At 69.5% G+C, this 115343-nt stretch carries 94 protein-coding genes, 4 tRNA genes and 2 pseudogenes (1 of these 100 running past the window's edge); 30 read left to right on the top strand and 70 right to left on the bottom strand.

Going from position 1 to position 115343, the window contains the following annotated elements:
* The 3 genes in view from folC to mobA are tightly spaced (at most 57 nt apart) and all read right to left on the bottom strand, a layout consistent with a single transcriptional unit that may run on beyond the window.
* On the bottom strand, positions 1-190 hold the beginning of the coding sequence (folC, locus tag GP2_RS00490; RefSeq protein ID WP_006898474.1) for a bifunctional tetrahydrofolate synthase/dihydrofolate synthase. 1325 nt of this gene lie to the left of the window's left edge; 190 of the gene's 1515 nt are visible here — the first part of the coding sequence; it begins with the start codon at positions 188-190; its stop codon lies off the left edge, out of view.
* Positions 187-2859, bottom strand: coding sequence for a valine--tRNA ligase (locus tag GP2_RS00485; protein WP_051997129.1), 2673 nt, complete (start codon positions 2857-2859; stop codon positions 187-189). Before GP2_RS00485 ends, folC begins: the two co-directional genes overlap by 4 nt.
* 57 nt (positions 2860-2916) lie before the next feature.
* Positions 2917-3567, bottom strand: coding sequence for a molybdenum cofactor guanylyltransferase (gene mobA, locus GP2_RS00480; protein ID WP_006898472.1), 651 nt, complete (start codon positions 3565-3567; stop codon positions 2917-2919).
* Between the two features lie 49 nt (positions 3568-3616).
* Between mobA and GP2_RS00475 the strand changes: the two genes are divergently transcribed.
* Positions 3617-5938 carry an FdhF/YdeP family oxidoreductase gene (locus tag GP2_RS00475; protein WP_006898471.1) on the top strand — a complete coding sequence of 774 codons (2322 nt, stop codon included), beginning with the start codon at positions 3617-3619 and terminating at the stop codon, positions 5936-5938.
* Between the two features lie 82 nt (positions 5939-6020).
* Here GP2_RS00475 and clpX read toward each other — a convergent pair whose 3' ends face one another.
* The 5 genes from clpX to GP2_RS00450 all read right to left on the bottom strand — a co-directional run bounded on the left by clpX (position 6021) and on the right by GP2_RS00450 (position 10721).
* Complete coding sequence (clpX, locus tag GP2_RS00470) at positions 6021-7301, bottom strand: ATP-dependent Clp protease ATP-binding subunit ClpX (protein ID WP_006898470.1); 1281 nt, start codon at positions 7299-7301, stop codon at positions 6021-6023.
* A gap of 217 nt (positions 7302-7518) precedes the next feature.
* Positions 7519-8217, bottom strand: a complete 699-nt coding sequence (locus GP2_RS00465) for an ATP-dependent Clp protease proteolytic subunit (protein ID WP_006898469.1) — start codon at positions 8215-8217, stop codon at positions 7519-7521.
* 58 nt (positions 8218-8275) lie between these two features.
* The gene (locus GP2_RS00460) at positions 8276-8875 is read right to left on the bottom strand and encodes an ATP-dependent Clp protease proteolytic subunit (protein ID WP_006898468.1); all 600 of its coding nucleotides are present in this window, start codon (positions 8873-8875) and stop codon (positions 8276-8278) included.
* Between the two features lie 323 nt (positions 8876-9198).
* On the bottom strand, positions 9199-10563 hold the full coding sequence (gene tig / locus GP2_RS00455; protein ID WP_006898467.1) for a trigger factor: 1365 nt from the start codon (positions 10561-10563) through the stop codon (positions 9199-9201).
* An 84-nt stretch (positions 10564-10647) separates the two neighbouring features.
* Positions 10648-10721: transfer RNA gene (locus tag GP2_RS00450), tRNA-Pro, on the bottom strand.
* Positions 10722-10944: 223 nt separating this feature from the next.
* On the opposite strand from GP2_RS00450, the gene GP2_RS00445 reads away from it, so the two are divergent.
* Positions 10945-11015: transfer RNA gene (locus GP2_RS00445), tRNA-Gly, on the top strand.
* 88 nt (positions 11016-11103) lie between these two features.
* On the opposite strand, the gene GP2_RS00440 is transcribed toward GP2_RS00445, so the two are convergent.
* Positions 11104-11400 carry a hypothetical protein gene (locus GP2_RS00440; protein ID WP_255218578.1) on the bottom strand — a complete coding sequence of 99 codons (297 nt, stop codon included), beginning with the start codon at positions 11398-11400 and terminating at the stop codon, positions 11104-11106.
* Positions 11401-11602: 202 nt separating this feature from the next.
* Here GP2_RS00440 and GP2_RS21060 point away from each other — a divergent pair, with 202 nt between their 5' ends.
* Positions 11603-11788, top strand: coding sequence for a hypothetical protein (locus tag GP2_RS21060; protein ID WP_083900160.1), 186 nt, complete (start codon positions 11603-11605; stop codon positions 11786-11788).
* A gap of 253 nt (positions 11789-12041) precedes the next feature.
* Complete coding sequence (locus GP2_RS00435) at positions 12042-12779, top strand: L,D-transpeptidase (RefSeq protein ID WP_083900159.1); 738 nt, start codon at positions 12042-12044, stop codon at positions 12777-12779.
* Between the two features lie 98 nt (positions 12780-12877).
* Here GP2_RS00435 and GP2_RS00430 read toward each other — a convergent pair whose 3' ends face one another.
* From GP2_RS00430 to GP2_RS00420, 3 genes are all read right to left on the bottom strand, one after another.
* Entirely contained in the window at positions 12878-13825 is a 948-nt protein-coding gene (locus GP2_RS00430) for a PE-PPE domain-containing protein (protein WP_006898463.1), read from the bottom strand.
* An 85-nt stretch (positions 13826-13910) separates the two neighbouring features.
* The gene (locus GP2_RS00425; protein ID WP_006898462.1) at positions 13911-14714 is read right to left on the bottom strand and encodes an Fpg/Nei family DNA glycosylase; all 804 of its coding nucleotides are present in this window, start codon (positions 14712-14714) and stop codon (positions 13911-13913) included.
* A gap of 3 nt (positions 14715-14717) precedes the next feature.
* Entirely contained in the window at positions 14718-15197 is a 480-nt protein-coding gene (locus GP2_RS00420) for a ribose-5-phosphate isomerase (protein WP_006898461.1), read from the bottom strand.
* 22 nt (positions 15198-15219) lie between these two features.
* Here GP2_RS00420 and GP2_RS00415 point away from each other — a divergent pair, with 22 nt between their 5' ends.
* Complete coding sequence (locus GP2_RS00415) at positions 15220-16245, top strand: M48 family metallopeptidase (protein WP_006898460.1); 1026 nt, start codon at positions 15220-15222, stop codon at positions 16243-16245.
* Positions 16246-16277: 32 nt separating this feature from the next.
* On the opposite strand, the gene GP2_RS00410 is transcribed toward GP2_RS00415, so the two are convergent.
* Positions 16278-16895 (bottom strand): mycothiol-dependent nitroreductase Rv2466c family protein, encoded by a 618-nt coding sequence (locus GP2_RS00410; RefSeq protein WP_006898459.1) that lies wholly within the window; start codon positions 16893-16895, stop codon positions 16278-16280.
* Between the two features lie 251 nt (positions 16896-17146).
* On the opposite strand from GP2_RS00410, the gene GP2_RS00405 reads away from it, so the two are divergent.
* Positions 17147-18340 carry a TetR/AcrR family transcriptional regulator gene (locus tag GP2_RS00405; RefSeq protein ID WP_006898458.1) on the top strand — a complete coding sequence of 398 codons (1194 nt, stop codon included), beginning with the start codon at positions 17147-17149 and terminating at the stop codon, positions 18338-18340.
* A 38-nt stretch (positions 18341-18378) separates the two neighbouring features.
* Positions 18379-20967, top strand: coding sequence for an aminopeptidase N (gene pepN / locus GP2_RS00400; protein ID WP_006898457.1), 2589 nt, complete (start codon positions 18379-18381; stop codon positions 20965-20967).
* A gap of 31 nt (positions 20968-20998) precedes the next feature.
* Here pepN and GP2_RS00395 read toward each other — a convergent pair whose 3' ends face one another.
* A complete protein-coding gene (locus GP2_RS00395; RefSeq protein ID WP_040526083.1) occupies positions 20999-21679 on the bottom strand; it encodes a response regulator in 681 nt (226 codons plus the stop codon).
* On the bottom strand, positions 21676-23241 hold the full coding sequence (locus tag GP2_RS00390; protein ID WP_006898455.1) for a sensor histidine kinase: 1566 nt from the start codon (positions 23239-23241) through the stop codon (positions 21676-21678). The genes GP2_RS00395 and GP2_RS00390 overlap by 4 nt, the downstream gene beginning before the upstream one ends.
* 180 nt (positions 23242-23421) lie before the next feature.
* Here GP2_RS00390 and GP2_RS00385 point away from each other — a divergent pair, with 180 nt between their 5' ends.
* Positions 23422-24846, top strand: coding sequence for a C4-dicarboxylate transporter DctA (locus GP2_RS00385; RefSeq protein ID WP_006898454.1), 1425 nt, complete (start codon positions 23422-23424; stop codon positions 24844-24846).
* A gap of 153 nt (positions 24847-24999) precedes the next feature.
* A complete protein-coding gene (locus GP2_RS00380) occupies positions 25000-26070 on the top strand; it encodes a fatty acid desaturase family protein (protein WP_006898453.1) in 1071 nt (356 codons plus the stop codon).
* A 111-nt stretch (positions 26071-26181) separates the two neighbouring features.
* On the opposite strand, the gene GP2_RS00375 is transcribed toward GP2_RS00380, so the two are convergent.
* The 3 genes from GP2_RS00375 to GP2_RS00365 all read right to left on the bottom strand — a co-directional run bounded on the left by GP2_RS00375 (position 26182) and on the right by GP2_RS00365 (position 27668).
* Positions 26182-26679 carry a DUF5130 domain-containing protein gene (locus tag GP2_RS00375; RefSeq protein WP_006898452.1) on the bottom strand — a complete coding sequence of 166 codons (498 nt, stop codon included), beginning with the start codon at positions 26677-26679 and terminating at the stop codon, positions 26182-26184.
* Positions 26666-26920 (bottom strand): aa3-type cytochrome oxidase subunit CtaJ, encoded by a 255-nt coding sequence (gene ctaJ, locus GP2_RS00370; RefSeq protein WP_006898451.1) that lies wholly within the window; start codon positions 26918-26920, stop codon positions 26666-26668. Before ctaJ ends, GP2_RS00375 begins: the two co-directional genes overlap by 14 nt.
* 139 nt (positions 26921-27059) lie before the next feature.
* The gene (locus GP2_RS00365; protein ID WP_006898450.1) at positions 27060-27668 is read right to left on the bottom strand and encodes an HNH endonuclease; all 609 of its coding nucleotides are present in this window, start codon (positions 27666-27668) and stop codon (positions 27060-27062) included.
* A 129-nt stretch (positions 27669-27797) separates the two neighbouring features.
* Between GP2_RS00365 and GP2_RS00360 the strand changes: the two genes are divergently transcribed.
* Both GP2_RS00360 and GP2_RS00355 read left to right on the top strand, forming a co-directional pair.
* The gene (locus GP2_RS00360; RefSeq protein ID WP_040526082.1) at positions 27798-28220 is read left to right on the top strand and encodes a globin; all 423 of its coding nucleotides are present in this window, start codon (positions 27798-27800) and stop codon (positions 28218-28220) included.
* 657 nt (positions 28221-28877) lie between these two features.
* Entirely contained in the window at positions 28878-30662 is a 1785-nt protein-coding gene (locus GP2_RS00355; RefSeq protein WP_157211621.1) for a glycoside hydrolase family 13 protein, read from the top strand.
* Between the two features lie 5 nt (positions 30663-30667).
* Here GP2_RS00355 and GP2_RS00350 read toward each other — a convergent pair whose 3' ends face one another.
* The 7 genes from GP2_RS00350 to GP2_RS00315 all read right to left on the bottom strand — a co-directional run bounded on the left by GP2_RS00350 (position 30668) and on the right by GP2_RS00315 (position 43828).
* Complete coding sequence (locus GP2_RS00350; protein ID WP_040526081.1) at positions 30668-31354, bottom strand: DUF8010 domain-containing protein; 687 nt, start codon at positions 31352-31354, stop codon at positions 30668-30670.
* Entirely contained in the window at positions 31354-31824 is a 471-nt protein-coding gene (locus tag GP2_RS00345) for an acyl-CoA thioesterase (RefSeq protein WP_006898446.1), read from the bottom strand. Before GP2_RS00345 ends, GP2_RS00350 begins: the two co-directional genes overlap by 1 nt.
* Positions 31825-31882: 58 nt before the next feature.
* Entirely contained in the window at positions 31883-34138 is a 2256-nt protein-coding gene (locus tag GP2_RS00340; protein WP_006898445.1) for a molybdopterin-dependent oxidoreductase, read from the bottom strand.
* Positions 34139-34244: 106 nt separating this feature from the next.
* The gene (locus tag GP2_RS00335) at positions 34245-38990 is read right to left on the bottom strand and encodes an NAD-glutamate dehydrogenase (protein WP_040526080.1); all 4746 of its coding nucleotides are present in this window, start codon (positions 38988-38990) and stop codon (positions 34245-34247) included.
* A gap of 39 nt (positions 38991-39029) precedes the next feature.
* On the bottom strand, positions 39030-40703 hold the full coding sequence (gene ettA, locus GP2_RS00330) for an energy-dependent translational throttle protein EttA (RefSeq protein ID WP_006898443.1): 1674 nt from the start codon (positions 40701-40703) through the stop codon (positions 39030-39032).
* 411 nt (positions 40704-41114) lie between these two features.
* Positions 41115-41603 (bottom strand): single-stranded DNA-binding protein, encoded by a 489-nt coding sequence (locus GP2_RS00320; RefSeq protein ID WP_006898442.1) that lies wholly within the window; start codon positions 41601-41603, stop codon positions 41115-41117.
* A gap of 200 nt (positions 41604-41803) precedes the next feature.
* On the bottom strand, positions 41804-43828 hold the full coding sequence (locus GP2_RS00315; RefSeq protein ID WP_006898441.1) for a bifunctional copper resistance protein CopD/cytochrome c oxidase assembly protein: 2025 nt from the start codon (positions 43826-43828) through the stop codon (positions 41804-41806).
* A gap of 131 nt (positions 43829-43959) precedes the next feature.
* Here GP2_RS00315 and GP2_RS00310 point away from each other — a divergent pair.
* Positions 43960-44033: transfer RNA gene (locus GP2_RS00310), tRNA-Arg, on the top strand.
* A gap of 159 nt (positions 44034-44192) precedes the next feature.
* Here the strand turns inward: GP2_RS00310 and GP2_RS00305 are convergent.
* Complete coding sequence (locus GP2_RS00305) at positions 44193-44711, bottom strand: GNAT family N-acetyltransferase (protein ID WP_040526077.1); 519 nt, start codon at positions 44709-44711, stop codon at positions 44193-44195.
* A 210-nt stretch (positions 44712-44921) separates the two neighbouring features.
* Here GP2_RS00305 and GP2_RS00300 point away from each other — a divergent pair, with 210 nt between their 5' ends.
* Complete coding sequence (locus GP2_RS00300) at positions 44922-45254, top strand: hypothetical protein (protein WP_157211620.1); 333 nt, start codon at positions 44922-44924, stop codon at positions 45252-45254.
* Positions 45254-46984 (top strand): alpha/beta hydrolase, encoded by a 1731-nt coding sequence (locus tag GP2_RS00295; protein ID WP_006898438.1) that lies wholly within the window; start codon positions 45254-45256, stop codon positions 46982-46984. The genes GP2_RS00300 and GP2_RS00295 overlap by 1 nt, the downstream gene beginning before the upstream one ends.
* A 22-nt stretch (positions 46985-47006) precedes the next feature.
* Here the strand turns inward: GP2_RS00295 and GP2_RS00290 are convergent, their stop codons facing one another.
* Entirely contained in the window at positions 47007-48326 is a 1320-nt protein-coding gene (locus GP2_RS00290) for a uracil-xanthine permease family protein (protein ID WP_006898437.1), read from the bottom strand.
* 139 nt (positions 48327-48465) lie between these two features.
* Between GP2_RS00290 and GP2_RS00285 the strand changes: the two genes are divergently transcribed.
* From GP2_RS00285 to cmrA, 3 genes are all read left to right on the top strand, one after another.
* Positions 48466-49014 (top strand): PadR family transcriptional regulator, encoded by a 549-nt coding sequence (locus GP2_RS00285; RefSeq protein WP_006898436.1) that lies wholly within the window; start codon positions 48466-48468, stop codon positions 49012-49014.
* Between the two features lie 79 nt (positions 49015-49093).
* The gene (locus GP2_RS00280) at positions 49094-51157 is read left to right on the top strand and encodes an NADPH-dependent 2,4-dienoyl-CoA reductase (protein WP_006898435.1); all 2064 of its coding nucleotides are present in this window, start codon (positions 49094-49096) and stop codon (positions 51155-51157) included.
* 90 nt (positions 51158-51247) lie between these two features.
* Positions 51248-52054, top strand: a complete 807-nt coding sequence (gene cmrA, locus GP2_RS00275) for a mycolate reductase (protein ID WP_006898434.1) — start codon at positions 51248-51250, stop codon at positions 52052-52054.
* A 53-nt stretch (positions 52055-52107) separates the two neighbouring features.
* Here cmrA and GP2_RS00270 read toward each other — a convergent pair whose 3' ends face one another.
* Positions 52108-53688 carry a helicase HerA-like domain-containing protein gene (locus tag GP2_RS00270; protein ID WP_006898433.1) on the bottom strand — a complete coding sequence of 527 codons (1581 nt, stop codon included), beginning with the start codon at positions 53686-53688 and terminating at the stop codon, positions 52108-52110.
* 80 nt (positions 53689-53768) lie between these two features.
* Between GP2_RS00270 and orn the strand changes: the two genes are divergently transcribed.
* Positions 53769-54368 carry an oligoribonuclease gene (gene orn, locus GP2_RS00265; RefSeq protein ID WP_006898432.1) on the top strand — a complete coding sequence of 200 codons (600 nt, stop codon included), beginning with the start codon at positions 53769-53771 and terminating at the stop codon, positions 54366-54368.
* Positions 54369-54472: 104 nt separating this feature from the next.
* Positions 54473-54545 (top strand) — tRNA-His (locus GP2_RS00260).
* 310 nt (positions 54546-54855) lie between these two features.
* Here the strand turns inward: GP2_RS00260 and GP2_RS20880 are convergent.
* The 5 genes from GP2_RS20880 to GP2_RS00240 form a co-directional block, all read right to left on the bottom strand.
* A complete protein-coding gene (locus GP2_RS20880; RefSeq protein WP_157211619.1) occupies positions 54856-55437 on the bottom strand; it encodes a hypothetical protein in 582 nt (193 codons plus the stop codon).
* 276 nt (positions 55438-55713) lie between these two features.
* Entirely contained in the window at positions 55714-55872 is a 159-nt protein-coding gene (locus tag GP2_RS21590) for a hypothetical protein (RefSeq protein WP_157211618.1), read from the bottom strand.
* 430 nt (positions 55873-56302) lie between these two features.
* Entirely contained in the window at positions 56303-57211 is a 909-nt protein-coding gene (gene nadC, locus GP2_RS00250; protein ID WP_006898429.1) for a carboxylating nicotinate-nucleotide diphosphorylase, read from the bottom strand.
* Between the two features lie 20 nt (positions 57212-57231).
* Positions 57232-58290 carry a quinolinate synthase NadA gene (gene nadA, locus GP2_RS00245; RefSeq protein WP_006898428.1) on the bottom strand — a complete coding sequence of 353 codons (1059 nt, stop codon included), beginning with the start codon at positions 58288-58290 and terminating at the stop codon, positions 57232-57234.
* 216 nt (positions 58291-58506) lie between these two features.
* Positions 58507-58770: a helix-turn-helix transcriptional regulator gene (locus GP2_RS00240; protein WP_006898427.1), complete on the bottom strand. Its 264-nt coding sequence runs from the start codon at positions 58768-58770 to the stop codon at positions 58507-58509.
* A gap of 108 nt (positions 58771-58878) precedes the next feature.
* Here GP2_RS00240 and map point away from each other — a divergent pair, with 108 nt between their 5' ends.
* Together map and GP2_RS00230 are read left to right on the top strand one after the other, a co-directional pair.
* Complete coding sequence (gene map / locus GP2_RS00235; RefSeq protein ID WP_006898426.1) at positions 58879-59649, top strand: type I methionyl aminopeptidase; 771 nt, start codon at positions 58879-58881, stop codon at positions 59647-59649.
* A 66-nt stretch (positions 59650-59715) separates the two neighbouring features.
* Complete coding sequence (locus tag GP2_RS00230; protein ID WP_006898425.1) at positions 59716-60486, top strand: NUDIX hydrolase; 771 nt, start codon at positions 59716-59718, stop codon at positions 60484-60486.
* Here GP2_RS00230 and GP2_RS00225 read toward each other — a convergent pair.
* Genes GP2_RS00225 through GP2_RS00200 form a run of 6 tightly spaced genes read right to left on the bottom strand, consistent with a single transcriptional unit; the run spans position 60449 to position 65706 of the window.
* Positions 60449-61057: a DUF2567 domain-containing protein gene (locus tag GP2_RS00225; RefSeq protein WP_006898424.1), complete on the bottom strand. Its 609-nt coding sequence runs from the start codon at positions 61055-61057 to the stop codon at positions 60449-60451. The two genes, GP2_RS00230 and GP2_RS00225, sit on opposite strands and share 38 nt — an antisense overlap.
* Positions 61054-61293 carry a biotin synthase auxiliary protein BsaP gene (bsaP, locus tag GP2_RS00220; protein ID WP_006898423.1) on the bottom strand — a complete coding sequence of 80 codons (240 nt, stop codon included), beginning with the start codon at positions 61291-61293 and terminating at the stop codon, positions 61054-61056. Before bsaP ends, GP2_RS00225 begins: the two co-directional genes overlap by 4 nt.
* A gap of 36 nt (positions 61294-61329) precedes the next feature.
* On the bottom strand, positions 61330-62367 hold the full coding sequence (bioB, locus tag GP2_RS00215) for a biotin synthase BioB (RefSeq protein WP_006898422.1): 1038 nt from the start codon (positions 62365-62367) through the stop codon (positions 61330-61332).
* Between the two features lie 53 nt (positions 62368-62420).
* Positions 62421-63197 carry a dethiobiotin synthase gene (bioD, locus tag GP2_RS00210; RefSeq protein ID WP_006898421.1) on the bottom strand — a complete coding sequence of 259 codons (777 nt, stop codon included), beginning with the start codon at positions 63195-63197 and terminating at the stop codon, positions 62421-62423.
* Complete coding sequence (locus GP2_RS00205; protein ID WP_006898420.1) at positions 63194-64393, bottom strand: 8-amino-7-oxononanoate synthase; 1200 nt, start codon at positions 64391-64393, stop codon at positions 63194-63196. The genes bioD and GP2_RS00205 overlap by 4 nt, the downstream gene beginning before the upstream one ends.
* Complete coding sequence (locus tag GP2_RS00200; protein ID WP_006898418.1) at positions 64390-65706, bottom strand: adenosylmethionine--8-amino-7-oxononanoate transaminase; 1317 nt, start codon at positions 65704-65706, stop codon at positions 64390-64392. Before GP2_RS00200 ends, GP2_RS00205 begins: the two co-directional genes overlap by 4 nt.
* 187 nt (positions 65707-65893) lie before the next feature.
* Here GP2_RS00200 and GP2_RS00195 point away from each other — a divergent pair, with 187 nt between their 5' ends.
* The 4 genes from GP2_RS00195 to treY all read left to right on the top strand — a co-directional run bounded on the left by GP2_RS00195 (position 65894) and on the right by treY (position 73769).
* Complete coding sequence (locus GP2_RS00195) at positions 65894-66451, top strand: TetR/AcrR family transcriptional regulator (RefSeq protein WP_040526138.1); 558 nt, start codon at positions 65894-65896, stop codon at positions 66449-66451.
* A 141-nt stretch (positions 66452-66592) separates the two neighbouring features.
* The gene (locus GP2_RS00190) at positions 66593-68770 is read left to right on the top strand and encodes an acyltransferase family protein (protein WP_040526074.1); all 2178 of its coding nucleotides are present in this window, start codon (positions 66593-66595) and stop codon (positions 68768-68770) included.
* A 273-nt stretch (positions 68771-69043) separates the two neighbouring features.
* Positions 69044-71452 (top strand): glycogen debranching protein GlgX, encoded by a 2409-nt coding sequence (glgX, locus tag GP2_RS00185; protein WP_040526136.1) that lies wholly within the window; start codon positions 69044-69046, stop codon positions 71450-71452.
* Between the two features lie 4 nt (positions 71453-71456).
* The gene (gene treY / locus GP2_RS00180) at positions 71457-73769 is read left to right on the top strand and encodes a malto-oligosyltrehalose synthase (RefSeq protein ID WP_006898414.1); all 2313 of its coding nucleotides are present in this window, start codon (positions 71457-71459) and stop codon (positions 73767-73769) included.
* A gap of 93 nt (positions 73770-73862) precedes the next feature.
* Here the strand turns inward: treY and GP2_RS00175 are convergent, their stop codons facing one another.
* From GP2_RS00175 to GP2_RS00135, 9 genes are read right to left on the bottom strand one after another with little or no spacing between them, the layout of a single operon-like run.
* Positions 73863-74738 (bottom strand): hypothetical protein, encoded by an 876-nt coding sequence (locus tag GP2_RS00175; RefSeq protein WP_006898413.1) that lies wholly within the window; start codon positions 74736-74738, stop codon positions 73863-73865.
* Positions 74739-74778: 40 nt separating this feature from the next.
* Positions 74779-75951, bottom strand: a complete 1173-nt coding sequence (locus GP2_RS00170) for an MlaD family protein (protein ID WP_040526135.1) — start codon at positions 75949-75951, stop codon at positions 74779-74781.
* Positions 75948-77105: an MlaD family protein gene (locus GP2_RS00165; protein WP_006898411.1), complete on the bottom strand. Its 1158-nt coding sequence runs from the start codon at positions 77103-77105 to the stop codon at positions 75948-75950. Before GP2_RS00165 ends, GP2_RS00170 begins: the two co-directional genes overlap by 4 nt.
* Positions 77102-78205 (bottom strand): MCE family protein, encoded by a 1104-nt coding sequence (locus tag GP2_RS00160; RefSeq protein WP_006898410.1) that lies wholly within the window; start codon positions 78203-78205, stop codon positions 77102-77104. Before GP2_RS00160 ends, GP2_RS00165 begins: the two co-directional genes overlap by 4 nt.
* Positions 78199-79188: an MCE family protein gene (locus tag GP2_RS00155; RefSeq protein WP_006898409.1), complete on the bottom strand. Its 990-nt coding sequence runs from the start codon at positions 79186-79188 to the stop codon at positions 78199-78201. Before GP2_RS00155 ends, GP2_RS00160 begins: the two co-directional genes overlap by 7 nt.
* The gene (locus tag GP2_RS00150; RefSeq protein WP_006898408.1) at positions 79185-80225 is read right to left on the bottom strand and encodes an MCE family protein; all 1041 of its coding nucleotides are present in this window, start codon (positions 80223-80225) and stop codon (positions 79185-79187) included. Before GP2_RS00150 ends, GP2_RS00155 begins: the two co-directional genes overlap by 4 nt.
* Positions 80222-81544, bottom strand: a complete 1323-nt coding sequence (locus GP2_RS00145; protein ID WP_006898407.1) for an MlaD family protein — start codon at positions 81542-81544, stop codon at positions 80222-80224. The genes GP2_RS00150 and GP2_RS00145 overlap by 4 nt, the downstream gene beginning before the upstream one ends.
* A 10-nt stretch (positions 81545-81554) precedes the next feature.
* Entirely contained in the window at positions 81555-82424 is an 870-nt protein-coding gene (locus tag GP2_RS00140) for an ABC transporter permease (protein WP_006898406.1), read from the bottom strand.
* 1 nt (position 82425) lies between these two features.
* Positions 82426-83283 carry an MlaE family ABC transporter permease gene (locus GP2_RS00135; protein WP_040526072.1) on the bottom strand — a complete coding sequence of 286 codons (858 nt, stop codon included), beginning with the start codon at positions 83281-83283 and terminating at the stop codon, positions 82426-82428.
* A 224-nt stretch (positions 83284-83507) separates the two neighbouring features.
* Here GP2_RS00135 and treZ point away from each other — a divergent pair, with 224 nt between their 5' ends.
* Positions 83508-85382, top strand: coding sequence for a malto-oligosyltrehalose trehalohydrolase (gene treZ / locus GP2_RS00130; RefSeq protein ID WP_006898404.1), 1875 nt, complete (start codon positions 83508-83510; stop codon positions 85380-85382).
* 55 nt (positions 85383-85437) lie between these two features.
* On the opposite strand, the gene ilvA is transcribed toward treZ, so the two are convergent.
* Positions 85438-86817 carry a threonine ammonia-lyase IlvA gene (gene ilvA, locus GP2_RS00125; RefSeq protein WP_006898403.1) on the bottom strand — a complete coding sequence of 460 codons (1380 nt, stop codon included), beginning with the start codon at positions 86815-86817 and terminating at the stop codon, positions 85438-85440.
* 207 nt (positions 86818-87024) lie between these two features.
* Between ilvA and GP2_RS00120 the strand changes: the two genes are divergently transcribed.
* Positions 87025-87990: an SMP-30/gluconolactonase/LRE family protein gene (locus GP2_RS00120; protein ID WP_006898402.1), complete on the top strand. Its 966-nt coding sequence runs from the start codon at positions 87025-87027 to the stop codon at positions 87988-87990.
* Here the strand turns inward: GP2_RS00120 and GP2_RS00115 are convergent.
* The 4 genes from GP2_RS00115 to lspA all read right to left on the bottom strand — a co-directional run bounded on the left by GP2_RS00115 (position 87933) and on the right by lspA (position 93683).
* Positions 87933-88202, bottom strand: a complete 270-nt coding sequence (locus tag GP2_RS00115; RefSeq protein WP_040526130.1) for a hypothetical protein — start codon at positions 88200-88202, stop codon at positions 87933-87935. The two genes, GP2_RS00120 and GP2_RS00115, sit on opposite strands and share 58 nt — an antisense overlap.
* A 112-nt stretch (positions 88203-88314) precedes the next feature.
* A complete protein-coding gene (gene dnaE / locus GP2_RS00110; RefSeq protein ID WP_006898401.1) occupies positions 88315-91866 on the bottom strand; it encodes a DNA polymerase III subunit alpha in 3552 nt (1183 codons plus the stop codon).
* A gap of 172 nt (positions 91867-92038) precedes the next feature.
* Positions 92039-92965 carry an RluA family pseudouridine synthase gene (locus GP2_RS00105; protein ID WP_006898400.1) on the bottom strand — a complete coding sequence of 309 codons (927 nt, stop codon included), beginning with the start codon at positions 92963-92965 and terminating at the stop codon, positions 92039-92041.
* Positions 92958-93683 (bottom strand): signal peptidase II, encoded by a 726-nt coding sequence (gene lspA, locus GP2_RS00100; protein WP_230823349.1) that lies wholly within the window; start codon positions 93681-93683, stop codon positions 92958-92960. Before lspA ends, GP2_RS00105 begins: the two co-directional genes overlap by 8 nt.
* Positions 93684-93708: 25 nt before the next feature.
* On the opposite strand from lspA, the gene GP2_RS00095 reads away from it, so the two are divergent.
* Positions 93709-94650 (top strand): hypothetical protein, encoded by a 942-nt coding sequence (locus GP2_RS00095; RefSeq protein ID WP_006898398.1) that lies wholly within the window; start codon positions 93709-93711, stop codon positions 94648-94650.
* A 39-nt stretch (positions 94651-94689) separates the two neighbouring features.
* Here the strand turns inward: GP2_RS00095 and GP2_RS00090 are convergent, their stop codons facing one another.
* Complete coding sequence (locus GP2_RS00090; protein ID WP_006898397.1) at positions 94690-95259, bottom strand: WKL family lipoprotein; 570 nt, start codon at positions 95257-95259, stop codon at positions 94690-94692.
* A gap of 235 nt (positions 95260-95494) precedes the next feature.
* Here GP2_RS00090 and GP2_RS00085 point away from each other — a divergent pair, with 235 nt between their 5' ends.
* Entirely contained in the window at positions 95495-96466 is a 972-nt protein-coding gene (locus GP2_RS00085) for an asparaginase (RefSeq protein WP_006898394.1), read from the top strand.
* A gap of 26 nt (positions 96467-96492) precedes the next feature.
* Here the strand turns inward: GP2_RS00085 and GP2_RS00080 are convergent, their stop codons facing one another.
* Together GP2_RS00080 and GP2_RS00075 are read right to left on the bottom strand one after the other, a co-directional pair.
* Positions 96493-97923, bottom strand: a complete 1431-nt coding sequence (locus GP2_RS00080) for a DNA polymerase IV (RefSeq protein WP_230823434.1) — start codon at positions 97921-97923, stop codon at positions 96493-96495.
* Positions 97924-98105: 182 nt separating this feature from the next.
* Positions 98106-98564 (bottom strand): nitroreductase/quinone reductase family protein, encoded by a 459-nt coding sequence (locus GP2_RS00075; protein WP_006898392.1) that lies wholly within the window; start codon positions 98562-98564, stop codon positions 98106-98108.
* Positions 98565-98681: 117 nt separating this feature from the next.
* Here GP2_RS00075 and GP2_RS00070 point away from each other — a divergent pair, with 117 nt between their 5' ends.
* The gene (locus GP2_RS00070; RefSeq protein WP_006898391.1) at positions 98682-99374 is read left to right on the top strand and encodes a TetR/AcrR family transcriptional regulator; all 693 of its coding nucleotides are present in this window, start codon (positions 98682-98684) and stop codon (positions 99372-99374) included.
* Between the two features lie 58 nt (positions 99375-99432).
* Here GP2_RS00070 and GP2_RS00065 read toward each other — a convergent pair.
* The 14 genes and pseudogenes from GP2_RS00065 to GP2_RS21930 all read right to left on the bottom strand — a co-directional run.
* A pseudogene (locus GP2_RS00065) lies at positions 99433-100334 on the bottom strand (RNA polymerase sigma-70 factor).
* 29 nt (positions 100335-100363) lie between these two features.
* Positions 100364-101554 carry an NAD(P)/FAD-dependent oxidoreductase gene (locus GP2_RS00060; RefSeq protein WP_006898388.1) on the bottom strand — a complete coding sequence of 397 codons (1191 nt, stop codon included), beginning with the start codon at positions 101552-101554 and terminating at the stop codon, positions 100364-100366.
* An 86-nt stretch (positions 101555-101640) separates the two neighbouring features.
* Positions 101641-104874 (bottom strand): isoleucine--tRNA ligase, encoded by a 3234-nt coding sequence (ileS, locus tag GP2_RS00055; protein WP_006898387.1) that lies wholly within the window; start codon positions 104872-104874, stop codon positions 101641-101643.
* Positions 104875-105261: 387 nt separating this feature from the next.
* Complete coding sequence (locus tag GP2_RS21510; RefSeq protein ID WP_006898385.1) at positions 105262-106134, bottom strand: hypothetical protein; 873 nt, start codon at positions 106132-106134, stop codon at positions 105262-105264.
* Positions 106135-106169: 35 nt separating this feature from the next.
* A complete protein-coding gene (gene wag31, locus GP2_RS00045) occupies positions 106170-106967 on the bottom strand; it encodes a DivIVA-like cell division protein Wag31 (protein ID WP_006898384.1) in 798 nt (265 codons plus the stop codon).
* 383 nt (positions 106968-107350) lie between these two features.
* Entirely contained in the window at positions 107351-107647 is a 297-nt protein-coding gene (locus tag GP2_RS00040; RefSeq protein WP_006898383.1) for a YggT family protein, read from the bottom strand.
* A gap of 56 nt (positions 107648-107703) precedes the next feature.
* Complete coding sequence (locus GP2_RS00035; RefSeq protein ID WP_006898382.1) at positions 107704-108390, bottom strand: cell division protein SepF; 687 nt, start codon at positions 108388-108390, stop codon at positions 107704-107706.
* 105 nt (positions 108391-108495) lie between these two features.
* A complete protein-coding gene (locus tag GP2_RS00030) occupies positions 108496-109248 on the bottom strand; it encodes a YggS family pyridoxal phosphate-dependent enzyme (protein ID WP_006898381.1) in 753 nt (250 codons plus the stop codon).
* Positions 109249-109303: 55 nt separating this feature from the next.
* A complete protein-coding gene (gene pgeF, locus GP2_RS00025; RefSeq protein WP_006898380.1) occupies positions 109304-110026 on the bottom strand; it encodes a peptidoglycan editing factor PgeF in 723 nt (240 codons plus the stop codon).
* A 6-nt stretch (positions 110027-110032) separates the two neighbouring features.
* Positions 110033-111205, bottom strand: coding sequence for a cell division protein FtsZ (gene ftsZ, locus GP2_RS00020; RefSeq protein ID WP_006898379.1), 1173 nt, complete (start codon positions 111203-111205; stop codon positions 110033-110035).
* A gap of 289 nt (positions 111206-111494) precedes the next feature.
* Entirely contained in the window at positions 111495-112196 is a 702-nt protein-coding gene (locus GP2_RS00015) for a cell division protein FtsQ/DivIB (RefSeq protein WP_006898378.1), read from the bottom strand.
* Positions 112193-113764 (bottom strand): UDP-N-acetylmuramate--L-alanine ligase, encoded by a 1572-nt coding sequence (gene murC / locus GP2_RS00010; protein WP_006898377.1) that lies wholly within the window; start codon positions 113762-113764, stop codon positions 112193-112195. Before murC ends, GP2_RS00015 begins: the two co-directional genes overlap by 4 nt.
* A 74-nt stretch (positions 113765-113838) precedes the next feature.
* Positions 113839-115032, bottom strand: coding sequence for an undecaprenyldiphospho-muramoylpentapeptide beta-N-acetylglucosaminyltransferase (gene murG / locus GP2_RS00005; RefSeq protein ID WP_083900163.1), 1194 nt, complete (start codon positions 115030-115032; stop codon positions 113839-113841).
* A 50-nt stretch (positions 115033-115082) separates the two neighbouring features.
* A pseudogene (locus GP2_RS21930) lies at positions 115083-115343 on the bottom strand (putative lipid II flippase FtsW); the annotation flags it as partial.

Here is a 115343-nt window from a genome sequence, read left to right as displayed (position 1 = left end):
TCTCCGGCCAGCGGGTGTCGAGTTCGGCCTCGACCTCGGCGAGCTCGGCGAGGTCCTCGGGGCTGTCGCCGGCCCGCAGCGGTTCGGGGGCCGGCGCCGGTTCCTCGTCGTCCAGCAGCGACGACAGACCCAGCGGATCCTCGCCCACGACGGCGGGATCCTCCTCGGGGAAGCCGTTCTCGTCGCTCACGCTCGCCCGGCCAGACTCGCCAGCTTGGCCTTCAGCCGCTCGACCTCCTCGGCGGCGATCCGCTGCCGCTCACGGATCTTGTCGACGACGTGGTCGGGCGCCTTCGCCAGGAACTGCTCGTTGCCCAGCTTGCCCGACGTGGTCGCGAGTTCCTTCTCGGCGGCGGTCAGGTCCTTGGTGAGGCGCTTGCGCTCGGCCTCCACGTCGACCGTGCCCGAGGTGTCGATGGCGACGGTGACCGTGCCGACCGACAGCCGCACCTCGATGGTCGCGGTGGCCCCGAAGTCGGGTCCGGCCGCGTCGAGGCGGGCGAGGCTCTGCACGAACGGCAGCAGCGGTTCGAGTCCCGACTCCCCCAGGCCCTCGAACTGCGCGGCCACCCGCTGGCCCGGGCGCAGGCCCTGGTCGCTGCGGAATCGGCGCACCTCGGTGATGAGTTTCTGCAGGTCGGCGATGCGGGCGGCCGAATCGGCCGACCAGTCGCGGCCCGACGGGGCCGGCCACTGCGCGACGACCAACGACTCGCCGCCGGTCAGCGCCTTCCACAGCACCTCGGTGACGAACGGCATGACCGGGCTCAGGGCGCGCAGCAGCGGCTCGAGCACCGCTCCGAGCACGATCCGCGTGTTCTCCGAACGCGCCTCGTCGTTCTCGGCGAACTGGACCTTCGCCAGTTCCAGGTACCAGTCGCACACCTCGTCCCAGGCGAAGTGGTAGAGCGCCTCGCACGCCTTGGAGAACTCGTAGGCCTCGAAGCCGGCGTCGACCTCGGCCAGGACCTCGTCGAGGCGACCCAGGATCCAGCGGTCGGCATCGGTGAGCTCGGCGGCGTCGGGCAGGTCGGCGATCTTGGCGCCGTTCATCAGCGCGAACTTCGTCGCGTTGTACAGCTTCGTCGCGAAGTTGCGCGACGATTGTGCGTGGTCCTCGCCGACCGAGATGTCGGCTCCCGGGTTGGCGCCGCGGGCGAGGGTGAACCGCAGGGCGTCGGCGCCGTAGCGCTCCACCCAGTCGAGCGGGTCGATGCCGTTGCCCTTGGACTTCGACATCTTGCGGCCGTGCTCGTCGCGCACGAGCCCGTGCAGGAACAGGTTGTGGAACGGGACCTTCTTGTCCGACCCGAGATCCTTGCCCACGTAGGTGCCGAACATCATCATCCGGGCCACCCAGAAGAACAGGATGTCGTAACCGGTCACGAGGACCGAAGTGGGATAGAACTTCTCGAGGTCGGCGGTCTCGTCCGGCCAGCCCATCGTGGAGAACGGCCACAGCCCCGAGGAGAACCAGGTGTCGAGGACGTCGGTCTCCTGGACGTAACCCTCCGGCGCTTCTTCGTCGGGACCGACGCAGATCACGTCGCCGTCGGGGCCGTACCAGATCGGGATGCGGTGGCCCCACCACAGCTGACGCGAGATGCACCAGTCGTGCATGTCGTCGACCCAGGCGAACCAGCGCGGCTCCATCGACTTCGGGTGGATGACGGTCGAGCCGTCGCGGACGGCGTCGCCGGCGGCCTTGGCCAGCTCGAAGACCTTGACCCACCACTGCATCGACAGGCGCGGCTCGATGGGCTCACCGGTGCGCTCGGAGTGCCCGACGCTGTGCAGGTACGGACGGACCTCCTTGACGATGCGCCCCTGCTCGGCGAGGGCCTCGCGCACCTTGACGCGCGCCTCGAAGCGGTCCATGCCGTCGAACTGCGTTCCGGTGCCGGCGATCCGGGCCGACTCGTCCATGATCGTCGGCATCGGCAGGTTGTGCCGCTGGCCGATCGCGAAGTCGTTCGGGTCGTGTGCGGGGGTGATCTTGACCGCGCCGCTGCCGAACTCGGGGTCGACGTAGTCGTCGGCGATGACCGGGATGGTGCGGTCGAGGAACGGGTGCGGCAGCTCGGTGCCGACGAGGTGCTTGTACCGCTCGTCGTCGGGATGCACGGCGATCGCGGTGTCGCCGAGCATCGTCTCCAGACGGGTGGTGGCCACGACGATGTGCGGCTCGTCGTCGTTCAGCGAGCCGTAGCGGAAGCTGACCAGCTCGCCCTCGACGTCGGCGTAGCTGACCTCGATGTCGCTGACCGCGGTCTTGAGGACCGGCGACCAGTTGACCAGGCGCTCGGCCTGGTAGATCAGCCCGTCGTCGAACATCTTCTTGAAGACGGTGTGCACGGCGCGCGAGAGACCCTCGTCCATCGTGAAGCGCTCGCGCGACCAGTCGACGCCGTCGCCGAGGCGCCGCATCTGCTCGCCGATGTTGCCGCCGATCTCCGCCTTCTCGGCCCACACCCGCTCGATGAAGGCCTCGCGGCCGAGATCGTCGCGGGTCTTGCCCTCGGCGGCGAGCTTGCGCTCGACCATCGTCTGCATCGCGATCGCCGCGTGGTCCATGCCGGGCAGCCAGAGCACCTCGTAGCCCTGCATGCGCCGGCGACGGCAGAGGGCGTCCATGAGGACGTGCTCGTAGGCGTGACCCATGTGCAGCGACCCGTTGACGTTGGGCGGCGGGATCACGATCGAGAACGGGGGCTTGTCACTCGTCGCGTCGGCGGTGAAGTAGCCGGCATCTACCCAGCCCTGGTAGAGGGCCGACTCGTGCTCGGCCGGGTCCCAAGATTTCGGCAGGTCGTTCTCGGGCAGCGCGGATGTCGGGTCGAGTGATGTCACGGGCGCCATTCTATGTTTCCGCCGGGTGTGACCTCGCCGCCGGTCCCGCCCCGGCGCGGCCGGTCCCTACCGCGACACCGCACGCAGCCGGTGCAGGTCCTCGGGCGCGTTGACGTTGACGAGCCAGTCCGGCTCCGACACCCCGACGCGATGGGTGGTGAGGGCCTCGATGGCGCCGAGCATCCGCCGCTCGCCGCCGGCGACGAGATCGGCTATCACCGGCGCGGTGTCGGTGCGGTAGATCCCGGCCATCGGGTGGTCGCGCTGGGCGTCGCGGGCGATCACCGCCTGGGTGGAGCCGGTGAGTCCGCGCCGCAGCTCGTCGATCAGTCCCGGCGCGATGAGCGGCATGTCGGTGGCGCAGACGAACGCGTACTGCGCGCCCGCGTCGGCGGCCGCGGCCAGGCCGGCGACCAGCCCGCCGAGCGGGCCGACGCCCTCCTGCTCGTCGGTCACCCAGCGCACGCGGTCGCGATCGATGCCCGGGGCGGCGCGACCCCGGATGTCGTCGATGCCCTGGTATGCCGCGGACCTCTCGCCCGCCACCACCAGGACCGGGTCGCATCGCTCCTGCAGCACCCGCACCACCCGGGCCAGCATCGGCTCGCCCTCCCAGTCCAGTGCGGCCTTGTCGCTGCCCATGCGGCGTGATCGGCCACCGGCCAGGACGATGCCCGCCAGGCGGATGGATTCCGGATTCGGGGTGTCTTGAGTCACAACCAACAGTCTGCGCGAAACCCCGTCACCGCGGGGCAAGATGGTCATCATGAGCCCCTCCCCCCAGGGTGACCCCCGCACCACCGAGCCGTCGATCACCGAACCCCGCGAGGTCCACCGCAAGCATCCCAAGACGTGGGCCGCCGGCGTCCCCGCCGTGGCGGTCGCACTCAAGCGCGGACTCGAGCAGATGGGACCCGTGCGCACCGCGCAGACGCTCTTCCACCTCAACCAGCGCAACGGTTTCGACTGTCCGGGCTGCGCCTGGCCCGAGACCCCCGGCCATCGCAAGCACGCCGAGTTCTGCGAGAACGGCGCCAAGGCCGTCGCCGAGGAGGCGACCCGCCGCGCCGTCACGCCCGAGTTCTTCGCGCGGCACGGCGTCGAGGACCTGCGGACCCGGAGTGGCTACTGGCTGTCGCAGCAGGGGCGCCTGGCCCACCCGATGTACCTGGCCCCGGGCGACACCCACTACCGGCCGGTGAGTTGGGACGAGGCCTACGGGATCATCGCCGACGAGCTGGGCGCGCTCTCGTCCCCGGATGAGGCGGTCTTCTACACGTCGGGCCGCACCAGCAACGAGGCGGCGTTCGTCTACCAACTGTTCGCCCGGAGCCTCGGCACCAACAACCTGCCCGACTGCTCGAACATGTGCCACGAGTCGTCCGGCGCCGCGCTGGGCACGTCGATCGGCATCGGCAAGGGATCGGTGACCGTGCCCGATCTCGAGGCCGCGGACCTGATCCTGATCGCCGGCCAGAACCCGGGCACCAACCATCCCCGCATGTTGGCGACCCTGGAGAAGGCCAAGCACAACGGGGCGCGGATCGTCGCGATCAACCCCCTGCCCGAGGCCGGCCTGATGCGGTTCAAGGACCCGCAGAAGGTCGGCGGCGTCCTCGGTTCCGGCACACCCCTCGCCGACGACTTCCTGCAGCTCCGCCTCGGCTCGGACATGGCGCTGTTCCGCGGGGTCGCGCGACTGCTGCGCGACGCCGAACGCGCCGCCCCGGGAACCGTCTTCGACCACGAGTTCCTCGACGAGCACTGCGCCGGGGTGGACGACTACCTCGCCCTGCTCGACGACGTCGACCTCGACGAGGTCGCCGACATCACCGGCCTGACCCGCAAGCAGATCGAGGACCTCGCCGATGCGGTGCGCACCTCGCAGCGCATCGTGCTGTGCTGGGCGATGGGACTCACCCAGCACCGTCACGCCGTCGCCACGATCGCCGAGGGCACCAACGTGCTGCTGCTGCGCGGCATGATCGGCAAGCCCGGCGCCGGACTGTGCCCGGTCCGTGGGCATTCCAACGTGCAGGGCGATCGCACGATGGGCATCTACGAGAAGATGCCGGAATCCTTCCTGGCCGCCCTCGACGCCGAGTTCGGCATCACCAGCCCCCGCAAGCACGGCTACGACACGGTCGCGGCCATCAAGGCGATGGCCGCGGGCCGGGTCCGGGTGTTCATGGCCATGGGCGGCAACTTTGTGTCGGCGACCCCGGACACCGAGGCCACGGCCGCCGCACTGGGCAAGTGCGCGCTGACCGTGCACGTCTCGACCAAGCTAAACGAGTCACATCTCGCCACAGGCCGCCACGCCCTCATCCTGCCGACCCTCGGCCGCACCGACCTCGACGTCGTCGACGGTGTGCCGCAACGGGTTTCGGTGGAGGACTCGATGTCGGTGGTGCATCTGTCGCGCGGTTCCCTTCCGCCGGTCTCCGACCAGCTGCGCAGCGAGGTCGCCATCGTCTGCGAGCTCGCGCAGCGCGCCTTCGGGACCGATCACGCGGTGCCTTGGGCGCAGCTCATGTCCGACTACGACGTCATCCGCGATCGGATCGAGCGGGTGATCCCGGGGTTCGAGGACTTCAACATCCGAGTCCGGCGCAGCGACGGCTTCGTGCTCCCCCATCCGCCGCGCGACAGCCGATCGTTCGACACCCCGGACGGGAAGGCGCATTTCGCGCACCATCCGCTCGAGTGGGTGCCCATCCCCGAAGGCCGGTTGATCCTGCAGACGCTGCGCAGCCACGACCAGTACAACACCACCGTCTACGGGCACGACGACCGTTATCGCGGCATCTCCGGCAACCGGCGCGTGGTCATGGTCAACCCGGCCGACATCACCGCGCTCGGCCTCCGCGACGGCCAGCACGTCGACATCGTCTCGGAGTTCCGGGGCTCCGACGGCCTCGAGGAGCGTCGCGTGCACGACTTCGAGATCGTGGCCTACGACACCCCGCGGGGCAACGCCGCGGCCTACTACCCGGAGACCAACCCGCTGGTCCCGCTCGACTCGGTGGCCAAGGAGTCCAACACCCCGGTGTCCAAGGCGGTGGTCATCCGACTCGAACCGGCTTGAGCGCTCCCCTACGAGAAAAGAATCCCCGCCCGGATGATCCGGGCGGGGATTCTTTTCTCGTCCTCAGGAGATGGAAAGCCTGTCAGGCGCTCTTGTCGCGACGCTCGTCGCTCGACGGCTTGCGCGGGACGATGGTCGGCAGCACGTTGTCGCGCACCGTCTCACCGGTCACCACGACCTTGGCGACGTCGTCGCGGCTCGGGATGTCGTACATCACCGGCAGCAGGACCTCTTCCATGATCGCGCGCAGACCGCGGGCGCCCGTGCCGCGGTGGATCGCCTGGTCGGCGACCGCCTCAAGGGCATCCTGGGTGAACTCGAGTTCCACGCCGTCCATCTCGAACAGGCGGGTGTACTGCTTCACGAGTGCGTTCTTCGGCTCCGACAGGATCGCCACCAGCGACTTCTTGTCGAGGTTGGTCACCGAGGCGACGACCGGGAGACGGCCGATGAACTCGGGGATGAGACCGAACTTGATCAGGTCCTCCGGCATGACGTCGGCGAACTGGTCGGTGGTGTCGATGTCGTCCTTGCCCTTGACCTCGTTGCCGAAGCCGAGGCCGCGCTTGCCGATCCGCTCGGAGACGATCTTCTCCAGACCGGCGAATGCACCCGCCACGATGAACAGGACGTTCGTGGTGTCGATCTGGATGAACTCCTGATGGGGATGCTTGCGCCCGCCCTGCGGCGGGACCGACGCCTGGGTGCCCTCGAGGATCTTCAGCAGCGCCTGCTGGACACCCTCGCCGGACACGTCGCGGGTGATCGACGGGTTCTCGCTCTTGCGGGCGATCTTGTCGACCTCGTCGATGTAGATGATGCCCGTCTCGGCGCGCTTGACGTCGTAGTCGGCGGCCTGGATCAGCTTCAGCAGGATGTTCTCGACGTCCTCGCCCACGTACCCGGCCTCGGTCAGCGCAGTGGCGTCGGCGATCGCGAACGGCACGTTGAGCATCTTGGCCAGGGTCTGGGCGAGGTAGGTCTTGCCGCAACCGGTCGGGCCGAGCATCAGGATGTTCGACTTCGCCAGTTCCACGGTCTCACCCGTGCGGGCGTCCTTCTTCTCGCCCGCCTGGATGCGCTTGTAGTGGTTGTAGACCGCCACCGCGAGGGTGCGCTTCGCCTTGTCCTGCCCGATGACGTACTTCTCCAGGAAGTCCCGGATCTCCGCGGGCTTGGGGAGTTCGTCGAGCTTGACGTCGCCGTTCTCGGCGAGCTCTTCCTCGATGATCTCGTTGCAGAGGTCGATGCACTCATCGCAGATGTACACGCCTGGACCGGCGATGAGCTTCTTCACCTGCTTCTGGCTCTTGCCGCAGAAAGAGCACTTCAGCAGGTCGCCGCCATCTCCGATTCGTGCCATCTCGCGTTGTACCTACTTCCTCGTTGCCGGACTGTGGTGTCTCGTCCGTCCGTCGCGTCGCACGCAGGCGGGCACGAGTCGACTGATCGACATCCCTGTGCCCGGTAACCCGACGGTACCCGCGCGTCGCCCGAACTTCGACCGATAAGGCCAAATGTCGCGAGGAGATTTCCCGAGGGGTTTCCCCGCGACGAGCTGAACTCGTTTGTGACGAGGGTCAGGACTTCCTCATCGACTTCTTGCGGTACTCGAAGACCTCGTCGACGATTCCGTATTCCTTGGCCGCCTCGGCGGTCAGGATGTTGTCGCGGTCGGTGTCCTTGCGGATCTTCTCCTTGGGCTGACCGGTGTGCTTGGAGAGGATCTCGTCGAGACGATCGCGGATGCGCTCGATCTCGGCGGCCTGGATCTCGAGGTCGGAGACCTGGCCCTGGTAGGCGCCGCCGGTGCGGGGCTGGTGGATCAGCACGGTCGCGTTCGGCAGTGCCGCGCGCTTGCCCGGGGTTCCGCCGGCGAGCAGGATCGCAGCGGCCGACGCGGCCTCACCCAGGCAGACGGTCACGATGTCGCAGTGGACGTACTGCATCGTGTCGTAGATGGCGAGCATGTCGGGCACGCTGCCGCCGGGCGAGTTGATGTACATCGTGATGTCGCGATCGGGGTCCTGCGACTCGAGCACGAGCAGCTGGGCCATGACGTCGTTGGACACCACCTGGTCGATGGGCGTGCCGACGAAGACGATGCGCTCCTCGAACAGCTTGGCGTACGGGTCGTACTGCCGCTGCCCGTTGGGGGTGTGCTCGATGAACTGCGGCAGGATGTAGCGCGCCTCGATGTTCTTGAGCGCCAACGCCGACGCGGGGATACCGGCGGCGACCTCGGCGGGCAGTCCGTCGAGCGAGAAGGAGTTGGTCATCTGTTGCTCCAATGAGTAGAGGGTGGCTCGGAGGTGGCTGGTCGGGCGATCCGCGGGATCACTGCCCCGCGCGGGTGATCACCTTGTCGACGAAGCCGTACTCGAGGGCCTCCTGCGCGGTGAACCACTTGTCGCGGTCGGCGTCGCGCTCGATCTTCTCGAGCGGCTGACCGCTGAACTCGGCGTTGAGCCGGTTCATCTCCTTCTTGGTGAGCGCGAACTGCTCGGCCTGGATGGCGATGTCGGCCGCGGTGCCGCCGATGCCGGCCGAGGGCTGATGCATCATGATGCGCGCGTGCGGCAGGGCGTGACGCTTGCCCTTGGTGCCGGCGGCGAGGAGGAACTGCCCCATCGACGCCGCCATGCCCATCGCGTAGGTCGCGACGTCGCACTCGGCGAGCTGCATGGTGTCGAAGATGGCCATGCCCGCGGTGACCGAGCCACCGGGCGAGTTGATGTAGAGGTGGATGTCCTTGCTCGGATCCTCGGCGGCGAGCAACAGGATCTGGGCGCAGAGCCGGTTGGCGATGTCGTCATCGACCTGGGTGCCCAGGAAGATGATGCGTTCGCGCAGCAGACGCTCGAACACCGAGTCGGTCAGGTTCAACCCAGCCACACCCGAACTCATCGAGGGTGTGTGGATGGTCGGCTCACTCACGGATTCCTACCTTTGCCTTGTTGTCATGACCTGCGCGCGTCCCGCCGGCGAAGCCGACCGGGCGTCGCGCATGTTCCGATCTGTCTGATGACGTCCTCACCGACACTAGTCAATCCCCCGCCGCCGGCACCGCCGAGGACACGTGTATTCGCTGAGAGCAGAACAGGTCACGTCGGCGAAGCGTCGATGCACTCGAGCGCATCCGGGACGGGCAGACCCCGGCATCGACGCCGATCGCCGGCCCCCTGCGTGCGGGGACCGGCGATCGGTTCGTGCGGTGCGGGCCGAACGTCGGAGCGGGGCGCCGACGTCAGCGGCGGGACTCAGTCCTCCGAGTCGGCGGCCTCGTCGGCGTCGGCGTCATCGTCGTTGCCGCCGAAGAACTCGGCGGTGTCGACGGCCGCGCCGTTGCTGTCGGTGACCGTCACCTGGCCGACGATCGCGGCCAGCGACTTGCCCCGGCGGACGTCGGCGTAGACGGCGCCGACCTGGTTGGCCTGGGTCAGCTGCTGGATGAACTCCTGCGGCGGCATGCCGTAGCGCTGCGCGGTGAACAAGATCTGCTGGGTCAGCTCGTCCTGGCTGACCTGGGTGTCCTGCTGGTCGGCGATGGCATCGAGGAGCAGCTGCTGCTTGACCGACTTCTCGGCCTCCTCGCGGGTCTCGGCGTCCCACTCCTCGCGGGTCTTGCCCTGCGCCTCGAGGAACTTGGCGACCTGCTCGTCGTCGTGGCCGAGCGCGTGGATGATCTGGTGCTGCTGGCCCTCGATCTCCTCCTCGACGATCTTCTCCGGCAGCGGGATCTCGATCTTGGCGAGCAGCTCGTCGAGGACGGCGTCGCGGATCTTGTTGGCCTGCTCGAGCTTCTTGGACTGCTCGACGCGCTCGCGGAGGCTGTTGCGCAGCTCCTCGACGGTGTCGAACTCGCTGGCCATCTGGGCGAACTCGTCGTCGACCTCGGGCAGCTCGCGCTCCTTGACCGACTGCACGGTCACCTTGACCACGGCCTCCTCGCCGGCGTGCTCACCGGCGACGAGCTTTGTGGTGAACTCCTTGGTCTCGCCGGCCTTCAGACCGATGAGCGCCTCGTCGAGGCCGTCCACGAGCTGACCGGAGCCGACCTCGTGCGACAGGCCCTCGGTGCTGGCCTCCTCGACCGGCTTGCCGTCGACGGTGGCCTCGAGGTCGATGGACACGAAGTCGCCGTTCTCGATGCCGCGCTCGACGCCCTTGAGGGTGCCGAAGCGCGCCCGCAGGTTCTCGAGCTGGGCGTCGACGTCGGCCTCGTCGATCTCGATGGCGTCGACGGTGACCGACAGGGTCGAGTAGTCCGGGAGCTCGATCTCGGGACGGACGTCGACCTCTGCGGTGAAGCTGATGGTCTCGCCGTACTTCAGCTCACCGAGGTCGATCTCCGGCTGGCCGATGGCCTTGGTCTCGGTCTCGGCGACCGCCTCGGAGTACTTGGCGGGAAGGGCGTCGTTGACGACCTGCGCCAGGATCGCGTCGCGACCGACGCGGGCCTCGATCAACTTGGCGGGCGCCTTGCCCGGCCGGAACCCGGGGATCCGGATCTGCTGGGCCAACGACCGGTAGGCCCGGTCGAAGTCTGCCGACAGCTCCTCGAACGGGACCTCGACGTTGAGCTTCACTCGCGTCGGGGTGAGTTGCTCGACAGTGCTCTTCACGCCTGCTCCTTATATCTGCGTCTGATGAAAAGTTCGGTTTCGGTGGATGTGCTCCCGTGACCCGTGACGGTCACAACCGACGAGTCGGGATGACAGGATTTGAACCTGCGACCCTCCGCTCCCAAAGCGGATGCGCTACCAAGCTGCGCCACATCCCGCGGTCCTGGAGGTCGCGGCGAGGCCGTTGGCGGCCGACCGCACATCAGGGCCAACAGGAGATAGTACGTGGCCCCGGCGTCGGCGTGACGCACGGGTGCCCCGGACCCCACCGGGCACCGAACCCGGCCCCGACGCGCCCACCCCGATTTAGAAATCCGACGCGACTTTATGTACAGTTTCTGAACGCAAGCGCCGCGCGGGACAACCGCGGGTCGTGAGCACGCGGGTGTAGCTCAATGGTAGAGCCCTAGTCTTCCAAACTAGCTACGCGGGTTCGATTCCCGTCACCCGCTCTGACGCGAGAGGCGAGGGTCGACGGCGACCCTCGCCTCTCGTCTTTTCATCCGGGTGTGACGTCGATCCCCCGACGGCACCCCTCCCTCACTCCGGGATGAACGGGACATACGGCACGTACGGGTCATAGGGGACGTACGGGTCATAGGGGACGTACGGATCCCAGTACGGTTCTTCGTAGATGTATTCGGTCTTGGGTCCCGTCGACGTCGGTCCCGTCGTCGCAGGACCCGGGGACTCATCCCCCGGCCCCGTCGATATGACCGGCGGCGGGCACGGGGCCACCTGCCCGTTGGCGATGGGCATCGTGCAGGAGCCCTCCGCATGGGCGACCCCCACGCCACCGACGAGAACCCCCAGGGCGAACATCGTCGTTAGAGCCATCCTCTTCATCGGTTCTTCCGTTCCGTAGTCGGTTGTGAACGCCGACCCCGGCAGCCCCCCGACCCGAGACGCGCAGCACGTGCCCCACCACTGTCGCGTTCGGCGTCGGTTCCACTCTGCCCCTGATCAGACCCCCTGCGGCCTGCGTTTTCCGAGCTGCAATACCCCTGTGACGCAAACCACACAGGCGTACCCTGGAGTCATGTCCTCCACCTACAGCAAGACCCAGCGCAAGTGTCAGTCATGCGGCGCGCCCCTCTACGTCCGCCGCGATGTCGTCGAGTCCGAGACCGGGCTCGGCCGAGTCGATGTCATGCTCGTCTGCCGCGACGAGACGTGTGCGGAACCGGCACGCCACCTCCGCACCGAACACCTGCAACCCGCCTGAGCAAACCCCTCCCGACTGGGACAAGTGATCCTGTTGTCGAGTCCGCCTCCGCGGGCGAGGATGTAAGCAGATGAGATGACGGCGCCCTTCCCAACCCGTTCTGTGACTACGATCACAGGAGTCGCCTGCGGCGCGCCCACCTCGGGTTTTTGCCACGCCGCACCCGACGTTCGAGATCGTGTCGGGTGAGCCGTCCCGGCATTCCTTGGCCCCCAGGCAACGGTTGTGTAACGATGGGATCGCGCTTCAGGTGATGCGCGAGATATTCATCGACCCGAAGGTACGACCTGTGCTGACCAGAAAAGCTCCGACCTCGCGGACTGCAGGCCGACGCTCGACCCGACGCCTCGCCGGCGTCGCCGCGGGCGTGCTGACCATGGCTCTCGCCCTCCCCGGCGTCGCGAACGCCGCTCCGGTCACGGTGATCCCGGGCCTTCCGCCCGTCGAGATCCCGAACATCCCCGGACTGCCGACCCCGCCTGCCCCGTCGACCCCGGAGACCCCGCAGCCTCCGTCGACGAGCAAGACGCCGGAGAAGCCGGCCGAGCCGGCCATGCCGAACGTCAAGACCTCCACGGGCTACGTCGCGCTCGCCGACGACAAGGCCCACACCATCTGGTGGTGGAAGGACGGCGAGATCGTCAAGAAGATGCCGATCTCGATGGGCTCGGACAAGCATCCGACCCCGAACGGCGTCTACCACACCAAGGAGAAGTACCGCGACATGTACATGGACTCGTCCACGTACGGCGTCCCGGTCGACTCCGCAGAGGGCTACCGAACCTACGTCGAGTACGCGACCCGCATGTCCTGGGACGGCATCTTCATCCACGCCGCCCCGTGGTCGGTCGAGCAGCAGGGCGTGAGCAACGTCAGCCACGGCTGCATCAACGTCTCGACCGAGAACGGCAAGTGGGTGTACGACAACATCCCGCGCGGCACCCCGATCGTGGTGCGCGGCACCATCGGCGGGCAGTACACCGGCGACTAGTCGCACCTCGACAAAGATCATCGGCGCAGGGCCGGTCACCAGCAGGTGGCCGGTCCTGCGCCTTTCGACGTGCCGCCCAACCCGATGTGGTCAGCCGATCACGCCGCCCCGGGCCGTGGGCGGGAGCCGTCGACCGAGGTGTCCGCGGCGGTGAAGGTCGCCCGGACCTGTAACCAGTGGGCGACCACCTGGCATCCGGTCGTCGCCGGATCGGTCACCGAGTCCCGGCGGTACGGCTCGTGCCCATACGAGGTGTGGCGTCCGCCCGGAGCGTTGACCCAACTCCGTCCGGCGAACCGCAGCGCGCCCGGGAGGTAGCAGCGGATCTCCCACCAGGCCGACGCGAGGCGCCCGACGTCGCGACGCCACTGCGACGGCCGCACGGCGGTGCGGTCGGCATTCTGCAGGTCGTTGCGACGAAGGGTTTCCCAGGCGCTTCGCAACCAGCGACCGGCGGTTCCCGCCGCCATGGCGCGGGTGAGGTCCGCGATGTCACGCACGAGCGAGTCGGGCCGGGCGTTGCAGATCATGTCGTCCGGGGCGCCGACCCAGATCACCGGTATGCCGGGCGGGAGCGGCTGCCCCGGCCCCGCGACACCCCACCCGTCGCAACCGGGCACCGCGCCCGGAGGCTGATGGGGGTCGGCGACGAAGCCGATCCCGAGGATGCGCCCCAGCACGTCGTCCCCGCGCTCGGCCAGGGCGGCGAGCGCCGTTCGGATGACCACCGCCCCCTGCGAATAGCCGACCAGCGCAACAGTTCCCGCCGAGACCTCAAGGAGGCTCGCGAGCCGGGCGGCACCGATCGCCACGCTGTCGGCGAAGCTCATCCCGCCGGGTTCGGGCGCGGGTCCGTAGCTGGCCGGATAGCCCACCCAGCGACAGGCGAACCGCTCGTCGAGGACGTCGGCGACCCCGGACAGCAACCCGGTGACCTCGGTCCGGCGGTCGCCGAGGTGGGACTCACCGGTCCCGCCGACGACGAACACGGTGACGGCGGGCGAGGCGGGACGGGCATGCTCGAAGGTCGGTCTCACCCGCCCCATGGTCCACGGCGCAGGTGAGAGTCCACCCGCACCGCGGCTGTGGTTTGGCTGAGAGCTCGGCGGCGACGCGACCGGCGGTGCGTGCTCAGGTCTGGCAGACCGGGCACCAATAGAGCTTGCGGGCCTCGAGCTCGGTCATCATGACCGGCGTCCCGCAGATCCGGCACGGCTCACCTGCGCGCCGGTACACATAGGTGCGGGGACGGTCCGGGGCGTAGGCCGGCGCGCCGTGATCGTCCTCCGGACGCACCACGTGGATACGCCCTCTCCGCACGCCCACCTTCATCAGCCCGACCAGGTCCTGCCAGAGCGCGTCGAACTCCTCGCGCGCCATCCGCCGACCGGCGCGCATCGGGTCGATGCCGGCCCGGAACAGGATCTCCGCGCGGTAGACGTTGCCGACCCCGGCGACCGCCTTCTGGTCCATGAGCAGGGCGCCGATGGGACGCGCCGACCGAGCGATCGACGCCCAGGCCCGGTCGGGATCGGCGTCGCGCCGCAACGGGTCCGGCCCGAGACGTGCGATGAGTGCCTCGAGATCGGCGGGCCCGTAGATCTCACAGGCCGTGGGGCCGCGCAGGTCGGCGGCCGCCTCCTCGGTGGCGATCCGCATCCGCACCTGGCCGATCGGTTCCGGGATCGGTGCGGTCAGTTCGGTGAAGGCGCCGTACAGGCCGAGGTGGATGTGCACCATCCGTTCGGTGTCACCGTCGCGGTATCGGTGGACGAGATGCTTCCCCCACGCCTCGGCGGCGTGGAACGTCATGCCGTCGACCGCGGCCGCACCGTCGGCGAACCGCCCCTGGGGACTGCTCACGCGAACGCGCTGCCCACCGAAGACTCGCTGCTGCCGGCGGGCGAGCCGGTGCAGCGTGTGGCCCTCGGGCACCGATCAGGCCGGAGGCTGCGGAACCTCGGGGGCGACGCCGGTGCGCTCGTACTCGGCGAGGATGTCGATGCGGCGCTGATGGCGCTCCTCGTTCGACCACGGGGTGGACAGGAACGCGTCGACGATGGCGAGGGCCTCCTCGGTGGAGTGCATGCGGCCGCCGATGCCGATCAGCTGTGCGTTGTTGTGCTGGCGTGCGAGCTGTGCGGTCTCGACGCTCCAGGCGAGCGCGCAGCGGGCGCCGGGGACCTTGTTGGCCGCGATCTGCTCGCCGTTGCCGCTGCCGCCGAGCACGATGCCCAGGCTGCCCGGGTCGGCGACCGTCCGGGTGGCCGCGTCGATGCAGAACGCCGGGTAGTCGTCGGCGGCGTCGTAGACGTGGGCGCCGCAGTCCACCACCTCGTGGCCGTTCGCCCTCAGATGGTCGGCGATCTGGTTCTTGAGTTCGAATCCGGCATGGTCGGCACCGAGGTAGACACGCATGGCTCGACTATAGATTGGGCCCGTGGACTCTCCTGCGCCCATCCCCCGACCCGAGACGAACCCGATCCCGAACGTGCCAGGGGTCGCCGACCCGCTCCCCTCCGGGCCGCCCGACCCCACGCGCCGCTGGCTGCGCGCGGCACGGTATGCCGCGCGTCCGCAGCTGCATCCGTGGGAGATCCCGGCGCTCGTGATCGTCATCGCCACCACCGTGGTGGGTTACGCGGTGATCATCGCGCTGGTCGCTCTGGGCACGCTCCACGAGTACCTGCTCGGCGTACTCGCCTTTCCCGCGCTGCTCTTCGTCATCCGCGGCATCACCTACGCGCAGCCCCGGGTCAACGGGGTCCAGATGACGCCGACCCAGTTCCCCGAGGGCTACCGGATGCTCGTCGAGGCCGCCGCGCGATTCGGCCTGGAGTACGTGCCCGACGCGTACGTGGTCCTGGGCAACGGTCAGATCAACGCGTTCGCCTCCGGGCACGGCTTCCGCCGGTTCGTGGTCGTCTACTCCGACCTGTTCGAGATCGGCGGCGCGGCACGGGATCCCGAGGCGCTGGAGTTCGTCATCGCCCACGAGGTCGGCCACATCGCGGCCGGCCACACCTCGTACTGGCGCCAGCTCACGACCGTGTTCGGCATGAGCATCCCGATCCTCGGCGGCGCGCTGTCACGCGCGCAGGAGTACACCGCCGACAACTACGGCTACTACGCGCGCCCGTCGGGGGCGCCCGGTGCGATCGGGGTCCTCGCCGCCGGCAAGTACATGCTGTCCGCGGTCGACTTCGACGAGTTCGCCGACCGCGCGACCCACGAGCGCGGATTCTTCGTGCACCTGGTCAACCTGCTGTCGACCCATCCGGTCCTCACCTGGCGGGCCGCGGCGCTGCGGGACCGCACCCGCGCCGGGGCGATGTGGCTGCGCCCCCGGCGGATCGTGCGGGGCGTCGGCAGCGGGAATGTGGTCGACGTTCCCCAGCCGCCGCATCCGGCCGCGGTCACACCGGGTTCCCTCCCGAACGGACTCGAGGCCCCGCCCAGATTCTGAGCGGGCCCTCGACTCGTGATCGGCGTTGGCCGTCAGTCGAATCGGGGCCCTTCGGTGCGGGTTCGCTTGAGTTCGTAGAAGTGCGGGTACGACGCCAGGGCGAGGGCGCCGTCCCAGACCTTGCCCGCGTCCTCGCCGCGGGGGATGCGCGACAGCACCGGGCCGAAGAAGGCGACGCCGTTCACGTGGATCGTCGGCGTGCCCACGTCGTCGCCCACCTTGTCCATACCCTCGTGGTGGCTCCGGCGGATCGCCTCGTCGAACTCCTCGGAGTCGGCGGCCTCGGCGAGTTTCGCGTCGAGGCCGAGTTCGGCGAGCGCACCGGCGATCACCTCGTCGAAGTCCTTGACACCCTCGTTGTGGATCCGCGTGCCCATCGCGGTGTAGAGCGGCGCGAGGATCTCCTCGCCCTTCTGCGCGGCCGCCGCGGCGATGACGCGCACCGGGCGCCAGGCCCCGGCCAGCGCCTCCCGGTACTCCTCGGGGATCTCCTTGCCCTCGTTGAGCACCGCGAGACTCATGATGTGGAAGTTCACGTCGATCGGGCGGACCTTCTCGGCCTCGAGGATCCACCGCGAGGTGATCCAGCACCACGGGCACAACGGGTCGAACCAGAAATCGACACGGTCTCTTGCGGCCTGCTCTGACATCGTCGTCCTCTCGAGAGTGTGTGCGAACCGGTCGTGCCGCCACGGCCCGACCGGGTTGTGCGGCGCGATTTCCGAACCTACTCCGCGCCGCGTGTCACCGAGGGTCAACACCGGATCGAGCGGAGGTGTTCCCGTGAACCCGGGCCGCCGTCTCCGCAGGTGACTTCGAACGTGCGACAGAAAAACGACGGAATCGGCGTTAACGTCGAACACGAGCACCAGTGACTCGTCCACGCGTCCGGAGGTAGGCCATGTCCGCGAACCGGGGTCAGCGCGCCGACCAGATCATCAGGGCGGCCACCGAGTTGTTCACCGCGTCCGGCTACCGCAACGTGGGCATCGAACAGATCGGCGCCGCGGTGGGGTTGACCGGACCCGCGGTCTATCGCCACTTCGACGACAAGCACGACATCCTCGTGCAGGCGCTGCGGTCGCAGGTCGACCTCGTCGGCCGGCTGCACGCGGAGGCCGAGACCCTGGGCCGCACACCGGAGGAGGCCCTGGGCCTGTTCCTCGACGGCCTCGGCGACCTGACCGCGAACCACGACGTCGCCATCCTGTGGCGCCGCGAGCAGCAGCACCTCCACCCCGAGCAGTTCGCGGAGATGCTCGGCCACTTCGTCGCCTACAGCGACTACATCGCGGACAAGATCGCCGTGCTCCGGCCGGAGCTCTCCCACGACGACGCACGCTTCCTCGGATTCGCGGTGCTGTCGGTGTACTCCAACACCACCGGGACCCGCGGCCGGATGACGCCCGCGCGGCTGATGCAGATCCAGCGGGCGGTCGCGCGGTCGGTGATCGGGTGCGCGCTGCCCGAGGCCGATTCGGCCCGTATCGACGACACCTCGCGCCCGGGGCACGCCCGGCGCCCAGCCGGACGCCGGGAACGCATCCTCGACGCCGCGTCGAATCTCTTCGCGCAGCGCGGTTTCCACGACGTCCGCATCGACGACATCGCCCATGCCGCCGGCATCTCGGTCGCCACCTTCTATCACCTGGTGCCCGGGAAGACCGAGATCCTCGAGGCGATCCTGGTCCGCGGACTGGAGGGTGCGCTCTACACCTTCACCGACGCCCTGGCGCGATCGGCCCCGGGTGAGGAGCTCGACACCCTCGTCGACTGCCACGTGCGTCAGGTGCTGGGCGTCCACGGACGGCTCGTCCCGATCTACTCCCGCGACATCGTCTACCTGCCCGCCGACGTCCAGGAGCTGCTCGCGACGGGACGACGCGAGATCATGGACGAGTGGGTGGCGGCCCTGCGCGGTCGCGTTCCGTCGCTGTCCAAGGACGACGCCGATGCGCTGGCGAACCTCTATGTCGGCGTGGTCGGCGACGTCATCGGCGCTCCCGATCTGCGCGCCCGTCCACACATCGCGGCGGACCTGATCGCGCTGGCGAACGCGATCCTGCTGCCCGACGAGCTCGTCCACCGGCGCTGAGACGGGCCGCGTGCGGCAACCGTCGATAAGCTGGCCGGGTGACTGCTCCGAACCTCACCAGAGACCAGGCCCGCGAACGCGCCGCGATCGTCGACGTGTCGAACTACCAGATCGAACTCGACCTCACCGACGGGAACGGCGCACCGGGCACCACGACGTTCCGCTCCACGACGACGGTCACGTTCACCGCGACCGAGGGTGCCGAGACCTTCATCGACCTCGTCGCCCCGACGCTGCACTCCGCGACGCTCAACGGCGTCGAACTCGACGTCTCCGACTTCGACGAGTCCAAGGGCATCACCCTGCCCGGGCTGAAGTCCGAGAACACGCTGACCGTGGTCGCCGACTGCGCGTACTCCAACACCGGTGAGGGGCTGCATCGCTTCGTCGACCCGACCGACGACGCGGTGTACCTGTACTCGCAGTTCGAGACCGCCGACGCCAAGCGGATGTTCGCCTGCTTCGACCAGCCCGACCTCAAGGCCACCTACACCCTGACGGTGACGGCGCCGGAGGACTGGAAGGTCATCTCGAACGCGGCGCACGTGGAGAACGCCGCCGCCGAGCCGGGGGTCCACCGCTTCCGCGAGACGGCGCCGATGTCGACCTACCTCGTCGCCCTGATCGCCGGCCCGTACGCCGAGTGGACCGACGTCTACTCCGACGAGCACGGCGACATCCCGCTGGGCATCTACTGCCGCGCCTCGCTGGCGGAGTTCATGGACGCCGAGCGTCTCTTCACCGAGACCAAGCAGGGATTCGCGTTCTACCACAAGAACTTCGGCATCCCCTACGCCTTCGGCAAGTACGACCAGCTCTTCGTCCCCGAGTTCAACGCGGGTGCGATGGAGAACGCCGGCGCGGTGACCTTCCTCGAGGACTACGTCTTCCGCTCCCGCGTCACCAAGTACCTGTACGAGCGTCGCGCCGAGACGGTGCTGCACGAGATGGCGCACATGTGGTTCGGCGACCTGGTCACCATGCAGTGGTGGGATGACCTGTGGCTCAACGAGTCCTTCGCGACCTTCGCGTCGGTGCTGTGCCAGTCGGAGGCCACCGAGTACACCAACGCGTGGACGACCTTCGCCAACGTCGAGAAGTCCTGGGCCTACCGGCAGGACCAGCTGCCGTCGACCCACCCGGTCGCCGCCGACATCCCCGACATCGCCGCGGTCGAGGTCAACTTCGACGGCATCACCTACGCCAAGGGCGCCTCGGTCCTCAAGCAGCTCGTCGCCTACGTCGGCCTCGAGGACTTCCTCGCCGGCCTGCGCGAGTACTTCGCCGCACACCGCTTCGGCAACGCGACCTTCTCCGATCTGCTCGGCGCGCTGGAGCGCTCGTCCGGCCGGGATCTGTCCGACTGGGGCGACCAGTGGCTGCGGACCACCGGCATCAATGTGATGCGTCCGGACTTCGAGGTCGACGACTCGGGCGCCTTCACCCGCTTCACCATCGTCCAGGACGGTGCCGCCCCGGGCGCCGGCGAGACCCGTGTCCACCGCCTTCGCGTCGGCATCTACGCCGACAACGGCTCCGGGCGCATCGAGCAGACCCACAGCGTCGAGCTCGACGTCGAGGGCGAGCGCACCGACGTCGCCGATCTCGTCGGCGTCAACCGCGGCGATCTGGTCCTCCTCAACGACGGCGACCTGACCTACGCCTCGATCCGCCTCGACCCGCAGTCGCTGGCGACCGCGACCGCCCGGATCGCCGACATCACCGATTCCATGCCGCGCACGCTCGTGTGGTCTGCGGCCTGGGAGATGACGCGTCAGGCCGAGATGCGGGCACGCGACTTCGTCGAACTCGTGCAGCGCGGGATCGCCGCGGAGACCGAGATCGGCGTCGTCCAGCGCGTGCTGATGCAGGCCACCACCGCGATCGAGTCCTACGCCGATCCCGGGTGGGCCGACCGCGTCGGCCGTCCCGGGTTCAGCTCCCGCCTGCTGGAGCTGGCACGCGGCGCCGAGGCGGGCTCCGACCATCAGCTGGCCTTCGTCAACACCTGGCTGGCAGGCCGCCTGAACGACGACCAGGTCGACGTCGCACGTTCGTTGCTCAACGGCACCGACCCGGCCGAGGTCGGTCTCGACGGACTGTCGGTGGACACCGATCTGCGCTGGAAGCTGGTGCGTGCCCTCGCAACCGCGGGGGCCATCGACCCGGATCCGGCCTCGACCCCGACCATCGATGCCGAGGCCGAGCGCGACAACACGGCCACCGGCACCCGTCAGGCGGCCGCCGCCCGGACCGCCCGTCCCCTGCCCGAGGCCAAGGCGGCGGCGTGGAAACAGGCGATCGAGGACGACACCGCGTCGAACATCTTCACCCGCACGATGATCGAGGGCTTCGCCCGGCCGGGCCAGGGCGAGCTGCTCGAACCCTACGTGGCGAAGTACTTCGAGGCCGTCCCCGAGGTCTGGGCACGTCGGTCCAGCGAGGTCGCCCAGACGGTCGTCGTCGGCCTGTACCCGAACTGGGCGCTGACACAGCGCGCGCTGGACCTCGCCGACGAGTTCCTCGCCGCCGACCACCCGCCGGCCCTCAAGCGCCTGATCTCGGAGGGCCGCGACGGCGTGGCCCGATCCATGCGGGCGCGCGAGTTCGACGCGCAGCACCAGTAGTCCGGGCACACCTCCGTGGTGCCGGTGGCGGTCAGCGACGCCGCCACCGGTACCGCACCTGCGGGCGACCGGCCGAACCGTACTGGGTGTCGCGGTCGACGACGCGATCCTCGGCCAGCCGTTCCAGGTGGCGCCAAGCGGTGACGCGCGAGGTCCCGACGGCACGCGCGACCTCCGAGGCGGTGAGACCGTCCGCGCTGTCGCGCACCGCGCGCCCCACCGCATCCCGGGTCTCCGCCGCTGCCCCGGCAGCGGTCGACCGCCGCGAGTCCCCGGTGCGCAACTCCGCGAGCGCGCGGTCGACGTCGCGCTGGCTGACCGCATCGGTGTCGGCTGCGAGCGCCTCCCGATAGCGCAGATACTGCTCGATCTTCTCCCGGAACGCCGCGAACGTGAACGGCTTCAGCAGATAGAGGAGCACTCCGCGCGACATCGCGTCGCGCACGCTCTGCAGGTCCCGCTGCGCGGTGATCGCGATCATGTCGGGGGCGGGGCGGACACCGGACAACGCGCCGGCGAGATCGAGCCCGCGGGCGTCGGGAAGCCCGAGGTCGAGCAACACGAGGTCGACCCGTCCCCCACGTGCGACGCGCATCGCCTCCTGAGCGGTGACGACCACGTCCACGACCTCGAAACCGCCGATCCGGCCGAGGTATTCGCGATGCGCCTGCGCGATGACCGGTTCGTCCTCGACGATGAGCACCCGGATCAACTCGTCGCCCCGAGACCTTCGCGATCGGCCCGGACGCGGACCGTCACCACCGAGCCGTAGGTGTTCGCCGCGGTCAGCGTCCCACGATGCCGCGCGACCACCTGGGCGACGAGAGCCAGTCCCAGGCCCCGGCCGGCCTCGTCGCCGCCGGTCTTGGTGGAGTATCCGCGGGTGGTCGCCCGGTCGAACGTCTCCGGGTCCATGCCGGGCCCGCTGTCGGCGACGACGATCTCCAGCGCCCGGTGGTCCCCGACGATGCCCACCTCCACCCACGGGTCCGCCGGATCGCATGCCTCCATGGCGTTGTCGACGAGATTGCCCACGACGGTGATCATCTCACCGGGCGAGAGGATCTGGGTCGCTTCGTCGCTGACCTGCGACTCCTCGGTCAGCGAGAAGGCGATGCCCCGCTCGGCCGCCTGTGCGCTCTTGCCGAGCAGCAGCGCCACCAGAGCGGGTTCGGCCACCACCGCCGTCATCCGGTCGATCAGGTGTTGGGAGAGTTCGAGTTCCGTGGTCGCGAGGCGGACCGCCTCCTCCGGACGCCCCATCTCGACCAGCGCCACCAGGGTGTGCAACCTGTTCGCCGACTCATGCGCCTGCGAGCGCAACGCCTCGGCGAACCTGGTCATCGAATCCAGTTCGCCCAGCGTCTCGGCCAGTTCGGTCCGGTCGCGGACGGTGACGACGGCGGAGCCGCGTCTACCGGAGACCGGCGACCTGCTGACCAGCAGGACGCGGCCTCCCTCCACGTACAGTTCGTCGGTCACCGCATCACCGGCGGCGAGCAGGTCGGGCAATTCGGTTGCGGGAGTGCCGGTTCCGACACCCAGGAGCCGATGCGCCTCGTCGTTCACCAAGGCGGCCCGGCCGTCCTCGACCACCACGAGGCCCTCGCGCACCGCCCGGAGCACCGCGTCGTGATGGTCGTACATGAGTCGCAGCTCGTCCGGCGCCAGACCGCCGGTCTGACGCATCAACCGCCTCCGGATCCACCACACCCCGCCGCCTGCGGTGAGCAGCGCGGCCCCGGCGGTGAGCACGATCGGCGGCAGCCGGCCCCACCACCCTGACGACAGCGACTCCTGGGTGATGCCGGCGGCGACCATGCCGACGATCCGGCCGTCCGGACCGCGGACCGGCGCGATCGTGCGGATGGAGGGACCCAGGGTTCCGGTGTAGGTCTCGGTCGAGACCTCGCCGCGCAGCGCCGCGCCGATGCCGCCGAGGTACGGCTCGCCGATGCGCTCCGGGTCGGTGTGGGTATATCGCGTCCGGTCGGGCCCCAGCACGGTGATGAACGCGATCCCGGTCTGGTGCCTGACCCGCTCGGTGACCGGCTGGAGGACGGCGCTCGGATCGGGCGAGGCGAGCGCCTGCGCGGTCGACGGTGACTCCGCGAGCCCCACCGCGATCCCGGTGACCTCGGCCCGCGCGGCGCGGTCGCCGTCCACGCGGGCGTCGAGCGCGGCGAGGGCGCTGCCGGCGACGACGACCACCGCGACCACGGCCAGCATCAGCGCGGCCACCTGACCGGCAAGCGTCCGCGGATACCACCGCATGCCTCGACCCCCGCTCATGTTTCGGTCGGTCCCGTTGCGGTCATTTCCCGCTACGCGTGAACGTAATGAACAGAACCGTGACGGCCGTCACCGCGCAGGTCCACAATCCTAGTCACCGACGACACCCGGCCAGATGTCCCCGCACGGGGGCGTCCCGGCGCATGAGGAGTAGCAGAGCTGATGAACGTCGACGCCAGACCCGGTGACACCCCGGCCGACCAGCCCGACCCCCGGCACGACGCACCGGCCGAGGAGTATGTGCCGCCCAAGCCGAAGCGCGACCGCACGCACTGGCTCTACATCGCGGTCATCGTCGCGGTGATCGCGGGCGTGGTGGTGGGCCTCGTCGCGCCGGAGACCGGCAAGAGCCTGGGCTGGTTGGGCACCACCTTCGTCGGGCTGATCAAGATGATGATCGCACCGGTCATCTTCTGCACGATCGTGTTGGGCATCGGCTCGGTCCGCAAGGCCGCGACGGTCGGCAAGGTCGGCGGCCTGGCGTTCGCCTACTTCCTCGTCATGTCCACCGTGGCGCTGGGCATCGGACTGGTCGTCGGCAACGTCATCAGTCCCGGTACGGGACTGGACATCTCGTCGACGTCCGGCGAGGGCGCGAAGCTGGCCGACACGGCCCACGAGGCCGGCGGCACCATCGAGTTCATCCAGGGCATCATCCCCACGTCGCTGGTGTCGGCGCTCACCGACGGCAGCGTGTTGCAGGCGCTGTTCGTGGCGCTGCTGGTGGGCTTCGCGATCCAGGCGCTCGGACGCACCGGCGATCCGATCCTGCGCACGGTGTCCTACCTGCAGAAGCTGGTCTTCAAGATCCTCACCATGGTCCTGTGGGTGGCCCCGATCGGCGCGTTCGGGGCCATCGCCAACGTCGTCGGTCAGACCGGCTGGGCCGCCGTGGGACAGCTCGCCACCCTCATGCTGGCCTTCTACCTGACGTGTCTGGTCTTCGTGTTCGGCGTCCTGGGGGCGATGCTGCGGGTGATCGCCGGGGTGTCCATCTTCCGGCTGGTCCGCTACCTCGCCCGCGAGTACCTGCTGATCTTCGCCACCTCGTCGTCGGAGTCGGCGCTCCCCCGCCTCATCGCGAAACTGGAGCACCTCGGCGTGCAGAAGACGACCGTCGGCGTGGTCGTGCCGACCGGGTACTCGTTCAACCTCGACGGCACCGCGATCTACCTGACCATGGCCTCGCTGTTCATCGCCGACGCCATGGGCGACCCGCTGTCGGTGGGCGAGCAGATCGGGCTCCTGGCGTTCATGATCATCGCCTCCAAGGGCGCCGCCGGCGTCAGCGGGGCCGGGCTGGCGACACTTGCCGCGGGCCTGCAGGCACACCGGCCCGAGATGCTCGACGGCGTCGGCGTGATCGTCGGCATCGACCGGTTCATGTCGGAGGCACGCGCCGTCACGAACTTCTCCGGGAACGCCGTCGCGACCCTGCTCGTCGGTTCCTGGACCAAGACGATGGACAAGGACCGGATCGACGAGGTGCTGTCGGGTCGCGACCCGTTCGACGAGTCGAACATGGTCGACGACGACCCCCACCCCATCACCTCCGCCGAACCGGAGAAACTGCCGGCCGGCCGCTGAGCGGGCCTCGCACGGTCATCTCTGGCATGATGAGGGGTGCCCCGTGATTCATCGCATCGGCGATCCAGTCTCTCGTGACGCGCCCGGTCTGACGTAACGACCGATCCCTGACGGCGTACCCGGCAACAATCAGAAGGCCAGAGGTACGCACTCTTGTCCCTTGCATCGGTGTCGCGTCCGCGCGACACATCGACGACGTTCACCAGCTCCTACACGGAGCTGGCCGCCGAGGTCCGGGCGTCCGGGCTGCTCGATCGGCGCCGCGGCTCCTACATCGCCCGCATCACCCTGACGGTTCTCGCGTTCGTCGGGGCCTGGACCGCGGTGATCCTGCTCGGCGACACGTGGTGGCAGCTCCTGCCCGCCGTCGCGCTCGCGATCATCAGCACCCAGTTCGGGTTCCTCGGCCACGACGGCGCACACCGCCAGATGTTCTCCTCGACGGCTGCCAACGAATGGGCCGCCCGCCTGCTCGCCGGTGCCGGTGCGGGTCTGTCGCTGCACTGGTGGCGCCACAAGCACAACCGCCACCACAAGGGGCCGAACCAGATCGGCGTCGACCCGGACATCGCAGACGGTCCGATCGCCTTCACACCGCAGACCGCTTCGAGGCGCTCGGGCGTGTACGGGTGGTTCACCCGGCATCAGGGCTGGTTCTTCGTTCCGTTGCTGACCCTCGAGGGCGCCGCGCTCCACGTGGCGAGCCTTCAAGGCCTCGCGGCGCGGACACCCGTGCCGCATCGCGCGGTCGAGACGTCGCTGATCGTCCTCCGACTCACCGCCGGGTTCGTGATCCCGTTCCTGGTGATGTCACCCGCGCAGGCGGTGGCGTTCGTCGTCGTCCAGCTCGGCGTCTTCGGGTTGCTGCTCGGCGGGTCGTTCGCCCCCAACCACAAGGGCATGCCGCTCGTGCCGAAGGACATGCGGGTCGACTTCCTCCGTCGACAGGTGCTGATGTCGCGCAACATCCGCGGCGGCCGGTTCACCGACTTCATGATGGGTGGGCTCAACTACCAGATCGAACACCACCTCTTCCCGAGCATGCCGCGCGCCAACCTCGCGAAGGTCCGCCCGCTCGTCCGCGCACACTGCGCACGCCACGGGGTGACCTACACCGAGACGTCGCTGCTCGGTTCGTACGGAATCGTCATCCGGTACCTCAACCAGGTCGGGCTCGGCGACCGCGATCCGTTCACCTGCCCGCTCGTGCGCATGTACCGCTGACCCGCGGGCTCTCCGGCGTCCCCGACCGGCGAGGACCCCGACCGGCGACACGAAAGGGGCCGCCCCACCACGTGGGTGGAGCGGCCCCTTTCGGAACTCTGGGCCGAGGGGTCAGTTCGCCGCGGCGGCGGTGGACATCACGCGCAGCGCGGCGATCAGGCCGTCGATCAGGTTGCCCTGACGGAAGGCGCTCACCGCGGCGGTGACACCGAGCGCTGCGACACGGTCGTTGACGCGGCTCGACACCTCCTTGCCGGAGACGATGACGACGTCGCGGGTGTTCGGCGAGACGGCGATCAGCGTGCCGTATGCCGGTTCGGGGGCCTTCGCGAGGATCTGGCGGGCGCTGGCCTCGAGATCGTCGCCGGCGAGGTCGCCGATGTAGACCGAGAAGCGCACGAGGGCCTTCTCGCTGGCGGCCTTCAGCGTGTCGTCGAGAGCGATGAGCTCCTTCTTGCTGAAGGGCGGGGTCGACGGGGCGTCACCCGGGAAGCGGGCCGCCGAGATGCGTCCGCTGTTGGTGATGACAGTGCCCTCGGGCAGCTCGGCCGCCGACCGGGCCGCGACCTCTGCACTCACGTTCGCGTGCGAAACCTCACCACTTGCCACTTGCCGTGCTCCCATCCAGATCGCCGGGTTCCACATGTCGCGGAAGTGCCATCGGCTCGATGTCGGTGGCACTGAAGAGAAGCGGATCGCGCTCCCACCGCTGGTCGAGGGTGTACTCCTTGACCTCCGGGTACTTGACCCCGCCGGAGAACACCATCGAGACGATGCAGAGCACGACGAAGAGCACCGTCACGATCGTGACTGGCACTCCGATGGGGACGATCAGGCTGTCGATGTCCATGTCACCCTTTCGATGGTCGCGCCGGACCCGCCCGGTTGTCGGCGCAGGTCATCGTTCATCAATCTAGCCCACAACACCGCGCCCGGTGCACCGACCCCTACAGCGCGTCGTAGACGGTCCCGATGTGGTTTGTCCGACCTCATGCCGCCCCGGCGCCCATGTATCGGATCCACGCCGGGTCGATGTCCTCGACGGCTGCCAACAGCCCCCAGTGCCGGCCCTTCGGCGCGGCCGGGCGGGTCCGCAGGGTCCACCCCAGTTCACTGAGCAGGCGGTCGGCCTTGCGGTGGTTGCAGGAGGCGCAGCTGGCGACGCAGTTCTCCCAGGTGTGGGCGCCGCCGCGGCTGCGCGGCACCACATGGTCGATGGTGGTGGCGGGCCTGCCGCAGTACCCGCAGCGGAACCGGTCGCGGCGCATGAGTCCGGCCCTCGTGAGCGGCACCGACGCGCGGTACGGGACGCGCACGTACTGACGTAACCGGATGACGGTGGGCACCGGGACCGCGGTGGCCGCCGAGCGCAGCGCCTCGCCCGACTCGTCGGCGTGGACCAGGTCGGCCCGCCCGCGCAGCATCAGCACCACCGCGCGCCGGATCGTGACCGCGCTCAGGGGCTCATAGGTGGCGTTGAGGAGCAGCACCCGGCGGCGTGCCCACGTCCGCGGAGCGTGCTCGGCCTCCGGATCGGACGAATCCGGACCGTGCAGATGTGTCACCTGATGTGTCTTGCTGTGTGATCGGTGTGTCATCCGACCTCCCGACGGGACTGTCTTGCAACAGGCTGACCAGCACAGTTCACCACGGAGGCCGATTTCGCGCAGCAGAAATCGCCCGGCACGACGCAGGCCACGTTGAGGCCCCGGCACCGCGTGAGGACAATGGCGGCTGTGACCGGCAACAGCTCCCAGACCCAGCCGCCCCGCAGCTTCTACGAGGAGATCGGCGGGGCCGAGACGTTCCGTCGGCTCACCGAGGTGTTCTACGCCGAGGTGGCCAAGGACGAGGTGCTGCGGCCGCTGTACCCGGAAGAGGACCTCGGCCCCGCCGAGCGACGCCTGCGGATGTTCCTCGAGCAGTACTGGGGCGGGCCGCGCACCTACTCCGAGGAGCGCGGACACCCCCGACTGCGTATGCGCCACCACCCGTACCGCATCGGCCCGATCGAGCGCGACGCGTGGCTGCGGTGCATGCACACCGCGATCGCCGCGATCGACGACGAGACGCTCGATCCCCCGCACCGGCAGGCCCTCGTCGACTACATGGAGATGGCCGCGCAGTCGATGATGAACTCCCCCATCTGAGCTCGCCGTCCCGGTTCTCCGGGGACGACGACCTCCGGGGTGTCCTCGCCGAACAGCGGGCGATTCGCGTCCCGAACGGACGACACGCCGACGACGCGCCGATTGACCTGTGTATCCGGCGGTGAACACCGTTAGGGCAGAATGACCACGGTGAGCGATGAGACACGAGATGTTGTCCCCGCCGAGCCATCTGACGGGGGTCAGCCCGACGGCGCACACACCGACGTAGCGGGCACGCCGGTCTCTGAGCACGACTCGGACGCCGACGAGGCCGCGAACGGTCCGGCGGCCGAGGACGTCCCGGCCGCCGACACCGCGGGTGAGCAGTCCGGGGCCACGCTCGAGACCGCCGGACAGGACACTTCCGACGCCCCCGCCGACGCGGATGACGACGCGGCCGGCGACATCACCGGCGCTGCCGCCGACGACGCCGTCGAGGCGGACTCCGCGCCGGCCGATCTCGCATCCGACGACAACCTGTCGACCCCGGCGTATCCCGCGGCCGACGACAGCGAGTTCACGCCGGTCGACGAGGCAGCGGTCGACGCCTCCGGCGACGCCGCCACACCCGAGACGACCACTCTCGACACCGTTTCGGGCGACACCGTCGCCCTCGAGCGCGATGCTCCGGAAGCCGACGCGCTCGACGACGAGGCGATCGAGGCCGACCTCGACGCCGCCGGCGACCCCGGGCCCGACGCCGCAGTCGCCGGCACCGACCATGCCGACACAGGCGATTTCGGCACAGGAGATCTCGGCACCGCTCACGCAGGCACCGACCTCCCCGGCCCCGCAACGGATGCCGCGATCGTTCCCGCCCCTCGCGTCGCCGGGCAGCTCGATCCGCGCGACGACACCTGGTGGAAGTCCGCGGTGTTCTACCAGATCTACCCCCGGTCGTTCGCGGATTCGAACGGCGACGGCGTGGGCGACCTCAACGGTGTCATCCAGCGGCTCGGTTACCTCGAACTCCTCGGTGTCGACGCGATCTGGCTGAGCCCGATCATGCGCTCACCGATGGCCGATCACGGCTACGACGTGTCCGACCCGCGCGACATCGACCCGCTCTTCGGCGATCTCGAGACCTTCGACACCCTCATCGCCGAGGCCCACGACCGCGACATCCGCGTCACGATGGACCTGGTCCCCAACCACACCAGCGATCAGCACGAGTGGTTCCGCGCCGCGCTGGCCGCCGGGCCGGGTAGCCCGGAACGGGAGCGCTACATCTTCCGCGACGGACGCGGGGAGAACGGCGACGAGCCGCCGAACAACTGGCACAGCATCTTCGGCGGACCGGCCTGGACGCGGGTGACCGAGCCCGACGGCTCCCCCGGCCAGTGGTACCTGCACATCTTCGCCCCCGAGCAACCCGACCTCAACTGGGAGAACCCGGAGGTCTGGGCGGATCTGGAGCAGACGCTGCGCTTCTGGCTCGACCGGGGCGTGGACGGATTCCGCATCGACGTCGCGCACGGGATGGCCAAGCCGGCCGACCTGCCCGACATGGATCTGTCGAATGCGGTGCTGCTGAGCAACGACGACGACGATCCGCGGTTCAACAACTATGCGGTTCACGACATCCACCGCAAGATCCGCGCGGTCCTCGACGAGTACCCGGGCGCGGCGAATGTCGGCGAGATCTGGGTGGACGACAACGAGCGGTTCGCCGAGTACCTGCGACCCGACGAGCTGCACCTGGGCTTCAACTTCCGCCTGGCCAAGGCGCCGTTCGAGGCCGGTGCGATCCGCGAGGCCATCGAGAACTCACTCGACGCCGTCCTGTCGGTCTCGGGCACTCCCACGTGGACCCTCTCCAATCACGATGTGGCGCGGGAGGTCACCCGCTACGCGCCCGTGGATCCCGCGACCGGCGAACTCGACCTGGAACGCGGCACACGTCGCGCTCGGGCGATGATCGTCGTCGAGATGGCGCTGCCCGGCACGGTCTTCGTCTACAACGGCGCCGAACTCGGCCTGCCGAACGTCGACGACCTGCCCGACGAGGCGTTGCAGGATCCGGTGTGGGAGCGGTCGGGTCACACCGAACGCGGGCGCGACGGCTGCCGTGTCCCGATCCCGTGGCAGGGCACCGAGCCGCCCTTCGGCTTCAGCACCTCCCCCGACACCTGGTTGCCCATTCCCGAGTCCTGGCGGTCACTGACCGTCGAGTCCCAGCTCGAGGATGTCGGCTCCATGCTGTCGCTGTACCGGGCGGCCATCGAACTGCGTTTCCGGCGTCCGGAATTCGCAGGCGACCGGGTCGAGTGGTACGGAGCCCCCGAGGGTTGCCTCGCCTTCCGTCGCGACGAGGGGCTCCTCGTATGCGCGCTCAACGCAGGCGAGGAACCGGTGCCGCTGCCCCCGGGCGAGCTGCTGCTGATCAGTTCGCCGCTCGTCGACGGGATGCTGGCCCCGGATTCGGCCGCCTGGCTGGTCTGAGTCGTTCAGAGCACCGTCACCGCGAGATCGCGGTGACGCCGCTGGTAGATCGATCCGAACCGGGCGTCGATGCGGATCCATGCCGCGGACAAGCGGATCCGGACCGGCTCGGCCTCGTCGATCAGCTCGGTCGGCGAGGTCTCGGTCACCGCCCGGCCGTCGCGGTCGCGGATGAAACCCATTGCGGTGAGGGCGAAGACGGAGCGCATCGTGACACCGGCCGTCAGCGTGCCGTCCTCTGAACCGACCTCGAGGACGTCCTGGTCGAGAAGCCCGGTCGCAGGTCCGTGGGCGCTTCCCTGCTCGCGCGCGACCCGTGCGCCCTCCCTGGCGAGTTCGACGATGCTGCGCGCCGGGACGTCGTCGACGTGGCGATAGCCGACCGTCGTGGGAAGCGCTCCGCGCCAGGCGCTGTCGAGCGAGAATCCCGGATCGACCGGCTCCCCCGGCGCCGACGCGCTGAGCGCGGTGTACAACGTCGTCGCATCGCAGACGAGATCGGCGGGAGCCACCCGGCCGGTGACCGCCCGGGTCGCGAGCACCTCGAAACCGGTGTGGGTCCACAGTGCGAGCAGCCCGTCGGGACGCGAGGCGACGCGCACGACCGCGGCGTCGTCGAGGCGTCGGGCGTGGGCGAGGAAGGCCGAGGCGTTGCCCCGGTCCGAGGCGGCGATCTCGACGAAACGTTCCATCAGCGCACCGAGCCCGCGCCGTCGGCGTCCCGCCGGAACGAGCCCAGATACTCCTTCTGCTCCGGGGTGAGCCGGGTGACGCGCTGCGCGTCGACGTCGAAGGCGACCAGCTGCGTGCGGGCGACCACCGCCGGCTTGGAGTCCGGCGCCGCACCGGCCGCGCGCACCTCGTAGCCGACGGTGAAATCGACGGCACGCAGACGCTCGACGTACATCGTGACCTTCAGCGGGCCCTCGGAGTGGCGCAGTTGAGCCTGGTACCGCACGTGCAGGTCGGCGACCAGGCACCCGTCGCGCAGCGGCGCGGTCGGGCGTCCGTCGAGGAAGAGCCACGGGATGCGGGCCTCTTCGAGCAGGGTGACCATGCGGGCGTGGTTGATGTGCTGGTAGACGTCCATGTCCGACCAGCGCACCGGGACCTCGACCACGTAGCCGTCGGCGGTGGCGATTCCGGAATCCTCGTTGAGCACGGTCCCAACCCTACGCACCGGCGCGGCGGGTGCGGGCGCGGCCGCCGCGCCGGTGCCGCTATGCGGGCGCGATCTCGACGGGCAGCCCGTTGAGGACCGCGGTGCCCGAGAGCGGGTCGAGTCGCGACCCGTCGTTGAGGGCGTTCACATTGACCCCGGGGTCGTCGGCGGCGACGGCCAGTCGCGTTGCGGCGTCGTCGTGTCCCCACCCGTGGGGCAGGGACACCACCCCGGGCCGGATGTCGTCGGTGATCTCCACCGGGACCGTCAGCGCGCCGCCCGGCCCGCGGACGGTCGCCATCCCGTCGACGCCCAGCCGCGCCGCATCCTGCGGATGCATCTGCAGGGTGCAGCGGTTGGTGCCGCCGCGCAGGGCGGGCAGGTTGTGCATCCAGCTGTTGTTGGAGCGCAGGTGCCGCCGCCCGACCAGCAGCAACGACCCCGGCTCGGTCCCCGACCCCGAGTCGACGGCGCCCCGCAGGCGCGCGAGGTCGCCGACGAGCGGATCGGGTGCCAGCTCGACCTTCCCGGAGGCCGTCCGCAGGATGCCGGGCAGCCGCGGCCGCATGGGTCCGAGGTCGATGCCGTGCGGCGCGGCGAGCACGTCGGCGAACGTCAGCCCGTCACGTGCGCCGAAGGCGTCCCCGTAGGCCCCGAGCCGCAGCATCATGTCCAGCCGCCGCCGGTGTCCCGGCGCGTCGGGAAGCATGCCGACCAGTTCGTCGACGTCGCGACCGGCGACCGGGGAATGCGGATCGCGGACCTCCTTCGCGAGGGTCGCGGCGATGACCTGTTCGTCGACGAGGCCGGGGTCGGCGTCGACGCCCACTCCGGAGAGTCCCAGGATCAGCCGGGCGACGATCCCGATCTCGTCGGGCCGTCCGTCCGGCAGCGGCAGCACCGGCGGCGAGTACCGGACCGTCGCGCGCACCGCGAGGTTGTTGAGGACAGCGTCGAAGTGCGGGCTCTGCGACGGTCGGGGCGGCGGCAGGATTACGTCGGCGTGGCGGGTGGTCTCGTTGAGATACGGGTCGATGCAGACGACGAGCTCGGCGGCGTCGAGTGCCGCGGCCAGTCGCGCCCCGTCGGGAGCCGACAGCACCGGATTGCCCGCGACGGTGACCAGCGCGTGCAGCCGCCCCTCGCCCGTGGTCTCCAACTCCTCGGCCATCGCGACCGCCGGCAGCTCCCCCGCCACCTCCGGGTGACCCGACACCCGGCTGCGCCACCGTCCGGTGCGGAATCCCTTGCCGGGCCGGGGCGGTCGCGGCGCAGGAGCGGTGGGCGCGGTCGGGAACATCACCCCGCCCGGCCGGTCCAGGTTGCCGGTGAGGATGTTCACCACGTCGATCAGCCAGCAGCCCAGGGTGCCGAACTCGACGGTGCTGGTGCCCATCCGCCCATAGACCGCCGCGGTCGGCGCCCCCGCGATGTCCCGGGCGAGCCGGCGGATCTCGCCGGCGGGAACATCGCAGTACGCCGCCACCCGTTCCGGAGTGAGATCGGCTATCTCCCTGCGTAATTCGTCGCCGCCGAGGACGAACTCGCCGATGCCGCCGAGATCGTCGGCGACGAGTCCCTCCTCGAACAGGCCTGCCACGACGGCGGCCAGGAGCGCGGCGTCGGTTCCCGGTCGCGGTGCGATGTGGGTGTCGGCGAGGCGTGCGGTCCGGGTGCGTGCCGGGTCGATCACCGTGAGCCGACCGCCGCGATGCCGCAGTGCGTTGAGCTTGCCCGGGAAGTCGGCGGCCGTGGTCATGCTGCCGTTGGAGACGACGGGGTTGGCGCCGATGACGACGAGGTGGTCGGTGCGGTCGACGTCGGGCACGGCGAATGTCCCGGCGTGGCCGAAGAGGTACCCGACCGCGGCCTGTTTGGGCATCTGGTCGAGCGTGCCGGCGGAGAAGACGTTGCGGGTGCCGAGCGCTCGCGCGAGCATCGGCGCGTACATCGTGCCGGCCAGGGTGTGCGCCGACGGGTTGCCGAGGTAGAGGCCGACCGCCGATCCGCCGTGGGTGTCGATCACGACACGCAGCCGATCGACCACCAGCGCCAGCGCCTCGTCCCAGCCGGTTTCGACGAAGACGCCGTCGCGTCTGACCAGCGGCATCTCGAGCCGATCCGGGTCGTTGTCCAGTTGCGGGAACGTCGCGCCCTTCGGGCAGATGTATCCGTGGCTGAACACGTCCTCGGCGTCGCCGCGGGCGCCGGTGACGTGTTCGCCGTGCCCGCCGGGTCGCCGATCGACGACGAGGGTCAGCCCGCAGGTCGCCTCGCACAGCGGACAGATCCTCGGGGCGGTGCGCGGGGTCATGGGTCCAGGCTAGGACGCCGGGGCCGTGCGCATGGTCGATTCGCCCATGCGGCGACATGCATCCGGCGCCCCGGGATACCGGACGACAACCGAGACGGCTCCGGCGTCAGCGGATCACGCTGCGCAGCTGGCGCGCCGCCACGGAGAGCGTGGCGAGGTCGAGTGTGCCGGTCTCCTCGATCTCCTGCAGCACGCCCCGCACACGGCTGAGCCGACTGGCCTGCGAGGCCTCCCACTCCGCGATCTTGTCCCCGGTCGGCTCGTCGGGTTCGCTGACCTCGAGGATCTTGAGCGTCAGCGCCCGCAGCGCACCGTGCATGTCGTCGCGCAACGCGAGCCGGGCCAGTGCGTGCCAGCGGTCGCCGTACTCGAGTTCGGACACCGCGGTGAGCAGCTCCTCGAGGCCGAAGTGCTCCATCACCGCGAAGTACAGTTCCCCGACCTCCTCGGGGTCGCGTTCGGCGATGTCGGAGGCGTCGATGATGTCGAGCAGGCAGAATCGGTGCAGGCTCCCGGCGACGTCGTGCGCGAGGTCGTGCGGCACGCCCTTCTCGATGTATCCCTCGGCCCGGTCGGCGACGTCGCGCCGCGAACTCTCCCCGTACCACTGCTCGGCGACGCTGCTCAGGTGCCGGACCCGCTCGGCGTAGCGCGTGATCTCGGCGGCCAGCGCGAGCGGCTGCGGGCGGAAGGCCAGCAACCACCTCGACACCCGGAAGAGCAGCCGACGCGCGTAGAGCATCATCTCGTCGACGACCGCCACCGGCGCCGGCGCGTGCCGGATTCTCTCGAAGAGCTCGGTGGTGCCGAAGATCTCGGCGGCCACCACGTAGGCGCGCACGCCCTCCTCGGTCGTGCAGCCGCTCCCTTCGCCCAACCGGAACAGATGGGTGACACCCGCCCGGTCGACGACCTCGTTGACCAGGGAGGTCGCCACGATCTCGCGCCGCAGCCGGTGTCCGGCGATGGCGTCGGCGAACCGCTCGCGCAACGCCTGCGGGAAGTACCCGGCGACCCGCGGCGCGAAGACGTCGTTGTCGGGCAGGTCGGAGTCGAGCAGGTCCGCTTTCGCCTGCAGCTTCACATGCGCCATCAGGGTCGCGAACTCGGGCGAGGTGAGGCCGCGGTGCAGGTCCGAGGCGACCCGCTTGCGCAGCTCCCGCGGCGTCGGCAGCGCCTCGAGTCTCAGGTCGACGCCGCGTTCGCGGGAGAGGAACTGCAGCATGCTGGCGTGCACCTCCACGCGGTCGAGCTCGAAGGCGCGGCAGAAACCCAGCTCGGAGTTCTGGGAGATGTTGTCCGCGAGAACGAGATCGGCGACCTCGTCGGTCATCGACTCCAGCAGGGGGTCGCGTTCCTCGGGCGCGAGCTCGCCGGTGGAGACCGCCGAGTCGAGCACGATCTTGATGTTGACCTCGTGGTCGGAGCAGTCGACGCCCGCCGAGTTGTCGAGGGCGTCGGTGTTGATCCGGCCGCCCGCGAGGTCGAACTCGATCCGCCCGCGCTCGGTGACGCCGAGGTTGCCGCCCTCGCCGATCACCTTGGCCCGCACCTGGTTTCCGTCGACGCGGATCGCGTCGTTCGACTTGTCGCCCACCTCGGCGTTCGACTCGGTCGACGCCTTCACGTACGTGCCGATGCCCCCGTTCCACAACAGGTCCACCGGCGCGAGGAGGATGGCGCGGATCAGTTCCGGCGGCGACATCTCGTCGACCCCGTCCTCGATGCCGAGCGCGGCGGCCATCTGCGGGCTGATCGGGATCGATTTGCGTTCCCGCGACCACACCCCGCCGCCCGGGCTGATGAGCTCGGCGTCGTAGTCGGCCCACGACGACCGCGGCAACTCGAACAGCCGCCGCCGCTCGGCGTAGGAGCGTGCCGCGTCGGGTTCCGGGTCGACGAAGATGTGCCGGTGGTCGAAGGCCGCGACGAGTCGGATGTGCTCGCTGAGCAGCATCCCGTTTCCGAAGACGTCGCCGCTCATGTCGCCGATGCCGACGACGGTGAAGTCCTGCGACTGGGTGTCGACGCCCATCTCGCGGAAGTGCCGTTTCACCGACTCCCAGGCGCCGCGCGCGGTGATGCCCATCGCCTTGTGGTCGTAGCCCGCCGAACCGCCGGAGGCGAAGGCGTCGCCCAGCCAGAATCCGTAGGACATCGCCACCTCGTTGGCGATGTCGGAGAACGACGCGGTGCCCTTGTCGGCCGCGACCACCAGGTAGGTGTCGTCGGCGTCTCGACGCACGACGCCGCGGGCGCCGACGACCTCGCCGGTCGCGCGGTCGATGTTGTCGGTGATGTCGAGGAGCCCGGCGATGAACTGGCGGTAGCAGGCGATGCCCTCGGTCCGCTGGGCGTCGCGGTCTCTCGCCGGGTCGCCGGTGGCCGCCGGCGGTCGTTTGACGACGAATCCGCCCTTGGCGCCGAGCGGCACGATGACCGCGTTCTTGACGGCCTGCGCCTTGACCAGGCCGAGGACCTCGGTGCGGAAGTCCTCCCTGCGGTCCGACCAGCGCAGACCTCCGCGGGCCACCGCGCCGAAACGCAGGTGCACGCCCTCGACTCGCGGCGAGTAGACGAAGATCTCGTGCAGCGGGCGCGGTTGGGGCGTCTGCGGGATCTCGCGGGGACGCAGCTTGAACGACATGACCGGACGGAAGTCCCCGGTCGTGTCGTCGGTGACGAAGTAGTTGGTGCGGGAGGTGGCCTCGATGACCGCGGCGAACGCCGACACGATGCGGTCGGCGTCGAGGTTGAGCACGGCCCCGATGTCGGCGTGGAGGTGCTCTCGGGCCCGCGTGCGCCGTTCCTCGTCGGCCGATGCGGGGTCGAAGGAGGCGACGAAGAGCTCCACGAGTCCGCGCGCGATCGACCGGTGCTGTCCGAGCACGGTCGCGACATGACTTGTGCTGTAGGAGAATCCGCACTGCCTGAGGTACTGGCCGTAGGCCCGCAGCATGGCCGCCGACCGCCAGTCCAGACCGCAGCGGATGATCAGTTCGTTGTAGGCGTCGACCTCGGCGGCGCCGGCCCAGATCTGTCGGAACGCCATGGTGAACCGCTCGTCGAGGTCATCGGAATGGTCGGCGTCGACCGACATCCCCTCGGCGAGCTGAACCCCGAATTCATATGCCCAGCACGGTGTTCCGTCTGCTCGGTGGATGTCGTAGGGATGTTCGTCGAGGACCTCGAGACCGAGACTGTGCAACACCGGCAGCACATCGGTGAGGGTCGCGGACTCCCCGCACAGATAGAGCGTGAATCGCCATCGCGATCGTTCGGCCGGCTCGACGTCGCCGGTGTCGACCTCCTCGAGGGTCACGTCGATGTCGCCGGGTTCGAGGGCGACGACCCGGATCAGGTCGTCCACCGCCTGCCGCGGCCCGCGGAGCTCCTTGTAGTCGGCCGACAACGAGGACAGCTGTCGCAGGATGAGGTCCGGTCCCCCGGCCACCCGTCGCGGCAGGTCCTCGATGCCGGTGACGATCTCGCGGACCCGTTCGTCCCAGCTGCGGATCGCGGCGGCGAGCTTCGCCTGCAGCCGGGCGTGCCCCGGCGACCCCGTTTCGAGAGAACCGAGCCGCTCGGCGGATTCGGGATCGACGCAGACCATGACCTGCAGCAGCGCGAGCGGCGTCTCGCTGATCCGTGCGGTGTACTCGACCGCGGTTCCGTTCAGCTCTTCGCGCAGCACCCGCTGCAGGGCGAGGCGCGTCTGCGTGTTGTAGCGGTCCCGGGGAAGGTAGATCAGGGCGATCGCCGAGCGGTTGTCGACGGTCGTGCGCACGAACAGGCGCAGTGAACGGGTGGACACCGCGTCGAGCATCTCGCGGATGCGCCGGGCGAGTTCGTCGGTGGAGGTGGCGAACATCTCGACCAGCGGATAGGTCTGCAGGAGCTCGATCATCGACTGCCCGACGTAGGAGCCCTCCTCGACCCCGGAGCGGACGAGCACGTCGTGCACCCTGGTGCGCAGCACCGGGACGTCGAGCACGGTCTGGTGCAGTCCCGCGGAGGTCAGGGTGCCGAGGAAGCGATGCTCGCCGTCGTAGTTGCCGTGACTGTCGAACGTCGGGATCTGCAGCAGGACAGGGAAGTTCGATCTCTGGATGCCGGTGACCAGGAACACCCGGCCGGCCCGCGGCAGTAGCGGCGGAGCCGTGATCGGCGGGAAGTCGCGGTTGACCGCGTCCGAACGCCAGACCCCGAGTCGTTCGTCGGCGTCCGCGGGTCCGTCCGGTCCCACGCGGGTGTAGGCGAACAGGTGGAAGTGGTTGCCCGCGAACCATTCGAGAAGTTTGCCGTACTCGTACCGGTCGGTGTTGCGGATGCCGGTCGACTCCCGCATCGGGGCGACAGACATCTCGGTGGCGGCCGTCGTCATGCGGGCCTTCATGCGTGAGGTGTCCCGATCGACATCGGCGACGCGGGCTACGACGTCGACGAGATCGGCCCGCAGCCGCTGCGGGTCGACCCCGTGCAGACCTGCATGGGTGCCGACGAAGATCCAGGACTCCCAGACCGCGCCGTCCACATCGTCGACGGTCTCGATCTGCCCGTCGGCGTCCCGGCGGACCGGCATCACCGGGTGGTCCATCCGCTCGACCGAGAGATCGTGGGCCTCGACGATCGCCAGGACCGCCTCGACCATCATCGGCATGTCGTCGTTGACGACGACGATCTCGACCGAGTCGGACTCGCCGACGGTCACGTCGACGATGATCTCCCCGGGACCGCGGCGTCCCGCCGTCGGGAGGTGACGCACCACCTGCCCGGCAGCGCTCTCGATCGCCGAGCCTTCGGCCCGGGACCTGAAGTAGTGCTTCACCGCGTCCGGCACGAGTGACGTCACATCGCCGATGCTAGTCACCCGTGCCGGACGGGGTGGGCATTAGTCGCGGGTGAGTTTGCGGTGGGTCACCCGGTGCGGTCGAGCGGCATCGGGGCCGAGTCGCTCGACCTTGTTGGCCTCGTACGCCTCGAAGTTGCCCTCGAACCAGAACCACTTGCCCTCTTCGACGTTGCCCTCCCACGCGAGGATGTGGGTACAGGTGCGGTCGAGGAACCAGCGATCGTGGCTGATCACGACGGCGCAGCCGGGGAACTTCTCCAGGGCGTTCTCCAGCGAGCCGAGGGTCTCGACGTCGAGGTCGTTGGTCGGCTCGTCGAGCAGGATCAGGTTGCCGCCCTCCTTGAGGGTCAGCGCCAGGTTGAGTCGGTTGCGCTCACCGCCGGAGAGCACACCGGCCGGCTTCTGCTGGTCGGGGCCCTTGAACCCGAAGGCGCTGACGTAGGCGCGCGACGGCATCTCGTTCTGGCCGACCTCGATGTAGTCGAGCCCGTCGGAGACGACCTCCCACACGGTCTTGTTGGGGTCGATGTTCGCGCGGTTCTGGTCGACGTAGCTGAGCTTGACCGTCTCGCCGATCTTCACGGTGCCCGAGTCGGGCTCCTCGAGACCGACGATGGTCTTGAACAGCGTGGTCTTGCCGACGCCGTTGGGACCGATCACGCCGACGATGCCGTTGCGCGGCAGAGTGAACGACAGGTCCTTGATCAGGACGCGGCCGTCGAAGCCCTTGTCGAGGTGCTCGACCTCGACCACGACGTTGCCCAGACGCGGCGGCGTCGGGATCTGGATCTCCTCGAAGTCGAGCTTGCGCGTCTTCTCCGCCTCGGCGGCCATCTCCTCGTAGCGGGCGAGGCGGGCCTTGTTCTTGGTCTGGCGGGCCTTGGCGCCCGAGCGGACCCAGGCGAGCTCCTCCTTGAGGCGCTTCTGCAGCTTCTGGTCCTTCTTGCCCTGGACCTCGAGACGCTCGGCCTTCTTCTCCAGGTAGGTCGAGTAGTTGCCCTGGTACGGGTGCAGCTTGCCGCGGTCGACCTCGCAGATCCACTCGGCCACGTGGTCGAGGAAGTACCGGTCGTGCGTCACGGCGAGGACTGCGCCCGGGTACGAGGCGAGGAACTGCTCGAGCCACAGCACCGACTCGGCGTCGAGGTGGTTGGTCGGCTCGTCGAGGAGCAGCAGGTCCGGCTTGCTCAGCAGCAGCTTGCACAGCGCGACGCGGCGGCGCTCACCACCGGACAGGTGGGTGACCGGGGAGTCGCCGGGCGGGCAACGCAGCGCGTCCATGGCCTGCTCGAGCTGCGAGTCCAGGTCCCACGCGTCCGCGTTGTCGAGGTCCTCCTGGAGCTTGCCCATCTCCTCCATGAGCTCGTCGGAGTAGTCGGTGGCGAGCTTCTCGGCGATCTCGTTGAAGCGGTCGAGCTTCACCTTGATCTCGCCCATGCCCTCTTCGACGTTCTCCTTGACCGTCTTCTCCTCGTTGAGGGGCGGCTCCTGCAGGAGGATGCCGACGGTGGCCTCGGGGTCGAGGAACGCCTCGCCGTTCGACGGCTGGTCGAGGCCGGCCATGATTTTGAGGATCGACGACTTGCCGGCGCCGTTCGGACCCACGACGCCGATCTTGGCCCCGGGGAAGAAGGACATGGTGACGTTGTCCAGGATGACCTTGTCGCCGTGCGCCTTGCGCACGTTCTTCATCGTGTAGATGAACTCGCCCACGAAAAACTCCTTCGGTCCTGCGATGCCGGTGGATGTCAGCAGATGCTCGACTGCGCGCTCGGCCGGCGCGCATACATGGACTCCAGCCTAGTGGTGTCCGCAGTCGGGTCGGTCGCCCGGTGACCGGACGCCTCGTGCAGGCACCCGATCAGCACGTCGGAGCGCGTCCCGTCGCCTGCCGCGGCAGCCCGGTGCGGGGCGTGCGACGTCGATGTTCGCCTGCTCGCGGCCCCCGGGACGCCCGCCACGTGTGATTCGCACAACCCAACGGCGACCGGTGGCGGGAAATTCCCGGGCGCAGCGCATCGCCCGGACCATGCGCTGCCCGGCATCACGTCCGCGATCGCGTCGACGCGCGGCGCCGACGGCCGCAACCACAGGCAACGGGCGCAGCCGGACCGAAGGAACTGTTCAGGCCGCGGAGGGGGTGTCGGCGGTGTGCTCCGCCGCCGGACGTTCCTCGAGACGACGCTCGGCTGCCCGCGACCCGGACCTCAGTCCCTCGGCCTTCGGCAGTTCGGACTTCAGCACCTCGGACCGGGGTGTCCCGCGATAGGTGACGATGCACCGGCTCAGGTCCAGCCCCACCGAGATCGCGGTCATCTCCAGGTCGGACCGGCGCGACCCGTCGGGCATCGGGTACTCGTTGGTCTTGATCTGACCGTGCGCGATGATCGGACGCCCCTTGGCCACGGCGAGCCCGACACCGGCGAGAAGCCGGCGCCAGCAGCTGATCGTCAGGTAGAGCTTCGGGCCGTCGACCCACTCCCCGGTGCGCTTGTCGATGCGCCGTGAATTGGACGCCACGCGAAAGGAGATCACGTCCTCCCCGGTGGTGGTCTGGCGGCGGCGCGGCTCGGACACGACGGTCCCGATGACGGTGGTGAAGGTCTCGTACATACTCGTCTCCTCCTGGTCGGCCACGAGGTGGTGTGGCCGCATCAGCATCACCCCCGTCGCGCGGTACAACCGGCGTCGTGATCGGGATGTGGAGAACTCCGGGCCGTTACCCACAGATCTGCGGGCGGATCGAGACATCCGTTCCCGAGCTCGCGCCATGCGGATGCGAAAGGTCCTGCCCGGCCTGAGCCCGGCGGGGTTCAGCTGCGCTTGTTGAGCTCGCGCAGCATGTCGTTGTAGCTTTCCAGCTCCGAGTCGTGGTCGCGCTCGGCGTTGCGGTCGTAGCGGCGCGCCTGACGGGTGTCGCTCTTCTGCCACTGCACCAGCAGCGCCAGCATGATGACCACCAGCGGGATCTCGCCCGCGGCCCAGGCGATTCCGCCGCCGACGCGCTGGTCGGCGAACAGGTCGTAGTTCCACGGCAGTTGGAGTCCGCGGTAGTAGGACTCGGCGATCACCGCAGAGGTCATCATCAGGGCAATGCCGAAGAAGGCGTGAAACGGCAACGACCCCAGCACGATTCCGAGTTTCGCCGGCGGCGCCACGTTGCGCGGCGCGGGGTCGATGCCGATGACGAGCCAGTAGAACAGGTAGCCGCTCAGCAAGAAGTGCAGGTTCATCAGCAGGTGCGCGGCGTGGTATTGCACAACCGCCTCGTAGACACCGCCGAGGTAGAGGATGTAGAAGCTGCCGACGAACATCACCGACGCGAACAGCGGATGGGTGATGAACTTCGAGTACCCCGAATGCACCCCGGTCTGAATCCACTCGCGCGGACCCGGCGGGTTCCCGCGACCCGCGGGCGGCAGGGCACGCAGGGCGAGGGTCACCGGGCCGCCGAGGATCAGCAGCACCGGGATCATCATCGACATCAGCATGTGCGAGATCATGTGCACGCTGAACATCGCCGGCGCGTAGCGTCCCAGGCCCGACGACGTGGCCAGGAGCAGCAGCAGGCATCCGAGCAGGAAGGCGAAGGTGCGGCCGACCGGCCAGTCGTCGCCGCGCCGCCGTAGCCGGATGACACCGCGCAGGTAGACCACCGCCAGGACGATCGCGGCGGTGCCGAAGATCAGGTCGAAGCGCCAGTCGGTGAGGAACCGGACGAAGGTGGGCGGACCGGCGAGGTCGTAGCCGATCGCGTTCTTCGTCGTGGAGATCTCCGAGGTGTCGATCAGCGGCGGCGGGGTCCGGCTCAGACCGACCGCGAGACCGAACGTCGCCGCGAAGACCATCAGTTCGACCAGCCCGAACCGGACGAACAGCGAGGGACGCTCCTCGGACTCGAGCTGGGCGATGGTCACGCGACGATGCCATGCGCCGAGCGCGCCGAGGACGGCCAGCGCGACGATCTTGCCCACGACGAGTCGGCCGTACGTGTCGTCGAACAGCTCGCCGATGGGCACGCGGACCAGTGCATTGATCACCCCGCTCGCCCCGACGACGAGAATGCACCAGAACGCGACACGCGAGAAGCGCCGAACCGCCAGCGCCCGCCACTTCCCCGACGAGAGCGCGTAGACGACGACCGCGGCGAGCCCGCCGAGCCACAGCGTCGCACCGACGATGTGCAGGATGAGGCTGTTGGTGGCGACGTCGTGGTCGCCGCCGGCCGACGAGTGTCCGGCCAGCGCGGACGGCATCAGGCTGAGGACGACGAACCCGATGACGATGGTCGTCAGGCCCCATTTGAGGATGATCCGCGCGACCATCGCCGCGACCAGGGCGAACACCGCGGTCCAGAACCAGGTGCGCACCTCGGCGACCTGGCCGTAGGCCGTCATCAGGTTCTTCGGCAGGATCGCCTCCGACAACGGCGAACCGCTGACCTCCGACGCGGCCAGGGGCATCAACAGCACGGCGCACACAGACCACACCAGCGACGCCGTCGCGGCGATCCTGATCGCGCGGTAACCGCCGACGTCGAGCACGTGGTCGGTTTGCGGCGGCACGAAGAACGCGGCGAACACCGCCGACCCGAGAGCGATCGCGGCCGCGAACTCGCCGATCGCGGTGAGCATCGGCAGTCCGTAGGTGGTGATCGGGCCGGGGTCGGGAACGCCGGTGAGCTTCAGCGCCGTGGCCGCCGAGATCGCGGTGACGGCGACCGCGATGACCGCAGCGAGCCACCCGCCTGCCCACAGGATCGCGGTGACGACGCCGCGCGGCTCGTTCATCGCGTCGCGTTGCTGATCAGCGGGGGCGGACGTCGACGTGCGGGTCATTCCTCAACTGTAGGTCCGGCGCCCGCCCACACCGCTGCCGACCTGCTGCGGCCGTGGCGTGCGGCACATCCGCGGGACGGGCGGACCGATGTCGTAGACTCCTTGTGCTCGACGCCACGACGCGTCGGCAAGCCTCCGTAGCTCAGCTGGATAGAGCAAGGGCCTTCTAATCCCTAGGTCGCAGGTTCGAGTCCTGCCGGGGGCGCCGCGTGCGCCGGGTCGGTTCCTCCGACCCCGCCCCGTTCTTCCTTTCGGCCGACTCGTTTCCCAACCGCCGATCCCATTCGCGTGAAAGGAACCGGTCGAGCGTGACCAGATGCACAGCTCGGTCACGCTCGAGATCTTCAGGCCGGCGTCTGCCCTCTCAGATCCCGAACGGCTCCGCGTACCTCACCATCCCCGCCGGGATCGGGCTCCCGTCCAGGCTGAGCACCATCAGCGACTCGGCCGGCACCTCGATACTCAGCCGCACCCCGTGGTCGACGGCGCGCGCGAAGCCGAACCTCGGGTAGTAACCGGCGTGACCGAGCACCACGACGGCGCTCTCCCCCTTGGCCCGCGCGGCCTCGAGGACCGCGGTGATCGCGACCGACCCGGCACCCGTCCGCTGATGCGCGCCGAGCACGGCACACGGCGCCAGACACAGCGCGGGAACGTCGTCGATGTGGCATCGGGTCAGCAGCGCGTATCCGACCGGAAGGCCGATGGCGGTGTCGTCGGCGGGCACGGCCACCATCGACAACCCGTCGATCCAGGCCGGGTCCGCACGCAGCGCATCGACGAGGTCGGCCTCCTCCGAGGTGTCGAACGCGTCGAGATTGATCTCGCGCACCCGCCCGATGTCATCGGGCCGCTCGGGCCGCGCGTGCCATTGCGACCGCATCTGTCTCCATGACTCCGGCCGGGTCATGAGCACCTCCCTCACTGCGGCACCGGGCCCACCGTAACCGCACCATCCCGCTGACTGCGACGGCTTTTCGGAAACGGTCCACGGAACCGGGAGCGCGTCCGGTGCGTCCAAACCGAGCACCACCGCTCGGTGGGCAGCAGCGTCTGGAGGACCATGTCACACCCTCTCCCACTCTCTTACCGCATGTCCCTGCAGTACCGGCTCAGCGATGAATACCGCACGGAGAAAACGACTTTCGGCGTGACTCCGGCAGACATAGATTCGATCGTGAGGTCGTGGAGCAGCAACGCCGTGGCCGTGCACGCGATCGACGTCGAGCCCCTGTCCGCCGCCCACGGACCCTCGAGTCGAGTGGCCCGCGCCCTGAACGCCGCCGCCGGCCCGGCGGAACGTGCGCTCGCCTCCGTCGGCACCCGGTTGACCGACCTGAGCGCGGCACTCACACGCTTCAGGGCCGACGCCGTGTCCAGCGACACGAAGGCGGCCACGGCGTTCGACGCCCTGCGAGATCGCTGATGCGCCCGACCATCCCGGCACTGCTGAAATGGCAGCCGCAGACGTTCGCCGACGCCGGTACCTGCGCGTCCGAGGCGGCCGAGGCCCTCGACACCGCCGTCGGCAGAGCCGTGACGGCCTTCGACTCGGCGAGGTCCTGGCGCGGGCTCACCCACGCCGCGGCGCAGCGGCGCGTCGGCGAGGAACACGACCACGCCGACGAGGTCCGCAACGTCCTGCAGATGATCGCCGACGAGGCGTCCGACGCGGCGGTCGCTCTCACGCATGCGCGCGACCACGCACTCCGCCTTCTCGACACCGCCACCGACGGCGGGTTCCGGATCGCCGAGGACGCCACGGTGACCCACCCCGACCCCGACCGCGCCGCATCGGCCGCCGATCTCACCGGGCAGATCACCGCCGCACTCTCCACCATCGACGAACTCGACGAGCTCTACGGGACGCGGCTGGACGGCTACACCGCCGACCTGGCGTCGATGATCGACGGCCAGCCGGACGTCACGCTGCCGGGCGGCACGATGATGGACCCCGACGATGCGGTCATGATGCTCCGCTCGCTCACCGAGTCGCAGATCCGCGATGTCCTCGAGAAGATGAGTCCCGCCGACGTCAGGCGCCTCGTCCAGGCGAATCCCCATGTGATGGGCAATCTTCCGGGTGTGCCGTTCGAGTGGCGCATCCCGGCCAACGAGGTCAACATCCGCAATGCCCTCGCCGAGGAGATCCGCGCCGGTCGCGGTCAGGGCCGCCGCGCCCGAACCCTGCGCGAGATGCTCGAGCCCGTTGCCGACCCGACGAACCCGAACCCCGCCGCAGGCGACGACGGCCTCGTCGAGCGGCAGTTCATCACCTTCGTGAACACGCCCCGCGGCCGCATGGTCGAGATGGTCGGAACCCTGCGACGCAACACCCGCAACGTCGCGGTGTATGTGCCGGGCACCGGGACGAACATGGACTCGGCCGGCGGTGACAACCGGCGCGCCGCCGCCGAGCTCGCGGCCCAGACCGACGGCCCGGTGTTCCTCTACCTCGACGGCGACCTCCCGCAGGATCTCGTCGCCGCCACGAGCACCGGGTACGCCGCCGAGATGGCCCCGCGGTTGGCGGTCTTCGGCCACGAACTCGACGCCGAGCTCGCCGAGCACGCCCCGGCGGCGAAGAGCACGTTCATCGGCCACTCATACGGCGGATCGGTGGTCGGAACCGCCGAACAACTGGGGCTGGCGCCCGACCGCGTCATCTACGCGTCCGCGGCGGGCACCGGCATCCTGGATCTCCCGCACCCGGCGGGAGTCGATCGGTACGCACTCACCTTCCCGGGAGATCCCATCCATATCTCCCAGCTCCTGCCCTTCAACCCGCACGGCGCCGATCCCGACACCACGGCCGACGTCACCCGATTGGCGACCGGCACTGTCGAGATCGACGGCAAGACCTACGTCGGCGGACTCAAGACCCATGGCGGCTACTGGAACGATCCGGACTCGACCGCCTTCCAGAACATGGTCAAGGTCATCACCGGCGAGGAACCGGTTCTCCACGGCAGAGACAGACCCTCGATGCCGAGTCTCCCGACACCACCGCCGGCGCCGCCGTGGTGGACCCGCCTGTTCGACGACGCCGGTCCTCCGGGGCCGCTCCCCGACATCCCGTTGCCGAGGGTCCCGGGTCTCCCGAGGCTTCCGATACCCCTTCCGATACCCGATGTACCCCTGCGGCTGCCGCGGTGACGGGACGGCTCGCTCCCGGTGCTCAGTGGGCCTCGGGAACCTCGCGCCGCTCGTCGGGGACCGCCGTTCCGCGCCACCCGCCGATGACACGCATGCTGTGGTAGATCACGAGGGCCGCCACCGACCCGAGCGAGATGCCGGCGAACACGAGATCGCCGATCTGCCATGTGTAGTCGGCGATACCGATGATGAGCGGGATGGCCGCGGTGAACTGGTTGATCGGCTTGGAGAAGTCGACCTTGTTGCTCACCCAGATCTGCACGCCGATGATGCCCACGAGGCCGTACAGCGCGGTGGTCACGCCACCGAGGACGCCAGGCGGGATCGCGGCGATGACCGCGCCGACCTTCGGCGACAGGCCGAGCAGGATCGCGGCGGCGCCGGCGATCCAGTAGGCGGCGGTCGAGTACACCTTGGTCGCCGACATCACGCCGATGTTCTCGGCGTAGGTGGTCGTCGCCGAGCCGCCGCCACTGCCGGCGAGCACGGTCGCCAGTCCGTCGGCGGCGATGGCGCGACCCATGACGTCGTCGTAGTCCTTGCCGGTCATCATCGCCACCGACTTGACGTGGCCGATGTTCTCCACGACGAGGACCAGCACCACCGGCAGGAACAGCGGCAGGACGCCGAGCTCGAAGGTCGGGGTCTGGAAGTCGGGCAAGCCGATCCATGCGGCGCCGGCGATGCCCGAGGTGTCGATGTAGTCGTTGTCGGGGTCGATCCAGTCGAGCACCACCGCCAGCAGGTACCCGAAGACGACGCTGACGAAGATCGCGAGCCTGCCCAGCAGCCCGCGGAACAGCACCGCCGACGCGACGAGCAGGACCAGGACGATCGTCGCCAGCACCGGGTCTGCCACGAAGTTGTTCTTCGCTGCGGGTGCGAGGTTGAGACCGATCAGCGCGACGATCGTGCCGGTGACCACCGGCGGCATCAGCACCTCGATCCACCGGACCCCCGCGAAGTGGCAGATCAGGCCGATGACGACCAGGAGCGCGCCGACGGCCACCAGGCCGCCGAGCGCCGAGGACGCTCCGTCGGAGGCCACCGCCGCCGTGACCGGCGCGATGATCGCGAAACTCGAGCCGAGGTAACTGGGCAGGCGGTTCTTGGTGATCAGCAGGAACAGGATCGTGCCGATGCCGGAGAACAGCAGCGTCGTCGACGGCGGGAACCCGGTGAGCACCGGGACGAGGAAGGTGGCGCCGAACATCGCGATCACATGCTGCAATCCGATGCTCGCGGTCCGCGGCCAGGTCAGTCGCTCTTCCGGAGCGACAACGGTGTTGGTGGTGAGTGTCCAGGACAGGAAGTTCCGGGAGCCCTTCTCCGGTTCGGTCATGCCGAACAGTCTGCGACACCGGCCTGCGCGCCGCGCGGCGGCTCACCCTTCCGGCACGGCGTGCTGCACAAATCCATATGCAACAAGAGTTATATACACCTTGTTGCATAGTGCGCTGTTGCAGTGTTAGCGTGCCCACATGGCGCTCGAACACGCGATCCTGGTCTCGCTGGCGGAGCGACCGGGCACGGGCTACGAGATCGGCCAACAGTTCGACCGGTCGATCGGCTACTTCTGGTCGGCCACCCACCAGCAGATCTATCGCACGCTGAAGAAGCTCCTCGACGACGGACTCGTCAGCGTCGAGTCGATCAGCCAGGACGGCCGGCCGGACAAGAAGGTCTACACGATCTCCGACGCCGGTCGAGAAGCCCTGGCCGAGTGGGCGATGAGCCCCACTCCCCTGCAGCCCCTGCGCAGCGACATCGGGGTCAAACTGCGCGCCGCCGAGTTCGGCGACCTCGCCGCGATCATCGGCGAACTGAAGGCACACCGCGACGCCCACGTCGCCCAACTGAAGTTGTACGAGGGATTCCAGGCCGAGTACTACCCCGAGCCCGAGTCCCTCACCGGCCGCAAGCTGCACCAGTACCTGGTGTTGCGCGGCGGCATCCTACAAGAGCAGGGCTACATCGAATGGTGCGACGAGGTCATCCCGGCCCTCGAGCGCGAACTCGCCGGTGGCTGAACACCATCCGAACCCGAACTCCCCTCAGATTGACCGTCTCACCGAACGTCCCGACGACAACCAGATGAAAGGTCGCGTCATGTCAGCCCACACGGCACAACCCAATCCGCACTATCCGCACCTGTTCACGCCGCTGCAGATCGGCGGGATGACCATCGAGAACCGCCTGGTGATGGGCTCCATGCACACCGGCCTCGAAGACCGACTCTGGGACACCGACAAGCTCGCCGCATACTTTGCCGAGCGCGCGAAAGGCGGTGCGGGACTGATCATCACGGGCGGTTTCGGCACCAGCCGCACCGGTTTGCTCGCGTTCGCCGGCGGCAAGATGACCAACGCCCTCGACTGGCGGCGCCACCAGCGTGTCACCAAGGCGGTCCACGACGAGGGCGGCAAGATCGCGATGCAGCTCATCCACGCCGGCCGCTACGGGTACACCCCGTTCAAGGTCGCGCCGGGCACCGAGCCGTCGCCGATCCACCCGTTCAAGCACCTGAAGATGACCGAGCCGATCATCTGGCACGTCATCAAGTCGTTCGGCCACTCGGCCAAGCTGGCCCGCAAGGCCGGATACGACGCCATCGAGATCATGGGCGGCGAGGGATACCTCATCAACCAGTTCCTCTGCCCGCACACCAACGACCGCACCGACAAGTGGGGCGGCAACACCGAGAACCGGCAGCGTTTCCTGGTGGAGGTCATCAAGGAGATCCGCCGCCAGGTCCCACGCGACTTCCCGGTCATCCTGCGCCAGTCGGTCGCCGACCTCATCCGCAACGGTCAGACCTGGGACGAGATCGCGCTGATGGCCCGCAAGGCCGAGGAGTTCGGCGTCGACGCCATCAACACCGACATCGGCTGGCACGAGGCCCAGGTCCCGACCATCGTCACCTCGGTCCCCCGCGGCGCGTTCGTGAAGTTCACCGAGCGTCTGCGCGACGAGGTGTCGATCCCCCTGATCGCGGCCAACCGCATCAACACCCCGGAGTTCGCCGAGGAGATCCTCGCCAACGGCCGGGTCGACGCCATCCAGATGGCGCGTCCGTTCCTCGCCGACCCGTACCTGGCGAACAAGGCCCGCGAGGGTCGCGCCGACGAGATCAACACCTGCATCGGCTGCAACCAGGCCTGCCTCGACCACGCCTTCGTCGGCAAGAAGGTCTCGTGCCTGGTGAATCCGCGCGCGGGCCGCGAGACCACCCTGGTCCTCAGCCCGACCCGCAAGGCCAAGCGCGTCGCGGTCGTCGGCGCCGGCCCGGCGGGTCTGTCGGCGGCGGTCTCGGCCGCCGAGCGCGGCCACAAGGTCACTCTCTTCGAGGGAGGAGACAGCATCGGCGGCCAGTTCTCCATCGCCGCCCGCATCCCGGGCAAGGAGGAGTTCAACGAGACCATCCGCTACTTCACCCGCAGGATCGAGGTCCTCGGCATCGACCTGCGGCTGAACACCCGCGTCGACGCCGACACCCTGATCGCGGAGAAGTTCGACGACGTGATCGTCGCGACCGGCGTGGTGCCGCGCATCCCGGATTTCCCCGGCGTCGACCATCCGATGGTCATGTCCTACGCCGACGCCGTCCTCGGGCACCGCGAGATCGGCAAGCGCGTCGCCGTCATCGGCGCCGGCGGCATCGGCTTCGACGTCAGCGAGTTCCTCGTCACCGACGAGTCCCCGACGCTGAACCTGAAGGAATGGGAACAGGAATGGGGCGTCACCGACGACCCGGAGAAGCCCGGCTACGTCACCAAGCCGCGCCCGCTGCCGCCCGCCCGCCAGGTCTACATGGTGCAGCGCAAGCCCGGTAAGCAGGGCAAGTCCCTCGGCAAGACCACCGGGTGGGTCCACCGGGCGACGATGAAGATGAAGGGCGTCGAGCAGATCAGCGGCGCGACCTACGACAAGATCGACGACCAGGGCCTGCACCTGAGCTTCCGCGACGACGAGGGCAACGTGACCGAGACCCGCCTCCTCGAGGTCGACAACGTGGTCATCTGCGCCGGCCAGGAGTCGGTGCGCGACCTCGTCGATCCGCTGACCCTCGCGGGCGTGACGACCCACGTCATCGGCGGCGCCGACTACGCGGGCGAACTCGACGCCAAGCGGGCCATCCGACAGGGCACCGAGGTGGCCGCCGGGATCGACTGACCGCTCGGTCATCTCACCCCACTCGCGTCACCGCCGTTGCGTCCCGACTCCTCCACGGACCCGGACGCAACGGCGGTTACGATTGCGCACATGCCGGTACCGCCGCCTTCTGAAAACGCCCGCGCCGTCGTCACCGGGGCCTCCTCCGGCATCGGACGCGAGCTCGCCCGGGTCCTCGCCGCCCGCGGCCATTCGGTCATCCTCGTCGCCCGCCGCGGCGAACTCCTCGAAGAACTCGCCGTCGAACTGCGCAGCAACCACGACGTCGCCGTCGAGGTCCGCGCGGTCGATCTGTCCGACCCCGCCAGGGTCGAGGTCCTCGCCGCCGAGTTCGCCGGACGCGAGATCTCGGTCCTGTGCAACAACGCCGGCATCGCCACCTTCGGGCCGGTCGCCGAACTCGACCCCGACTACGAGCGCGCCCAGGTCCGGCTGAACGTCAACGCCGTTCACGATCTGACGCTCGCGGTGCTCCCGCAGATGGTCGAGCGCGGCGCCGGCGGCATCCTGATGGTCGGTTCGGCCGCGGGCAACATGCCGATCCCCAACAACGCGACGTATGCGGCGTCGAAGGCCTTCGTCAACACGTTCAGCGAGTCGCTCCGTGGTGAGGTCTCCGGTCAGGGCGTGCACGTCACGCTGCTGGCCCCCGGCCCGGTGCGCACCCACACCCCGTCGCCCGAGGAGGCCTCGATCGTCGACAAGGTGGTGCCCGACTTCCTGTGGCACAGCTCGGCGAAGGTGGCCGAGATGAGCCTGGATGCGTTGGAGCACAACAAGATGCGCATCGTGCCCGGCACTCTGTCGAAGGCGATGTCGGTGGCCGGCGGCTACACCCCGCGCGCCATCGTGGCGCCGATCGTCGGCGGCTTCTACAAGAAGTTCAGCGCCGAGTGACGATCCGACACCGCGCCGGGTGAGCGCTCACGAAGCCCACACCGCCGGCGCGCTCACCGCTTCCGGCGACGCCCCGTCCCGAAGATCGCCCGGCTGAACTCCCGACCGGCGGCGCTGGCCGCCGACCGCAGGAAGCTCTGCATCGGCTTGCTCGTGAGCACCTCGGTGAGGATGCCGGGCTCCTCCGGAGCGGGCTTCGGCGCCCTCGGGGCGGGAGCGGGCGCCGGTGCAGGAACGGGGATGGGCGCGGGCGCCGGGGTATCGGCGTCCTCGCCCGGGGACAGGGTGTTCGCGGCGAGTTTCTCGTAGGCGGACTCGCGGTCGATCGTCTGCCCGTACTTCGCGTACAGCGGGCTCGCCTTGGCGGCCGCGGTGATCGCCTCGTCGCCGATCGCCTCCATCGACGAACGCGGTGCGCGGACCACGGTCCACGCGACCGGCGTCGGCGAGCCCTTCTCCGACAGCACCGTCACGACGGCCTCGCCGGTGCCCAGCGAGGTCAGCACCTGCTCGAGCTTGTAGACCTCGGAGACCGGATAGGTCTTGACCGTCTTCTTCAGCGCCTTCTGGTCGTCGGGGGTGAAGGCGCGCAACGCGTGCTGAATTCGTGCGCCGAGTTGCGAGAGCACCTCGTTGGGGATGTCGGTGGGCAGCTGCGAGCAGAAGAACACACCCACGCCCTTCGAGCGGATCAGTTTCACCGTCTGCTCCACCTGGTCGACGAACGCCTTCGACGCGTCGTCGAACAGCACGTGCGACTCGTCGAAGATGAAGACGAGCTTGGGCTTGTCGAGGTCGCCGACCTCGGGCAGGTACTGGAACAGATCGGCGAGAATCCACATCAGGAACGTGGAGAACAGCACCGGGCGCGCGGACTGCGCGCCGAGCTCGAAGAGGGTGACGATGCCGCGGCCGTCCGGGGCGAGGCGGATGAGGTCGGCGGGCTCGATCTCTGGCTCGCCGAAGAACGTGTCGCCGCCGTCGGCCTCGAGGTTGGTCAGGGCCCGCAGGATGACCCCGGCCGTCTGCCGCGAGACGCCGCCGATGTTCTTCAGCTCCTCCTTGCCCTCGTCACTGGTGAGGAACGCGATGACCGACCGCAGGTCCTTCAGGTCGAGCAGCGGCAGCCCCTTCTTGTCGGCCCAGTGGAAGATGAGTCCGAGGGTGGATTCCTGCGTGGCGTTGAGGCCGAGCACCTTGGAGAGCAGGATCGGCCCGAACGACGTGATCGTCGCGCGGATGGGTACGCCGATGCCGGTCGAGCCGAGCGAGACGAACTCCACCGGGTACGACGTGGGCTGCCAGTCATCGCCGGTCTGCTGTGACCGTTCGACGATCTTGTCGTTGCTGCTGCCCGGCCGGCTCAGTCCCGACAGGTCGCCCTTGATGTCGGCCATGACCACCGGCACGCCGTTCGCGGAGAGCTGCTCGGCCAGCAGCTGCAGGGTCTTGGTCTTGCCGGTGCCGGTGGCGCCCGCGACGAGTCCGTGCCGGTTCATCATCGCGAGCGGGATGCGCACGGCGGCGGCGGGATCGACCTGGCCGTCCACCGACACCGATCCGAGTTCCAGTGAGGTCGAGGTGAAGGCGTAGCCGGCGGCGATGGACTGGGCAGGGCTGAGGGCTTCGGTCACGTGGACACGATAGCCCGCGAGGTGCCCACGGGTTCGGCTCCGCGGCGGTCATGTCGCGCCGCGTTGGCTAAGGTTGTCGGGTGCAGGACAAACTGGTGTGGATCGATTGCGAGATGACCGGACTGCGACTCGAATCGGACAAACTGATCGAGATCGCGGCGCTGGTCACCGACGGTGACCTGAACATCCTGGGTGACGGCGTGGACGTCGTCATCCACGCCGACGACGAGGCGCTCGCCGCGATGCCGGACGTGGTCAAGAAGATGCACGCCGATTCCGGGCTCACCGAAGAGGTGCGCAGGTCGACGGTCACCCTGGCCGAGGCGGAGAAGATGGTGCTCGACTACATCCGCAAGCACGTGACGACGCCCGGCGCCGTCCCGCTTGCCGGTAACTCGATCGCCACCGACCGCAACTTCATCGCCCGCGACATGCCCGAACTCGACGCATACCTGCACTACCGCATGGTCGACGTCAGCTCGATCAAGGAGCTGTGCCGCCGCTGGTACCCGCGCATCTACTTCGGTCAACCGGAGAAGGGGCTGGCCCACCGAGCACTCGCCGACATCCGCGAGTCGATCCGCGAGCTGCGCTACTACCGGGAAGCCGCGTTCGTGCCCTCCCCCGGGCCTGGCACCGATGCCCTCGCCAAGATCGTCGAGAAGCTCGGACCCGCCTGAGAAATGGCAGGTCAGAATACCGATTGGTGTTCCGGGGCATCTACCCGCTAGAGTGTTCATGGCTCTGAGGCCAGGAGCGAAAGCCCGGGTCGAAGACGCCGATGGTGGATGTAGTTCAGTTGGTAGAGCACCAGGTTGTGATCCTGGCTGTCGCGGGTTCGAGTCCCGTCATCCACCCCTTGATGAGTGGGAGGTCGCACACGCGGCCTCCCACTTCTGGTTTCCGGGCCGACCGCTTCGCGCTCAATACATCCATCCGGGCCTGACGACCCGGGAACCGATGTCGCACGCGACACCGATCCGGATCGTCGACCTCGATCGGTGTCGCCGCCTCGGAACCGTGTCGCCCGCGACATCGATCCGGCCCAACGGACGATGTTGCCGAATGCGTCACCGCGCACACGCCACCGGCTCGACAGCAGCGATCCCGTTGCGCCTGAGACCGGTTCGCGGGCACAGACGCAACGGGATCGCCGCCGCTGCTCGGCTACTCGTCTTCGGAGGAGTCCGGCGAGGAGTCGTCCGAACTCGACCGCGACTCCTCCTCCGGGGTCGGCACCGGTTCCGGGTCCTCGGCCCCCTCGTCCCCGGCGGCGGGCGCCACCTCGGACGGCGCTGCGGCTCGGGGCTCACTCGTCTGAGGTGTCTCGACGACCGGCACGGGCGAACTGGTCGTCGTGGTGACGGGCACCGTGGGTTCCGGCAAGACGAACCTGAATCCCGCTGTGCCCGAGGGCTTCCAGATCGCCTTGCCCGCCACGCTCGGGGCCGTGAACGTCACCCACCCGGTGTAGGTGCGCCCCGGCTCCAGCTCGTCGGGCAGCTGCGGCGACGGACCGCCCGACGCCCGGCCGGCATCCTGTTCCACTCCCCCGACGATCGCACCGAAGTCCTTCCACGAGACAGACGACAACCGTTGGCCTCCGCCGGCATCGGACGTCGTGATCGACATCTTCACCGCCACCGTCGCGGGCGCACCCTCCGACGGGGCATCGGACTCTACCTGTTGGATCGTCGCCGAGCCGAGGTCGGTGCCGTCGCTCGCCACGATCGGGAAGCGACTGCCCACGTCGACGTCCGACGGTGTTGTCGGCCCCCGCCCGGCCACCGGGGCGTCGGCGGACGTGCTCTCGGAAGCACTTGCCGGGGAGGAACTCTCGGACTCCTCCGAGGATGAGGCCCCCGAGCTCTCGGACTCGGAACCCTCCGCGCTCTTCGACGCCGAGCTCGTCGAAGACGAACTCTCGACAGAGCGGGATGGCGAGGCACTTTCCGAGTCCGGCGCCAGTCGGGCCATCGCCATCCGCGACGCGGGAAGTGTGGTGTCTGAGTCCACCGCCGGCAGCTATCGACCGATGCCGCACTCGGCGCGGACCAGCTGCATCGACACGGTCCAGAAGCTCACGTGCGGCCACAAGGCGGATTGGATGTCGATGTCGAGGACCAGGGTGGAGACGGCGTAGTCCGGTTCCTGCCGCACGATGCTGCGCAGCGTGCCCGCCACGGCAGGCCGACCGCGTCGTCATCGATGACGACCTCTTGGTTCGCCTGCGGCACGGAGTAGTAGTTGTTGGAGCCGATCCCGATCTCACATCCGACCACTTTCATGCCGAGCATTAGAAACCAATATCTACGCCCTGATACGCGTTTGGCGGGAAATCCGGGTGCCGACCCCCCCGAGAAGCACTTCGCCACCCCAGAACAGCAGCGGACACCGTTGGCTCGCAATACTTCTCGACATCGCAGCATCGCCCGTGACCACGGTGGGACAAGCGACCAGGTGCGATGAACATCACCGCCGAGGCTCGATCAGAGGTCGAGGTGCGCGGATCGGGTTGCGTGGCGATCGGACAGCGAAGCGAACGCCCGCGGGGTGATGATCACCACCCCGCGGGCGTCATGAGTCGTGCGGCGGCCGTCCGGGCAGATCGCCCTCAGGACCGAGGCGCCGGGATGTCCAGTCCCAGGTCGAGCACGGTGACCGAGTGGGTCAGCGCGCCCACGGCGAGATAGTCGACGCCGGTGCGGGCGTAGTCCTCGGCCATGTCGAGAGAGAGGCCGCCCGAGCTCTCCAGCTTCGTCTGCGGCGAGCGCGTGTTGCGACGCTGCACCGCGATCTGGGTCTCCCACGGCTCGAAGTTGTCGAGGAGCACGAGTTGCGGCTCGAGCGGCAGCACCTCGTCGAGCTGGGCGAGCGAGTCCACCTCGACCTCGACGGGCAGGCCCGGGGCGGCCGTGCGGACCGCCTCGAGGGCGGCCGCGACCGAGCCGGCCGCGACCACGTGGTTGTCCTTGATCAGTGCGGCGTCGCCCAGGCCCATCCGGTGGTTGACTCCCCCACCTGCGCGGACCGCGTACTTCTGCAGCACGCGCAGACCGGGCAGGGTCTTGCGGGAGTCCCGGATTCTCGCCGGGTATCCGGCCACCGCGTCGACCCAGGTCCGGGTGGCGGTCGCGATGCCGGACAGGTGGCAGATGAGATTGAGCGCGGTGCGCTCAGCGGTCAGCAGCGCCGCCGTCGGGGCGTGGACGCGGAGGACCACGTCACCGGGTTCGACGACGGTCCCGTCGGCGACGGCCTCGGTCACCTCGAACTCGCCGGCTCCGATGACCTCGTCGAACACCGCGATCACCACCGGCACGCCGGCGATGACGCCGTGTGCGCGGCTGACGATCGCGGCGTCGACGACTGCTCCCGCGGGGACGGTTGCGGCCGTGGTGACATCGGGCCCGTACCGCAGGTCCTCGTCGAGTGCGGTCCGGATGAGCGCCCGGATCTCGTCGTCGACGACGAGTTCGAGCGCCCCGCCGGCCGCCTCCTGTCCGACGAATCCGTCGCTCACCGTGTCTGCTCTCCCGAGGGTCACTCGCCCGAGCCCGGGTTGCCGATCGCGATCATGCGCTCGACGCTCTTGCGGGCCTTGTCGGCGACGTCGGCGTCGACGAACACCTCGTCGCGTCCCTCGCGCAGGCAGCGCAGCAGCGCGGCCGGCGTGATCATCTTCATGTACGGGCAGGACGCGCGGTCGTTGACGGCCTGGAAGTCGACGCCGGGCGCGGCCTTGCGCAGCTGGTGCAGCATGCCGACCTCGGTGGCGACGAGAACCTGCTTGGCGCCGGTCTCCCGGGCGGCGTCGAGCATGCCGCCGGTCGAGAGGATCTTGACCCGGTCGGAGGGCACCGCGCCCTCACCGGCCAGGTAGAGCGCCGAGGTGGCACAGCCGCATTCGGGGTGGATGAACAGGTCGGCGTCCGGGTGCGAGGCGGCCTGGTCGGCGAGCTCGTCGCCGTTGATGCCGGCGTGCACGTGGCACTCGCCCGCCCAGATGTGGATGTTGTCGCGACCGGTCTCGCGCTTGACGTGTGCGCCGAGGAACTGGTCGGGCAGGAACAGCACGTCCCGGTCGGGGTCGATCGAGGCGACCACGTCGACGGCGTTCGACGAGGTGCAGCAGATGTCGGTCAGGCCCTTCACCTCGGCGGTGGTGTTCACGTACGACACCACGATCGCGTCGGGGAACTCGGCCTTCCAGGCGCGCAGCTCGTCGGCGGTGATCGAGTCGGCGAGCGAGCACCCGGCGCGCTCGTCCGGGATCAGGACGCGCTTCTCGGGGCTGAGGATCTTGGCGGTCTCGGCCATGAAGTGGACGCCGCAGAAGATGATCTCGTCGGAGTCGACCTCGGCGGCGATGCGCGAGAGCGCGAGCGAGTCACCGACGTGGTCGGCGACGTCCTGAATGGCCGGCAGTTGGTAGTTGTGCGCGAGCAGCGTCGCGTTGCGGGCGCGGGCGAGGCGTCGGACCTCGTCCGCCCACTCCTGGGTCGGCTCGACGCCGGCGTAGCCGCCGGGAGCGTCGTACCACTCGGCATCGAGGAGTCCGGTCGCGGTGACGGCCGCCGGACGATCACTGGTGATGCTCATTGCCACTCCTCTGGCTCCCCGACGCACGCTCCGCCGGGTCGTCGGTTCCCCGGATCACGGGCCGTGTGTCCGAGGCAGGTTTTCGACTCATGGTCGAAAACGCTATGCATCGTAACATTCGCCACACCGGGCCTATTCCCGCCGCCCCACGCGGGACGGGGCACGTCATTCACGCATCAGGGCGTCGGATGGCAGTCGAAGACGAGGACTGCGGCGTCATCCCGCGCGAGCAACCTCTTCACCGACGAGAACGACGGCCAGATCGTCGAGGGACGTCTCCAGCGAGCGCGCGAGCGCCGCGATCGTCGCGAATGCCGGGGTGGGCATACGACCCGTCTCGATCTTGCGGAGCGTCTCCGGCGAGATCCCCGCATGTACGGCGACCTCGGCCAGCGGGCGCTCGCCGCGGAGTTCACGCAACCGGGCACCCAACCGGCGTCCGGCGGCGATCTGCTCGGGAGTCAACGGGTTGCGGACCATGGGCAGATCCTATCCGATGCGGTATGAATATACCGGTACGCCCCGGTATTTCTATACCGGGATTCATCTGCCGATGATCGACGCAGCCACCGAAGGGAACCCGAGAACATGGTCGAGCTCAAGACACCGTCAGAGGTGGAGGCGATGGCGGTCACCGGCGCGTTCATCGCCGAACTCCTCGCCGACCTCGCCGAACGCGCCGACGTCGGTGTCAACCTGCTCGACCTCGAGCAGCGCGCCCGCGAGATGATCGCCGAGCGCGGCGCCGAGTCCTGCTACTGGGACTACGCACCGTCCTTCGGCAACGGCCCGTTCCGCAACGTCATCTGCCTGTCGGTCAACGACGCGGTACTGCACGGGCTCCCCCACGACTACGTGCTCGCCGACGGCGACCTGCTGTCGATGGACATCGCGGTCTCCATCGACGGCTGGGTGGCCGACTCCGCGCGCAGCGTCATCGTCGGCACGCCCCGCCCCGAGGACCAGCGCCTGGTCGCCGCCACCGAGGAGGCGCTGCGCGCGGCGATCGACGCGGCCCGGCCCGGGGCCCGCTTGGGCGACATCTCCGCAGCGATCGGCGCCGTCGCGAAGTCACGCGGGTACCGGGTCAACACCGAGTTCGGCGGGCACGGACTCGGCCGGACCATGCACGAGGACCCGCACGTGCCGAACATCGGCAGGCCCGGACGCGGGATGAAGCTGCGGCCGGGACTGACCCTGGCGCTCGAACCGTGGTTCACGCTGGGTACCGAACGCATCAAGTTCGACGCCGACGGCTGGACCATCCGGTCGTTCGACGGTTCGCGCGGCGCCCACAGCGAGCACACGATCGCGATCACCGACGGCGAGGCGCGCGTGCTCACCGCACGACCCGCCTGACGGGGCGGGCGCCGCGTCGGATCGTTCCTGCGTCGCGGACACGTGCCGGGGCCATACAATCACCGCATGCCAGCCGCCGGGACCGACTCCTCCTCCACCGACGGCCCCTCCTCCGGTGGGCCCCACGCCGATACGCACCCGGCCGACGAGCGCGGCGCCGGTCTGCGGGTCGAGGTGCTGCCCGTCGTCTTCCAGGTCCGCACGCCGGCCGACGCCGATGCCGCGCACCCGGTGCTGAGCGTCCTGCTCTCGGAGGTCCCTGCCGGGCGGTGGTCGTTGCCCCGCGGCGACGTCGCCGACGACGAGAACCTGTCGGCCAGCGCACGCCGCCTCGTCACCGAGACGATGGGCGTCCGCGACGTCGCCCATCTCGAACAGCTGTCGGTGTTCTCCGACCCTCATCGGGTTCCCGGTATCCGCACGATCGCCTCGAGCTACCTGGGGCTCGTTCCGTCCGACGCGTCGTCCGGCCTTCCCGGCGGCGCCGGCTGGTTTGCCGTCGACGCCCTCCCCGAGGTCGTGTTCGACCACGCCGCGATCATCGAGACGGCCCGGCACCGGCTCGCCGCGAAACTCTCGTACACGAACATCGCTTTCGCCCTCGCGCCCAAACGTTTTCCGATGTCGGAGCTGTCGGAGATCTACTGCGCGGCGCTGGGCTACCCGGTCGACACCACGAACCTGTTGCGCATCCTGAGCCGACGCGCCGTGGTGGTGTCCACCGGCACCGTCGGCAAGACCGGCCGTGCCGGTGGTCGCCCGCCGGCGCTGTACGCCTTCGCCGACAACGAATTGCGCGTCACAGACGAGTTCGCGACGCTGCGTCCCCCGATGTGAGTTCTGCTCCGGCCGGCTCGGCGAACGGGTCGTCGGGCAGGTCTCCGACGCCGAGATCGGCCGTGCGCGCGGACAACACACACACCAGGTAGACGATCGCGAAGGCGAACGGCGCGCAGATGAGGAGAATCCACGGGGAGCTGTAGCCGGCACTGGTTCCGCCCTCGAGCCACAACTCGGGAGCGACCTCGTACACCGACGAGACCGGCAACGCGGTCACGTCGTCGTCGAATCGCACGCCCGCCAGCCACATCCCGGTCTCGGCCGCGACCGCGGAACCGGCCACCGTGCCGAGGACCGGCACGAGGAAGCCGACCACGCCGCGCCAGGCCCGCACCGCGATCCACACGACGAGAGCCGCGGCCGCGCCGTAGCCGAACATGGTGAGGGCGAAGGCGGCGACGCCGCCGAAGTCGGTGGTGACCAGCTCGGGGGTGAGCCCACGGACGACCACGCCGGTGGTCGGCGGGGTGAGCACACCCCAGACCATGCCGGCTATGGCGCCCATCAGCACCACCGCCACGGTCATGGCGACCAGCACCGATACCGGGCGTTCGACGCGCGGGGTCACCGGCGGCCCAACTCGGCGGAGTCGACCGTGCCGTGGCGGGAGCACCGTGCGCTCCAACCGTCGGGACGGACCTGCACCACCATGCGCCGCCCGCATTGTCCGCAGAAGCGCGGCGGTTCCAGGCCCAGGCGCGCGGCGGGCGGGATCGCGTCGGGCGACTGCAGTTCCAGTTCGATACCCGTGTACACGCCGTACCTACACGGTTCGGCGAGCGGGCCCGGGACGGTGTCGATCATGAGAGAACACGCTACCGATCGTCGCGAGGGTCGACGTCAGATCGTGTCGTTCAACGACTTGATCGGCATCGACAGGTCGTTCAGCAGGTCGAGATCGTCCTCGGCCGGCCGCCCCAGCGTCGTCAGGTAGTTGCCGACGATCACGGCGTTGATACCACCGAGGATGCCCTGCTTGGCCCCGAGGTCGCCCAGGGTGATCTCGCGGCCGCCGGCGAAGCGCAGGATGGTGCGCGGAAGTGCGAGGCGGAACGCGGCGACGGCCTTCAGCGCCTCGGTGGCGGGCAGCACGTCGAGATCCCCGAACGGCGTGCCGGGACGGGGGTTGAGGAAGTTCAGCGGCACCTCGTCCGGCTCGAGTTGGGCCAGCTCCGCGGCGAACTCGGCGCGCTGCTCGAGCGTCTCGCCCATGCCGAGGATGCCGCCGCAGCACACCTCCATACCGGCCTCGCGGACCATCCGCAGCGTGTCCCAGCGCTCCTCCCAGGTGTGGGTGGTCACGACGTTCGGGAAGTGGCTGCGCGCGGTCTCCAGGTTGTGGTTGTAGCGGTGCACGCCCATGTCGCGCAGCTGGTCGACCTGCTCCTGGGTGAGCATGCCCAGGCTACAGGCGATCTGGATGTCGACCTCGTTGCGGATCGCCTCGATGCCCGCGGCGACCTGGCTCAACAGCCGCTTGTCGGGGCCGCGGACCGCGGCGACGATGCAGAACTCGGTGGCACCGGTCTTGGCGGTCTGCTTGGCCGCCTCGACCAGGGACGGGATGTCGATCCACGCGCTGCGCACCGGGGAGGCGAACAGGCCGGACTGCGAACAGAAGTGGCAGTCCTCCGGGCATCCGCCGGTCTTGAGCGAGATGATGCCCTCGACCTCGACCTCGGGCCCGCACCACCGCATCCGGACGTCGTGGGCCAGCTGCAGCAGCTCGGTGAGACGGTCGTCGGGCAGGCGCAGGACGGTGAGCACCTGCTCCTCGGTGAGGGCCTCGCCGCGCTCGAGCACCTGCTCGCGGGCGATCGCGAGGATGTCGTCGGACGCCCGGACGTCGCGGGCTGCGTCAACGGTTGCCTGGGTCACTGGTGGAACTCCTTGCTGGTGATCCGGCGAAAGTGCCGGTGCGGTAGAGATTTTCAGGTCCGGATGAGCTGTCCCGGCAGGTCTGCGGGGGCGGCGGGTTCGGGGCGGACGGCTACCGGGCGGAGACCGTCGAGCCACTCTGGGTCGAACCAGGTGGGTGCGAGACGGCCGAACCCCGCGGGGTCGAGCTCGCCGGCACCGGCGGGCAGCACCCCGACCACCGGCACGCCGGTCACCCGCGGCAGGTCGTCGCGGTTGCACCGCATGGCGAGATCGGGCTCCTCCGGCCACCACCCGATCACCAGGCCCGCCGGGCGCAGGCCACGGGCGCGGATGGCGTCGACGGTCAGCTCGGCATGGTTGAGCGCACCGAGGCCGGGGTTCACGACGACGAGCACGCCGTCGGCCGTTTCCGGGGCCAGGACCGGGCCCGCGACGTCGAGCAGGGTCGCGGTCTCCCCCAGCCGGACCATGACCCCGCCCGCACCCTCGACCAGGGTCAGCTCGTAAGTGCTTGCGAGGCGGTCGATCTCGCCGGCGATCACGGCGGGATCGGCGAACGGCAGCCCCGCTCGGCGTGCCGCGGTGTCGGGCGCGAGGGGCTCCGGATAGCGATAGCACTCGACGGTCGTGACCGGGCCGGCGAGACGGGCGACCTCGGCGAGGTCACCGGGTTCGCCCGGGGCGACCCCGGTCTGGACGGGCTTGCACACGGCCACCGTGGTCGGCGCACCCGCCCGCGCGGCGGCCGCCAGTGCCGCGGTCGCCACGGTCTTGCCGACGTCGGTCGAGGTGCCGGTGATCGCGAGGACGCGTCCGCGCGCGGTCATCGCACCCCCACCTGTCGCAGCGCCTCGTCGACGACCCCGGCGACGTGGTCGAGGGTCGCGGTGTCGAGGTCGGCGCGCACCGTGATGCGCAACCGCGAGGTTCCCGGCGGCACCGACGGCGGACGGAAGCATCCGACGAGCACGCCGCGGTCGCGGCATGCGGCCGCGGCGGCCACGGCGCGTTGCGGGTCGCCGACGATGATCGAGATGACCGCGGCCTGCGGTTCCTCCGCCCCACAGGCCCTGGCCAGGTGACGGGCGTTGGCGCGCAGCCGGTCCGGCAGATCCGGGTTCGCCCGCAATACGCCGAGCGCGGCGCGCGCGGCGCCCACGGCCGCCGGGTTGAGCCCGGTGTCGAAGATGAACGTGCGCGCGCAGTCGACGAGGTGCGACCGCAGCAGACCAGTGCCGAGCACCACCCCGCCCTGCGACCCCAGCGACTTGGACAGCACCGAGGTGACCACCAGGTCGGGCGCGCCGGAGAGTCCGTGCTCGGCGACGATGCCCCGACCACCGGGCCCGCGCACGCCGACCGCGTGCGCCTCGTCGACGAGAAGCACCGCGCCGTGGGCGCGAGCGGCGGCGTAGAGGTCGGCGATCGGGGCGGGTTCGCCGTCGATGCTGTAGACGGAGTCGGTGACGACGAGCGCACGCTGTTCGGTCCGATCGGCGAGAGCGGCGCGCACCGCCTCGTGATCGCCGCGGTCGACGACGACCACCCGCGCGCGGGAGAGCCGGCACCCGTCGATCAGCGACGCGTGGCTGCCGGTGTCGCTGACGATCAGGTCGCCGCGCCCCGCGAGTGCGGTGACGGCGCCGATGTTGGCCAGGAAACCGGACGAGAAGACCAGCGCCGCCTCGAACCCGAGGAAGTCGGCCAGCTCGTTCTCGAGGTCGACGTGGGCCTGCGTCGTGCCGACCACCAGTCGCGACGCGGTCGAACCGCCACCCCACCGCCGGGCGGCATCCCGCGCCCCGGCGATGACGTCCGGGTGGGCCGAGAGGCCGAGGTAGTCGTTCGAGCCGAGGTTGATCTCCGCGGCGCCGTCCCGCCGGACATGGGGGTCGCGATGGAGACCGGCCGCCGCGCGGTCGCGGGCCGCCCCGGCGAGCCAGGCGAGGCCGACCTCGCCCGTGGCATCCGGTCCCGTGCCGGGGCCGCCTGGGGCGAACGGCCGATCCGATGCGAGCGTCATGACCGAGCTCCCACGAGTTCGACCGTGGCACAGGAGGTCTCGTGGAGCGTGGCGTGCACCGCGGCATGGATTCCGGCGACGATGAGATCGACGTCGTCGGGTGCGCAGACGAACGGCGGCATCGTGTAGACGAGGTTGCGGAACGGCCTGAGCCAGGCCCCGGCGTCGACGGCGGCCTCGGTGGCGGCCGACATGTCCACCGGGCGGTCGAGTTCGACCACACCGATCGCGCCCTTCACCCGCATGTCGACGACGCCGTCCACCTCGCGAAGGGGCGCGAGTCCGCCGGCGAGTCGCGCCTCGATCTCGGCGACCCGCGAGGCCCAGGGCGTCTCCAGCAGCAGTTCGATGGCGGCGACGGCCACCGCGCACGCCAGCGGATTGGCCATGAAGGTCGGTCCGTGGGCGAGGCCGCCGGCCTCCCCGGCGCTGATGACCTCGGCGACGCGCGTCGTGCACAGCGTCGCGGCGAGCGTCAGGTATCCGCCGGTGAGGGCCTTGCCGACGCACATGACGTCGGGTGCGACCCGTGCCGAGTCGGCGGCGAAAAGCGTTCCGGTGCGGCCGAATCCGGTGGCGATCTCGTCGAAGATCAGCAGCACGTCGTGACGGTCGCAGATGTCGCGGAGCGCAGACAGGTATGCGGGGTCGTGGAAGCGCATGCCCCCGGCGCCCTGGACCACCGGCTCGACGATGACCGCGGCGAGTTCGTCACGGTGCTCGGCGACCGCGGCGTCGAGCATCGCCACGTACCCGGCGTCGAAGTCGGCGGGCGGGGCGTCGACGAAAACCTGCTCGGCGAGGACCTTCGTCCACATCGAGTGCATGCCGCCCTCGGGGTCGCAGACGCTCATCGGGGTGAACGTGTCGCCGTGGTAGCCGCCGCGCCAGGTCAGCAACCGGGTGCGCCGCGACTGCCCGCGACTGCGCCAGTACTGCAACGCCATCTTGACCGCGACCTCCACCGAGACCGAGCCGGAGTCGCAGAAGAAGACCTTCTGCAGGGGTTCCGGGGTGAGCTCGACGAGCAGTCGGGCGAGCCGGGCGGCCGGTTCGTGGGTCAGGCCGCCGAACATCACGTGCGACATCCGGCCGAGCTGGACGGCGGCCGCGGCGTCGAGACGCGGGTGCCGGTAGCCGTGGATCGCCGCCCACCACGAGCTCATGCCGTCGACCACCGTCCGGCCGTCGGCGAGTTCGAGGCGGACCCCCGACGCGGAAGCCACGATGAGCGGGCGGGTCGCGGCGGGCAGTGCGCCATACGGGTGCCAGATGTGGTCGGCGTCGACACGGCTGATCTCCGCGTGGTCCACGACGAACGTCTCCTCACTCTCCCCCTGCGCGTGTGGACGGCATCACCTGTACACCGTCCAGGTGTCCTGGACACCGTACAGGCAACTCCTGGACGATGTACAGGCGACACGGGCGGACACCGACCGAGACCTGGCCGAGGGGACGCGGCCGCCGGCCGTGCGGGCGGCGGTCACTACGCTGACCTCGATGAGCAACAGCCGCACCGACGTCCTCCGCGCAGCCCGCGACATCCTCCGCGAGCACAGCCTGGCCGACCTGTCGATGCGCCGCCTGGCCGCCGAGCTCGGGGTCAGCCCCAACGCCCTGTACTGGCACTTCCCCAACAAGCAGACGCTGCTCGCCGCGCTCGCCGACGACATCCTCGGCGCGGTGGCGATCCCGCCCGCCGACCTGCCCTGGGACGAACGACTGAACCTGCTGGCCACCGGTATGCGCGCGGCGCTGCTCGACGTGCCCGACAGCGCCGAGGTCGTCTCGTCGAGCTGGGCCAGCGGGCTGTCCACGAAGGCCATCGCCGCCGACATCGCCGCCGCCGCGCACACCGGCGGGCTGTCCCTCCGCGACGCCGAGGCGGTGAGCACCGCGATCTGCCAGCTCGTCATCGGCCTGACCATCGAAGAGCAGACCCGGGCCCAGATGGAGCGACTCGGGGTGATCGGGCCGTCCGGGCGCGACTTCGGCGGCGAGTTCGCCGACGGGCTCGAGATCATCCTCGACGGCGCGCGCACCCGCCGCCGCTCGTAGGCCCCCGACCGGCGGTGACCCATCCCACCCGGGTGTCGGGACCGGCGAGTCGGGTTTTCACAGATTCGGCGGGTACATTGCTACCCGGCCGAAACCGTTCCCGACCCGAAAGAGTCCCGCGTGGCATCGACGACCCGAGTAGTGGCGCCGGAGTCGGCCCCCTCGACGCCGACGACGCCTGCCTACCGCACCGACCTCGACGGTCTGCGCGGCATCGCCATCACCCTCGTGGCCTGCTTCCACGTGTGGTTCGGCAAGGTCTCCGGCGGCGTGGACGTCTTCCTCACCCTGTCGGGCTACTTCTTCATCGGGTCACTCCTGCGGCATGCGATCTACGCCCAGAAGCCGCACGTCACCTTCCGCGACACCCTCAACCCGTGGCCGCGGCTCAAGCGACTGCTCCGACGACTCCTGCCGGCGCTGATCACCGTGCTGCTCGCCGTGACGGTGCTGACGGTGCTGATCCTGCCCGACACCCGCTGGGCCAACATCGGCCACGAGATCGTGGCCAGCGCGCTGTACTACCAGAACTGGTACCTCGCCGAGAACTCCCAGGACTACCTGGCCGCAAGCTCGGCGAACAGCCCCCTGCAGCACATCTGGTCGATGTCCATGCAGGGGCAGTTCTTCGTCCTGACGCTGGTCGTCGCGCTGCTCTTCGCGGGTCTTCTGAAGCTGCTCGCGAAGGCCGTCCGCCCGTTCGCCGATCCGCGCGTGATCAAGGTCCTGGTCTTCGCGGCGGTCCTCGTCGTCGCCCTCGGGTCGTTCTGGTGGGCGCACCGCGGCATGGCGATCAACCAGCCGTACAACTACTACTCGACGATCTCGCGACTGTGGGAGCCGCTCGTCGGCGGTCTGCTCGCGATCTGGCTGCCGTCCCTCAGGGTCCCCAACTGGGTGCGCAACCTCGCCACGGTCGGGGCCCTCGGGCTGATCATCAGCTGCGGCTGGTGGATCGACGGCGTCAACGAGTACCCGGGCCCGATGGCGCTGTTCCCGGTAGGCGCGACGCTGGTGATCATCTGGGCGGGCGCGACCGCGCTGCAGCGGCCCGCCCACGGCGCACACGCCGCGCCCGACGTCATGCCGGTCGCCAACCGCGCGCTGGCCTCCACCTGGCCGGTGTGGCTGGGCACGATCGCCTACTCGCTGTACCTGTGGCACTGGCCGCTGCTCATCTTCTACCTGACCTGGCGCGACAAGAACCACGCGAACTTCATCGAGGGCGTCGGCATCCTCGCGGTGTCCATCGGGCTGGCGTGGCTCACCAAGCGCTACATCGAGGACCCGTTGCGTGAGGGCGACCGCTCGGCGCTGGCGCACGGAGACCGGCAGGGCCGTTCGCGGTGGTTGTCCTACACCTCGGTGGTGACCGCGATCCTCGTCGCGGGAACGGTCGTCGCGGGTGTCGGGATCAAGCTGTGGGAGCGGCACGTCGACAACATCGTCGTCGACACCAAGAATCTCGACCCGCGCCTCTACCCCGGCGCCCGGGCCCTCCTCGAGGGGTGGCCCGTGCCGGCCGTGGACCCGCAGCCGTCGGCGCTCGAGGTGATCCAGGACTTCCCCGAGACGTCCACCGACGGCTTCATGAGCGACTTCACCGACAACGAGATCCACGTCGGCGTCTACGGCGATCCCAACGCGACGCGCACGATCGCCCTCGCCGGCGGCTCACACGCCGAGATGTGGATCTCGGCGCTCGACACCCTCGGCAAGCGCAACGGCTTCAAGGTCAAGACGTACCTGAAGATGGGCTGCCCGTTGTCGACGAACAAGGTCCCCAAGCAGCGCGGGGTGCCCTACCCCGAGTGCTACGACTGGGGTCAGCGCGTCATCGAGGAGATCATCGCCGACAAGCCCGACGCGGTCTTCACCAACTCGACGCGCCCGCGCGACTACAAGCCGGGTGACTGGGTTCCGCCGGACTACGTCCCGATCTTCGACCGGTTCCTCGACGCCGGGATCCCGGTGTTCGGCATGCGGGACACCCCGTGGCCGAAGAACGCCAAGGGGACGATCGACACGCCCATCTGCCTCGCCGACGGTGGCGACGCGGAGAGCTGCGGCTCCCGGCGCGCGGCCGTCCTGGCACCCGAGGACCCCGCTCTCGAACTGGCCGCGACCCGACCGGACTTCCACCCGCTGGACATGTCCAAGGGCATCTGCACCGACGATTTCTGTCCGGCCATCGTCGGCAACATCACCGTCTACAAGGACCCGCACCACCTGAGCGCGACCTTCGTCCGCAGCCTCATCGACGAGCTGGGGCGCCAGATGGCGCTCGCCATCCCGTGGGCCGGCCCCGACGTACCCTGACCTGCCCATTCACCACCGCACACAATCCTTGCGGCCGTAACGCGGACTGCCGCGGGGCAAATCTCTCCGAGATGACCGCCCGGCCCGACCCGACTAGGGTCGGTGCATGACGTCGTCAGGAAGCCGGGCATGACCGTATCGCCGACCCCGGAGCAGCAGGCGCCGGACTCCGATGATCCCGGCGCGGGCGCCCCGTCACCAGGAGGCTCCTCATCCGGTGACACCGTGGCGGGCGACACCGCCGCCGGTGGCACCGTGGCGCCCGCGGTGCCGATGCCGGACGACCCGATCCAGGCCGACGCCCTGGTCGAACCCGAGCCGGCGCCGATACCGGTCTGGCCGGGCACGCCGTATCCGCTCGGCGCCACCTACGACGGCGCCGGCACCAACTTCTCGCTGTTCTCCGAGGTCGCCGAGGCCGTCGAGCTCTGCTTGATCGACCGGGACGGCAAGGAACGCCGCATCCGCCTCGACGAGGTCGACGGCTACTGCTGGCACTGCTACCTGCCCAACATCGGGCCCGGACAGTTCTACGGGTACCGCGTGTACGGCCCCTACGATCCCTCGCGCGGACTGCGATGCGATCCGAGCAAGCTGCTCCTCGACCCGTACGGCAAGGCCTTCTACGGCGACTTCGACGGCGACGCCGCGCTGTTCTCCTATCGCCTGCCGGATGCCGGGGCAGACGAGGTCGCAGGCGACGGGTCCCCCGATTCCGGGGACGCCGCCGGGGCGTCGGCCGCGCCGGATCAGGCCGAGGGCGCCTCGCCGGAGTCCACCGGCGTGGACGGGTCCCCTGACGCGACCGCGGATGCCGAGGGAGCAGAGAGCGCAGACGAGCCCGAGGACTCCGGGGAACCCGCGGCCGGGCCGGAGCCGGACCAGGCACCCCACGACTCCCCGCCGGTCGCCGGATCGTCGGACGACCTGCCGGGACTCGACTCGCTCGGGCACACCATGGTGTCGGTGGTCATCAACCCCTACTTCGACTGGCAGAACGACCGCTCCCCGAACCGCCCGTACCACAAGACGGTCATCTACGAGGCCCACGTCAAGGGCATGACCATGACGCATCCCGCTGTGCCCGAGCACCTCCGGGGCACCTACGCCGGGCTTTGCCACCCGGTGATCATCGAACACCTGAAGTCGCTGGGCGTCACCGCCATCGAGCTGATGCCGGTCCACCAGTTCATGCAGGACTTCGTGCTCCGCGACCAGGGCCTGCGAAACTACTGGGGCTACAACACCTTCGGGTTCTTCGCGCCGCACATCGAGTACTCGTCGAACCCCGACCAGCCGGCCAGCGCGGTGACCGAGTTCAAGGCCATGGTGCGCGAGTTCCACAACGCCGGCATCGAGGTGATCCTCGACGTGGTCTACAACCACACCGCCGAGGGCAATCACCTCGGCCCGACCGTGTGCTTCCGGGGCATCGACAACGCCGCGTACTACCGCCTCGTCGACGACGATCCCGCCATGTACATGGACTACACCGGCACCGGCAACAGCCTCAACGGCCGGCATCCGCACACCCTGCAGCTGATCATGGACTCGCTGCGGTACTGGATTCTCGAGATGCACGTCGACGGCTTCCGCTTCGACCTCGCCTCCACCCTGGCCCGCGAGTTGCACGACGTGGACCGCCTCTCGGCGTTCTTCGATCTGGTGCAACAGGACCCGGTGGTCAGCCAGGTCAAGCTCATCGCCGAACCGTGGGACATCGGCGAGGGCGGCTACCAGGTCGGCAACTTCCCTCCCCTCTGGACCGAGTGGAACGGCAAGTACCGCGACACCGTCCGCGACTACTGGCGCGGCGAGCCGGCGACGCTGGGCGAGTTCGCCTCCCGCCTCACCGGGTCGTCGGATCTCTACGAGGCGACCGGGCGCCGGCCGCTGGCCAGCATCAACTTCGTCACCGCCCACGACGGGTTCACGCTGCGCGACCTGGTGTCCTACAACGAGAAGCACAACGAGGCCAACGGCGAGGACAACCGGGACGGCGAGAGCCACAACCGATCCTGGAACTGCGGGGTCGAGGGCCCCACCGACGATCCCGAGATCAACGAGCTGCGCGCCCGCCAGCAACGCAACATCCTGGCCACGCTGTTCCTGTCGCAGGGCACCCCGATGCTGGCGCACGGCGACGAGATCGGCCGGACCCAGCACGGCAACAACAACGTCTACTGCCAGGACAACGAACTGTCCTGGATGGACTGGTCCCTCGCCGAGGAGAACGCCGACCTGCTCGAGTTCACCCGCACGGCGATCGCGTTGCGCACCGCGCACCCGGTGTTCCGGCGGCGTCGCTTCTTCGCGGGCAAGCCCATTCGCTGGGGTACCCAGGCCCTCGACATCGCCTGGCTCACCCCCGCCGGGGTCGAGATGACCACGGCGGACTGGGACAGCGGATTCGGCAAGAGCCTGGCCGTGTTCCTCAACGGCCACGGTCTCGAGGAGAAGGACGAGCGGGGCGAACGGGTGGTCGACGACTCGTTCTTCATCTGCTTCAACGCCCACTATGAGCCGATCGACTTCACCCTCCCGCCCGATTCCTACGGCCTGGAATGGGTCGGCGAACTCGACACCACGTGTCCCACGGGCGATTCGGAGCTGACCGCGTCCGCGGGCGACACCGTGACGGTCGGCGGCCGGGCCGTCCTCGTCCTGCGGAAGACCACGTAGGCCCATGGGCACCCGACCGGGGCGGCCGGAACCGCGCGCGACCTACCGCTTCCAGGTGAACGCCGACTTCACCTTCGCCGACGTCGTCTCCACCCTGGACCATCTCGTCGAGCTCGGGGTCAGTCACGTGTACCTGTCCCCCATCGGCACCGCCGCCACCGGCTCCACGCACGGCTACGACTGGCTGCCACCGCCGACGGTCTCCGACATCCTCGGCGGGCTCGACGGCCTGCGCGAATTGCGCAGGGCCGCAACCGAACGCGGGCTCGGACTCATCATCGACATCGTGCCCAACCACACCGGCGTCGCCGACGCGCTCGCCAACCCGTGGTTCGCCGACCTGCTGCGCCACGGACCGCATTCGCAGTACGCGTCGTTCTTCGACGTGGACTTCTCCGCGGACAACGGCGCCGGCGGCAGGATCGCCCTGCCCGTCGTCGCGGCCGACGGCGACCTGGGTCCGCTCACGATCGACCGGCACGGCAACCTGCGCTACTACGACCACTCCTTCCCCGTCGCCCCGGGCACCGGGGACGGCACCCCCGCGGAAATCCATGCGCGCCAGCACTACAAGCTCGTGCCCTGGAACAGCGGCCTGATCGGGTACCGCCGCTTCTTCACCGTCAACGAACTCGCCGCACTCCGCCAGGAGGACCCGGTCGTCTACGACGCCACGCACCAGTGGCTGCGGGATCTGGCCGCCGAGGACCTGATCGACGGTGTTCGCGTCGATCATCCGGACGGCCTGTGGGACCCGCAGCACTATCTGCAGCGGCTGCGCTCCGACATGGGTGACGACCGATTGATCTACATCGAGAAGATCCTCGCGCCCGACGAACCGCTCGAACCGAGCCTGCCGGTCGAGGGCACCACCGGGTACGACCAGATGCGCGTCATCGACGGCCTCTTCGTCGCCCCCTCGGGGGTCGTCCAGCTGACCGAGCTGCACGAGCACCTCACCGGCGAGACCGGCGACGGGCGCTGGATCGAGGCGATGGAGCACCGGCAGAAGCTGACCACGCTGCGCGAATCCTTCCCCACCGAGCTCCGGCGACTCGTCCGCACCATCACCCACGCCGATCCCGCCGCCGACTCCGAGGCGATCGCCGAGGCGTGCGGGGAGCTCATCGCCGCACTCGGGGTCTACCGCGCCGACTATCCGTCGCTGCGGTCACGGTTGGAGACGGCCGCGGTGAAGATCGCCGCGGAGCGGCCGGAGCTGACGCGGGCGCTCGGCGCCGTCGTCCGAGCGACGCGCAGTCCGGGCGCCGCGAGTTCGCGACTCGCGCAGACCTGCGGCGCCGTCACCGCGAAAAGCGTCGAGGACAGCCTCTTCTACCGCACCGCGCGCCTGGTGTCCGCTCAGGAGGTGGGCGGCGACCCGGCGAATCCCGCGTTGTCGGTGGCCGACTTCCACGAGCACAACGAGGCGCGAGCCCGCCTGTGGCCGCTGGCGATGACCGCGACCTCCACACACGACACCAAACGCGGCGAGGACGTCCGCGCCCGGATCGCCCTGCTCTCGCAGGTCCCCGAGCGGTGGTCGCTGCTCATCGAGAAGGTGTGGCTGAACACCGAGATCCCCGACGGCCTGACCGCATACTTCCTGCTGCAGAACATCTTCGGGGTCTGGCCGACGGACGGTATCGTCACCGACGAGCTGCGCACCCGCCTGGTCGAATACGCGCGCAAGGCGTGCCGCGAGGCCGGGCTGCACACCTCCTGGACCGAGATCGACGAGGAGTTCGAGGTCTCGGTCGAACGCTGGATCGACGAAGTCACCACCACCCCGGTCGCGGCCGCCGTCACCGAGCTGGTCCGCCGCGTCACCCCTGCGTGGGAACAAGAAGCCCTGGCGCGCAAGGCGATCGCCATCCTCGGACCAGGTGTCCCCGACATCTACCAGGGCACCGAGTGGTGGGAGGACTCCCTCGTCGATCCCGACAACCGGCGGCCGGTCGACTTCAGCCGCCCGCCGGACCACCCGAAGACCGCGATGGTCCGGAACGCCCTGCGTGTGCGGGCCGAGCATCCCGAGGCCTTCGGCCCGTCCGGCACCTACACCGGCCTACCCGTCGACGGCGCCGCACACGACCACGGCGTCGCCTTCGCCCGCGGCACCGGCGAGTGCGCGTCGGTCGTGGTCATCACCGCGCGCTTCACCCACAGCCTGGACCCGGTCTCCGCGGCGGCGACGACGATCGAGCTGCCGGCCGGCCGGTGGCGCGACGTGCGCGGCGGGGCCATCCACGAGGGAACCGTCGATCTGCACACCGCGCGCGCCGGACATCCGGTGGCGATCCTGGTGCGGGACTGAACGGTCCGCCGACAGCTCGACGGACACAAGAAATCCGGCTGCGTTTGTCCCGGGATTCGGGGCCGGCGCAACCGGATCTCTTCGCGCCTGGTCCTAGCCTCCCGGCTGCGGCGCTGGGGCCGGCTGGTTCTGCTGCGGCGCACCACCGCCGGGGAGCGACTGCGACGGGTCGATCTGGCCGCTCGGGGCGCCGGGCGGGCCGTCGACCTTGGACACCAGCCACTTGCCGTCTTCCTTGGCCAGGTCGAGTCGGAACACCATGAGACTGGTCCCGCCGGTCGGCAGTTTCACGCTGCGGCCGGTGACCTCGGCCATCACCACCGTCTTGGCGGTGTCGGTGCTGACCGTCTCCACCGCGACGACGTTGATCTTCGAGGTCACCTCGATCTTGAGCGCCTCGACGTTCTGCTCGGTGTCGTCGCGCTCCTGCTCCAGCCGCTTGCGCAGCTCGCCGGTCGAGAGTGGTCCGAGCAGCTCCTTGGAGTTTCCGGCGTTCTCGGCGTTGAGCGTCGTCACCAGCTTGCCGACGAAGTCGGCGGACGCGGTCTTCGCGTCGGCGAACGCGTCGGCCTCGCGCTGCAGTGTGAAGGTCCGCCAGCCGAGGAACCCGACGGCGGCGATCAGCGCGATCACCAGCAGCGCCCCGACGGCGCGCCGGATGCCGCGTGCGGTGATGGTGACCGCGAACTCCTTGTCGCCGGAGGCGGTGTCGTCGGAACCGCGTGACTCCACGGTTCTCGTCGACGACGCCGTGGTCTTCTCGGCGGCGCTCTGCTTCGGCCCCGATGCGGACCGGCGGGCGGTCTTGCCGCGCGGCGCCGCGGGCTTGTCGAGGCTCACCTTCGCGTCGGAGGCGTCCGAGCCGTCCGTGGCCGGAGTCTCCGCGCCGGCCTCGTCGACGCCGCTGTCCGCGGTCACCTCCGGGGTCTCGAGATCGGCGTTCTCTCGGTCGTTTTCATGGTCTGTCATCTACAGGTCACGCAACTTGTCTTCGTCGGGTGTCGAGTCGTCATTTGTCGAGCGGCACCGTGCGCGCGTTCGGGTCGTAGCCCGGCGGCGGTCCGGCGGTGTCGTCGCCCGGCGGTCGTGGTGCGTTGGCCGAGCCGCGGATCTGCTGGTTGGGATCCTCGGTCACACAGTACAGATTGACCGGGACCGCCAATTCGAGGATCTGGGTCGGCCGGCGCGGCGTGACCGGGTAGTTGCAGGCCGGGCGCGGGTACACCGAACCGAAGGCCCACGACGCGCCGTCGTGGAACATGGCGAGGCTCTTGATGCTGGCGTCGCGGATCGACGGCAGCAGCACCGCCAGCGCCGGGGCGCGCAGTGCGCCCTGCTCGGCGATGTCGAGGAACTGCTTCATCACGTTGGTCACCGGATCGGTGAGTTGGTTGATCGATCCGGCGAGGCTCGTCATCTGCGACGGTCCGCGGTCGAGGAGCGTGCGCAGTTCCTTGTCCGCGGCGGCCGCGGCGTTGATCAGGTCACTCAGCGACGAGACGGTGTCGCCGAAGTCGGGCTGGATCTGCGAGGTCGTCTCGAAGATCGTGCCGGCGTTCTTGATCAGGCGCGTGGTCTCCGGCAGCGCGGTGTAGAGCTTGGCGAAGATCGTTCCGCCCGAGTCGAACAGGACCTTGAGGTCGTTGTTGCCGTCGTCGGTGTTCAGCGCGATCCGCAGGTTGTCGACGGCCGACCGCAGCTGCTCGGCGTCGATCTCCTGGATCAGTTCCAGCGAGGACTCGAGCAGATCCGGGAACGGCGTGGTGACCTCGGTCTGCGCCGGACCGATGCGATCGCCGTCTTTCAGGTACGGCCCGTCGTTGGTGGTCGGCTGGAAGTCGACGTACTGCTCGCCCGCCGCGGACAACCCCAGTGCCGCGACCTTGGAATTACGGTTGATCTTGTACCGCGAGTCGATGGAGACCTTCACGGTCACCGACTCAGGTTGCACCTGCAGCGACTCGACGTCGCCGATCTTGGCTCCGCGCAACGTGACACCCGAGGTGTCCTGCAGGCCGCCGGAGATCGGGAAGTCGATGGTCACCGAGTACTTGCTCTCCAGCGGCCGCCAGCTCAGCGCCCCCATCGACAGGTAGGCAAGGCCGACGAACATCACCACGACGAGCGCGATGTTGCCGAACAGCACCGAGTGCTTGCGCAGGAAACCGACCACGCCGCTCATCCGCAGCACCCCCTGGTTCCGGTCAGCCGGGCGAGCAACCGGGCGACGGTCTGTTGGAGCGCCTCCGAACCGCGGTCGATGTCGGACGCCTCGGGAAGCCTGCTCGCCGAGTCGAATCCGACGCCCGGGTTCAGCCAGTAGACCTTCGCCGACAGGGCCGCCGCGCTACCCGGCGTGGACTTGGCCCACTTGGGCACCAGCACGTGCAGGTTGTCGGCGAGCGAGCCCAACGGGCCCGCCGCCTGCCGCAGCCCGGCGAGCACCGTGTTCAGGTGCTCGAGCATCTCGACCAGATCGTCCTGGTCGGTGTCGAGGAAATCGTTGGTCGCCGCGGTGACCGTCTGGGTCTTGTCCAGCGTCGTGAGGATCGACCCGATCTGCGAGTTCAACGACTCCAGGGCGGGACCGAGCTTGTTGATCGACGCCATGATCTGGGCGCGTCCGGCCGCGAGCTCGCCGGTGAAGACCCGGGTGGTCTCCAGCGAGCGGTCCACGCGGCCGGCGTTCTGGTTGAGCTTGCGGATACCGGTCGTCAGTCCGTTGATGGCTCCGCTCAGGTCCGACGGATTCGTCGCGACGGCCTTGCTCAGCTCCGTCAGGACGATGGTCAGCGAGTTGAGCGAACCGCTGTCGACGACACCGGACATGCTGATGAGCAGATCCTCGACGGTGGACGCCGCGGAGGTGGGACCGGTCAGGGTGTCCCCGTTGCCCATGTAGCCATCGGGAGCATCGGGCGGCGGCAGCAGCGCGACGAACACGTCGCCGAGCGGGGTCGCCTGGCGCAGTTCGGCGCCGGTGCCGACCGGCAGGCGCGCGTCCTTGCTGACGTCCATCGTCACCACGGCCTTGTAGTCCTTGGCGCTGATGGTGTCGACCTGCCCGACGTCCATGCCGTTGAGCTTCACCTTCGCCCGGCTCGGCAGGTTCAGGGCGTTGTCGAAGTTCGCGGTGATCCGGATGGATTCCCCGATGCCGCCCGGCGCGGGCAGCGGGATCTGCTCGACGGTGAGCCCGGGCAGCATGCCGCAGCCGGTGAGGCCCATGAGCGCGGCCGTCAGCAGCGCGAGGACGCTCCCCCGGCGCACCCGGGTCCGCCGGGGCGTGGTCTCACGGCGCCCGATGTGCAGGGAATGCCTTGTCGCCGCCCTCATTTGACCAGCTCCCACATGGCCGAGTAGATGCCCAGGTCGGGACCGAAATCCTTCAGCTTGCCCGTGCGGCAGCCGTCCTTCTGCAGGTTGATCGCCTCACAGAACTTGGCGAGCAGCTCGTTGTCCACCAGCGACTTGTCGAGCAGCACCTGGACTCGCCACGCGCCCTGCTCGGCGGAGATCGAGTTGCTCAGGTTCTGGAACAGCAGCGGCGCCACGTCGATCGTCTCGACCACCTGACGCGAGTAGTCGCTCAGGTTCGCGGTCAACGCCGCGAGGCGGTCGAAGGACACCGAGATCGTGTTGGTGTTGCCGCGCAGGAACTCGGTCGTGTTCTGCAGGGTCTGGTTGAGGTTGCGCAGGGTCGCGACCAGACCGGGCGACTGCTGCCCCAGCAGTTCCGACACCTCGTTGACCGACTTCGAGAACGCCGTCATCTTCGGGTAGTTCTTCACCAGTGTGGTGGTCAGTCCCTCGATGGTCTCGATGACGTCGACGAGCGCATCGCTGTTGCCGGATACCACCTCCGACGCCTCGCCCAGCTGCTCGAGGGCGGCACGGATCTCCTCGCCGTTGCCGTCGGCGATCCCCGCGGTGATGTCGATCATGTCGGCCAGCGGGGCCGGGCCGCCCTTCGGTCCCTTCAGCGCGACGACGAGCCCGTCGATGGCGTCGAAGAGTTCCCCGATCGAGACCGGCGCCTTCGTCTCCTGGATGACGCTGCCGTTCTCGAGCTTCGGACCCTCCTGGTAGACGGGGCTCAGCTCGACGTGCCGGGTGGTGACGATCGAGGTGTTCACGATCGCGGCGGTCGCGTCGGCCGGGACCGGGATGTCGGAGTCGATGGTCATGGTGACCTTGACCCGATCGCCCTGCGGCTCCACGGAGGTCACCTGTCCGACCGGCATGCCCAGCACCGAGACGTCGTTGGTCTCGTACAGGCCGGCGACGTTGTCGAAGTAGGCGGTCACCTCGATCGCCTGACCGAACGCGGCCTTCCAGCTGCCCGGGATCATCGAGCATCCCGAGAGTCCGACGACGGCGAGCAGGGCGATGCCCGCCAGCAGCGTCGAGCGACGCAGTTTCGTCATGCTCAGCATCCGTCCACCACCTTGGCAAGGCAGAGCCAGTTGTCCGGGAAGATGCCCCACGGCAGGTAGCTGTTCGCGTAGGGGCCGTCGCCGATCACGTTGTTGGTCAGGCGCGCGGTCACCGGCAGGATCTCCAGCAGCTTGCGGAGATTGTTGCGGTTCTTCTCCAGGCCCTGGGTGATCGTGTTGAGGTTGGCCATGATCGGGGCGAACTGGTTCGCGTTCTCCCCGGCGACCGCGCTGGCCTGTTCGGTCAGCTCGGCGATGCCGTCGAGCAGTCGGGTCACCAGTTGTTCGCGCGCCACGATCTTCTGGGTCAGCTCACGGCCCTGACCGACGATCACGGCGAGCTGTGCCTGGTTGTCGTTGACGATGTTCGTGATCGTCTTGGTGTCCTCGATCAGCTGGTTGAGCTGGTCCTTGCGCTGGGTGATGACCTCCGACATCTGGGTCAGCGCCTCGAAGGTCGGCTTGGTTATCGCCGGGACACCCGACATCTGCGAGTTGAGCTCGTCGATGCTCTCCGCGAGCGTCTTGTCGTCGATGCCGGTGAGGATCGGCGCACCCTCCTCGATCGTCTGGTTCAGGTCGTAGGGCACCGCGGTGTTCTCGATGTGCCCGTCCTTGATGCCCTCGTCCGATCGGCCCAGCGACACATCGACATAGCGCTGACCGAGGAGCGTCGACATCTTGATCTCCGCCGATCCGTCGGACTTGACGTGCACGTCGTCGTCGACCTTCATCGTGACCGCCACGTGGTCGCCGGCGAGCTTGGTCTCGGTGACCTCGCCGACGTCGACGCCGGCGACGCGGACCTTGTCGCCGGGGCGGATGCCACCGGCCTGGGCGAAATCGGCGGTGAGGGTCTGCTTGCCGAGATGCGCCTCGGCGAGCGCGGTCACGCCGAGCAGCAGCGCGACGATGACGACCGCGCCGATGACGCCGGTCCAGACCCGGGAGTTGCTGCGGAAGCTCTTGCGAAACCAGCTCATCGGCACACCACCGAGTGGTTGGTGCCGCCGATCTTGTTGAAGATCCCCGGCGGCAGCAGCACGTCGCCGATCGCGACGTCGAGGTCGCAGGCGTAGATGTTCAGGTAGGCGCCCTCGCCGAGCACCAGCGGGAAGTGCCCGAGGAAGACCGGTGCGTCGACGGCCATCCGGTCGAGCTTCGCGCCGTTGGCGATGAGCGTGTTGGTGGCGATCCGCCCGTTGGTGGCGGCGGCGGCCAGGCTGTCCCGGCTGCGGCTCAGGACGTCGGCGAATCCGCTTGCGGTCCGGCCGATGTCGGTGACGGCGCTGCCGAAGGCCGCCGAGTTCGCGTTGAGGTTCTCGATGAGGTTGCCCATCGATTCGATCACCGTTCCGAACTGGTCGCCCTGACGGGACAGGTCGCGCATCACGGTGCTCAGGTTGTCGATGATCGCGCCGATCACCACGTCGCGGTTGGCGGTGTCCTCGGCGAGCCGGCCGACCTCGGCGACGGTCCTGGTCAGCGCCACCGTGTTGTCGGGGTCGTTGAAGACCTCGATCAGGCCCTGCGACAACGCGTTCACCTGGTCGGCGTCGAGGGTCTCGAACACCGGCTGGAAACCGCCGAGCAACTTGGTGACGTCGTAGGAGTCCTCCGACGGCATCTCCAGCGTCGAGCCCGGCTTCAGCGGCTCGCTCGGCTTGCCGTCGACGAGGGTCAGGTTGAGGTACCGCTGGCCGATCAGGTTCTGGTAGCGGATCGCCGCCCGGGTGTTGGTGTAGACCTGCTGATCGGTCTGCACCTCGAATTCCACCCGGGCACGGTCGCCGTCGAGGTCGATCTTGTCGACGCGGCCGACGCGGACGCCGGCCATGCGGACGTCGTCACCCGTGGCTAGGCCCGAGGCATCGTCGAAGAAGGCGGTGTAGTTGTTCGTCGACCCCGACACCGACCGTTCCAGGGTCGAGAAGATCACATAGGTCACGAGCAACGCGAGAACAGCGAAGATCGAGAAGCCGATCAGCGGTTTGCGGATCGAACCCGAGGCCGAGCTCATCGTCCCCCTCCCTGCCCGGGCGCGGCGGCGTCACTTGCTTCGATGGACTGGACCAGCGGCCCCAGCATGATCGTGTCGGCCGCCGACGGCGTGCGGCGCAGCACCGCGCCGAGAGTCTTGTTGTCCGAATCGGTGGTCACCATGCCGACCGGCCGGTTCCGGCGCATCCCGTCGGACGGGTAGATCTGCAACGGACCCGACATCGTCGGTCCGGTGCCGGTACCGGGCCCCACACATCCCGGTCCGCGCAGCTGCCCGTACGGCCCGCCGTCGTAGACCGGGCAGTTCTGCCGCTTGTACTGCACGAAGGCGCCGAAACTGACGCCGATGTTCAGCTGCACGTGGCCGTTGGTGCCGGTGAAGACCGTCAGCACGCGCGCGGCGAGCTTGTTCAGCGCGACGATCGCCTCCGGCAGCGAGTTCGGTTCCAGCACCGTGGCGCCCAGCATGCGGTTGAGGTCGGAGATCAGGCGCTGGCCGCCGTTGCCGTTGCGCGCGAACATCAGCTGCGTCTGGTCGAGCAGACCCTGGGTGCCCGACAGCAGTGCGGCGAGGTCTCGCTGCTTCTCGGCGAGCGTCACCGACGGGATCACGCTGCGCCCCAGGGCGTCGAGCAGCTCCGGCGCCGACTGGGCGAGGCCGCTCAGCGAGCGGTCGAAGTTGTCGAAGCCCGGCGGGGCGCCGGCCGGGAACTGCGCGTTGATCGAGTCGAAGTAGTTGCGGAGGATGCCCACGAACGAGCCGAACACCGAGCCGCCGCCCTTGAGCGCACCGGCGATGGTCCCGAGCACCTCGGCGAGATCCTCCGGCGGCACCGCGTCGAGCAGGCGGTTCAGCTCGTTCTGCGCGTCCTGCAGCTTGATGGTCTCCAGCGACGTGTCGGCCGGGATGACGGCGCCGTTCGACAGGCGCTCGGTGCCGGGGTCGGCGGGGCGCACCAGCTCGACGGAGTTGACGCCGAACAGGTTCGACGGCACGGTCCGCGCCGTCACCGACGCCGGGATCCCCTCGGCCTGCTTCGGTGTGATGTCGATCTTGACCTGCTTGACGACCTTCGCGGCGTCCTCCCGGCTGTCCTCGTCGACCGAGATCGACTCGACCGACCCGACGATCAGGCCGTTGTAGCGGACGTCGGCGCCGGGGGTCAGGCCGTCGCCGACGTCGACGAGGTCGGCGGTCACGGCGACCGTCTTGGTGAAGTCGCCCTGGTAGCGCATGAACAACAGGACGAAGACCACGAGCAGGACGAGCACGAAGGCGATCCCCCGCAGCACGTACTGCGTCATCGAGGGATTGCGTCCGTCGGTTGCGATGTTCACCGGATCCCCCTCATCCCGAGATCTGGATTCCGGGCGAGGTGCCCCAGAAGACGAGCGTCATGATCAGGTTCGCGAACACGATGACGATGATCGCGAGTCGGATTGCGTGTCCGGCGGCAACTCCCACACCTTCGGGCCCCCCAGCGGCGAAGTATCCGTAGTAGCACTGGATGAACGTCGTCAGCAGTACGAAGACGATCACCTTGATGAACGAGAACACCATGTCCCACGACAGGATGAACGAATGGAAGTAGTACAGGTAGGTGCCCGCGCCCTGCCCGCTCTGGAGCATGAACATGACCTCGCACGCGAGGTAGTTCGCGGCGAGTGACACCGAATAGAGCGGGATGATCGCGAGCACCGCGGCGCACATGCGCGTGGTCACCAGGTACGGCAGCGGCCGGATCGCGATGGCCTCGAGCGCGTCGATCTCCTCGGCGATGCGCATCGAACCCAGCTGGGCGGTGAACCGGCACCCGGACTGCGCGGTGAATGCGGTCGCGGCGAGCAGCGGCGCGATCTCGCGGGTCGTCGCGAACGCCGACAGGCCGCCGGTCACCGGCGACATGCCGAGCAGGTTGAGTGCCGTGTACCCCTCGATGCCGACGGTCGCCCCGCCCATCACGCCGAGGATCACCATGACGCCGACGGTTCCGCCGCCGACGACGATCGCGCCGTTGCCCCAGGCGACGTCCGACAACAGACGCCACACCTCCGAGCTGTACTGCCGGAAGGCCAGCGGGACGGCGCCGATCGACCTGACCAGGAACGTGATCAGGTGGCCCATCGCCGCGAGGCCGTTGCGCGGCGCGTGATAGACGACCTTGGCGGCCGCCTCGACCGGCTTCAGGACCGGTGGCACATACCGTGACGCGGTCATCTCACACCACCTTCGCCGGGAAGAGGATCGCGAACAGCTGCGTCAGGATGACGTTCACGGTGAACAGCAACAGCACCGAGTTCACCACCGCCGCGTTCACCGAGTTGGCCACGCCGGCCGGACCGCCCTTCGTCGACAGGCCGCGATCGCAGGCGACGATCGCCACGATCGCGCCGAATATGACGGCCTTGGCCAGCGCGAACATCAGGTCGGACGTCGTCGCGAAGGACGCAAAGGTGCCCGTATAGCTACCGGGGGTGCCGCCCTGGAAGTAGACGTTGAAGACGTAGCCGGTGATGAAGCCGACGAAGCAGACGAAGCCGCAGAGCAGGAAGCTGACCACCATCGTGGCGAGCAGGCGCGGCGAGATGAGACGTTCGATGGGGTTGACGCCCATCACCTTCATCGCGTCGATCTCGTCGCGGATCGTGCGGGAGCCGAGGTCGGCCGCGATGGCCGAGCCGACCGCGCCGGCGAGCAACAGCGAGGTGACCAGGGGCGCGCCCTGACGGATGACGCCGAGGCCGGTGGCCGCGCCCGAGAACGAGGTCGCGCCGACCTGACCGGCGATGTTCGACACCTGGATCGAGACGATGACGCCGATCGGGATGGCGACCAGCAGCGTCGGGAAGACCGAGGTCGAGGCCATGAACGCGCACTGGCGGACGAACTCGCCGAAGGGGAAGCGCCGCTTGGCGATGTCGGCGAAGAGCGTGCGGAACACCTCGACGAACATGCCCAGCTGTCGTCCGAAGGTGTCGAACGAGGCCACGACGTGCTTGTCGAACCACGCGCGAAGCGCATTCGGCCTCTTCCGGCCGACCTCCTCCTGCTCAGAGGTCACAGCGTCTGTGCTCAATCCCTACCCTTGCGTCTCGGCTTACCCCGTTCACCGGCCGTGTCAGGCCATGATGTCCGCGAGGACCACTTCGTCCTCGCGCACACTGTCCGGCGTATCTGCTCGACGTGCCCCCGACGGGCATGAGCGTCGCCGTAATATCCCCCGCTTTCGCGTCTCAGTTGTGTGTGGGGTCACAGTAGCGCCGGTCTGCGCGGGAGTCGGGTTCGACATACCGTGCACGAATGGGCGTAGGCGACCGTGAGTCCCCCGGTGTGGAGAAGACCCTAACCTGGACGATCGACCAGCGACGGGCGAAACTGCCCCTTCGCTCCGATCTCGAGCCGTTCGTCCCGCCTCGGGGCGTCGACGAGGTCCGGGTGTGGGCGCCGGGCGCCGCGTCGGTGGCACTCGCCGTCGCCACCGGCCCCGACTCCCCGACGTCGTCGTACCCGATGCGCCGGCAGCCCGACGGGTGGTGGCTACCCGACGGCGTCCCCGACGGAATCGGCGCCGTGCCCGTCTCCGAACTCCGGTACGGCTTGTCGATCGACGGCGGCGCGGTCCGGCCCGATCCCCGCTCGGTCCGCCAGCCCGAGGGCGTCCACGGACTGTCCGCGTTGTTCACCGTCGACGAGTCGACGTGGACCGACGACTCGTGGGGCGGCGCCGACGTGCGCGGCGCGATCGTCTACGAACTGCACGTCGGCACCTTCACCCCCGCCGGGACGCTCGACTCGGCGATCGCGCGCCTCGACCACCTCGTCGACCTCGGCGTCGACTTCGTCGAGCTCATGCCGGTCAACGCCTTCAACGGAGCCCACAACTGGGGGTACGACGGGGTCGGCTGGTACGCGGTGCACGAGGCCTACGGCGGCCCGGCCGCGCTCGCCCGATTCGTCGACGCCTGTCACGCCCGCGACCTCGGCGTGGTGCTCGACGTCGTCTACAACCACCTCGGCCCATCGGGCAATTACCTACCGGAGTTCGGGCCGTACCTGTCCACCGGCACGACGTCGTGGGGCTCGTCGGTCAACCTCGACGGTCCCGACTCCGACGAGGTGCGCGCATTCATCGCCGGGACCGCGCTTCGGTGGTTCACCGAGTTCCACGTCGACGCGCTGCGGCTCGACGCCGTGCACGCGCTGCACGACGAACGCGCCGTCCACGTCCTCGAGGAACTCGCCGCCGCCACCGATGCGCTGGCGGCCCGGCTCGGGCGGCCGCTGTCGCTGATCGCCGAGAGCGACCTCAACAACCCGCGGCTGGTCATGTCGCGCGCCGACGGCGGATACGGACTCACCGCGCAGTGGGACGACGACATCCACCACGCGATCCACGCCTTCGTCTCCGGCGAGCGACAGGGCTATTACGCCGATTTCGGCAGCGCCGAGTGCCTGGCGAAGGTGCTCACCGGAGGGTTCTTCCACGACGGCACGTACTCGTCGTTCCGGCGGCGCAACCACGGCCGGCCGATCCCCACCGACCTGGTGCCGGCCTCGTCGTTGCTCGCCTTCACCTGCAACCACGACCAGATCGGCAACCGCGCGGTCGGCGACCGGCCGTCGGAGTACCTCGACGGCGGGCAGCTGGCGATCAAGGCGGCGCTGGTGCTGCTGTCCCCCTTCACCCCCATGCTGTTCATGGGCGAGGAGTGGGGCGCGCGAACGCCGTTCCAGTACTTCACCTCCCACCCGGAACCGGATCTCGGCCGCGCCACCGCCGAGGGCCGCAAGTCGGAGTTCGCCGAGCACGGGTGGGATCGCGACGACGTCCCCGATCCGCAGGCCCCGGAGACCTTCACCCGGTCGAAACTGGACTGGTCGGAACCCGACGGTCCCGAGCACGCCCGTCTCCTCGACTTCTACCGCTCCCTCATCGCGCTGCGGAAGGTCGAACCGGCCCTGCACGATCCGGCATTCGACTCCGTGGCCGCCGAATTCGATTCGGACGCGGGCTGGTTCGCGATGCGTCGCGGCGACTGGTGGGTGTTCGTCGTCCCGGGTGAGGACCCGGTTGCGCTCCCCCGCCGCGTCGACGTCCGGCTCGCCTGGGAACCGCCGGCGCCGGACGGGATCTCGCCGGGACACAACGTGATCGTCGGAGTGGCGGCGGATTGACCGCCCGGGGCCGCGCCCGCCGCGGCTTCGGGTTCACGACATCGCCTGGCAGCGCTCAGGTCAGGTATTCGTAGGCGGGCGACCCGGGTTCGAGACGCTCGCAGTGCAGCCGCGAGTGCGCCATCCGGTCGAGCAGCGCACCGAGGTCCTCCGGCCGGCCGAGCTCGATGCCGACGAGCGCGGCCCCGGTTTCCCGGTTGTTGCGCTTGACGTACTCGAACAGCGTGATGTCGTCGTCGGGTCCGAGGACCTCGTCGAGGAAGCGACGCAGTGCGCCGGGCTCCTGCGGGAAGTCGACGAGGAAGTAGTGCTTGAGCCCGCGGTGGACCAGGGAGCGCTCGATGATCTCGCCGTAGCGGGACACGTCGTTGTTGCCGCCGGAGATCAGGCACACCACGGTGGCGCCGGCGGGCAGGTCGAGCTTGTCGAGCGCGGTGACCGCGAGCGCGCCCGCGGGTTCGGCGATGATGCCCTCGTTCTGGTAGAGCTCGAGCATCGCCGAGCAGATCGCGCCCTCGTCGACGTGCAGGATGTGCGCCGAACCCGGCTTCGGGGAGATCCGCTCGTCGGGAACGATTCGGGTCTGCGGGGCGTCGGTGATCGACGCGAGGATCGGGTGGTCGCTCACCGAGGCGCCGAGGTCGGCCATCACGCGATGCCCGATCGTCCCGATCCGCTTGACCGCCGCGCCGTCGACGAACGGGTCGATCGCGTCGAGCGTGACGGGTCCGCCGTCGACGAGGGCCGCGGTCAGCGACACCGCGCCGGTCGGCTCGACGCCCACGATCGACACCTCCTCGGAGATCCCGCGCAGGTAGGTGGCCATCCCCGCGAGGCAGCCGCCGCCCCCGACCGGAGCCACCACGACGTCGGGCACGCGGCCGAGCTGTTCGACGATCTCGCGCGCGATGGTGCCCTGACCGGCCGCCGTCCGCGGGTCGTCGAAGGCGTGGATCCAGGTGGAGCCGGTGCTCATCACATCGGCCTGCGCGGCCGCCGCGGCGGCGTCGTAGGTCTCGCCGATGGCCTTGAGCTCGACGTATTCGCCGCCGTGCCAGAGGATCCGGTCGCGCTTCTGCTTCGGCGTCGTCGTCGGCACGTAGATGCGGCCGTGCACCTTCATCGACTTGCACGCGAAGGCGACGCCCTGGGCGTGGTTGCCGGCGCTGGCGGCCACGACTCCGCGCGCGAGCTCCTCGTCGGTGAGCTGGGCCATGACGTTGTAGGCACCGCGCAGTTTGTACGAACGGACCGCCTGCAGGTCCTCGCGCTTGAGGTAGATCTCCGCGCCCGACGCCGACAGCCGAGGGCACTGGTCGAGCGGGGTCCGGGCCACCGCCGGGGCGATTCGGGTCGACGCCGCCTCGATGCTGTCGACCGACAGCGTCGAACCGTGGGCAGGGGCCTGGGCGTCGTGCGTGTTCACGAAGTCCATGTTCTCACTGCGCTCTCGGCGGATTTCTGACCGGGTGCGCGCAGGACGGAGGTCCACATGTGCTCACGAGGTGTTCCGGGTGCGCCGGTTGGGTACCCGGGCGGAGCCACCCCGACCGAGCCCACCCCCACCGAGCCCACCCCGCCTGAGCCCACCCGCCGCCACGGCGAGGACGGTGCCCACGACCCGCGATCTGTAGGAGCAGCCATGAGAAGCCTGCGCATCCCGTCCCGCACGAAGGTCGTCGCCGCCGCGGCGGCCATGGCGGTCGCCGCCGGACTCGTGAGCGCGATCGGCACCGCGCCCGCAGGCGCCGCCCCCTCGTGCCCCGGCGCAGCGCCCGCACGTCTCGTGGGCTCGATCCCCGGGGCCGCGCTCGAAGGCCTGACGGTCGATGCGTCGGGCCGTCTGTACACCACCGACCTGATCTCCGGGCGGGTGTTCCGGTTGTCCCGGCCGGGTGCGCCGGCGGTCCCGATCGCCCGGGTCCCCGACGGCGGCGCGGGTGCGCTCGCCTGGACCCCGGACGGCACCTTGCTCGTCGGCTACGGCGCCGATCCGCGGGTGATCGCCGGGGACGTGCTCCGGCACGCGTCCATCGGGCGCCTCGACGTCGGCACCCGCGCGTTCCGCCCCTGGGTGAGCGGGCTGTCGGCCGCAAACGGAATGGACGTCTCGGCACGGGGAAATGTCTATGCCACCAACGACTTCGGCAATCTCATCGGTCGGGTCGCCCCGGGCGGCTCGGTGAATGCGGCATGGGGATCGCTGCCGAGCGCGAACGGCGCGGTCCTCGGCCGCGACGACAACTGGTTGTACGTCTCGCGCACCTTCGTGAACCCCGGCGTCAGCCGCATATCGACGACGAACCCGCGCACTGTGCAGAGCCTGCTGAGCGTCGGCGCGGCGTCGACTCCCGACGGCCTGACGCTGGACTCGCGGGACCGCCCGATCGTTCCGTTCAACGCCACCGGCGAGATCGTGCGGATCTCCTCACCGGGACGCCTTTGCGTGCTCGCGAGCGGACTGCCGACGTCGAGCGTGGTCTCCTACGGCCGTGGCACGCAGGGCTTCTCGGCGGGAAGGCTGTTCCGCGTCGGCTTCGACGGCCGGATCTACGAGATCCCGGGCGGATTCGACCGGGGCGCCACGGCCGCGTTTCCCGCCAGGTAGCGTTCGCCCCACCACACGGCGAGCACGACGACCGCCGACACCCAGGCCGAGGCCTGCGGCGAGCCGAAGATCACCAGCGTCGCCAGCGCGGCGACCACGCCCGCCAGAACGGCGTGTGCCTTGTGGGCCGGCCAGCGGACCCCGAACACCTCGACCGTGGCGCGGGCGCGACGGGCCGGTCGGTACGCGTTGGTGCCGATCATCGTGGTCATCAGCGAACACACTCCCCTCGCCGGGCACGTCCTTCATGGTCGTGGCCACGAGTATAGCGCTCGGCGAAGGAAAAGTTTCGGTCTACCGAAAACTTCGGTGACGGACTGCCGATCAGCTCAGACAGCTCGGTCCGAGCAGCGCCTTGAGATCGCCCATCAGCGCGGAGCTCGGAGCCACGCGCAACGACTCGGTCAGCTTCAGCTGGGTCTGTTTCTTGTCGCTGACGAGAGTGACGTGGACGTCGGCCATGCCCGGGTGACGGGTCAGCACCTGCTTGAGCGCCTGGACCCGGTCGGGCGTGCACAACCGCGCCGACAGCGTCAGCGACACCGGCTTGGTGGCGCCGGCGGTCTCGAGGTCCGGGACCGCGAGATCGTTGGCGCTGATCATCATGCTGTCCTCACGCATGTTCACGCGCGCCTTGATGAGCACGATGTTGTCGGCCACGATGTCCATGCCGTAGGCCATGTAGGCGCGCGGGAAGAAGTAGACCTCCACGCCGCCGACCATGTCCTCGAGGGTCACCGCCGCCCACGGCTCGCCCTTCTTGTTCACGCGGCGGGTCACCGACGAGATGATGCCGCCGATGGTGATCTGCGCTCCGTCGGAGATGTTGCCCTCGAGCAGCTGCGTGATCGAGGTGTCGGTGTGCGCCGCGATGGCGTGCTCGACGCCGGCCAGCGGATGCCCGGACACGTAGAGGCCCAGCATCTCCCGCTCGATGGCGAGCTTGTGCTTGGTGTCCCACTCCTCCTCGGGGATCTTGACCGCGAAGACCTCGGCCAGCCCCAGGTCGGCGGCCTCGTCGTCGCCGCCCCCGCCGAAGAGGTCGAACTGGCCGATCGCCTCGGCCTTCTTGGTGCCGAGCACCGACTCGACGGCCTCGCCGTGGACGAGGAACAGACCCTTGCGCGGATGGCCGAGCGAGTCGAAGGCCCCGGCCTTGATGAGCGATTCCGTCACCTTCTTGTTGCAGGCGGTGACGTCGATCTTGCTGAGGTAGTCCGAGAAGCTGGTGAACTTCCCCTTCTCCTCGCGCGACCTGATGATCGAGTCGACGACGCCCGAACCGACGTTGCGGATCGCGGCGAGGCCGAAGCGGATGTCGGCTCCGACCGCGGCGAAGTTGGGCTGGGACTCGTTGACGTCGGGCGGGAGCACCGTGATGCCGAGCTTGCGGCAGTCGGCGAGGTAGATGGCGGCCTTGTCCTTGTCGTCGCCGACGGAGGTGAGCAGGCCCGCCATGTACTCGGCCGGGTAGTTGGCCTTGAGATAGGCGGTCCAGAACGACACCAGGCCGTAGCCCGCGGCGTGCGACTTGTTGAACGCGTATCCGGCGAAGGGCAGCACGGTGTCCCACAGCGCGGTGATCGCCTCTTGGGAGAAGCCGTTCTGGCGCATGCCCTCTGCGAAGCCGTCGTAGGCCTCGTCGAGGATCTCCTTCTTCTTCTTGCCCATCGCGCGACGCAGCAGGTCTGCTTGTCCGAGCGAGTAGCCGGCGACCTTCTGGGCGATCTGCATGATCTGCTCTTGGTAGACGATCAGACCGTAGGTCTCGGAGAGGATCTCCTTGAGCGGCTCCTCCAGCTCCGGATGGATCGGCCGGATCTCCTGGAGACCGTTCTTGCGCTTGGCGTAGTCGGTGTGGGCGTTCACGCCCATCGGACCCGGGCGATACAGCGCCAGGACGGCGACGATGTCCTCGAATCCCGTGGGCTGCATCATCTTCAGCAGCTCGCGCATGGCCGCGCCGTCGAGCTGGAACACGCCGAGCGTGTCGCCGCGCGCCAGCAACTCGTAGGTCTTCGGGTCGTCGAGCGGCAGCTCGTCGAGGTTGAGGTCGATGCCGCGGTTCTGCTTGATGTTCTCCAGGGCGTCACCGATGACGGTGAGGTTGCGCAGGCCCAGGAAGTCCATCTTCAGCAGGCCGATGGCCTCACACGACGGGTAGTCCCAGCCGGTGATGATCGCGCCGTCCTGGGCGCGCTTCCACACCGGGATCGCGTCGGTCAGCGGCTCGCTCGACATGATCACCGCACACGCGTGCACACCGGCGTTGCGGATCAGGCCCTCGAGACCGAGTGCGGTGTCGTAGATCTTCTTGACGTCCGGATCGGTCTCGATGAGCGTGCGGACCTCGGCGGCCTCGCCATAGCGCTCGTGCTCGGGATTGGTGATGCCCCAGACCGGGATGTCCTTGGCCATGATGGGCGGCGGCAGCGCCTTGGTGATGCGGTCGGCGATCGCGAAGCCGGGCTGGCCGAACTGGACCCGGGCGGAGTCCTTGATGGCGGCCTTGGTCTTGATGGTGCCGAACGTGATGACCTGGGCGACCTTGTCCTTGCCCCAGCGCTCGGTGGCGTAGCGGACCATCTCGCCGCGCCGGCGATCGTCGAAGTCGATGTCGATGTCGGGCATCGACACGCGTTCGGGGTTGAGGAATCGCTCGAACAGCAGTCCGTGCGGGATCGGGTCGATGTTGGTGATGCCCAGGGCCCAGGCGACGAGCGAGCCGGCCGCCGAACCACGGCCCGGGCCGACGCGGATGCCGACCTCCTGGGCGTGGCGGATCAGGTCGCCGACCACGAGGAAGTAGGCCGGGAAGCCCATCTGGATGATGACGTCGAGCTCGTAGTTGGCGCGCTCGAGGTACTCGCGCGGAACCTCGCGACCCGGGAAGCGACGCTCACGCAGGCCGCGCAGGACCTCCTTGCGCAGGAAGGTCTCCTGCGACTCCCCCTCGGGCACGGGAAAGATCGGCATCCGGTCGCGGTGGGTGAAGACGTCCTTGTAGGACTGGACGCGCTCGGCGATCTCGAGCGTCGTGTCGCAGGCGCCGGGCACCACCGAGTCCCACTGCTGCCGCATCTCCTCGGCCGACTTCAGGTAGTAGCCGTCGCCGTCGAACTTGAAGCGCGTCGGGTCGGAGAGGGTCTTGCCGGTCTGCACGCACAGCAGCGCCTCGTGCGCGGCGGCATCCTCCTTGACGACGTAGTGGCAGTCGTTGGTGACGACCGGCTTGATGCCGAGCTTGCGGCCGATCTCGAGCAGGCCGTCGCGGACGCGGCGCTCGATCTCGAGGCCGTGCTCCATCAGCTCGAGGTAGAAGTTGTCCTTGCCGAAGATGTCCTGCCACTTGGCGGCCGCCTCGAGGGCCTCGCGGTCGTGACCGAGGCGCAGGCGCGTCTGGACCTCGCCCGACGGACAGCCGGTGGTCGCGATGATGCCCTCGGCGTACTCGGCGATCAGCTCGGCGTCCATACGCGCCCACTTGCCGAGCTGCCCCTCGATGGAGGCGAGCGAGGACAGCTTGAACAGGTTGCGCAGACCGGTCGCGTTCTCGGCGACCATCGTCATATGGGTGTAGGCGCCCGAACCCGACACGTCGTCGGACTTCTGCTCGCGGGTGCCCCACTGGACGCGCTTGGTGTCGAAGCGCGAGCCCGGCGCGATGTAGGCCTCGATGCCGATGATCGGCTTGATGTCGTTCTTGATCGCCGTGTTGTAGAACTCGCTGGCGCCGAACATGTTTCCGTGGTCGGTCATGCCGATCGCGGTCATCCCCAGCCGTTTGGCCTCGGCGAACAGCGGTGACACCTTGGCCGCACCGTCGAGCATGGAGTACTCGGTGTGGTTGTGCAGGTGTACGAACGAGCCCGTCACTGTGCCTCTTCTGATCGTGTGCCGTCTGCGGTGGATTCCGGTCCACTCTAGGCGCGTCCACCGACACCCACCCGGAGGCTCTCCGGGCAGTGACGAATGGGACAGCTGTGGCGGTGTCGGGCCTCGCCGACCCCGTCCGGCGCGCCCGAGGTCACCGGTTCGCGGGTCGGGTCTAGGTGTCGCGCAGGACGTCGAGCGCGTGCTGCAGGTCCGCCGGGTACGACGAGGTGAACTCGACCATGCGGCCGTCGGCGGGATGGGCGAACCTCAGCGCCCGCGCGTGCAGCCACTGCCGCTCGAGGCCGAGCTTCTTGGCGAGCACCGGGTCGGCGCCGTAGGTCTGGTCGCCGCAACACGGATGGTGCAGGGCCGAGAAGTGGACGCGGATCTGATGGGTGCGCCCGGTCTCGAGGTGGACGTCGAGCAGTGACGCGGCCGCGAACATCTCGAGCGTGTCGTAGTGGGTGACGCTCGGCTTCCCGTTGGCGGTGACGGCGAACTTCCAGTCCGCGCCGCGGTGGCGGCCGATCGGCGCGTCGATGGTGCCCGAGGGCGGGTCGAGGTGTCCCTGCACCAGCGCGTGATAGCGCTTGTCGACCGTGCGTTCCTTGAACGCGCGCTTGAGCAGCGTGTAGGCGCGCTCGGACGCGGCCACGACCATGACGCCGGAGGTGCCGACGTCGAGGCGGTGCACGATGCCCTGGCGTTCGTGGGCGCCGGAGGTCGAGATGCGGAAGCCGGCGGCCGCGAGTGCCCCGATCACGGTGGGGCCGGTCCAGCCGAGCGAGGGATGCGCGGCGACGCCGACCGGCTTGTCGACGACGACGATGTCGGAGTCGTGGTAGATGACGTCGAGGTTCTCCACCGGCGTCGGCTCGATGCGCAGCGGCTCGTCCGGCTCGGGCAGCGTCACGTGGAGAAGGCTGCCCGCCGCGAGCTTGTGCGACTTGCCGACCGGCACCCCGTCGACGAGCACGTCGCCGTCCTCGGCGAGAGCGGCGACCACGGTGCGCGACAGTCCGAGGATGCGCGACACCCCGGCGTCGACGCGCATGCCGTCGAGGCCGTTCGGGACCGGCAGGACACGTGACTCACGCATCGGCGCCACCTCCGCGTCCGCTCGTGCCGGTCTGCTCGTCCGGGGTGTCCGTCGCGGGAGCCGTCACTCCCCCGTCCTTCTCTTCGATCGCGTCCTTCTCGTCGATGACTGCATCCTCGTGGTCCGTGCCGGCGCCGGGGCCGGTGTCGTCGGGTGAATCGTGGTCGTGGCGGGCCGCCCAACCGCTGCGGGTGCCGTCGTAGTCGAAGCCGAGTCCCGACAGGACGACGAGCAGGACTGCGCCGCACACCACCGCCGAGTCGGCCACGTTGAACACCGGCCACCAGCCGACGGAGATGAAGTCGACGACGTGCCCCTGGAAGGGCTTCGGAGCGCGGAAGATGCGGTCGATCAGGTTGCCGATGGCGCCGCCGAGGACGAGCGCCAGGCCGATCGCCCACCACCAGGACCTCAGCCGGCTGCTGTAGCGGATGATGACCGCGACCACGACCAGTGCGATGACCGACAGCACCCAGGTGTACCCCGAGGCGAGCGAGAACGCGGCTCCGCTGTTGCGGACCAGGCGCAGGGTGACCACGTCGCCGATGATCTCGACGGGTCGCTGCGGGTCCAGGGTCGCGACCACGATCGTCTTCGTCAGCAGGTCGAGACCGATCACCACGAGCGCGACGCCGAGCACCGCGAGCGTCGTCTTGGCGAACCGCCGTCCGTTCTCGGACTCGGTCAGGGGTTGGTCAGCCACAGGGTCATTGTCCACGACCGGTGGAATACGCTGGCTACCCGTGTCCACGCATGCTCGTCTCCGCCGTTCCGTCATCTCGTCGTGCGCCGCGGTCGCGGCGGTGTCCGTGCTGGTCGCGGGGTGTTCGTCGGACTCCGGCGAGGCCGCGTCGAGTTCGACGGCAGCCGGCGGCTGCGTGACCGGCTCGCCGTCCCGGGACGCCGGCGCCGCACCGCTGCCGATCGCGCCGGCGACGGTCACCCTGGTCGACCCGGGTGCCGGTGACCGGCGGGTGGCCGCCGCCCGCCCCGACCTCGGGTCGGCGCAGCAGGTGACGCTGGTGACCACGTCGCGGGTCGAGTCGCCGGGGTCGGCGGAGGCACAGACCGTCGAGACGCCGCTGACCGCGCGGTTCGTGTGCGACCAGCAGTCCGAGGTGGAATTCGACCTCGCGAGCGTCACCTCCCCCGACCCGCGACTGAACACCTCGCTGGAGGCCATGGCCGGGACGAGGGGCGGTCTGACGCTCGGCGCCGGCCTGGCCCCCGTCACGGTGCGGCTCGCGCCGCCCGAGGACGCCGGCGAAGAGGCCCGGCTGGCCGTCGAACAGTCGATCGTCACCGCACTGAACACCACCATCGCCCTGCCCACCGAACCCATCGGGGTGGGTGCGCGGTGGCGCACCGAGCGCACCATCTCGGCCGCGGCGACGGTCACCCAGACCGTCGACGCCCGGCTCGCGGCCTGGGACGGGGACAAGCTGACCATCCAGTTCTCCGCCGAGGAGACGCCGGTGAACTCGGTGTTCGCGATCCCCGGCGGCACCGACACCCTCACCATCAGCAGGTTCAGCTACGAGGGCGGCGGGACCGTCGAGGTGGACCTGGCCCGCGGGCTCCCGGTCGGCGGCGAGCTGATCTACACCGGGGCGCGCGAGCTGGTCGGCGCCGATCCCGCCCGCCCCCTGGTACAGAAAACCGGGCTGACCGTCACCTGGCGGTGACGGCCGGCCCGGCTCCTGCGAAGTCCGGCGATCAGCCGTTCAGTTGTCGGCCTTCTTCGAGCTGGTGGCACCGCCTGCCGGGGTGCACATCGCGCTCTCGACCTGGTACAGGCCGAGCAGGTTGCAGACGGTCTGGTTCGAGAGCTTCCAGCGACCCTTGTCAAAGACGATGGTCGCCTCGGCGTTGGCGGGCGGGTTGCCCGCGGTCTCGATGCGGACCTTCACGTTGGCCTTCTTCGGGCCGTTGGTGATGACCGGGTTGACGAGGGACCACTTGACGTCGGGGTTGTCCTCGCGCGCCTTGACCAGCTCGTCGAAGATCTCCGGGTCCTTCTCCGAGCCCTGGACGAGGTCGGTCTTGTCCTTGGCGGGGATCTTCGGGTCGACGGCGGTGTCGACGAGCTCGTTGAGCGCGGCGATCGACGGCGGCTTGCTGCCGTTGGTGATCTCGGACTCGTTGTCGCCCGCGGCACCCGACGCGTTCGCGGCGGCCGTGCTGGTCAGCGTCGGCGCGGGCGGGGCGTCATCGTCGCTGCCGCCGCATGCGGCGACGCCGGTCATCATTGCAGCCGCGATCATGGTCGCGCCGAGAAACTTCCGATACTTCAAGGATCTCCCTCACTGTGTCTGTGGACTCCGGGCGCGCGACGAGGCGCCGGCCCGTGTCGTCGGTGGGTCTGCCGGGGTCTCCCCCGGTGACAGCCCTCACCACTATGCCAAACGAAGCTGAGTGTTCCCGGGTCCACCACGACGCGCCCCGGGTCGGGTCGGCCACCGAGCCGGCCCGGCGCCCGATCGTCGAGGTGCTTGACGCGGTCCCGGCCGACCGTGAGGCTTGACCACCATGGCGGCATCTGAGGCATCCGGACCGACCGTACTCATCAGCACCGGCGGGACGATCGCCGCGCGCACGACCGCCGACGGCGCGGTCCCGGCCCTCGCGCCCGGCGACCTGCTGTCGGCGACGGGCGGCGAGGCACCCACCGGCCCGGTCCGAACCGTCGACCTCATGTCGGTCGACAGTTCGGCCATGACGGTGGCGGACCAGTTCGCGGTGGTGCGGGCGATCGCCGAGGCCCTCGCCGACCCGACGGTCGCCGGCGTGGTGGTGACGCACGGCACCGACACCATGGAGGAGACGGCCTTCCTGGCGGATCTGTACTGCACCGACGACCGGCCGGTGGTGTTCACCGGCGCTCAGCTGCCTGCCGACCATCCCGACGCCGACGGGCCGTCGAACCTCGCCGCGGCACTCGCGACGGTCCACGATCCGGCCGCGCGCGGGCGCGGGGTGCTGGTGGTGGCCGGCGGCCGGACCCTCCCCGCGCGGGGATTGTTCAAGGTCTCCACCGTCGATCCGCTGGCCTTCGACTCGGTACGCACCGACCTGCCGCGACCCGTCCTCGACGAGATACCGGTCGGCCGCACCGCACGGGTGGACATGTTCGCGCTCTATCCCGGGGTGTCGCCGGGGCTGATCGCCGCGGCGGTCGCGCAGAACGCCGCCGGGATCGTGCTCGCCGCAACGGGTTCGGGCAACACGCATCCGGACATCGTCGCCGAGGTCTCGCTCGCCGTCACCCACGGCGTCACCGTGGTCGTGACGAGCCGGGTGCCCTACGGCGAGGTCACCGCCACCTACGGCGGCGGGGGCGGCGCCGTCGACCTGAGTCGCGCCGGTGCGATCGTCTCACCGTGGTTGCGGGCGCCGCAGGCGCGCATGGCGCTGATCGCCCTGCTCACCGCACGGGCGGAGCCGGAGACCGTCGCCGGGTTCTTCCACGCCTCCGGGTTCTTCCACGCCTCCGGGGCCTGACCGCAGAGCCGCACGCACCGGGCGTTTCACACGCCGGCGTCGTCGTCCTCGGCGCCGAGGTCCCACTCGAGGCTGTCGAGCGGATCGGCAGGACGCAGGTCGGGGTCGTCGACGGCGAAGGTCCGGGTGCGCCCGGGGCCGGTGGTGCGCGTCTCGAATCGGACCGTGACCACCCCGTGCCCGCTCCCCTGCACCCAGCCGTGCCCGTACTCCGGGTGCCGCACGTCGGCCCCGGGCGCGAACGGGACCCGACGTGCGGGATCCCCGCCGGGGGCGAAGCGCACCGGCTCGGGCGAGGAGACATCGGCGGTCGGATCATGCACGGTCTCCGACACCTCGACGACCTCACCCGATCCCGAATCCCCCGCCGAGGGGGCGTCGGTCGCGGTGTCGTGATGGGTCAGCTCGTCGCCGGCGGGGCCGAGGTCGTCGAAGAGCGCATACTGCTGCACCGCGGTGAGTCCTGAGAATCCCACTCCCACAAGGCGGATCGCGCCCACCGAACGCGGGTCGAGGGCGAGGCGCTGGGCGGTGCGTTCGAGGTCGTCGAAGTCGGTCGTGGCCGCCGCGGTGGTGGCCGACCGGGTGAGGATCGACATGTCGGATCGTTTGAGCTTCAGCACCACGGTCCGGGCGCCGCGACCGTCCTTGAGCAGGCGGCGATGCGCATCGCTCGCCGCGCGGCGGATGGCCTTGCGCAGTTCGTCGAGTTCGACGATGTCCTCCGCGAAGGTCGACTCGGCGCTGATCTGCTTGGCCGATGCGCGTTCGGTGACCGGCCGGTCGTCGATGCCCTGGGCGAGACGATGCAGCGCGGGCCCGACGGTGCCGCCGAGGACCGACGCCACCTCGACCGTCGACATCGCCGCGAGATCGCCGATGGTGTTGATCCCCAACCGCGCCAGTCGGTCTCCCGACACCGGCCCGATCCCCCACAGTTTGCGGACGGGCAGCCCGTGGAGGAACTCCAGCTGACCCGACGGCGGGATCACCATCACGCCATCGGGTTTCGCCATGCCCGACGCGATCTTGGCGAGCTGCTTGCCGCTGCCGACCCCGACCGACGCGGCGAGTCCCACCTCGGAACGGATGCGCCCCCGGAGATCCTCGGCGAAGGCGCGGGCGTCGGCGACCGTCGCGCCGACGAGTTCGGCGGGTTCGGCGAAGGCCTCGTCGAAGGAGAGCGTCTCGATGACCGGGACCGCTTGGCGCAGAATGCGGAAGACGCGTTTGCTGACGGTGCCGTAGACGACCCCGCGCGGCGGGACCACGACCCCGGTGGGGCCGATGAGGCGTCGGGCCTGATGCATCGGCATCGCCGACCTCGCACCGAAGACGCGGGCCTCGTAACTGGCTCCGGCGACCACTCCCCGGCCGCCCGAGCCGCCGACGAGAACGGGTCGCCCCCGCAACGTGGGCCGGGTGAGTTGCTCGACCGACGCGAAGAACGCGTCCATGTCGAGGTGCAGGACCCACCGCGAGCTGCGTTCGGCGTCGTGCCCGGTCGGCACCGCCCCACCCGGACCGGTACCCGAGACCCACCGCTGCGGTACGGAGGAACCGTCCGCAGTCGTCGGTTCGGGGGCCGGGCTCACCACCCGTCCGAGTCTAGTGACGGGCGGGTCGAGCGGACGGCCACCTACTCTGTGTGACCGACGGCGAAGACCGGGATCGACGCGGCGTGCCGGACGAGCTCGTCGTCGGTCGGCTTGGCCGACAGCCCCTCGGGCAGGAACCGGCCCACCTCCCAGCCCCACTTGCGCAGGTACTCGGCGATGATCGGCGGGCGCAGCGCGGGATCGAGTTCGGCGAGCGCCACCGTGCGGCGACGGCGCCCGCGCCGGAGTTCGACGGTTCCGGCGACCCGCGCATTGCGCGCCCACTGGGTGTTGCCCCGCGGCGAGACCAGGTACTCCCGGCCGTCGAGGCGCAGCAGGTTGACCGGGACGGTCTGCGGCTTCCCGGTGCGCCGGCCGGCCACGGTGAGGTTCTGCGCCCCGGCGAGGTTGACGCCGTGGTCGGCAAGCCAGCGGACGACCCGGTTGAAAGTGGCGTCGGCGCCTTCGGGGGCGCGGTAGTGGGTGGCGGTGGCGGTCATCTTCGGGAGCCTTTCTCTGCTGATCACATTTCGAGAGCACCGCTCTCGTTTCTGAGTGTGCACGACCACGCCCCACAAATCAAGAGCACCGCTCTCGAAATGTGCGAGGATCGGATCATGGCCAGAGGCAGCCGCGCGGAGAACCGCGCGAAGATGACCGAGGAGATCCGCCGGCTGGGTCGCGAACACCTCGCCACCCACGGGGCCGCCGGGCTCTCGCTCCGTGCGATCGCGCGCGAGATGGGCGTGGTGTCATCGGCGGTGTACCGCTACGTCCCGAGCCGCGACGAGCTGCTGACGATGCTCCTCGTCGAGGCGTACAACGACGTGGCCGATGCGATCGAGGCGGCGGTGGGCTCCGTCGAGGAGGCCCATCGGCGACAGCGACTGCTCCTCGCCGGGGAGACGGCGAGAAGATGGGCGCTCGACGAGCCGGCCCGCTGGGCGTTGCTCTACGGCAGCCCGGTCCCCGGCTATTCCGCGCCCGGCGAGCAGACGACCGGGCCGGGCACGCGCGTCCCCGGACTGCTTCTGCGCGAATGCGCGGCGGCACACGCAGAAGGCCTGCTGCGCGACGACCTGCCCACTCCGCCGGACGACGTCGCCGCCGACATGGCCGCGATCCGCGACGAGTTCGGGCTCGACGCCCCGGCGTCGGTCCTCGCCGCGTCGACGACGCTGTGGGCGGTCATGGTGGGGGCGATCGGCCTCGAGACCTTCGGCCAGTACGGCAAGGACACCTTCGCCCATCCGGGGGCGTTGTTCCGGATGCAGATGGAGATGACGCTGTCGGGACTGTTCCGGACCTGACTCCCCCGGCGGCGCTCGTACTCGGCGACCGCGGACCCACCCCTCCCGCGGAGGGGACCTACCGCGCGATCACCCGTGGCCGGTCGATGCGGGCGAGCTTGTCCGGGTTGCGCATGGCGTAGATCTGCTGGATCACGCCGTCGACGATGTGCAGGGTGAACGTGCCGGCGAGCTCGCCGTCGACGTAGATCGCGACGCCGGGCTGGTTGTTGAACACCGCGGGTTCGAGGCGGTAATCCATGTCCTTGCCGAGCCGGACGAAACCGGCCAGCAGATGCGCCACCGCGAGCGCACCGCGGACCGGGCGACGCACGGCCATCACCTTGCCGTCGCTGTCGGCGGTGAACTCGACCTCGGGCGCGAGCAACTCGAGAAGCCTTTCCACGTCCCCGGATTCGGCCGCGGCGAGGAACGCGTCGACTGCGGCGGCGGCCCGTTCGGAGTCCACCGGGTCGTACCGGGGACGACGCGCCTCGACGTGGTTGCGGGCCCGGTGCCCGATCTGGCGGACCGTCGCCGGCGCCCTGTCCAGCATGTCCGCGATCTCGGTGTAGGAGAACCCGAACACCTCCCGCAGCACGAACACCGCGCGCTCGTCCGGGCTGAGCGATTCCAGGACGATCAGCATCGCCGTCGACACCGACTCGCGAGCACCACGTCGTCGACGAGGTCCCGCTCGTCGAGCAGGATCGGCTCGGGCAGCCACGGCCCGACGTAGTCCTCGCGGCGTCGTGTCCGCGACCGCAGCACGTTGAGCGCCTGGCGCGTCACGATCTTCGCGAGGTACGCCTTCGTGTCGTCGACGGCGGTGTCGTCGACCTCCGCCCACCGCAGGTAGCTGTCCTGCAGCACGTCGTCGGCGTCGGCGGCGGTCCCGACGATCTCGTAGGCCACGGTGAACAGCAGCGGCCGCAGCTCGGCGAAACGAGCTGCGCGACGGTCGGATTCGCTGCTGTTCACCGGAGCAACACCTCTCGTCGGCGAGCCGGTCACTGCAGGACCGCCTCACGCTCGGCGGTCGCCTCGCGGTTGCGCGGCCAGCTGAAGGTTCCGGGTCGCGCGGCCTCGCGGCGGATGTTCCACACGATACCGCGGCACACCGTCTCCTTGGCCAGGGCGGCGAGGCGGCCGGTCACGACCGCACGGGCAGGCGAGTCGTCGCGCCGGGTGAACTGCAGGGTGGCCGCGTGACGGCCGATGCTGGTGCACTGGGCGACGAAGCCCTGGTCCACCGGCTTCGGGGAGTCGCCGGCGATCCGCGCCAGGACGGCCTCGGCCGCCTGCACACCCAACGGTTGCGCCGCCTGGCAGCTCATCCTCAGCGGGATCCCGGCGACGGCGACCGCGTCGCCCGCCCCGACGATCCGCTCGTCGTCGACGCTGTTCAGGTTCTCGTCGGTCCGCAGGCGGCCGATCCCGTCGGTGGTCAGCCCGCTGTCGGCGGCCAGTTCCGGGGCGACGAACCCGGTGGCGAACACCGTTGCCGCACTGGGCAACACCCGCTCGTGTCCGTCCATCTCGACGGTCACCTGCGTGGCCTGCACCCGGGTGACGCGCGCTTCGGCGAGAACGTCGACGCCGAGCCGCGCCAGCTGGCGTAGGGTGGCCCGCCGCCCCCGTTCCCCCACCGACGGGGCCAGGACGCCGCCGCCGACGAGCGTGACCGCCAAGCCGCGGTCGGCGAACTCTCCCGCGAGCTCGACGCCCGTGAGTCCGCCGCCGACGACGACCACCGGGGCACCGCTGTCCAGGGTGTCGAGACGCTCCCGGAGTCGTTGCGCCGCCGCCCAGTCCGAGGCCGACAGAGCGTGGTCGGCCGCGCCGGGGATCTCCGGCAGGCGATTCCGGCTGCCGATGGCGTAGATCAGGTGGTCATAGTCGAGGTGCTTGCCCGACGCCAGATGGACACGCCGCGCCGCGGCCTCGATGCGGACGGCGGTGTCGACGACGACGTCGATGCCGTCGCCGAGCACGGCGTCGAACCCGACCTGCGGGTCACCGGTCCGTGCGACGAACTGGTGCAGCCGGATCCGGTGCACGAAGAACGGCTGGGGATTGACGACCGTGACGTCGACATCGGGCTTGCGACGCAGCCGGTTGGCCGCCATCGCGCCGGCGTAGCCGCCGCCGAGGACGACGACGCGGGTAGGGGCGATCGTGGTGATGTCGGATGTGTTCATCGTTCTGCCTTCCGTCGGTGTTCGAGGTGGTCATCCTCGAGACACCGACGGGAGGCAGAACGTGACAGCTGTCGCGAACTCGCCGGTCAGCCGACCTTCGCGACATCGGCGGTGACGCCGTCACCGAGTTCGATGGCGCCCGGCCCGCCGTCGGCGACGACGTCGAACTCGATCGCCAGGACCTCACCGGCGATGAGGTCGGAGTGGGTCCGCGCCCACTCGAGACGCTCGGCGGGGACCACCAGCCGCACGGTGATGCGGTCGGAGACGTCGAGGTCCAGGTTGCGGCGCGCGTCCTGGAGCTCGCGCACCCGGTCCTTGGCCCAGCCCTCGGCCTCGAGCTCCGGCGTGACGTTGGTGTCGAGGACGACCAGACCCTTGCCACCGGGCAGCTCGGCGGTGGAATCGGGTTCGACGGCCACGAGCTTGCGGGTGTACTCGGAGTCGAGGAGCTCGATGCCGTCGGCGACGACGACCTCGTTGCCCTCGGCGTCGGTCCGCACCTCCCAGTTACCCGACTTCACGGCCTTGATCGCACGCTGGACGTCCTTGCCCAGGCGCGGGCCGGCGGCACGTGCGTTGACCGCGATCTCGTAGCGGCCGTACTCGCTGGCGTCGGTGGCGAGCGTGACGGACTTGACGTTCATCTCGTCCTTGACCAGGTCGACGTACGGCTCGAGAGCGGCCGCGGTCGGCGACGCGACGGTCAGGCCGGGCAGCGGCAGGCGCACGCGCAGCTTGTTGGCCTTGCGGACGCTCGATGCCACCGAGCACACCGCCTGCACCTCGTCCATCGCGGCGACCAGATCGGCGTCGGCCGGCAGCTCGTCGGCGGTCGGCCAGTCGGTCAGGTGCACCGAACGCTCGCCGGTGAGGCCGCGCCAGATGGCCTCGGTGGCCAGCGGCAGCAGCGGCGACGCCAGGCGGCAGGCCACCTCGAGCACCGTGTACAGCGTGTCGAAGGCGTCGGTGTCGGCGTCCTGACCGGCCCAGAAGCGGGCGCGCGAACGGCGCACGTACCAGTTGGTCAGCGACTCGACGAACTCGCGGAACGACTCGCAGGCACCGGCGATGTCGTAGGTGTCGAGCGCCTCGGTCATCGCATCCCGCGTGGAGGCGAGCTTGGCGAGGATGTAGCGGTCGAGCACGTGCTGCGAGTCGGTCCGCCACGTCGCCGGGCGCTCCGCGTACAGCTGCAGGAAGCTGTAGGCGTTCCACAGCGGCAGCAGCGCCTGGCGCACCCCCTCGCGGATGCCGCGTTCGGTCACCACGAGATTGCCGCCGCGCAGGATCGGCGAGGCCATCAGGAACCAGCGCATCGCGTCGGAGCCGTCGCGGTCGAAGACCTCGTTGACATCCGGGTAGTTGCGCTTGGACTTGGACATCTTCTGCCCGTCGTCACCGAGCACGATGCCGTGTGCGGCAACGGTCTTGAACGCCGGGCGGTCGAACAGCGCGGTCGCGAGCACGTGCAGCGTGTAGAACCAGCCGCGGGTCTGGCCGTTGTACTCGACGATGAAGTCGCCGGGGTTGTGCGGCGGCGCGTCGGCCGAGTCCCCCCCGTCCGAGAGAACACCGTCGAACCACTCCCGGTTCTCGAACGGGTAGTGCACCTGGGCGTAGGGCATCGACCCGGACTCGAACCAGCAGTCGAGGACCTCGGGCACGCGACGCATGGTCGACTTCCCGGTCGGGTCGTCGGGATTCGGCCGGGTCAGCTCGTCGATGTACGGGCGGTGCAGGTTGTCCGGCCGCACCCCGAAGTCGCGCTCGAGCTCGTCGAGCGAACCGTAGACGTCGATGCGCGGGTACTCCGGGTCGTCGGAGATCCACACCGGGATCGGCGCGCCCCAATACCGGTTGCGGCTGATGTTCCAGTCGCGGGCGCCCTCGAGCCACTTGCCGAACTGGCCGTCGCGGATGTGCTCGGGCACCCACGTGATCTGCTTGTTCAGCTCGACCATGCGATCGCGGAACTTGGTGACGGCGACGAACCACGACGGCACCGCCATGTAGATCAGCGGCTGCCCCGACCGCCACGAGTGCGGGTAGGAGTGCTCGATGGTCTCGTGGCGCAGGATGCGCCCGGCCGCCTTGAGGTCCTTGATGATGACCGGGTTGGCGTCGAAGACCATCAGGCCCTCGTACGGCGGGACCTGCGAGGTGAAGCGGCCGCCCGGATCGAGCGGCTGCACGACCTCGATCCCGTAGGAGGTAGCGAGCTCCATGTCCTCCTCGCCGAAGGCCGGCGCGAGGTGGACGACGCCGGTGCCGCTGTCGGTGGTGACGTAGTCGCCGAGCAGCACACGGTGCGCGTTCGGGTGCCCGAGGAAGAAGTCGAACGGCGGTGTGTAGGAGAGGTTCTCGAGTTCCTTGCCGAGGTGGGTGCCGAGCACCTCCGGATCCGCGATCTCCTTGGAGTACGCGCCGAGCAGGGCTTCGGCGAGCAGGTACTCCTGCCCGTCGGCGGCCTTGACGTGGACGTAGGTGACCTCGGGATTGACCGCGATCGCGAGGTTCGACGGCAGCGTCCAGGGCGTGGTGGTCCAGATCAGGGCGTTGACGCCGTCGAGCGACGACAGCGGCCCCTCGGGCACCCGCAACGGCATCCGCACGGTGACCGCCGGGTCCTGCCGCATGCGGTAGGCGTCGTCGAGCTTGGACTCCTGGTTGGACAGCGGGGTCTGCTCGTACCAGCTGTACGGCAGCACGCGGTAACCCTGGTAGATCAGGCCCTTGTCGTAGAGGGCCTTGAACGCCCACATGACCGACTCCATGAAGTCGAGGTCGAGCGTCTTGTAGTCGTTGTCGAAGTCGACCCAGCGGGCCTGACGGGTGACGTAGTCGCGCCATTCGCCGGTGTAGCGGAGAACCGAGTCGCGGCAGTACTCGTTGAACTTCTCCATGCCCATCTTCTCGATCTCCGACTTGTCGGTGATCCCGAGCTGGCGCTCGGCCTCGAGTTCTGCGGGCAGACCGTGTGTGTCCCAACCGAATCGGCGTTCGACCTTCTTGCCGCGCATGGTCTGGTAGCGCGGCACGACATCCTTGACGTAGCCGGTCAGCAGGTGCCCGTAGTGCGGCAGGCCGTTGGCGAAGGGCGGCCCGTCGTAGAAGACGAACTCCTCGGCGTCGGCGCGGTTGGCGATCGATGCGGCGAAGGTGCCGTCGGACTCCCAGTAGTCGAGAACCTTCTGCTCGACGAAGGGGAAATGGGGGGCGCCGCGCCCTGTCCCACCCGTCATGTCGACCTTGGGGTACGCACGCCCGGTCTCGGTGGTGCCCGGCTCGCCGGCGCCCTTGTCGTTCGTGTCCGCCACGGCTCGTCTCCTCGTGCCTGGATGTCTGTCACCTTCGGCACGGGGACGCACACCTGACGGCATACGCGGTACCACCCCGCTTGCGTCGGGAACCCGACGCCTCTCAGGGACCGCGCGGAGACTCCGTACGGTCCGGTGGCTGTGACGGGCCACGCCCGCCCGGTTCTACTGGGAGCGCCGCCGAATCGGTGCTGCTCTGTTCTTCCGGGTGCTCCCCGGTGATGGCCGGATCAACGCGTCAACCAGTGTAACGACGCCTCGCCCGCACAATCCAATCGGTGTCGGATGCGCGGGCGAGGCGTCGTCGGTGTTCTGTTCTGCGGCTCGGACGTGCCGCACCGGCACGTCGGGGCGCGGTGGTCCTCGAGTCGTGGTCCTCGAGTCGCGTCAATCCTCGAGCGGGGGCTTCCAGTTCGGGTCCAGCGGATCGAAGTCCGGACGACGCCGGCGGCCCGACGGCGGGCCGGCCTGCTCGCCGCCCTGCGACGGGACTCCCCCGCCCTGCGGATCCGGTGCCGGTCGCGGAGCGGGGCCGGACTGCGGAGCGGGGCCGGATTGCGAACCGGGACCCGGCTGCGCCGGCGGACCGAAACGCTGCGGGCCAGACGGTCCCGGCCCGGGCTGTGCAGACCCGGGACGCGGTGCGCCGGCCCCTTGCTGCGGACCGCCCCCGGCACTCCGGTACTGCGGGGAGGACAGCGGTCCCGTGGAGGGGGCGCCGAGATCGGCGTCGCCACCCACGGAACGCAGGTAGTCCTCGTAGGTGCCCTCGCGGCGCTCCGGTGCCGGACGCACCGGACCGGACGGCGACTGCGGGCCCGGCCTGTCGACCGGATCCGCCATACCGGGCTGGAAGGGCGGCGGCTGGTACGGGGCCGACCCGGCGGGGGCGTTCGGCTCGAATCCGCGGGTCGGCGGCTCGGACCGGGGAGCCTCGATAGGAGCGCGGCCGGTCGGACTCGGATCGACCCGACCGCCCGTCTCACCGACAGCGGACTCCGTCGAGGCGGCGTCGGCGTCCTCGGGGAAGTCGTCGAACGCTTCGTCCTCGTCGTCGGCACGCGCGGCGCCCGGGACCAAGTCCTCCAGTGATCGGGTGTTCTCCCGTCCACGGGAGGCGAACACGTCGACCAGCAGGAAGCCGAGTCCCAGGAGACAGATGACGATACAGGCGACGGCGAGCCACACGGTCCCGGTGACGAGACCGAGGATGAGCAGCACGAACCCCACGAGGGTCGCGCCCAGGGCCAAGGTCAGCACATCACCAGCCTAGGGTGCATGACCACCTACCGGGGTCAGCTCGGCGAATAGCTGCTGAAGCCGCCGCTGCCGGGATCGTTCGAGAACGACTGGTCGGGGCGTCCACCCTCCACCGGGGCAGCACTTCCGCGCTGCTGCAGCTCCTCGAGCTGCGACTCCAGGTAGGTCTTCAGGCGGGTGCGGTATTCACGCTCGAACGTCTTGAGCTGTTCGATGCGGCCTTCGAGGACACCGCGCTGCTGGTTGATGGTGCCCATGATCTCGCTGTGCTTGCGCTCGGCATCGGCCTGCAGGGCGTCGGCACGCTCCTGTGCCTGCCGCAGCTGCGCCTCCGAGCGGGTCTGCGCGTCGGCCAGGATGGCCTCGGAGCGCTGACGGGCGTCGGCGAGCATCGCGTCGGACTTGGCCTGGGCCTCGGACACGAGGGTGTCGGCACGGGTCTGCGCGTCGGAGAGAAGCGCATCGGCGTCGGCACGGGCGCTGCTGGTCAGACGGTCCGCGGTGTCCTGCGCCAGGGCGAGGACGCGGGCGGCGCGCACGTTGGCGTCGTCGTTGGACGGCGCGGCGGCCGGGGCCTCCTGGGCCGGGGCCTTGGCGAAGATCTGGGTGCGCTCCTCCGAAGCGGGCGCACCGGCTCCGGAGCGGGCATCGGCGAGCTCACCCTCGAGCTCCTCGACCCGCTGCTTCAGGTCGGTGTTCTCTTCGATGAGCCGGGCGAGCTCCGCCTCGACGAAATCGAGGAACTGATCGACCTCATCCTCGTTGTAGCCGCGCTTACCGATCGGCGGTTTGCTGAACGCGACGTTGTGCACATCAGCTGGAGTCAGCCGCATGTCGGTTCCCCTCGTGTCTGTGGTGAAGCTTGTGTTCAGTTGGCGTACCGTCCAACCCCGATCGCCCGACCTGAGTCGTTCGACCAATACAGGTTGTCACTAACTATTCATACCAGTCAAAAACTGTAACTGGCGTCCAATCCTGTCACATGCGAACCGCGGGTCGCACCCCCTTGTTCTCACCGGGGAGTTCGAAGGGCGAGACGGAGGCGATCACCAACGGTAGTCGATCGCCGTTCCTCAAGGTACCCGGCCGAACCGGGCATGGGCCCGCAGCCCGGCCGGGTGTCGGCCGGGCGGATGAACCAACCACGGGATGTCCCGGGCGGCGCGTCTTCGGCCCGTTTGGCGGGATCGGCCGGCAGCTCGCGAGGGCCGGTCGGTCAGCGGCCGGCGAACCCGCCCACCACGTTCATCGCGATGATGACCACCAGCATGACGATCATCAGGGACAGGTCGAGCCGGATCGGACCCAACGGGATCGGCGGGAGGACGCGCCGCAGGGCCTTGATCGGAGGATCGGTCACCGTGAACACCGACTCGATGATCACGACCGCCACCCCGGTGGGGCGCCAGTCGCGGGCGAACGTGCGCACCAACTCGACGACGAGGCGTCCGAGGAGCAGCAACCAGAAGACCAACAGGACGTAATACAAGACGCCCAACAGAATCGCAGCCACGCGTCAAGACTGCCTGAAGATCACCGGCGAGTGCGAACCGAGGGTGCCCACGCCGGTCAGGCGTGGTTGTAGAAGCCGGTCTCGGCGATCTTGCGACGGTCCTCGGGCGAGACGTCGATGTCGGCCGGCGACAGCAGGAACACCTTGGTGGCGACCTTGTCGAAGGAACCGCGCAGCGCGAAGGCCAGTCCGGCGGCGAAGTCGACGAGACGCTTGGCGTCGTCGTTGCTCATGTCGACGAGGTCCATGATGACCGGGTTGCCGTCGCGGAAGCGCTCGCCGATCGTGCGGGCCTCGCTGTAGTCCGACGGGCGGAGCGTGGTGATCTTCTGCAACGGACCCTCCGGGAAGACGCGCTCGAAGTCGCGGTGTTCGGCGACCGGACGCGACGACGCGGCGCGGATGGCGGCACTCGACGAACGCTGCAGCGGCTCGAGACGACCCGAGGGACGCATCGGGGCCTCCGAGACGGGACGTGGTGCGGCGTAGGCGAATTCGGGCGCGAAGTCACCGGCCATCTCGTACGCGGGCTCGAAGCGGTCGTCGTAGGCCATCTCGTCGCGGTAGCCGGCCGAGGACTCGTAGCCGGCGTCGTACGACGAGTCGCCGTAGTACTCGTCGCGGTACACACGCTCACGCGACGCCGGACGGTGCGAGGGTGCCGCCTCCTCGAGGTAGTCGTCCTCGTACTCGCTGGGCGGCACCATGCCGAAGTATGCCTTGAACTTCTGCATCGTGGTCATGAGCGGCCTCTCTGTCGTGCGTCGCCGGTGTGCAGCCGTGCCGGATGGTGCTTCTGATGTCATTTGAGCTTGTTGTGTCACTTGGTTCTGCTGTTACCAATGTGATTACTGAGAGAGTAGCGGCCGCTCGCCCATGATCGCGGTTCCGACACGCACGCATGTCGAGCCTGCTGCGACCGCGATCTCCATGTCGCCGCTCATCCCTGCCGAAAGCTCGGCCGCGTCGGGGTACCTGTCGCGAAAAGCGGTGTGGATACGGGCCGTTTCGGCCATCCAGTGCTCCGGCTCGCCGTGCAGCGGGGCGATCACCATCAGGCCGCGCAGACTCAGGGCATCGGCCGCGCAGATCCGATCGGCGAGCGCTGACAACTCCGCCTCCACGACGCCGCCGCGTTGCGGATCGCCGTCGAGGCTCACCTGCAGCAGCACGCCGAGCGGGTCGGTCCGCTCCCCCTCGTCGAGCGCGGCGCGGGCCGCGCGGTCGAGGGCGTCGGCGACCTTCGGGCGGTCCACCGAGTGCACCGTCCGGGCCCAGCGCGCGATCGAGCGCGCCTTCTTGGACTGGACGGTGCCGATCATGTCGAACGCGGGCGCGTCACCCGGATCGGCCGGATGCCAGTCCGCGAGCACCTCGGCGACCTTGCGGCCGGCCTCCGGCTCGCGCGACTCGCCGAACTCGCACACGCCCAGCGAGAGCAGCCGGCGCACGTCGTCGGCCGGGAAGAACTTGGTGACCACCAGCAGCGTGCACGAGCCGGCCGGCCGGTCCGCGGCGGCGAGCGCCGCGTCGAGCCGGTCGCGGACCGCCTGCAGGCGCTCGGACAGTTCGGCGGTACGGGCATCGGGTGAATCGTTCATGTCCCTGATCATTCTCCGCTGTGACAAAGGTTTTCGAGGGCGTTTCGCCCGGGCGTCAGCGCCCGTCGGGTTCGCTCTCGTCCATCCAGATCACCGAGGCCAGCCGGCCGGTCGGTGCGCCACGGCGGTGGCTGAAGAGGTCGGGATCGGAGATCGTGCAGCGGGGGTCGACCGCCACCGCGGCGACGCCGGCCTCGAGGAGCTGGCGCCGCAGCCCGGCACGAAGGTCGAGGCCCGTCGTCCCCTTCCGGGTGCGCGACGCCGAACCCGGCAGATGCCTCTCCACGTCGGCCTGCATGTCCGGCGGCACCTCGTAGTGCTCGCCGCTCGCGGCCGGCCCGAGGAACGCGCCGATGCGTTCGATCTTCGCCCCGAGCTCGACCATGACGCGCAAGGTCTCCGGGACGATGCCGATCCGGGCGCCCACGCGTCCGGCGTGGACGCCGGCGATGACACCCGCCTCGTCGTCGCTGAGGAGCACCGGCACGCAGTCCGCCGACAACACCGCGAGCGCGAGCCCCGGGGTGGCCGTGACGAGCGCGTCGGTCGCCGGGACCGCGCCCTGCACCGGACCGTCGACGACGGTCACGTTGCGGCTGTGGATCTGCTCCATCCAGACGACCGAGGACTCCTCGAGCCCGATCTGCTCGGCGAGCCGTTTCCGGTTGGCGGCCACCGCGGCGGGGTCGTCTCCGACGTGGTCACCGAGATTGAACGAGTCATACGGTGCCACCGAGACGCCGCCGGCACGCGTGGTGACGACGCGACGTACCCGCATCGCGGGTCAGCGCTTCATGAAGGACGGCACGTCGACGTCGTCGTCGTCGAGATGCACGGTGTTGCGGCGCGGCGGCTCGGGCTCGCGGTCGGAGCCGAACGGGTCGCCCGAGCTCTTCGGCATCTCGCCGAACAGCGGGTCGTTCTTCGGCGGGGCCGACACGGCGCCGGCCTGGCCCGCGGCCACGCCCGAACGCCCGGCGGCGGCCGGGGTGTCGGTGCGCTTGCGCGGCGCGCCGCCGTCGAAGCCGGCCGCGATGACGGTCACGCGGACCTCGTCGCCGAGGTTGTCGTCGATCACGGTGCCGAAGATGATGTTGGCGTCCTCGTGTGCGGCCTCCTGCACCTGGGTGGCCGCGTTGTGGATCTCGAACAGGCCGAGGTCGCTGCCGCCGGCGATCGAGATCAGCACGCCGCGCGCGCCCTCCATCGAGGCCTCGAGCAGCGGCGAGTTGATCGCCGCCTCGGCGGCCTTCTTGGCCCGGTCCTCGCCGCGGGCCGAACCGATGCCCATCAGAGCGCTGCCGGCATCGCTCATGACGCCCTTGACGTCGGCGAAGTCGACGTTGATCAGGCCCGGCGTGGTGATCAGGTCGGTGATGCCCTGCACGCCGTTGAGCAGCACCTCGTCGGCACTGCGGAAGGCGTCCATGAGGCTGACGTTGGCGTCGCCGAGCTGCAGCAGGCGGTCGTTCGGGATGACGATCAGGGTGTCGCACGACTCGCGCAGCGCGGCGATGCCGGCCTCGGCCTGGTTGCCGCGACGCTTGCCCTCGAAGGAGAACGGCCGCGTGACGACGCCGACGGTCAGCGCGCCGAGCTTGCGCGCGATCTGCGCGACGACAGGTGCGCCGCCGGTGCCGGTGCCGCCTCCCTCGCCCGCGGTCACGAAGACCATGTCGGCGCCCTTGAGGAGCTCCTCGATCTCGTCGCGCGCGTCCTCGGCGGCGCGACGGCCGACCTCGGGGTCGGCGCCGGCGCCCAGGCCGCGGGTGGAGTCACGGCCCACGTCGAGCTTGACGTCGGCGTCGCTCATCAGCAGGGCCTGCGCGTCGGTGTTGATCGCGATGAACTCGACTCCCTTGAGCCCCTGCTCGATCATGCGGTTGACGGCATTCACGCCGCCGCCGCCGATGCCGACGACCTTGATGACGGCCAGGTAGTTGTGCGGTGGCGTCATGCGCTCGCCTTCCTCGTAATGGGTCGTGCTCGATGTTTCGGTGCCGGTGCCGCGGCGTGAACGGCGGGTTCACCGCCTGCCGGACCCCGTCTCGGGTGTCGACAAAACCCTAAACCTGAACCATAGATTTAGAGTTATGTCAAGTGGTTGGTGATAGAGACGCTATGCACCGCGGGCCCCGGTATCCAGATTCACGCCCGGCGTGTCGGCAAGTCGCGGTGCGAAATTCCCGCAGTCGCGTGCGATCCCGGGAAAACGTGAGGTCAGCGGCGACCCACGGCGGCCGTGATCACTTGTAGGAGGGGAATTCCGGACTCGTGACGTTGTACTCCTTGGCCTCACGTCTCAACAGGTAGGTGAGAGTTCTGGCCTTGTCCGCCCCGCGGTCGGCGTCTCCCCAGATGACCCGCCGGTTCTCGGTGAGGATGAACGTGATGTCCACCGGGGACCGCGCACTGACCCGGATCACCTGTTCCCGCAACGGATCCGGCAGCCCGGCGACCGCCGTGATCGCCTCCCGGGTGGTCGGGTCGGCCGGTCCGGGGTTGGGCGTCTCGAGAACGGGGAGCTTGAGGACCTCGGGCGGCACGCCCTGGGTCTTGTCGTAGTGCAGGAACGACACTCCCGACCGGTCGAGGACGTGGACCTCGTCGCCGGACTTCACGATCACCGTCGGCACGCGTTCGGTGACGGTGATCCGCAACGTCGACGGGTAGGCGCGCTGCACGCGCACGGACTCGACGGTCGGGATGGTCGCGATCCGCTGGGCGACCGCCTTGGTGTCGACCTGCAGCAGCGGCGTCCCGTGCGGGACCGCCGCCGCGCGCAGGATCTCGTCGGTCGGCACCGAACCGCTCTCCCGGATGTCGGTGCTCCGCACCGACATCAGCGGTGTCAGATAGGCGATCAGGACCAGGCCCACCCCCGCGGCGACGACCATCAGCGTGCCGAGCAGCAGGCGCGACCGGCGGCGGGTGGGCCAGCCGATCACGACACCCGTCCCGTGAGGTCGCCGGCGTGATCGCCGGTCCCCTCACCCGATTCCCGGGCACCGAGCGCGGCGAGGATCTCCGGCCCCTGCATGGTGATGTCGCCGGCCCCGAGCGTGAGGACGACGTCGCCGGGCCGGGCGAGCCCGGCCACCTGGTCGGCGAGCCGGGACAGATCCGGGGCGAACAGCGCCGGGGAGGTCAGCTTGTCGGCGATCGTCCGGCCGCTCACGCCGGGGATCGGCTCCTCGCGCGCCCCGTAGACGTCGGCGACCACCACCGCGTCCGCGAGGTCGAGGGCGGCGGCGAACTCGTCGGCGAACTCGACCGTCCGCGAGTACAGGTGCGGCTGGAAGACGGCGATGACGCGACCGCGGGTACCGTCCGGGCCGCCCCGCGCGGCCAGCATCGCCTGCGCCGCGGTCAGCACCGACCGCACCTCGGTCGGGTGATGGGCGTAGTCGTCGATGACCTCCACCCCGCCGCGGCGGCCGCGGTACTCGAACCTGCGGTGCACGCCGCCGAAGGCCCCGATGCCGGTCAGGATGCGGTCGAGGGTCTCGGCGCGCCGTGCCTCCGAGGCGCCGGTGACCCGCACGGCACCGATGATCGCGGCGATCGCGTTGAGCGCCATGTGTTCTCCCGGCAGCGGGAGGACCAGCTCGCGCTCCACCGGCGTCGTGCCCGCGGCGACCGGGGCGTCGAAGCGGACACGGGCCGCTCCCCCGCTCCCGTGGGCCTCCCAGGACAGGAGCGTCGCAGCGTTGGGCACGCCGGGCGCGAGGTCGGCGTGGGTTCCGCGACCGTAACCGAGCACGGTGACACCGCGGTCGGCGAGCGTCGCGGACACCCGGCCGGCGAGCGCCGCCGAGCCCGGGTCGTCGAGGCAGACGATCAGCGTGCCGCCGCTGCGGATGTGTCCGGTGAAGTCGTCGAACACCTGCACGTAGGCCTCGACCGACCCGAAGAAGTCCAGGTGGTCGGATTCGATGTTGGTCACCGCCACGACGTCGGCGGTGTACTCGAGCAGCGAACCGTCGCTCTCGTCGGCCTCGGCGACGAACACCGGGTCGCCGCCGTGGTGGGCGTTGGTGCCGGACTCGTTGAGCTCGCCGCCGATGGCGAAGGACGGGTCGCTGCCGGCGTGCTGCAGGACCACGACGGACATCGAGGTCGTCGACGTCTTGCCGTGGGTCCCGGCGATCAGCAGGGTCCGCTGCCCCTCCATCAGCTGTGCCAGCACCCGGGGCCGCAGCAGGATCGGGATCCCCCGGGACCGGGCCGCCACCAACTCGGGGTTGGTCTTGGGGATCGCCGCGTGCGTGGTCACGACCACCGACGGGCCGCCGGGGATCTGGTCGAGGGCGGAGGGATCGTGCCCCACCTGGACGCGCGCCCCGCGGGTGCGGAGTTCGAGGATGGCGCGGCTGTTCTTGGCGTCGGAGCCGGACACCTGGCCGCCGCGCGCCAGCAGGATGCGTGCGAGTCCGGACATCCCCGCGCCGCCGATGCCGACCATGTGCACCCGGGACAGCTCCGGGGGCAGCTCCCCGCCGGTCGTGTTGCTCATGTCGTCACCTCCCGCGTCGTGTCCCGACCCGTTGTCGTCTGCCGCGTCACCGATCTCACCGCCACGTCTGCCCGTCACCGCCGCCGTGCCGATCGCCGCGAGGCCCCACCGGTGTTCGCGCGGTGGTCGCGCGCGAGCTCGAGAGCGGCCTCCGCCACCACCGCGGCCGCGTCCCGATGCCCGGTCCCGGCTGCGGCCGCCGACATCTTCTGCAGTCGTTCGGAATCCTGCAGGAGCGCGATCACCTCGCGCTCGACGTATTCCGCATCCACCTCGGAGTCCTCGACGAGCAACCCGCCGCCCGCCTCGACGACCGGCCGCGCGTTGAGTCGCTGCTCGCCGTTGCCGTGCGGCAGCGGGACGTAGATCGCCGGCAGCCCGGTCGCCGAGACCTCGGCGACCGTCATCGCGCCGGACCGGCACATCACCAAGTCGGCGGCGGCGTAGGCGAGATCCATCCGCTTGAGGTAGCTGACCGCGCGGTACGGCGGCGCGCCGTCGACCGCCACCGGGTCGATCGAGTTCTTGGGGCCGTAGGCGTGGAGGACGCCGATACCGGCCTTGCCCAGGGCCTCGGCGGCGCCGGAGACGGCCGCGTTGAGACGCTGGGCGCCCTGCGAACCGCCGAACACCAGCAGCGTCGGGGCGTGCTCGTCGAGCCCGAAGTAGTGGCGCGCCTTCGCTCGCAGCGCGGGCCGGTCGAGTTCGGTGAGGGCACCCCGGACCGGCATGCCGACGACGGTCGCGTCGAGACCGGAACCCTCGACCGCGGCCAGGATGCGGTCGGCGAATCGCGCGCCGACCTTGTTCGCGATGCCGGCCGAGGCATTGGCCTCGTGGATCACGATGGGGACGCGGCGACGGCCGCGCAGGTGCATGCGGGCGGCGAGGTAGGCCGGGACCGACACATAGCCGCCGAAACCGATCACGACGTCGGCGTCGACGTCGGCGAGGACCTTGCGCGTCGCCGCGACCGAGGACACCAGCCTGCCCGGCGTCTTCGCGAGCTCGACCCCGGGCTTGCGGGGCAGCGGGACCGGCGGGATCAGCCGGAGGTCGTAGCCACGCTCGGGGACGAGGTCGACCTCGAGCCCGCGCCTGGTGCCGAGAGCGGTGACGCGTGCGGTCGGGTCGAGGCGCCGGATGGCGTCGGCCACGGCGAGCGCGGGTTCGATGTGCCCGGCCGTGCCGCCACCGGCGACCACGACCGACAGGCCTCGCCCGTTCGGCGTTCCGGTCTTATCAGATTGTCCTGCAGCCGAACTCACCGGCGTCGTCACTCCATCCCCAGCCACTGTGCACGTCTGTCCCGCCTTCGTCAGCGGCGTCCCGCGCGGCCGTGGGACGACCTGCCGCGCCCGGGATCGGCGGACCGCGACGTACGCGGCTGGTGCGCGCCCGCCCGCCATCCCGGGGACGCCGAGCCACGCATGGCGCCGGCGGCGGGATACCCGCCACGGTAGTCGACGCCGGTGCGGGCCGTCGGCGCAGGTCGTGTGCGCCCGCCCACACCCGGGTGCCGCGTCGATGCGCGTCGCCCGTACGCCGGATCCGGCGCCTTCGCGCCCGTCACGTCCTG

The organism is Gordonia paraffinivorans NBRC 108238, assembly GCF_000344155.1.
GTDB classification, from domain to species: Bacteria; Actinomycetota; Actinomycetes; order Mycobacteriales; family Mycobacteriaceae; genus Gordonia; species Gordonia paraffinivorans.
Note: the sequence above shows the minus strand (reverse complement) of the source record. Positions and strands in the feature narration are given on the sequence as shown.

Coding starts and splice junctions, on each gene's coding strand:
- GP2_RS00240 (WP_006898427.1), bottom strand. CDS start 58,770: ATGGTCCGCAACCCGTTGACTCCCGAGCAGATCGCCGCCGGACGCCGG.
- bsaP (WP_006898423.1), bottom strand. CDS start 61,293: ATGATCGACACCGTCCCGGGCCCGCTCGCCGAACCGTGTAGGTACGGC.
- GP2_RS00440 (WP_255218578.1), bottom strand. CDS start 11,400: ATGGCTCTAACGACGATGTTCGCCCTGGGGGTTCTCGTCGGTGGCGTG.
- GP2_RS00410 (WP_006898459.1), bottom strand. CDS start 16,895: ATGTCAGAGCAGGCCGCAAGAGACCGTGTCGATTTCTGGTTCGACCCG.
- GP2_RS00170 (WP_040526135.1), bottom strand. CDS start 75,951: ATGAGCGGCGTGGTCGGTTTCCTGCGCAAGCACTCGGTGCTGTTCGGC.
- GP2_RS00160 (WP_006898410.1), bottom strand. CDS start 78,205: ATGCTGAGCATGACGAAACTGCGTCGCTCGACGCTGCTGGCGGGCATC.
- GP2_RS00030 (WP_006898381.1), bottom strand. CDS start 109,248: ATGAACGATTCACCCGATGCCCGTACCGCCGAACTGTCCGAGCGCCTG.
- GP2_RS00155 (WP_006898409.1), bottom strand. CDS start 79,188: ATGAGCTGGTTTCGCAAGAGCTTCCGCAGCAACTCCCGGGTCTGGACC.
- GP2_RS00385 (WP_006898454.1), top strand. CDS start 23,422: ATGAACGTCGACGCCAGACCCGGTGACACCCCGGCCGACCAGCCCGAC.
- GP2_RS00485 (WP_051997129.1), bottom strand. CDS start 2,859: ATGGCGCCCGTGACATCACTCGACCCGACATCCGCGCTGCCCGAGAAC.
- GP2_RS00390 (WP_006898455.1), bottom strand. CDS start 23,241: ATGCGGTGGTATCCGCGGACGCTTGCCGGTCAGGTGGCCGCGCTGATG.
- GP2_RS00195 (WP_040526138.1), top strand. CDS start 65,894: ATGAGCAACAGCCGCACCGACGTCCTCCGCGCAGCCCGCGACATCCTC.
- GP2_RS00350 (WP_040526081.1), bottom strand. CDS start 31,354: ATGGAACGTTTCGTCGAGATCGCCGCCTCGGACCGGGGCAACGCCTCG.
- GP2_RS00105 (WP_006898400.1), bottom strand. CDS start 92,965: ATGCGTGAGTCACGTGTCCTGCCGGTCCCGAACGGCCTCGACGGCATG.
- GP2_RS00140 (WP_006898406.1), bottom strand. CDS start 82,424: ATGACCGCGTCACGGTATGTGCCACCGGTCCTGAAGCCGGTCGAGGCG.
- GP2_RS00075 (WP_006898392.1), bottom strand. CDS start 98,564: ATGACCGCCACCGCCACCCACTACCGCGCCCCCGAAGGCGCCGACGCC.
- GP2_RS00365 (WP_006898450.1), bottom strand. CDS start 27,668: ATGACACACCGATCACACAGCAAGACACATCAGGTGACACATCTGCAC.
- GP2_RS00035 (WP_006898382.1), bottom strand. CDS start 108,390: ATGACCACGATGCAGAAGTTCAAGGCATACTTCGGCATGGTGCCGCCC.
- treZ (WP_006898404.1), top strand. CDS start 83,508: ATGGGCGTAGGCGACCGTGAGTCCCCCGGTGTGGAGAAGACCCTAACC.
- pgeF (WP_006898380.1), bottom strand. CDS start 110,026: ATGCGGGTACGTCGCGTCGTCACCACGCGTGCCGGCGGCGTCTCGGTG.
- GP2_RS00120 (WP_006898402.1), top strand. CDS start 87,025: ATGAGAAGCCTGCGCATCCCGTCCCGCACGAAGGTCGTCGCCGCCGCG.
- GP2_RS00290 (WP_006898437.1), bottom strand. CDS start 48,326: ATGACCGAACCGGAGAAGGGCTCCCGGAACTTCCTGTCCTGGACACTC.
- GP2_RS00080 (WP_230823434.1), bottom strand. CDS start 97,923: ATGGACGCGTTCTTCGCGTCGGTCGAGCAACTCACCCGGCCCACGTTG.
- treY (WP_006898414.1), top strand. CDS start 71,457: ATGGGCACCCGACCGGGGCGGCCGGAACCGCGCGCGACCTACCGCTTC.
- GP2_RS00475 (WP_006898471.1), top strand. CDS start 3,617: ATGAGCCCCTCCCCCCAGGGTGACCCCCGCACCACCGAGCCGTCGATC.
- GP2_RS00205 (WP_006898420.1), bottom strand. CDS start 64,393: ATGACGCTCGCATCGGATCGGCCGTTCGCCCCAGGCGGCCCCGGCACG.
- GP2_RS00165 (WP_006898411.1), bottom strand. CDS start 77,105: ATGAGGGCGGCGACAAGGCATTCCCTGCACATCGGGCGCCGTGAGACC.
- GP2_RS00175 (WP_006898413.1), bottom strand. CDS start 74,738: ATGACAGACCATGAAAACGACCGAGAGAACGCCGATCTCGAGACCCCG.
- ilvA (WP_006898403.1), bottom strand. CDS start 86,817: ATGGACTTCGTGAACACGCACGACGCCCAGGCCCCTGCCCACGGTTCG.
- glgX (WP_040526136.1), top strand. CDS start 69,044: ATGCCGGACGACCCGATCCAGGCCGACGCCCTGGTCGAACCCGAGCCG.
- GP2_RS00465 (WP_006898469.1), bottom strand. CDS start 8,217: ATGACCAACTCCTTCTCGCTCGACGGACTGCCCGCCGAGGTCGCCGCC.
- map (WP_006898426.1), top strand. CDS start 58,879: ATGGTCGAGCTCAAGACACCGTCAGAGGTGGAGGCGATGGCGGTCACC.
- GP2_RS00285 (WP_006898436.1), top strand. CDS start 48,466: ATGGCGCTCGAACACGCGATCCTGGTCTCGCTGGCGGAGCGACCGGGC.
- wag31 (WP_006898384.1), bottom strand. CDS start 106,967: ATGCGGCTGACTCCAGCTGATGTGCACAACGTCGCGTTCAGCAAACCG.
- nadA (WP_006898428.1), bottom strand. CDS start 58,290: ATGAGCATCACCAGTGATCGTCCGGCGGCCGTCACCGCGACCGGACTC.
- clpX (WP_006898470.1), bottom strand. CDS start 7,301: ATGGCACGAATCGGAGATGGCGGCGACCTGCTGAAGTGCTCTTTCTGC.
- ctaJ (WP_006898451.1), bottom strand. CDS start 26,920: ATGGACATCGACAGCCTGATCGTCCCCATCGGAGTGCCAGTCACGATC.
- GP2_RS21060 (WP_083900160.1), top strand. CDS start 11,603: ATGTCCTCCACCTACAGCAAGACCCAGCGCAAGTGTCAGTCATGCGGC.
- ftsZ (WP_006898379.1), bottom strand. CDS start 111,205: ATGACGCCACCGCACAACTACCTGGCCGTCATCAAGGTCGTCGGCATC.
- GP2_RS00420 (WP_006898461.1), bottom strand. CDS start 15,197: ATGCGTGTCTACCTCGGTGCCGACCATGCCGGATTCGAACTCAAGAAC.
- GP2_RS00360 (WP_040526082.1), top strand. CDS start 27,798: ATGGCGGCTGTGACCGGCAACAGCTCCCAGACCCAGCCGCCCCGCAGC.
- GP2_RS00085 (WP_006898394.1), top strand. CDS start 95,495: ATGGCGGCATCTGAGGCATCCGGACCGACCGTACTCATCAGCACCGGC.
- bioD (WP_006898421.1), bottom strand. CDS start 63,197: ATGACCGCGCGCGGACGCGTCCTCGCGATCACCGGCACCTCGACCGAC.
- GP2_RS00320 (WP_006898442.1), bottom strand. CDS start 41,603: ATGTACGAGACCTTCACCACCGTCATCGGGACCGTCGTGTCCGAGCCG.
- GP2_RS00305 (WP_040526077.1), bottom strand. CDS start 44,711: ATGCGGTCGCAATGGCACGCGCGGCCCGAGCGGCCCGATGACATCGGG.
- GP2_RS00070 (WP_006898391.1), top strand. CDS start 98,682: ATGGCCAGAGGCAGCCGCGCGGAGAACCGCGCGAAGATGACCGAGGAG.
- GP2_RS00060 (WP_006898388.1), bottom strand. CDS start 101,554: ATGAACACATCCGACATCACCACGATCGCCCCTACCCGCGTCGTCGTC.
- GP2_RS00115 (WP_040526130.1), bottom strand. CDS start 88,202: ATGACCACGATGATCGGCACCAACGCGTACCGACCGGCCCGTCGCGCC.
- cmrA (WP_006898434.1), top strand. CDS start 51,248: ATGCCGGTACCGCCGCCTTCTGAAAACGCCCGCGCCGTCGTCACCGGG.
- GP2_RS00280 (WP_006898435.1), top strand. CDS start 49,094: ATGTCAGCCCACACGGCACAACCCAATCCGCACTATCCGCACCTGTTC.
- GP2_RS00430 (WP_006898463.1), bottom strand. CDS start 13,825: ATGGGGCGGGTGAGACCGACCTTCGAGCATGCCCGTCCCGCCTCGCCC.
- GP2_RS00295 (WP_006898438.1), top strand. CDS start 45,254: ATGCGCCCGACCATCCCGGCACTGCTGAAATGGCAGCCGCAGACGTTC.
- GP2_RS00300 (WP_157211620.1), top strand. CDS start 44,922: ATGTCCCTGCAGTACCGGCTCAGCGATGAATACCGCACGGAGAAAACG.
- GP2_RS00150 (WP_006898408.1), bottom strand. CDS start 80,225: ATGAGCTCGGCCTCGGGTTCGATCCGCAAACCGCTGATCGGCTTCTCG.
- GP2_RS00340 (WP_006898445.1), bottom strand. CDS start 34,138: ATGACCCCGCGCACCGCCCCGAGGATCTGTCCGCTGTGCGAGGCGACC.
- GP2_RS00230 (WP_006898425.1), top strand. CDS start 59,716: ATGCCAGCCGCCGGGACCGACTCCTCCTCCACCGACGGCCCCTCCTCC.
- murC (WP_006898377.1), bottom strand. CDS start 113,764: ATGAGCAACACGACCGGCGGGGAGCTGCCCCCGGAGCTGTCCCGGGTG.
- GP2_RS00435 (WP_083900159.1), top strand. CDS start 12,042: ATGCGCGAGATATTCATCGACCCGAAGGTACGACCTGTGCTGACCAGA.
- GP2_RS00315 (WP_006898441.1), bottom strand. CDS start 43,828: ATGACCCGCACGTCGACGTCCGCCCCCGCTGATCAGCAACGCGACGCG.
- GP2_RS00405 (WP_006898458.1), top strand. CDS start 17,147: ATGTCCGCGAACCGGGGTCAGCGCGCCGACCAGATCATCAGGGCGGCC.